General features: G+C 41.9%; 100 protein-coding genes, 1 tRNA gene, 3 pseudogenes and 1 riboswitch (1 of these 105 running past the window's edge). Of the genes and pseudogenes, 78 read left to right on the forward strand and 26 right to left on the reverse strand.

From position 1 onward, the window contains the following. A pseudogene (locus tag DWW81_RS13360) lies at nt 1-238 on the reverse strand (helix-turn-helix domain-containing protein); the annotation flags it as partial. Nucleotides 239-489: 251 nt separating this feature from the next. On the opposite strand from DWW81_RS13360, the gene DWW81_RS00580 reads away from it, so the two are divergent. Genes DWW81_RS00580 through DWW81_RS00590 form a run of 3 tightly spaced genes read left to right on the forward strand, consistent with a single transcriptional unit; the run spans nt 490 to nt 2775 of the window. Then, nucleotides 490-1347, forward strand: coding sequence for a pyridoxamine kinase (locus tag DWW81_RS00580; protein ID WP_117858381.1), 858 nt, complete (start codon nt 490-492; stop codon nt 1345-1347). Between the two features lie 21 nt (nt 1348-1368). Beyond that, on the forward strand, nt 1369-1875 hold the full coding sequence (locus DWW81_RS00585) for a tRNA (cytidine(34)-2'-O)-methyltransferase (protein ID WP_117896255.1): 507 nt from the start codon (nt 1369-1371) through the stop codon (nt 1873-1875). 27 nt (nt 1876-1902) lie between these two features. After that, a complete protein-coding gene (locus DWW81_RS00590; RefSeq protein ID WP_117896257.1) occupies nt 1903-2775 on the forward strand; it encodes a DegV family protein in 873 nt (290 codons plus the stop codon). Between the two features lie 70 nt (nt 2776-2845). Here the strand turns inward: DWW81_RS00590 and DWW81_RS00595 are convergent, their stop codons facing one another. After that, nucleotides 2846-5371 carry an InlB B-repeat-containing protein gene (locus DWW81_RS00595; RefSeq protein WP_181982624.1) on the reverse strand — a complete coding sequence of 842 codons (2526 nt, stop codon included), beginning with the start codon at nt 5369-5371 and terminating at the stop codon, nt 2846-2848. 254 nt (nt 5372-5625) lie between these two features. On the opposite strand from DWW81_RS00595, the gene DWW81_RS00600 reads away from it, so the two are divergent. Then, nucleotides 5626-7377 carry a helix-turn-helix transcriptional regulator gene (locus DWW81_RS00600; RefSeq protein WP_117896260.1) on the forward strand — a complete coding sequence of 584 codons (1752 nt, stop codon included), beginning with the start codon at nt 5626-5628 and terminating at the stop codon, nt 7375-7377. 99 nt (nt 7378-7476) lie between these two features. Here the strand turns inward: DWW81_RS00600 and DWW81_RS13155 are convergent, their stop codons facing one another. Continuing rightward, the gene (locus DWW81_RS13155) at nt 7477-9030 is read right to left on the reverse strand and encodes a cohesin domain-containing protein (protein ID WP_181982625.1); all 1554 of its coding nucleotides are present in this window, start codon (nt 9028-9030) and stop codon (nt 7477-7479) included. 495 nt (nt 9031-9525) lie between these two features. Here DWW81_RS13155 and DWW81_RS00615 point away from each other — a divergent pair, with 495 nt between their 5' ends. Next, nucleotides 9526-11271 (forward strand): SH3 domain-containing protein, encoded by a 1746-nt coding sequence (locus DWW81_RS00615; RefSeq protein ID WP_242989534.1) that lies wholly within the window; start codon nt 9526-9528, stop codon nt 11269-11271. A gap of 51 nt (nt 11272-11322) precedes the next feature. On the opposite strand, the gene DWW81_RS13160 is transcribed toward DWW81_RS00615, so the two are convergent. Further along, on the reverse strand, nt 11323-11496 hold the full coding sequence (locus DWW81_RS13160) for a hypothetical protein (RefSeq protein ID WP_022288469.1): 174 nt from the start codon (nt 11494-11496) through the stop codon (nt 11323-11325). Between the two features lie 362 nt (nt 11497-11858). Here DWW81_RS13160 and leuC point away from each other — a divergent pair, with 362 nt between their 5' ends. The 9 genes from leuC to DWW81_RS00660 all read left to right on the forward strand — a co-directional run bounded on the left by leuC (nt 11859) and on the right by DWW81_RS00660 (nt 20515). Next, nucleotides 11859-13121 (forward strand): 3-isopropylmalate dehydratase large subunit, encoded by a 1263-nt coding sequence (gene leuC / locus DWW81_RS00620; RefSeq protein ID WP_038670838.1) that lies wholly within the window; start codon nt 11859-11861, stop codon nt 13119-13121. A 91-nt stretch (nt 13122-13212) separates the two neighbouring features. After that, a complete protein-coding gene (locus DWW81_RS00625) occupies nt 13213-13602 on the forward strand; it encodes a hypothetical protein (RefSeq protein WP_022288467.1) in 390 nt (129 codons plus the stop codon). Between the two features lie 27 nt (nt 13603-13629). Next, the gene (leuD, locus tag DWW81_RS00630) at nt 13630-14109 is read left to right on the forward strand and encodes a 3-isopropylmalate dehydratase small subunit (RefSeq protein WP_022288466.1); all 480 of its coding nucleotides are present in this window, start codon (nt 13630-13632) and stop codon (nt 14107-14109) included. Nucleotides 14110-14182: 73 nt separating this feature from the next. Continuing rightward, a complete protein-coding gene (locus DWW81_RS00635) occupies nt 14183-14857 on the forward strand; it encodes a hypothetical protein (protein ID WP_117896263.1) in 675 nt (224 codons plus the stop codon). 1 nt (nt 14858) lies between these two features. Continuing rightward, nucleotides 14859-15941, forward strand: a complete 1083-nt coding sequence (gene leuB, locus DWW81_RS00640; RefSeq protein WP_117896265.1) for a 3-isopropylmalate dehydrogenase — start codon at nt 14859-14861, stop codon at nt 15939-15941. Between the two features lie 34 nt (nt 15942-15975). Then, nucleotides 15976-16941, forward strand: a complete 966-nt coding sequence (locus tag DWW81_RS00645; RefSeq protein ID WP_046440093.1) for a PP2C family serine/threonine-protein phosphatase — start codon at nt 15976-15978, stop codon at nt 16939-16941. 65 nt (nt 16942-17006) lie between these two features. Then, nucleotides 17007-18698, forward strand: coding sequence for a biosynthetic-type acetolactate synthase large subunit (gene ilvB, locus DWW81_RS00650; RefSeq protein WP_117891309.1), 1692 nt, complete (start codon nt 17007-17009; stop codon nt 18696-18698). 26 nt (nt 18699-18724) lie between these two features. Next, nucleotides 18725-19303 carry a hypothetical protein gene (locus tag DWW81_RS00655; protein WP_117896267.1) on the forward strand — a complete coding sequence of 193 codons (579 nt, stop codon included), beginning with the start codon at nt 18725-18727 and terminating at the stop codon, nt 19301-19303. Nucleotides 19304-19360: 57 nt separating this feature from the next. Further along, nucleotides 19361-20515, forward strand: coding sequence for an AI-2E family transporter (locus DWW81_RS00660; protein ID WP_046440086.1), 1155 nt, complete (start codon nt 19361-19363; stop codon nt 20513-20515). Nucleotides 20516-20737: 222 nt separating this feature from the next. Here DWW81_RS00660 and DWW81_RS00665 read toward each other — a convergent pair whose 3' ends face one another. The 4 genes from DWW81_RS00665 to DWW81_RS00680 all read right to left on the reverse strand — a co-directional run bounded on the left by DWW81_RS00665 (nt 20738) and on the right by DWW81_RS00680 (nt 26087). After that, a complete protein-coding gene (locus tag DWW81_RS00665) occupies nt 20738-22417 on the reverse strand; it encodes a [FeFe] hydrogenase, group A (protein WP_117896269.1) in 1680 nt (559 codons plus the stop codon). A gap of 8 nt (nt 22418-22425) precedes the next feature. Continuing rightward, entirely contained in the window at nt 22426-24318 is a 1893-nt protein-coding gene (nuoF, locus tag DWW81_RS00670) for an NADH-quinone oxidoreductase subunit NuoF (protein ID WP_181982626.1), read from the reverse strand. 1 nt (nt 24319) lies between these two features. After that, nucleotides 24320-24796 carry an NAD(P)H-dependent oxidoreductase subunit E gene (locus DWW81_RS00675; protein WP_022288457.1) on the reverse strand — a complete coding sequence of 159 codons (477 nt, stop codon included), beginning with the start codon at nt 24794-24796 and terminating at the stop codon, nt 24320-24322. 316 nt (nt 24797-25112) lie between these two features. Next, a complete protein-coding gene (locus tag DWW81_RS00680; protein ID WP_022288456.1) occupies nt 25113-26087 on the reverse strand; it encodes a biotin--[acetyl-CoA-carboxylase] ligase in 975 nt (324 codons plus the stop codon). 206 nt (nt 26088-26293) lie between these two features. Here DWW81_RS00680 and DWW81_RS00685 point away from each other — a divergent pair, with 206 nt between their 5' ends. The 6 genes from DWW81_RS00685 (at nt 26294) to DWW81_RS00710 (ending at nt 33594) form a co-directional block, all read left to right on the forward strand. Beyond that, a complete protein-coding gene (locus tag DWW81_RS00685; protein WP_022288455.1) occupies nt 26294-27256 on the forward strand; it encodes a phospho-N-acetylmuramoyl-pentapeptide-transferase in 963 nt (320 codons plus the stop codon). Nucleotides 27257-27315: 59 nt separating this feature from the next. Beyond that, nucleotides 27316-28407 carry a lysylphosphatidylglycerol synthase transmembrane domain-containing protein gene (locus DWW81_RS00690; protein WP_022288454.1) on the forward strand — a complete coding sequence of 364 codons (1092 nt, stop codon included), beginning with the start codon at nt 27316-27318 and terminating at the stop codon, nt 28405-28407. Between the two features lie 14 nt (nt 28408-28421). Then, nucleotides 28422-29051: a CDP-alcohol phosphatidyltransferase family protein gene (locus DWW81_RS00695; protein WP_022288453.1), complete on the forward strand. Its 630-nt coding sequence runs from the start codon at nt 28422-28424 to the stop codon at nt 29049-29051. Between the two features lie 107 nt (nt 29052-29158). Further along, nucleotides 29159-30031, forward strand: a complete 873-nt coding sequence (locus DWW81_RS00700) for a phosphatidylserine decarboxylase (RefSeq protein WP_117896271.1) — start codon at nt 29159-29161, stop codon at nt 30029-30031. A 42-nt stretch (nt 30032-30073) separates the two neighbouring features. Continuing rightward, entirely contained in the window at nt 30074-32032 is a 1959-nt protein-coding gene (pulA, locus tag DWW81_RS00705) for a type I pullulanase (RefSeq protein WP_117896273.1), read from the forward strand. A 146-nt stretch (nt 32033-32178) separates the two neighbouring features. After that, nucleotides 32179-33594, forward strand: a complete 1416-nt coding sequence (locus tag DWW81_RS00710) for an SGNH/GDSL hydrolase family protein (RefSeq protein ID WP_117896275.1) — start codon at nt 32179-32181, stop codon at nt 33592-33594. Between the two features lie 486 nt (nt 33595-34080). On the opposite strand, the gene DWW81_RS00715 is transcribed toward DWW81_RS00710, so the two are convergent. The 4 genes from DWW81_RS00715 to DWW81_RS00730 form a co-directional block, all read right to left on the reverse strand. Beyond that, entirely contained in the window at nt 34081-34269 is a 189-nt protein-coding gene (locus tag DWW81_RS00715) for an alpha/beta-type small acid-soluble spore protein (RefSeq protein WP_046440070.1), read from the reverse strand. 141 nt (nt 34270-34410) lie between these two features. Continuing rightward, nucleotides 34411-34716, reverse strand: a complete 306-nt coding sequence (locus DWW81_RS00720) for a pectate lyase-like adhesive domain-containing protein (protein WP_147338944.1) — start codon at nt 34714-34716, stop codon at nt 34411-34413. Nucleotides 34717-34832: 116 nt separating this feature from the next. Then, on the reverse strand, nt 34833-36173 hold the full coding sequence (locus DWW81_RS00725) for a collagen-like protein (RefSeq protein ID WP_117896279.1): 1341 nt from the start codon (nt 36171-36173) through the stop codon (nt 34833-34835). Nucleotides 36174-36256: 83 nt separating this feature from the next. After that, complete coding sequence (locus DWW81_RS00730; protein ID WP_046440066.1) at nt 36257-36841, reverse strand: TetR/AcrR family transcriptional regulator; 585 nt, start codon at nt 36839-36841, stop codon at nt 36257-36259. 296 nt (nt 36842-37137) lie between these two features. Here DWW81_RS00730 and DWW81_RS00735 point away from each other — a divergent pair, with 296 nt between their 5' ends. Together DWW81_RS00735 and DWW81_RS00740 are read left to right on the forward strand one after the other, a co-directional pair. Further along, nucleotides 37138-37602 (forward strand): DUF3592 domain-containing protein, encoded by a 465-nt coding sequence (locus DWW81_RS00735; RefSeq protein WP_117878308.1) that lies wholly within the window; start codon nt 37138-37140, stop codon nt 37600-37602. A 75-nt stretch (nt 37603-37677) separates the two neighbouring features. Next, the gene (locus DWW81_RS00740) at nt 37678-41835 is read left to right on the forward strand and encodes a C1 family peptidase (protein WP_117896281.1); all 4158 of its coding nucleotides are present in this window, start codon (nt 37678-37680) and stop codon (nt 41833-41835) included. Between the two features lie 58 nt (nt 41836-41893). Here the strand turns inward: DWW81_RS00740 and DWW81_RS00745 are convergent, their stop codons facing one another. Both DWW81_RS00745 and DWW81_RS00750 read right to left on the reverse strand, forming a co-directional pair. Then, on the reverse strand, nt 41894-42508 hold the full coding sequence (locus DWW81_RS00745; protein ID WP_117896283.1) for a sugar O-acetyltransferase: 615 nt from the start codon (nt 42506-42508) through the stop codon (nt 41894-41896). Between the two features lie 196 nt (nt 42509-42704). Further along, nucleotides 42705-42887, reverse strand: coding sequence for a hypothetical protein (locus DWW81_RS00750; RefSeq protein WP_117896285.1), 183 nt, complete (start codon nt 42885-42887; stop codon nt 42705-42707). Between the two features lie 410 nt (nt 42888-43297). Between DWW81_RS00750 and DWW81_RS00755 the strand changes: the two genes are divergently transcribed. The 28 genes and pseudogenes from DWW81_RS00755 to DWW81_RS00895 all read left to right on the forward strand — a co-directional run. After that, nucleotides 43298-44566 carry a DegT/DnrJ/EryC1/StrS family aminotransferase gene (locus DWW81_RS00755; protein WP_181982627.1) on the forward strand — a complete coding sequence of 423 codons (1269 nt, stop codon included), beginning with the start codon at nt 43298-43300 and terminating at the stop codon, nt 44564-44566. An 11-nt stretch (nt 44567-44577) separates the two neighbouring features. After that, nucleotides 44578-46590: a sugar transferase gene (locus DWW81_RS13670; RefSeq protein WP_117896287.1), complete on the forward strand. Its 2013-nt coding sequence runs from the start codon at nt 44578-44580 to the stop codon at nt 46588-46590. Between the two features lie 212 nt (nt 46591-46802). After that, complete coding sequence (locus DWW81_RS00770) at nt 46803-47153, forward strand: serine acetyltransferase (RefSeq protein WP_181984640.1); 351 nt, start codon at nt 46803-46805, stop codon at nt 47151-47153. After that, nucleotides 47137-47934, forward strand: coding sequence for a CDP-alcohol phosphatidyltransferase family protein (locus DWW81_RS00775; RefSeq protein ID WP_117896293.1), 798 nt, complete (start codon nt 47137-47139; stop codon nt 47932-47934). Before DWW81_RS00770 ends, DWW81_RS00775 begins: the two co-directional genes overlap by 17 nt. Further along, on the forward strand, nt 47935-48348 hold the full coding sequence (locus DWW81_RS00780; protein WP_117896295.1) for an adenylyltransferase/cytidyltransferase family protein: 414 nt from the start codon (nt 47935-47937) through the stop codon (nt 48346-48348). Between the two features lies 1 nt (nt 48349). Next, a complete protein-coding gene (locus DWW81_RS00785) occupies nt 48350-49324 on the forward strand; it encodes a glycosyltransferase (RefSeq protein WP_181982628.1) in 975 nt (324 codons plus the stop codon). Nucleotides 49325-49357: 33 nt separating this feature from the next. Continuing rightward, entirely contained in the window at nt 49358-50557 is a 1200-nt protein-coding gene (locus DWW81_RS00790; protein ID WP_117858304.1) for a glycosyltransferase, read from the forward strand. A gap of 59 nt (nt 50558-50616) precedes the next feature. Continuing rightward, entirely contained in the window at nt 50617-51639 is a 1023-nt protein-coding gene (locus DWW81_RS00795) for an EpsG family protein (RefSeq protein WP_181982933.1), read from the forward strand. A gap of 15 nt (nt 51640-51654) precedes the next feature. Next, nucleotides 51655-52797, forward strand: coding sequence for a polysaccharide pyruvyl transferase family protein (locus DWW81_RS00800; RefSeq protein WP_117896301.1), 1143 nt, complete (start codon nt 51655-51657; stop codon nt 52795-52797). After that, nucleotides 52797-54560: a 2-succinyl-5-enolpyruvyl-6-hydroxy-3-cyclohexene-1-carboxylic-acid synthase gene (menD, locus tag DWW81_RS00805; protein ID WP_117858297.1), complete on the forward strand. Its 1764-nt coding sequence runs from the start codon at nt 52797-52799 to the stop codon at nt 54558-54560. The genes DWW81_RS00800 and menD overlap by 1 nt, the downstream gene beginning before the upstream one ends. Nucleotides 54561-54564: 4 nt before the next feature. After that, nucleotides 54565-55389, forward strand: coding sequence for an SDR family oxidoreductase (locus tag DWW81_RS00810; protein ID WP_117858295.1), 825 nt, complete (start codon nt 54565-54567; stop codon nt 55387-55389). A 22-nt stretch (nt 55390-55411) separates the two neighbouring features. After that, nucleotides 55412-56359, forward strand: coding sequence for a glycosyltransferase family 2 protein (locus DWW81_RS00815; RefSeq protein ID WP_117896303.1), 948 nt, complete (start codon nt 55412-55414; stop codon nt 56357-56359). A 5-nt stretch (nt 56360-56364) separates the two neighbouring features. Then, nucleotides 56365-57867: an oligosaccharide flippase family protein gene (locus tag DWW81_RS00820; protein ID WP_117896305.1), complete on the forward strand. Its 1503-nt coding sequence runs from the start codon at nt 56365-56367 to the stop codon at nt 57865-57867. A 34-nt stretch (nt 57868-57901) separates the two neighbouring features. Continuing rightward, a complete protein-coding gene (locus DWW81_RS00825; protein ID WP_347502999.1) occupies nt 57902-58909 on the forward strand; it encodes a polysaccharide biosynthesis protein in 1008 nt (335 codons plus the stop codon). A gap of 1 nt (nt 58910) precedes the next feature. Next, a complete protein-coding gene (locus DWW81_RS00830) occupies nt 58911-59420 on the forward strand; it encodes a hypothetical protein (protein WP_117896307.1) in 510 nt (169 codons plus the stop codon). A gap of 39 nt (nt 59421-59459) precedes the next feature. Next, complete coding sequence (locus DWW81_RS00835) at nt 59460-60650, forward strand: UDP-N-acetyl glucosamine 2-epimerase (RefSeq protein ID WP_022286574.1); 1191 nt, start codon at nt 59460-59462, stop codon at nt 60648-60650. 13 nt (nt 60651-60663) lie between these two features. Then, nucleotides 60664-61857 carry an NAD-dependent epimerase/dehydratase family protein gene (locus DWW81_RS00840; RefSeq protein WP_117896309.1) on the forward strand — a complete coding sequence of 398 codons (1194 nt, stop codon included), beginning with the start codon at nt 60664-60666 and terminating at the stop codon, nt 61855-61857. Then, entirely contained in the window at nt 61857-62315 is a 459-nt protein-coding gene (locus DWW81_RS00845; RefSeq protein ID WP_117896311.1) for an NUDIX hydrolase, read from the forward strand. The genes DWW81_RS00840 and DWW81_RS00845 overlap by 1 nt, the downstream gene beginning before the upstream one ends. A 13-nt stretch (nt 62316-62328) precedes the next feature. Then, a complete protein-coding gene (gene glmS, locus DWW81_RS00850; protein WP_117896313.1) occupies nt 62329-64167 on the forward strand; it encodes a glutamine--fructose-6-phosphate transaminase (isomerizing) in 1839 nt (612 codons plus the stop codon). Then, the gene (locus DWW81_RS00855) at nt 64118-64603 is read left to right on the forward strand and encodes a VanZ family protein (RefSeq protein WP_117896315.1); all 486 of its coding nucleotides are present in this window, start codon (nt 64118-64120) and stop codon (nt 64601-64603) included. Before glmS ends, DWW81_RS00855 begins: the two co-directional genes overlap by 50 nt. A gap of 42 nt (nt 64604-64645) precedes the next feature. Beyond that, nucleotides 64646-64720 (forward strand) — tRNA-Gly (locus tag DWW81_RS00860). A gap of 123 nt (nt 64721-64843) precedes the next feature. Further along, nucleotides 64844-65419, forward strand: a pseudogene (locus tag DWW81_RS00865) (polymorphic toxin-type HINT domain-containing protein); the annotation flags it as partial. Between the two features lie 13 nt (nt 65420-65432). Beyond that, a complete protein-coding gene (locus tag DWW81_RS00870; protein WP_117896319.1) occupies nt 65433-65882 on the forward strand; it encodes an Imm30 family immunity protein in 450 nt (149 codons plus the stop codon). Between the two features lie 31 nt (nt 65883-65913). Further along, complete coding sequence (locus tag DWW81_RS00875) at nt 65914-67626, forward strand: polymorphic toxin-type HINT domain-containing protein (protein ID WP_117945368.1); 1713 nt, start codon at nt 65914-65916, stop codon at nt 67624-67626. Between the two features lie 11 nt (nt 67627-67637). Next, nucleotides 67638-68102 carry a hypothetical protein gene (locus DWW81_RS00880; protein ID WP_117896323.1) on the forward strand — a complete coding sequence of 155 codons (465 nt, stop codon included), beginning with the start codon at nt 67638-67640 and terminating at the stop codon, nt 68100-68102. A 139-nt stretch (nt 68103-68241) separates the two neighbouring features. Beyond that, complete coding sequence (locus DWW81_RS00885; protein ID WP_117896326.1) at nt 68242-68805, forward strand: polymorphic toxin-type HINT domain-containing protein; 564 nt, start codon at nt 68242-68244, stop codon at nt 68803-68805. A 5-nt stretch (nt 68806-68810) separates the two neighbouring features. Further along, entirely contained in the window at nt 68811-69182 is a 372-nt protein-coding gene (locus DWW81_RS00890) for a hypothetical protein (RefSeq protein ID WP_117896328.1), read from the forward strand. A gap of 49 nt (nt 69183-69231) precedes the next feature. Beyond that, nucleotides 69232-69579 (forward strand): annotated as a pseudogene (locus DWW81_RS00895) (RHS repeat-associated core domain-containing protein); the annotation flags it as partial. Here DWW81_RS00895 and DWW81_RS00900 read toward each other — a convergent pair. After that, nucleotides 69564-70655, reverse strand: coding sequence for a site-specific integrase (locus tag DWW81_RS00900; protein ID WP_117896332.1), 1092 nt, complete (start codon nt 70653-70655; stop codon nt 69564-69566). The pseudogene DWW81_RS00895 and the gene DWW81_RS00900 sit on opposite strands and share 16 nt — an antisense overlap. Nucleotides 70656-73216: 2561 nt before the next feature. Here DWW81_RS00900 and DWW81_RS00910 point away from each other — a divergent pair. The 8 genes from DWW81_RS00910 to DWW81_RS00940 all read left to right on the forward strand — a co-directional run bounded on the left by DWW81_RS00910 (nt 73217) and on the right by DWW81_RS00940 (nt 79665). Beyond that, nucleotides 73217-74164, forward strand: coding sequence for a phage minor capsid protein (locus tag DWW81_RS00910; protein ID WP_278307500.1), 948 nt, complete (start codon nt 73217-73219; stop codon nt 74162-74164). Beyond that, nucleotides 74148-74291, forward strand: coding sequence for a hypothetical protein (locus DWW81_RS13170; protein ID WP_181979711.1), 144 nt, complete (start codon nt 74148-74150; stop codon nt 74289-74291). Before DWW81_RS00910 ends, DWW81_RS13170 begins: the two co-directional genes overlap by 17 nt. A gap of 365 nt (nt 74292-74656) precedes the next feature. After that, entirely contained in the window at nt 74657-74989 is a 333-nt protein-coding gene (locus DWW81_RS00915; protein WP_117896338.1) for a hypothetical protein, read from the forward strand. A gap of 27 nt (nt 74990-75016) precedes the next feature. Continuing rightward, nucleotides 75017-75490: a hypothetical protein gene (locus DWW81_RS00920; protein ID WP_147338945.1), complete on the forward strand. Its 474-nt coding sequence runs from the start codon at nt 75017-75019 to the stop codon at nt 75488-75490. 381 nt (nt 75491-75871) lie between these two features. Next, nucleotides 75872-76648 carry a hypothetical protein gene (locus DWW81_RS00925; protein ID WP_117896342.1) on the forward strand — a complete coding sequence of 259 codons (777 nt, stop codon included), beginning with the start codon at nt 75872-75874 and terminating at the stop codon, nt 76646-76648. A 217-nt stretch (nt 76649-76865) separates the two neighbouring features. Continuing rightward, nucleotides 76866-77552 (forward strand): metallophosphoesterase, encoded by a 687-nt coding sequence (locus DWW81_RS00930; RefSeq protein WP_117865389.1) that lies wholly within the window; start codon nt 76866-76868, stop codon nt 77550-77552. A gap of 190 nt (nt 77553-77742) precedes the next feature. Next, nucleotides 77743-79224 carry a DNA methylase gene (locus tag DWW81_RS00935; protein WP_117896344.1) on the forward strand — a complete coding sequence of 494 codons (1482 nt, stop codon included), beginning with the start codon at nt 77743-77745 and terminating at the stop codon, nt 79222-79224. A 15-nt stretch (nt 79225-79239) separates the two neighbouring features. Beyond that, entirely contained in the window at nt 79240-79665 is a 426-nt protein-coding gene (locus DWW81_RS00940; protein ID WP_117896346.1) for a hypothetical protein, read from the forward strand. A gap of 264 nt (nt 79666-79929) precedes the next feature. On the opposite strand, the gene DWW81_RS00945 is transcribed toward DWW81_RS00940, so the two are convergent. Continuing rightward, nucleotides 79930-80184: a DUF3795 domain-containing protein gene (locus tag DWW81_RS00945; RefSeq protein ID WP_117896348.1), complete on the reverse strand. Its 255-nt coding sequence runs from the start codon at nt 80182-80184 to the stop codon at nt 79930-79932. A gap of 186 nt (nt 80185-80370) precedes the next feature. Between DWW81_RS00945 and DWW81_RS13675 the strand changes: the two genes are divergently transcribed. Both DWW81_RS13675 and DWW81_RS00950 read left to right on the forward strand, forming a co-directional pair. After that, nucleotides 80371-80499: a hypothetical protein gene (locus DWW81_RS13675; protein ID WP_278307439.1), complete on the forward strand. Its 129-nt coding sequence runs from the start codon at nt 80371-80373 to the stop codon at nt 80497-80499. 31 nt (nt 80500-80530) lie between these two features. Further along, entirely contained in the window at nt 80531-81859 is a 1329-nt protein-coding gene (locus DWW81_RS00950) for an NYN domain-containing protein (protein WP_117896350.1), read from the forward strand. On the opposite strand, the gene DWW81_RS13365 is transcribed toward DWW81_RS00950, so the two are convergent. Then, entirely contained in the window at nt 81856-82134 is a 279-nt protein-coding gene (locus tag DWW81_RS13365; protein ID WP_147339759.1) for a hypothetical protein, read from the reverse strand. The genes DWW81_RS00950 and DWW81_RS13365 overlap by 4 nt on opposite strands. A 39-nt stretch (nt 82135-82173) precedes the next feature. After that, nucleotides 82174-84093 carry a cellulase family glycosylhydrolase gene (locus DWW81_RS00955; RefSeq protein ID WP_117896352.1) on the reverse strand — a complete coding sequence of 640 codons (1920 nt, stop codon included), beginning with the start codon at nt 84091-84093 and terminating at the stop codon, nt 82174-82176. A 589-nt stretch (nt 84094-84682) separates the two neighbouring features. Here DWW81_RS00955 and DWW81_RS00960 point away from each other — a divergent pair. The 16 genes from DWW81_RS00960 to DWW81_RS01035 all read left to right on the forward strand — a co-directional run bounded on the left by DWW81_RS00960 (nt 84683) and on the right by DWW81_RS01035 (nt 102283). Further along, nucleotides 84683-86860, forward strand: coding sequence for a transglutaminase domain-containing protein (locus tag DWW81_RS00960; RefSeq protein WP_117896354.1), 2178 nt, complete (start codon nt 84683-84685; stop codon nt 86858-86860). A 194-nt stretch (nt 86861-87054) separates the two neighbouring features. Beyond that, the gene (locus tag DWW81_RS00965; RefSeq protein WP_117896356.1) at nt 87055-88398 is read left to right on the forward strand and encodes a hypothetical protein; all 1344 of its coding nucleotides are present in this window, start codon (nt 87055-87057) and stop codon (nt 88396-88398) included. Between the two features lie 328 nt (nt 88399-88726). Continuing rightward, complete coding sequence (locus DWW81_RS00970) at nt 88727-89422, forward strand: hypothetical protein (RefSeq protein ID WP_117876754.1); 696 nt, start codon at nt 88727-88729, stop codon at nt 89420-89422. A gap of 124 nt (nt 89423-89546) precedes the next feature. Continuing rightward, nucleotides 89547-90080 carry a hypothetical protein gene (locus tag DWW81_RS00975; protein WP_147338946.1) on the forward strand — a complete coding sequence of 178 codons (534 nt, stop codon included), beginning with the start codon at nt 89547-89549 and terminating at the stop codon, nt 90078-90080. Beyond that, nucleotides 90076-90270, forward strand: a complete 195-nt coding sequence (locus tag DWW81_RS13500) for a DUF4143 domain-containing protein (protein WP_278307502.1) — start codon at nt 90076-90078, stop codon at nt 90268-90270. Before DWW81_RS00975 ends, DWW81_RS13500 begins: the two co-directional genes overlap by 5 nt. Nucleotides 90271-90397: 127 nt before the next feature. Next, complete coding sequence (locus DWW81_RS00985; RefSeq protein ID WP_117896360.1) at nt 90398-93109, forward strand: response regulator; 2712 nt, start codon at nt 90398-90400, stop codon at nt 93107-93109. A gap of 5 nt (nt 93110-93114) precedes the next feature. Then, a complete protein-coding gene (locus DWW81_RS00990) occupies nt 93115-93873 on the forward strand; it encodes a response regulator (RefSeq protein WP_181982630.1) in 759 nt (252 codons plus the stop codon). 90 nt (nt 93874-93963) lie between these two features. Further along, nucleotides 93964-94656 carry a cytidylate kinase-like family protein gene (locus DWW81_RS00995; protein ID WP_117896364.1) on the forward strand — a complete coding sequence of 231 codons (693 nt, stop codon included), beginning with the start codon at nt 93964-93966 and terminating at the stop codon, nt 94654-94656. A 127-nt stretch (nt 94657-94783) separates the two neighbouring features. Next, nucleotides 94784-96025, forward strand: a complete 1242-nt coding sequence (gene urtA / locus DWW81_RS01000; protein WP_117896366.1) for an urea ABC transporter substrate-binding protein — start codon at nt 94784-94786, stop codon at nt 96023-96025. Nucleotides 96026-96123: 98 nt separating this feature from the next. Then, complete coding sequence (gene urtB, locus DWW81_RS01005; protein ID WP_117896368.1) at nt 96124-97029, forward strand: urea ABC transporter permease subunit UrtB; 906 nt, start codon at nt 96124-96126, stop codon at nt 97027-97029. A 17-nt stretch (nt 97030-97046) separates the two neighbouring features. Beyond that, the gene (gene urtC, locus DWW81_RS01010) at nt 97047-98156 is read left to right on the forward strand and encodes an urea ABC transporter permease subunit UrtC (protein WP_117896370.1); all 1110 of its coding nucleotides are present in this window, start codon (nt 97047-97049) and stop codon (nt 98154-98156) included. Between the two features lies 1 nt (nt 98157). Next, a complete protein-coding gene (gene urtD, locus DWW81_RS01015; RefSeq protein WP_117876783.1) occupies nt 98158-98937 on the forward strand; it encodes an urea ABC transporter ATP-binding protein UrtD in 780 nt (259 codons plus the stop codon). Between the two features lies 1 nt (nt 98938). Continuing rightward, on the forward strand, nt 98939-99631 hold the full coding sequence (gene urtE / locus DWW81_RS01020; RefSeq protein ID WP_117896372.1) for an urea ABC transporter ATP-binding subunit UrtE: 693 nt from the start codon (nt 98939-98941) through the stop codon (nt 99629-99631). Between the two features lie 25 nt (nt 99632-99656). Continuing rightward, nucleotides 99657-100727 (forward strand): response regulator, encoded by a 1071-nt coding sequence (locus DWW81_RS01025; RefSeq protein WP_117896374.1) that lies wholly within the window; start codon nt 99657-99659, stop codon nt 100725-100727. A gap of 54 nt (nt 100728-100781) precedes the next feature. After that, nucleotides 100782-101009: a hypothetical protein gene (locus tag DWW81_RS01030; RefSeq protein WP_117896376.1), complete on the forward strand. Its 228-nt coding sequence runs from the start codon at nt 100782-100784 to the stop codon at nt 101007-101009. A gap of 110 nt (nt 101010-101119) precedes the next feature. Further along, nucleotides 101120-102283, forward strand: a complete 1164-nt coding sequence (locus tag DWW81_RS01035; protein WP_243004726.1) for an iron-containing alcohol dehydrogenase family protein — start codon at nt 101120-101122, stop codon at nt 102281-102283. Nucleotides 102284-102358: 75 nt separating this feature from the next. On the opposite strand, the gene DWW81_RS01040 is transcribed toward DWW81_RS01035, so the two are convergent. The 3 genes from DWW81_RS01040 to DWW81_RS01050 form a co-directional block, all read right to left on the reverse strand. Further along, a complete protein-coding gene (locus DWW81_RS01040) occupies nt 102359-103612 on the reverse strand; it encodes an HD domain-containing protein (protein WP_117896499.1) in 1254 nt (417 codons plus the stop codon). Nucleotides 103613-103714: 102 nt separating this feature from the next. Then, nucleotides 103715-104674, reverse strand: coding sequence for a WYL domain-containing protein (locus DWW81_RS01045; protein WP_117896380.1), 960 nt, complete (start codon nt 104672-104674; stop codon nt 103715-103717). Beyond that, nucleotides 104671-105915, reverse strand: a complete 1245-nt coding sequence (locus tag DWW81_RS01050; protein ID WP_117896382.1) for a WYL domain-containing protein — start codon at nt 105913-105915, stop codon at nt 104671-104673. Before DWW81_RS01050 ends, DWW81_RS01045 begins: the two co-directional genes overlap by 4 nt. 142 nt (nt 105916-106057) lie before the next feature. Between DWW81_RS01050 and DWW81_RS01055 the strand changes: the two genes are divergently transcribed. Continuing rightward, nucleotides 106058-107293, forward strand: a complete 1236-nt coding sequence (locus DWW81_RS01055; RefSeq protein ID WP_117896384.1) for an RtcB family protein — start codon at nt 106058-106060, stop codon at nt 107291-107293. A 12-nt stretch (nt 107294-107305) separates the two neighbouring features. Beyond that, a complete protein-coding gene (locus tag DWW81_RS01060; protein ID WP_117896386.1) occupies nt 107306-107758 on the forward strand; it encodes a DIP1984 family protein in 453 nt (150 codons plus the stop codon). A 364-nt stretch (nt 107759-108122) separates the two neighbouring features. Here the strand turns inward: DWW81_RS01060 and DWW81_RS01065 are convergent, their stop codons facing one another. The 5 genes from DWW81_RS01065 to DWW81_RS01085 form a co-directional block, all read right to left on the reverse strand. Then, entirely contained in the window at nt 108123-109322 is a 1200-nt protein-coding gene (locus DWW81_RS01065) for a cation:proton antiporter (protein ID WP_117896388.1), read from the reverse strand. A 43-nt stretch (nt 109323-109365) separates the two neighbouring features. Continuing rightward, nucleotides 109366-109437, reverse strand: a riboswitch (Fluoride riboswitch). A gap of 46 nt (nt 109438-109483) precedes the next feature. Beyond that, a complete protein-coding gene (locus DWW81_RS01070) occupies nt 109484-111664 on the reverse strand; it encodes an ABC transporter ATP-binding protein (RefSeq protein ID WP_117896390.1) in 2181 nt (726 codons plus the stop codon). A 35-nt stretch (nt 111665-111699) separates the two neighbouring features. Further along, nucleotides 111700-112242 carry a DUF1854 domain-containing protein gene (locus DWW81_RS01075; RefSeq protein ID WP_181982631.1) on the reverse strand — a complete coding sequence of 181 codons (543 nt, stop codon included), beginning with the start codon at nt 112240-112242 and terminating at the stop codon, nt 111700-111702. A 16-nt stretch (nt 112243-112258) separates the two neighbouring features. Further along, nucleotides 112259-114529, reverse strand: coding sequence for an ABC transporter ATP-binding protein (locus DWW81_RS01080; protein ID WP_117896394.1), 2271 nt, complete (start codon nt 114527-114529; stop codon nt 112259-112261). A gap of 376 nt (nt 114530-114905) precedes the next feature. Next, nucleotides 114906-115343, reverse strand: the 3' portion of a protein-coding gene (locus DWW81_RS01085) for a sodium-dependent transporter (protein ID WP_117896396.1). Its footprint extends 1059 nt past the window's final position; only the last 438 of its 1497 coding nucleotides appear in the window; its start codon lies beyond the right edge, outside the window — the gene reads right to left on this strand; the stop codon is at nt 114906-114908.

Genomic DNA, 115343 nt, shown 5'->3' on the forward strand with positions numbered 1-115343 from the left:
TCCTGAGACGATGCCATAGTTCGGGAAGCTCAAGTGTCGGGTTCCGTTTGTGATACCTTTTGATAAGATCTATTTCTTCCTTGGTATGCTCATTGGGATGATGATGCGGTCGGCGTGATTTAACTGCAAGGGACTCCACACTTCCGTCCCAGCGTTTCAGCCAGAAATATATATATGAACGTGATTTATTGTATTTTCTGCTCGCTCGGCTCACTCCATATTTCTTTGCGTAATTCATTAAGGATTGACGAAACTTCATATCTTGTGTTATACTATTCATGAGAGATAGGCTTCCTTTCTGATTTGAATTTGGTGTGGTAACTTTATTTTATCAGATTTTTGTCTATCTCTCTTTTCTTTTTTCTTAATTTTGTCCAATATCTATTGTAGCACTACAAAAAAATATTGCCGACAAGCCATGGACTATTGAAAAATCCTGATGGATATGTTATAATAATGTTTATGAGTATTTTTTAAGAGGGTTTTATTATGCAGGGTTGTAAAAAGGTTGTTTCCATTCAGGATATATCAGGTCTTGGCCGGTGTTCGCTAACAGTGGTGATACCTGTGCTTTCCGCTATGGGCATTCAGGTGTGTCCTGTGCCTACGGCTGTGCTTTCGGCACACACCGGCTACAGCGAGTTTGTTATGAGAGATCTTACAGACTTTATGAAGCCTGCATTGGAACACTATAAAAAAATGGATATGAAATTTGACTGTGTGTACAGCGGGTTCCTGGCTTCAAGCGAGCAGATAGACCACTGCCTTGAGTTTTTCGAGGCTTTTCCTAACGCCCTGAAGGTCGTAGACCCTGTTATGGGTGACGGCGGAAAGGCATATAAGACCTACACAAAGGAGCTTTGCAGCCGTATGGTCGAGCTTGTAAAGGTGGCGGATATAATCACGCCTAACCTCACAGAGGCGGCTATACTTCTTGGTGAGGAATATCCTACGGCTTCAATGCGCAGCTCTGAGATAAAATCATGGCTTGTAAGGCTTTCAAAGCAGGGCGCAAAGATCGTTGTTATCACAAGCGTAAATCTTGCAGACGGCGGAATGTCAACTGTGGGCTATGATAAAGAAAATAACAGCTTTTGGAAAATAAAGAATGATTATGTTCCTGCACACTATTCAGGAACGGGAGATATGTTCACAAGTGTTCTTATTGGAGGACTTCTCAAGGGTGACAGCCTGCCTATCGCAATGAACAGAGCCACAGCGTTCACAGAGCTTACTGTCAAGACTACATACAGCTACCAGACCCCATGGACAGACGGTCTTATGCTGGAGGGTCAGCTTCCTTGGCTCACAAGCTATCAGGAGCTTAGGGACTATACGAATTTGTGATATCTGGAAGTGTTACCGAAGATGAACAGACTTAATATCGTGCTTGTAGAGCCGCAGATACCGCAGAACACAGGCAATATTTCAAGGACTTGTGCAGTGACAGGTGCGGCACTGCATCTTGTGAAGCCTTACGGCTTTGAGATAAGCGACAAAAAGCTAAAGCGTGCAGGGCTTGATTACTGGGATAAGCTTGAAATATACGAGTATGATAATATTGATGACTTTTTTTCTAAGAACAGCGGCGAGTTCTATTTCTTTACCACAAAGGGCAGAATGGTACACTCAGATGTGGATTATCCGCATGATAGGGAAGTGTATATAATTTTCGGCAGAGAGGACAAGGGGCTGCCTGAGAAACTGCTTTATGAAAATCCCCAAAGCTGTGTGAGGATACCAATGAGGAAAACGCTCAGAAGCCTTAATCTGTCAAACTCAGTGGCAATAGCCTGCTATGAGGTGTTAAGACAGTGGGACTATCCCGACCTTGGCAGAGAGGGCAAGCTGACGCAATATACGTGGGACGAATAAAATAAATAAAAAACGGAGGGTGAATTTATGGCCAAAATAAAATTTCTTACCGACTCAGCGAGCGATATCACTGAGGAGCTTGAAAAAAAGCTGGATATCCAGATAATGAATTTCAAGGTGGCAATGGGTGATGACAGCTACACATCAAGGATAGATTTCGACAACGAGAAATTCTACAAAATGCTTGACGATTTTGACGGCATACCTGTTACATCGCAGATAACAGCCTTTGAATATCAGGAAACTTTTGAGAAGCTCTACAGCGAGGGCTATACTGATGTTATAAACACTACCATAAACTCAAAAGGCTCGGCAACATACAACAACGCAGTTATGGCGGCAGAGGAGTTTTATTCCGCTCACCCTGAGGCAAAGGGCAAGTTCACTATATACAATATAGACGGAGAGAGCTACACAGGAGCGTATGGTTATGCAGTAGTTCAGGGCGCAATGAAAGCCACAAAGGACGTTCCTGCGGCTGATATCGTGGCATTTATGGAGGATTGGATAAAGAACTGCGTTATTTTCTTTGCACCATATACACTCAAATATGCAAAGAAGTCAGGAAGGATTCCGTCTGCGGCAGCTTTTGTGGGCGAGGTAATGGGTCTTAGACCTATCATGAGGATACATGACCATGCTATCGTTACAGAAACAAAGGTAAGAGGCGACAAGGCTATTGTGCCAAAGATACTTGACCTGACTGTAAAGGAAATGATACCGCAGACACCTTACTGCATCGTTTACGGCAATGACGAAAGCGTGAGAGATGAAATGGTGCAGGCTATGACGAAGAAGGTGGGCTATCCACCTGTGGAGTGTTTCCAAATAGGTGCGGCAATTGCAATAAACGCAGGTCCAAAGGTGACGGGCGTTATCTTTAAGGCACAGAACGAGTAAATTTGATATGGATATAAAAAGACGGACGTTTCGCTTTGAAACGCCCGTCTTTTGTCAGCTCATGCTGTTGTTATTTGTTTTTGCGTGATCTTCTGCCTGCCACTACAAGTCCGCTTCCAGCTATAACGAATGTAAGCAGTATACCGCTAACATTATTGCCTGTGTTAGGGTTTGTGCTTCCTGCGTTGTTCTTGGCAGGGTTCTTGCTGTCAGTATTTGAGTTGCTGTTTGCGCTTGTGCCACTGTTATTTGAACTTGTGTCTTTGCTGTCTGAGTTTGTATCGCTGCTGTCAGAGCTTGTATCATTTGCCTTTGGTGTCATAGTCAGGTCAGTGATGACCCACATGGTGCCGTCAGAACCGTCGCTCGTATCATTTTCATAGCGTTTGTAATTCACAAATTCGCCGTTGATTTTCAGCTTAGTATCTGGTCCGAATATGTAAGAGGTATTTTCACTTTCAACAAAACCAACAGCTTTCACATACACGCCGTAATGATATGTCTTTCCACTTTCAAAAGTGGTTATCTTATTTTCATAAGCGCCGCTGAAGAAATCCGCAGAGATCGCACCTGTCTTGCTGTCCAATTCCCACCACTCGCAATTGTATGCATACTTCACGCCTTCAGGACTCTTGCCGGTAAAAACGGGCTTGTCGCCGTCCTTGAAGCTGACGGTGACATCATTTATCTCCACCACATCAATAACTTTCACGGTGGACGGCGTCATGGTCAGAACATTGCTGAACCAAATGGTCTCACCGCTATCATCCACATCGATCTGATCGGGTGTCAGGGTGATTTCTTCGCCGTTGATATAGAGCTTCGTGTTCTGATCGAAGCGGTAGCCCTCTTTCATGCCCAAATCGGAAATCTTGAAATATACGCCATAGGTATAGCTTTTGTCGGCTTCAAACTCCGTAATGAGCTTGCCGTTATAGCGAGTGTTCCAGAAATCGCTTGATGTGATGCCATAACCATTATCTGCGTCCCACCGCTGATGATCGGTGTCAACGATAGGGTCAATGACACCGGTGCTGAAAAGCGGTTTATCTCCGGCATTAAAGTTGATAATGGCATCAAGTCGGATCTCTTCAACAGCCTGACTGGGGCGTGTCTCTGTTCCGTAGGTAATAAGACAGGTTTTGCCGTCATTCATTACATCGACCCACGAGCCGAAAGGCAGGCTTGCTCCATTCAGCGTAACATTTTCATCTTTCAAATTGCTGTCAAAGGTGTAGCCGTCCTTTGCTTTAAGTTTTACGGAATATCTATATCTTCCGCCCTTCTCAAAAGTATTGAATCGAACATCGCCGTCCGAATAGCAGCTTTCATCAGAATACCAGTAGCCAACCGTGTGCATGGTGTCGTTGGCGTCCTTTTCCTGCTTTTCCCAGCACTCAAAGAGAATATCATATTTATCCTGATTAGTGCCTGTTCGCTTGGCCGATGCCTGCGGGGCATTGCCCGGCTGATAATCGAGCTTCACGTTTTCGATATCGATCATGTTAATACTGCTTAAAGTTGCCGCAGGCGTCCAATGTGCTTTTAGAGTAATATTCCCAGCGATCTTGGTATCAAAGGTATACTTTGCATCATTTAGATACCACCCAGCAAAATCATAGCCGTTCCTCTTCGGTTCATTTGGCTCGATCGCAGAAGTATTCAATACCTTTTGCTCTGACACTGCACTTCCGCCGTCTGAATCAAATGTCACTGTGAACTCATCAAAAGACCATGGAAATACACCACAGTTCTCGATCGTACCTCCAGAAATGACAACGATCGCCGTATTGTTTTTGCCATATACTGCATTGCCGAGACCTCCCAAGTCTACCTTGCAGTCCTTAATTGTGCCGCCGGTCATGGTGAAGCTGCCATTTTCGTATATGTTCACTGCACCGCCATTATTGCATGCAGAACAGTTTTCAATCGTTCCGCTGTTCATCACGAAGAAGCCGCCCTGCTTGACAAATACAGCACCGCCGTCGTCCTCCGCTCTGCAGTTGCTGATCGTACCATCGTTCATTGTAAATGTGCAGCCCATGCCTATATCCACAGCAGCGCCGTCATCACCTGCTTTGCAATCCTTAATAGTACCGCCGTTCATAACGAACTTGCCGTACTTGACCGGAGCTTCCGTTACACCAGTGTTGGATACATCCACTGCGCCGCCGTCTCCGTCGGCATCCGTGCAATTCACGATACTGCCGCTCTCTAGAGTAAGCGTTCCGCCCTTGACTTCAAATCCGCAGTTCTTGTTCTGCCCATCGATCTTGCCATTTGTGCCGCTGTCCTTTACTGTTAGGTTTCCGCTGCCGCGCACCCGAATTATATCCTCATCTGTCGAGCTGCAGCTCAGGGTATATCCGTTGAGATCAAGAGTAACAGTGCGCTCCACATCTAGTTCCCAGGTGGTCTCAATGTTTCCGCCCAACTTGATCTCTGCAAATTCCGTATTTTCCAATGCCGACTTCAGTTCCGTTTCATTACTGACTGTAGAATTTTCAGCAAATGTCAACATAGACATTTGTGGTGCTGCCAAACATAGGGTAAGGATAAAAGCGGTTATTCTCCCTTGCAGTGATCGTTTTTTCATAATATACATCTCCTTTTGATATTATATTTTTTCTCATGTTCGTTATTATCCTATAAGCACACCTCCATTACTTTGTATTTTCCCTAATGTGATATCCTTTATCACATTATAACAAATCTATGAATAAATTTGTGATTTATTTCATAATAGTCATATGCCAATTCTGAAATTATATATCGTGGGGGACTTCCTTTTTTGATAAATATGATATATAATTAACGTAATACCATATGACAGCGGGAGGGATCGTTAAAATGAAGTTTTGCGAACAGCTTGGTAAGTATATAGAACAGCTTTCCTGCACGGCAAAGGAGCTTTGCGAGTTGTCAGGGATATCTCCCTCAACATTTAGCAGATACAGAAGCGGAGAGAGAATACCTGAGATAGACACTGTGGCGTTTGACGGGCTTTGCAACGCTCTTGAGGCTGTGGCAAGGGAAAAAGGCTATGGCGATATGACAAGGGAGAACATAAAAAGAGCCTTTCTTGACTGTGAAGATATTATACCTGCCGACAGAGAGTCTATGCGGCAAAATTTCAATACCCTTATCTCAGCCCTTGATATAAACATCAAGCGTATGTGCAAGGAGATAAATTATGATGTTTCCACCGTTTTCCGTATACGGAACGGTACTAGAAAGCCTGCCGACCCTGAACGCTTTGTCACCGCAATAGCAGGCTTTACTGCAAGGGAGCTTAAAACTCCCACAGAGATATCAGCGGTCGCACAGCTTGTGGGCTGTAATGAAAGTGATATAGAGGATGTGTCACAGCGTTATGAAGTGATATGCAAATGGCTGTTCAGCGATCATGCCGGACAGAGCAGAGAGATAAAAAGCGGTGGAATTGAAAAGTTTCTTGATAAGCTTGATGAGTTTGACCTGAACGAATACATAAAGGTGATACGTTTTGATGAAATGAAAGTACCTGCATTGCCTTTTCAGCTTCCTGTGTCAAAAAGTTATTTTGGCATCAAGGAAATGATGGAAAGTGAGCTTGATTTTCTGAAAGCCACAGTCTTATCACGTTCTAATGAGCCTGTGATAATGTACAGTGATATGCCTATGAAGGAAATGGCTGATGATCCCGAATTTCCGAAGAAGTGGATGTTCGGTATGGCTCTGATGCTTAAAAAGGGTCTGCACCTTTGTCAGATACATAATCTTGACCGCTCCTTAGATGATATGATGCTTGGTCTTGAAAGCTGGATACCGATGTATATGACGGGGCAGATAGCGCCTTACTATTTGAAAAACGTACAGAATAATGCTTTTTTGCATTTGCTGAAGGTATCAGGTGCGGCGGCTCTTTCAGGGGAAGCCGTGGCAGGCTTTCACAGCGAGGGCAGATATTATCTGACTAAGTCCAAAAAGGAGCTTGGATATTATCGTAAACGTGCCAATGATCTGCTTTCAAATGCCTGCCCGCTTATGGAGATATATCGAAGTGACAGGAAAAAAGATTTCAGCGATTTTCTCACTGCCGACTCTTACAGACGTGGCGGGCGCAGGAGTATTTTATCTGCTCTGCCTGTTTATACTATGGATAATGACCTGCTCAATAGTATACTTGACAGAAATGGCATTGACGACCGCTGGGGCAGAGATATAAAAGCTTATGTCAGCGAGCGTAAAAAGCGAGTTGAGAGCATACTGGAAACCATGACCATAGAGGACGAGATATGCTGTCTTTCCCGAGAGGAATTTGAAACACGTCCCCATGCCCTTGACCTGTCGGGTGTATTCTGTGCCAGTGATGTTCTTTACAGCTATGATGATTATTCTGCACATTTAAAAAGCACAGAACGCTATGCACAGACACACGAAAACTATAGCCTTAAATATGCTAAGCGGCAGACCTTCTGCAATTTGCAAATACTGATCCATGAAGGTCAGTGGGCGATGATATCAAAGGGAAACGCGCCTGCTATACATTTTGTTATACGACACCCGAAGCTGCTCAGCGCCTTAGAGAATTTCATTCCGACTGTTATAGAAGATCAATAAAATGCAGGATCACACTATCCCCTTGGTGTCCCTGACGAAAAAACGGACGCTTCCGATGGAAACGTCCGTTTTTATAGCCAAAAGAAATATATTCGGTTATTATTCTTCGTCCTTTGCGGCAAATCTGTTGAAGATAAATGCAAATATCGCAAAAATAACATATCCTGCGGCAATGACAGTAAGAATGTTCTTTGTCATTTCAACACCTGTTGACGGATTTACTTTTGAGCTGTCAGCCTGCGATGAGGCCTCGTCAACTATCTGCTGTATCTTTTCTGTTGCCTGTGATCCTGTAAGCTCCTGCGAACTGTCGCCCTCGCTTACTGTAGTAACGGCCGCACCGACATTTGCAGGCTGTCTGGCTGCTGTTGTGGTAGTGCTTTCAGGCTGTGTGTTTTCGTCAGCCTTTGGCTCTGTGCTTGCTGTTGTAGTAGTTGTGGTCGTTGTATCGTCAGCAGGCTTTGGTTCTGCCGCTGTGACCTTTGTAACGGCTGATGTGTCAACTGCTTCCTTGACAGGCGTTACTTCCACGGAAGCTATCTGAAAATCTGCATTTGCCTTTAAGTAATAAAGCTGTACGAAAACCTCGTCACTTGTTCTTGAAGGGTCAAGATCTGAGTATATCCACTGTGCTTCCTCGCCGCCTGTGAGCTTCGTGCTCTGTGCAGACCAGCTTCCGTCTACCAATGCACCGACTGCACCGCTTGCGTTGCCTGATGACTTTACGTTGACCTTTACATTGTAATGCTGTGAATAGTCTGTTATGTAGTCAGAAAGCTTGAAACCGAACTGAAGGGAAGTTTCGCTGTTGAAGTCAGCGTCACCCTGCTTGTGTGTGAAAAGCGGTTCGGACTCAGGCTGTGCAGATGTTGCAGTTGTAGTGGTCTGAGTTTCGCTCTTTGCTGTTGTAGTCGTTGTGGTGGTTTCAGCAGGCTTTGTTGTAGTTGTTGTAACTTTCTCAGACTTAACCTTAGTTGTGGTAGTCGCTTCGGACTTGGTCGTAGTCTTTGCTGTAGTCGTTGTAGTCGTGGTCGACTTTGATGTAGTTGTAGTAGCTTCAGCCTTAGATGAAGCAGTCGTAGTGGTCGTTGCAGGAGTTGTTGTGATCTCCTCCCCTGCACTGACAGTGAGCGGTGAACCCTCTGTAGGTGCTGAGTATGAAACTGACTTGTATCCACCGTCAGCTTCCGCCACCATTGTTTCAACCTCTACCCAATAGTTTATCTTGCCTGTTACGCCGTCCTTTACCTTGAAAGTCGCAAGGGCAAGGTCTGTTTTGTCCTTTATGTTAGAGCCTGTGAGGTTTGCACCGACTATTTTTATAGTGCCTGATGAAGCAACATAGTTGGTTATAACAGAGAATTTGCTTCCCACATTGTATGTACTCTCGCTCTCCTCATCGGTCGGCACGTATACTGTTACCTTTGACGGGTCATAATGCAGGTCTATAGTGAAGCCTGCAACGCCTGTTTTATCAGGTTCAAGGCTCGCTTTTACGTTTATGCTGTCGCCTGCCTGTGCAAAGTTCTTGTCGCTTGTGAGCTTTATCTCGTTTCCGCCTGATGCACTAGCCACTGTGGAAACAATGCTCGTGAGCATAAGAAACGCTGTTGCCACCGACAGCGCCACCTTGTTTATTTTCAGTTTTTTCATTTGATACCTCCGTTGCAAAATCGTGTTTTTCTGTCAGTATTTTGCTCTTGATTAATTTTGTTTACTATTGTTTTGTCTTTAATTTGTAATATTTCATTATAAAATATTACAAGTTCTGTTACCTTTGTCGTAATAGGATTATATCACAATATAAAGTAACACGTCAATAGTCAAAACAGCGAAAATAAGCATATTTTTTTGGATATATTTATAATGAGAGCTTTTGCGTCACAATATGTATGTACCGATCAACAGCAAAGCCACTAAATAGGCTGTAATAAATCTGTAACTTTTAAGTGAAAGCTGCATTTTACTAAATGTAAATTTTTTATGAATCAAAAAGACTGTTGACAAAGCCCTTAGAAATGTACTATAATGAGGGTGAAGTTTTGTACTTGATACAGAAAAATGTACAAACCAATGTGTGTAAAAATAAGGACTTATACATAGGCGTGCCTTGTTGCGGTATTGCCTATATCTTCTGAGGTGAACGAGTTGATAAAAAAGATGATTTCATATATCCTGTCATTTGCTATTGCAGCGTCAATGGCGGCTTCATGTTTGACGGCTTCGGCGGCAAATATGACGGGAAGCTGTACGGCAGACGTTCTGAACGTTCGCAGCGGTGCAGGCACAGGCTATTCTAAAACAGGCACAGTAAGCTATGGCGACAGCCTGACTATACTTTCCGAAACCACCGACTCAAGCGGTGCGAAATGGTATAAGATATCATGCGGCAATGTGACGGGCTATGTTTCTGCTGCATATGTTCAGCTAACATCAAGCGGCTCGCAGGGAAGTTCTGACGCTGATTTTGAGAGCTATATGACAAAGCAGGGCTTTCCTGAAAGCTATAAACCATATCTGCGAAAGCTCCATGAACAGCACCCAAAGTGGATATTTACCGCTCAAAAGCTTGGCGTGGATTGGAACACTGCGTTAAAGGAAGAATGTGTTGTGGGCAGAAACCTTGTCCACTCGTCGGCACTGGCTTCATGGAAGTCAATGGAAAAGGGTGCATATGATTTTAACGGCGGTTATTGGTATGGGCTTGACGGCTCGTGGGTGGCGGCTTCAAAAGAGATAATAATGTATTATATGGATCCGAGAAATTTTCTCAACGATACATACATTTTCATGTTTGAAAATCAGTCATATGATCCTTCTTATCAGACGGAAAGCGGTGTAAAAACTATTCTTGCAGACACTTTTATGAGCGGAAGCTACACTTGTCCTGACACAAAGAAAAAGTATACATATTCGCAGACCTTTATGGACGCTGCAAAGAAATCGGGCGTTTCACCTTATCACCTTGCTTCAAGGTGCAGGAACGAGCAGGGCGTAAATGGTGCGCCGCAATCCCTTGGTACTGTGAAAGGCTATGAGAATTATTTCAACTTCTTTGACATTCAGGCTTATGCGACCTCTACCATGACAGCCGCAGAAATGGGCTGTAAGTATGCAAAAACTACTAATCCGACCTATCTTCTTCCTTGGACAAATCAATACAAGTCCATAGTGGGCGGCTCGATATTCTTAGGCACAGGCTACATAACAAAGGGTCAGGATACCCTTTATCTGCAAAAATTCGATATGGTAGACGGTGGAAACGGCCTTTATTATCATCAGTATATGACCTGCGTTTTTGGTCAGGCGAATGAAGCCATAAGCCTAAAAAACGCCTATTCTCAGGATATTTTGAACAGTGCAATGGAGTTCAAGATACCTGTTTACAACAATATGCCTGATAAACTTTGTCCAAAGCCTACAAGCAGTGGAGATAACAACAATTATCTTAAATCTCTGAGCGTTTCAGGCACGAGCATTTCACCAAAATTCGATAAGTTCACCGCAAGTTATACTGCCAAAGTCAATGCGGAGGTTTCTTCCGTTACTATAAACGCAAACCCTCTTGGCAAAAGTGCAAAGGTGTCTGGAAAGGGCAAGGTGAGCCTTAAAACGGGCGAAAACACTGTCAAGGTCACCTGCACGGCGGCAAGCGGTGTAAAACGGACGTACACCATAAAAATAACAAGAAAAGCCGCTTCACAGACTCTGCAGCAGGGAGATGTGAATGGTGACAAGTATCTGACAGTTGTGGACGCTTTGCTCATGCTGCGTTACAATGCAGGCAAGACGAAGCTTGATTCCGCTCAGCTAAAGCGTGCGGATATGAACGGTGATGGAAAGGTCGATGTTATCGACGCTCTTACGCTGCTGAAAAAGATAAGTCAGAGTTAAAAATGCAAAAAAACAGGAGCGTTACCACCATGGTACGCTCCTGCATGAGGGCTATTTCATCATCATTGAAATGCCGTCCATTACGTCACCGATAGCTCTGATAGCACGTCCTGTGCGGCTTTTGAGCATTTTCTTTTCGCTTGATGTCGCCTCTGTGACTGCATAAGCCACTGTTCCTGCGGCTATCGCCATTGAAACGCCTGTTATCATTGACTTCATCTTCATTGCTGTTTCCTCCTTTTTTCTTTGTAATATTATTTTTCGCAGAAAGAGAACAGCTATGCCATGCAAATGAAGTCAAGAGGGCTGACGGTATTTTCCCGTGAATGTTCGTATTTTGTGATGTTGTGAAGGATATTTCAGTTGATACGCAGTGCTATTGTTAAAAATGTGATTAAAATTTTCGCATTTTATATGTAAATGTAAAAGAGATATGTTCATATCTCAAACGTTTAGTATAAATATTATTCATAGATATATAATAAATATGTATTTGCATTAACATCAAAATAGTGGTATAATAAATGGGTATAAAAAATAAAGGATCTTGGTATGCTCTGAGATCTGATAGTAAGGAGTAATATTAAATGGGTATGACAATGACTCAGAAAATTCTGGCAGCCCACGCAGGTCTTGACGAAGTCAAGGCAGGTCAGCTTATAATGGCAAACCTTGACCTGGTTCTCGGCAACGACGTTACGTCACCTGTGGCTATAAACGAGTTCAATAAAGCGGGCTTCACAGATGTTTTCGATAAGAATAAGGTCACAATGGTCATGGATCACTTTGCACCTAACAAGGATATCAAATCCGCTACACAGTGCAAGACCTGCCGTGATTTTGCTTCAAAGTATGACATAAAGAATTATTTCGACGTTGGCGATATGGGCATTGAACACGCTCTGCTTCCTGAAAAAGGACTTGTCGCTCCAGGCGACTGCGTTATCGGTGCTGACTCACATACTTGTACATATGGTGCACTTGGCGCATTCTCAACAGGTATCGGCTCAACAGATATGTGCGCTGGCATGGCAAAGGGAAAGACTTGGTTCAAAGTTCCTGCCGCTATCAAGTTCAATATCGTAGGCAAGCTTCCAAAGTATAGTGCCGCTAAGGACGTTATACTTCATATAATCGGCATGATAGGCGTTGACGGCGCACTTTACAAGTCTATGGAATTTTCAGGCGAGGGTCTGAAAAACCTTTCCATGGAGGACAGGCTTTGCATGGCTAACATGGCTATCGAAGCAGGTGCAAAGAACGGCATATTTGCAGTTGACGATGTTACACTTGATTACATCAAGGATAAGGTAGACAGAGAGTATAAGATATACAAGGCTGACGACGACGCTGAGTATGAGGCTGAATACACTATCGACCTCAGCCAGATAAAGCCTACAGTTGCTTTCCCGCATCTGCCTGAGAACGCAAGAACATTTGACGATATCCCGGAGGTCAAGATAGATCAGGTGGTCATCGGTTCATGTACGAACGGAAGAATAGAGGATCTGAGATGTGCCGCTGAGATACTTGACGGCAAAAAGGTGGCAAAGAACGTTAGATGTATCGTTATCCCTGCCACACAGAAGGTATATATGCAGGCTATGAAAGAGGGTCTGCTGGAGATATTCATAAATGCAGGCTGTGCGGTTTCTACACCTACCTGCGGTCCATGTCTTGGCGGACATATGGGTATTCTTGCAAAGGGCGAAAGAGCCGTTGCAACAACAAACAGAAATTTCGTGGGACGTATGGGTCACCCAGAATCAGAGGTTTATCTGGCTTCACCTTACGTTGCCGCCGCTTCAGCTGTGACAGGCAAGATCTCACAGCCGTCGGAAGTTATGTGATATTCGGGGAGAAAATCAGCTGACAGATCTTGCGTTGGGGGAATAATTGATATGCGGTATGACCGCATATACGACTTGGGAGCGAGAACAGATGAAAAATTATCTTAGGGAAATATTCTCCGATATACTTCTTAGTATTGTTACAAAGAAGTACGGAACTTCACTAAATGACTATCAGCGTGAGGAGAAGGCTGACGAGATCATTCAGGAACTCCATGACAAAAATACATTTACCGTGGAAATGACGCAGGCTCTTATTGACAAGAAGGGCTTCAATACCTTTTATACCTCCAATATCGGGGGTACACCTGTGTATGCTCTCGTTAAAGAGGGAATGTTCCACAAGGTAAAGATCTGCTATTTTATTACAAGAAACAAGGATACTATAGACGGCCCGTATCTTGAAAAGATATATGAGGAACTTAGAAAACAGGCGATAGGAGAAAATATATTCCATTCGTCAGAGTTCAAGCAGGGCTGATAAAGTTTGACGAAAGGGGTTTTCATAATGAAAGCTTGCGGAAAAGTACATAAATACGGGGATAACGTAGACACAGACGTTATTATCCCTGCAAGATACCTCAACACACCTGATATGCAGGAGCTTGCACAGCATTGCATGGAGGATATTGACGTTGACTTTGCAAAGAACGTTCAGAAAGGCGATATAATGGTAGCAAAGAGCAATTTCGGCTGCGGTTCATCAAGAGAGCATGCGCCTGCTGCTATCAAGGCGAGCGGAATATCCTGCGTTATAGCAAAGACATTCGCAAGAATATTCTACAGAAACGCTATAAATATCGGACTTCCTATCATCGAGTGCGAGGAAGCTGCTGAGAAGATAGATAACGGTGATGAGGTGGAGATAGATTTCGACAGCGGTGTTATCACAAACAAGACCAAGAATGAGACTTATCAGGGTCAGTCATTCCCTGAGTTTCTTATCAATATCATCAACAGCAATGGTCTTCTTAACTCACTTAAATAAGATATTTTGAAGCTTTAAGGGGGATCTCTCAAAAGGGGTCGCCCTTGAACTGTTTCTATGAAGGGGTGAAGCTTTGAAAGCTAAAAAGCTATTTGCAGCACTTGCAGCAGGGGTAATGCTGGTGTGCAGCGCAGGCTGTTCTAAAAAAGAGGAGAGCAGCGGTAAATTTGAATACAGCAGCAAGGATTTTCTGCCTTTTATGGTAATGGTGGACGGCAGCAAGATAGACCTGACCCTAAGCTCTGCAGAGATAAACAGAAAGCTTGGCGGAAGTTTTGCAAGGGGAACTGCTTCAAACAGCAGTATAGTGCTTGTGGAAAAGGACGAAAAGACCGATAAAAAAGGCGTTACAACAAAGACCTTTGCCTGCAATAAGCCTGAGATAAATGGTGCTGGATTTTCCACTTTCAACGGACTTTGGGCGAATATAGACGAAGCAAGCATAGACAGCACTGTTTCACCCAACAGCATAAAGATCAAAGGCTCTGACGGTTTGTCTTACTACTGGTCATATTATATGGACGGCGAGGAGATAGACTATAGTCAGGTGAACTTTGACGGCACTGATACGGCGGACACTTATATGCAGTATCAGCTCAAAGGCATGGCTGCTGACGATTATTGCAAAAAGAAGCTTATTGACGGCGAGTGTTCGGTCTATACAGGCATTTTGTTCATGACAGCCGAAAAGCAGAGCTATTCCTGCGAGATAAGCGTTTCGACTTTAAATTCTGAGGAGGAAAAATAACATGGAAAAGAAAATAACAGTTATAAAGGGCGACGGGATAGGCCCTGAAATAGTAACAGAAGCACAGAAGGTCCTCGACAAGGTTGCTGAAAAGTTCGGTCATAAGTTTGTTTATACTGATATCCTTATGGGCGGCTGTTCTATAGATAAATATGGCGTTCCGCTTACAGACGAGGCTGTCGAGGTAGCAAAGAACTCAGACGCAGTTCTGCTTGGCTCTATCGGCGGAAATACTTCCACTTCACCATGGTATAAGCTTGCTCCGAACCTCAGACCTGAAGCCGGACTCCTGAAAATAAGAAAAGAGCTTGGTCTGTTCGCTAACCTGCGTCCTGCAAATCTTTATCCTGAGCTTAGAGAAGCTTGCCCCCTTAAGGACGATATAATCGGCGACGGCTTTGACATGATGATAATGAGAGAGCTTACAGGCGGTCTGTATTTTGGTGCGAGAAAGACAGAGAACGTTGACGGCGTTGAAACTGCCGTTGATACTCTTACATATAACGAAAACGAGATAAGAAGAATTGCTATCCGTGGCTTTGACATCGCCATGAAGAGAAGAAAGAAGGTTACAAGCGTTGATAAGGCTAACGTTCTTGATTCTTCAAGACTTTGGAGAAAGGTAGTAAACGAGGTAGCTAAGGATTATCCAGAAGTCGAGCTTGAGCATATGCTCGTTGACAACTGCGCAATGCAGCTTGTAAGAGATCCTAAGCAGTTTGACGTTATCCTTACAGAGAATATGTTCGGTGATATCCTTTCGGACGAAGCCGCAATGATATCAGGCTCACTCGGTATGCTGGCTTCCGCTTCACTGAATGACACAAAGTTCGGTATGTATGAGCCTAGCCACGGCTCTGCACCTGATATCGCAGGACAGGATAAGGCTAACCCTATCGCTACTATCCTTTCAGCTTCAATGCTTCTGAGATTTTCTTTCGATATGGATAAGGAAGCAGACGCTATCGACAATGCTGTCAAGAAGGTGCTTGAGACAGGCTACAGAACAGGGGATATCATGTCAGAGGACATGAAGCTCGTTGGCTGTAAGGAAATGGGCAGTCTTGTTGCAGATATGATATAACAGCACGATACCAGTTTTCAGACGGTGATAATAAATGTATTATTATATTTTCGGAATAACAGACAAGGGAAATTACCGTGAACAGAATGAGGACTGCATTTTAATAGACCACGAGGTCATCAACAGCGGCAGCTATGAATCAACTGTCGCTGCTCCTTTTATTGCAGCCGTTTGCGACGGCGTTGGCGGAGAAAATGCAGGAGAGGTCGCCTCGGAGCTTTGTTTAAGGCATCTTTCCATTCTTGAATATAATTCAGGGGTGGATATGAAAAGAACGCTTATTGATGTTCACAACAAAATAAAAAAGCAGGGCGTAAGGGCTGAAAACGCTGCAAATATGCAGACCACCCTGTGTTGCCTTGCAGTGGACGAGGAAAGCAGAGCAATGTGCATAAACGTTGGCGACAGCAGAATGTACCGCTATGTGAACGGCACTATCAGACAGATATCTGTTGACCAATCCTATGCACGATATATGTATGAGCATGGCAGGATAGAAGATGTGTCAGAGCTTGAGCCACAGTATCAGAATGCCATAATATCTTCTATCGGCAGCACTCTTAATGAACCTGATGTGGCACAAACACCGTTGGTGGCTGATTTTGGCAAAGAGCCTGACGATATGATAATCATAGTGTCAGACGGCGTGTCGGATTACGTTTCTGAGGAAGAAATGGTGGTGGGGCTTGGTCTTGACCTTTCTGTTTCTGAAAAGCTTGGAGCTATAATGGAGCTTGCTCTCACAAACGGCGGAACTGACAATGTTTCCGTTGTGGGCATAAAGCCTTATCTTGACGATCATGAGCTTAAAACGCTCACAGCAAAAAAGGCTGTGGAAAAGACAGTGAGTGTGCAGGATATGCTTGAAAGTAAGAAGCCTGAAAAGGCGGAAGCTGTAGAGGAAAAGAAGCCTGACGAGCAGACAAAGCTTTTCTCTGATACGGTGGACGAGCTTATGAGCCAAATGAATGAAAGTATTGACTTTTTAAAGCAGATATAGTATAATCATATATTGATATATTTTTATGATTTTAGATGTATTTTGTAATTTGGAGGAAATAAAAAATGTTGAAAGAGTTACGTGGCTCAGACGTTATAATTGAATGTTTGCTGGAGCAGGGCGTCGATACAGTGTTCGGTTATCCGGGCGGAGCAGTTCTAAACATATATGACTCGCTGTATAAATATTCTGATAAGATACACCATGTTATCACCGCCCATGAGCAGGCTGCCTGCCATGCGGCTGACGGATATTCAAGAACAACAGGCAGAACGGGCGTTGTTATCGCAACTTCAGGTCCAGGTGCTACGAACCTTGTAACAGGTATCGCCACAGCTTATATGGATTCTATCCCTATGGTGGCTATCACAGGAAACGTAACAAGAGATCTGCTTGGTCTTGACTCTTTTCAGGAGGTAGATATCTGCGGGATAACAATGCCTATCACAAAGCATAACTACATTGTGAAAGACCCTGCGGAGCTTGCTGATATTATCAGAGAAGCTTTCTATATTGCAAACGAGGGCAGAAAGGGTCCTGTTCTTATAGATATACCAAAGGATATCACAGGCGCACTTATGGTCTATGAGAAGAAAGAGCCTAAGAAGGTAGTAAATCACAATCCTGAGGGCATAAACGAGGAGATAGCTGCTGCGGCAGAGCTTATAAAGAATGCTGAGAAGCCTTTTATCTACGCAGGCGGCGGAGTTGTTTCTGCTGATGCAACAGAAGAAATGGCTGAGTTCGTAAGAAAAGTGGACGCACCTGTTTCATTGTCACTTATGGGTCAGTGCGCACTTGACAATACTAAGGACTGCTATATTGGTATGCTTGGTATGCACGGCACAAAGACAGCCGCTATGACGCTCAGCGAATGTGACCTTATGATAGTTCTTGGCTCGAGATTTTCCGACAGAGTTCTTTGCAACGCTAAGACATTTGCAAAGGATAAGAAGATCATACATATTGATATAGACCCTGCCGAGATAGGCAAGAATATCGATGTTTACAGCCATGTTACTGGAGACGTTAAGTATATCCTTGCAAAGCTTTGCGAGCTGCTTCCTGATATGAAGCACGAGGCTTGGATGAATACTGTTATGGATTGGAAAAAGCAGTATGCACTGAGAATGGTGCCTATCGAGAGCGAGGACGAGGTGCTTCCGCAGGACGTTATCGAGGAGCTTGACAGACTTACAGATGGCAAGGCTATCATCTCCACAGAAGTCGGTCAGCATCAGATGTGGGCTGCACAGTATTATAACTTCAAGTGTCCAAGAAGCTTTGCTTCAAGCGGCGGACTTGGTACAATGGGCTACGGCTTTGGCGCAGGAATGGGCGCAAAGGTGGGCAACCCTGACAGAACTGTAGTAAACATCGCAGGCGACGGAAGCTTCTTCATGAACTGCAACGAGCTTTCTTCACTTGCAAAGCATAAGATACCGCTTGTTGAGCTCGTTTTCGAGAATGACGTTCTCGGAATGGTAAGACAGTGGCAAAGACTTTTCTACGGCAAGAGATTTTCTCAGACTAACATTGAAAGAGGAACAGACCTTATGAAGCTTGCCGATGCATTTGGCGTTGAGGGCATAAGGATAACAAAGAAATCCGAGATAAAGCCAATGCTTGAAAAGGCACTCAAATGCGGTAAGCCTTGCCTTGTGGACGTTATCATCAACAAGGATATAAACGTTCTTCCAATGGTACCTGCCGGCGCAGACGTTTCACAGCCGATAATGAATATCGAACTTGATTAAGAAATCGAAATATAGGGGGTAATAAAATGGTAAAATATCCAAATGCCGCAAGCGGTATCAAAAAGGTGTTTCTGGCAAAGATCATAGGTGTTATAGGAGTTCCGCTTGCTTTTATACCGGGGATAGGCGCACTTCTTTTGATGACTTGTACCGTAGCCGCAACTATTTTCAACGTATGGGGAATACTTGAAGCTTCAAAAGACCATAATGGTTATCAGACAGCTCTTGTTTTCACAGTGGCTGATCTTATCTTTTCAATAGTTGACACATTTATTGACAATAATGCGATATCAAGTGTTCTGAGTTTTGCTGGCAATGTAATGAACATAGCGGTGCTTTATTATATCTGCAAATCAACAGGCGACCTGCTCAGGGACGTGAAGAACTACGGCCTTGCAAACAAGGGCGACCATGTGTGGAATGTAAACAAGACCTGCCTTATTGTCATGGCAGTGTGCCTTGTTGTGGCATTTATCCCGATACTGAACATTCTCGCTGCAATTACATCACTGATAGTCGCTGTTGTGACTATCTATGCGTCTGTGGTATATCTGATCTATCTCTATCAGAGCGGACAGTATCTCAGCCTTAACACTAATTTCTAAGCGATTTGAGAGCTGTACGGCAAAGGCTGTACAGCTCGTTTTTGTAAGGAGAAACTAATGAAATTCACAAAAAAATTCAAAGAAAATGCAGCCCTTGTGGTTCTTGGCGTAGTGCTTTTTTGGGGATTGACCAACTATGATAAGTTTTTTAGACTTCTGGGCGTAATGATTGGGGTCTTGAAGCCTGTTATATTTGGCTGTATAATCGCATTTATCCTGAATGTGCCAATGTCAGGCATTGAAAAGAGGCTCTTTAAGAAGCCTAAAAAAGAGAAATATGCCAAAACTGTGGAAACGCTGAAAAGGCCATGTTCGATAGTGCTGACCTTTCTGCTTTGCCTAGGCGTTGTGGCACTTGTGTGCTGGCTTATTATCCCTGCACTCATAAAGACTTTCTCTCAGCTTTCAGACGATATCCCTGTACTTATTTCAAATATTTCCAACAAGCTCAACAATTCCCCTGAGATAGCAGGTTGGCTTGACAGAATGAATATAAGCACTGCTGATATTATCGATAAGGTTACAAGCTGGCTGAAAGACGGCGTTGTGATCTTGAACACACTCAGTTCAACAGTAAGCTTTGTGACAGATCTTTTCTCAGGTCTTGTGAACTTCTTCTTGGGAATCTGCTTTGCAGTCTATATGCTTGCCGCAAAAGAGCGGCTCAAAGACCTGTGCAAGCGCATAAGCTGTGCTTTTCTCAGCAATCGTATCACCGACCGCATAAGCCGTATATGCCGTCGCTCTATCGACACTTTTGCGAACTTTCTTGTGGGTCAGACCACTGAAGCAATTATCCTCGGCTCTCTTTGCGGTATTGGTATGGCTATCTTCCGCTTCCCGAATGCAGTGCTTATAGCCATACTCGTTGCCTGCACTGCACTTATCCCTATTGTGGGAGCTTTTCTTGGCTATGTGGTGGGCTTCCTGCTTATATGCGTGACGGATTTCAAGCAGGCTGTGCTGTTTTTGTTGTTCATGTTCATTATTCAGGCTATTGAGGGCAATCTTATCTATCCAAAGGTGGTAGGAAACTCGGTTGGTCTGCCGTCACTATGGACACTTTTCGCTATCACCATAGGCGGAAACCTCTTTGGCATATTCGGAATGTTCATTGCTGTTCCTGTGTTCTCTGTTATATACTGCACTTTTGGAGAGGTAGTCAACTACAGAAATGAAAAGAGAGCTGTCAAGGTGGAGGACATATCATAATAAAATAATCCGTACAAAAAAGGCTGCACAATTTCGTGCAAACTTGAGCTTATTGACAACGTCCTAAATAAGTGGGACGTCGAGGGCGCCGTCCCCTACAATTTATGTAAATACGCTGTTCATATGTAGGGGCGACCTCAGGTCGCCCCTTTATTATAGTTTTTCGACACACAAAAAAGGCTGCACAATTTCGTGCAGCCTTTCGCTATTTATGCTATTTTGTTATTTTACATAGCTTACATGAAGCAGTTCATGCTCTCTGCCCTTGAGGATACCCTCGTAAAGCTTATCCATAAGCGGATTTTCTTCTGAACGCTTCAAAGTGCAAAGCTTGTCAGCATTGTAAAGATTAACACTGCGCTCTTTCTTCTCGTCGATAGTAGCCTTTGGCTGACCAGCGCCGCCTATACAGCCGTTTGGACAAGCCATAACTTCGATAAGGTCGAAATGCTCGCCAGCTTTCATTCTGTTCATTATGACTTCAACATTGCGAAGTCCGTTTACAACGCAGACCTTGATAGCCTTGTCGCCAAGAGGTACTTCAAGCTCCTTTATGCCCTCGAAGCCTCTTACGCCCTCGAATGCAAGATTTCTCAGGGAAGCGAGTGACTTGTCTGTGGAAACACGTCTGATAACTGCTTCTGTTACACCGCCTGTTACACCAAAGATAACACCTGCGCCTGTCATAGTGCCGAACGGCATATCAACAGCTTCCGGCTCTATTTCGTTGAACACGATACCGGCTTCTTTTATCATCATGATAAGCTCCTGAGTTGTGATGACAAAATCAACCAACGGTTTGCCGTTCTCGTCCTTGAACTCATCTCTTGCGGCTTCGCCCTTTTTGGCAGTGCAAGGCATAACAGCAACAGAAAGTATCTTCTTGCCCTCGCCCTTGAACTTCTCGTTTATTACGGAAGCGAACATCTGCATTGGTGAGCGGCAAGTGGAAATGTTAGGCAGTATCTCAGGATACTCGTTCTCAGCATACTTTATCCATGCAGGACAGCATGATGTGAACAGTGGGAGCTTTCCGCCGTTTGCAAGCCTGTCTGCAAACTCCTTTGACTCCTCCATAACAGTGAGGTCTGCGGCTGTAGATGTGTCAAAAATGTAGTTGAAGCCTATTCTTCTAAGTGCTGCAACTATCTTGCCCATAACGTTCTCACCGTTGTAGCCGAACTCTTTTGCCACTGCAACTCTTACAGCCGGAGCTACCTGAGCCACTGCAATGGTGTCCTCCTGATTAAGCTCTTTCCAAAGCCTGTGGCTGTCGTTCTTTATGATTATAGCGCCTGTTGGACAGACTGCCGCACACTGACCGCAGCCAACGCAGTTTGAATCGCCTATAGGCTTGTCAAATGAGCAGGCGACCTTCATTTTTGAACCTCTGAATGCAAAATCTATTGCACCAACATTCTGTACCTCGTTGCATACTCTTACGCAGTCACCGCAGAGGATACACTTGTTGGCGTCCCTGGTGATAGATACAGAAGAATCATCGATACAAGGCTTGGACTTTGGATTGTCAAAACGTATCCTGTGGATATCAAATCTTGCGGCAAGCTCCTGCAATTTGCACTTGCCGTTTTTATCGCAGGTCGTACATTCGCCGCAGTGATTTGAAAGAAGAAGCTCCAATATCATCTTGCGGTATTTTCTCAGCCTTGGTGTGTTTGTGTATATCTCCATACCGTTTCTCGGAGGAGTTGAGCAAGCGGCTTCCATGCCACCCCACTTGTTTTCTACCATGCACATTCTGCAGGCACCATATACTGAAAGCTCAGAATAGTAACAGAATGTAGGAAGCTCGATGCCTGCCTTTCTGATAAGCTCAAGCAGATTTTTTTCACCGTTTATAGCAACGGGGATATTGTCGATTATCATAAACTCTTTATTCATAGCTAAAATTAAACCTCCTTGACAGCTTTGAAATGGCAGTTGGAAATACAAGCTCCGCACTTTATGCACTTAGAGGTGTCGATCTTGAACGGCTTTTTGATCTCGCCGCTGATCGCACCCACAGGACAGACTCTTGAACACTTTGAACAGCCCTTGCATATCTCAGGGTCGATCTGATATGTCACAAGCTTCTTGCAGTTGCCCGCAGGACACTTCTTATCTCTTATGTGAGCTTCATATTCCTCACGGAAGTTCTTTATTGTAGATACAACAGGGAATGCAGCCGTCTTTCCAAGACCGCAGAGAGCAGTTGAGGAGATAGTGTCGGCAAGCTCAAGAAGCAGTTCGATATCCCCCTCCTGACCGTTACCATTTACGATACGCTCAAGTATCTCAAGCATTCTCTTTGTACCCTCACGGCACGGAACGCACTTTCCGCAGGACTCGTTCTGGGTGAAATTCATGAAAAATCTTGCAACTTCTACCATACAGGACTTATCGTCCATAACAACAAGTCCGCCTGAGCCGATCATAGCACCGACTTTTTTCAGCGAGTCAAAGTCAAGCTGGATATCGAGGTTAGGCGTAACAAGACAGCCGCCCGACGGACCGCCTATCTGAACAGCCTTGAACTTTCCGTCACCTCTCATGCCGCCGCCGATATCGAATATTACCTTTCTGAGAGAAGTTCCCATTGGCACTTCTATAAGACCGGTGTTCGAGATGTTGCCAGTAAGAGCGAAAGCCTTTGTTCCAGGGGAGTTCTCAGGGCCTATGCTCCTGAACCATTTTGCACCGTTGTTGATGATAACAGGCACGTTAGCAAGAGTTTCAACGTTGTTGAGAACTGTAGGCTCGTTGAAAAGACCATGTTCAACAGTTCTTGGCGGCTTAACTCTAGGCATACCACGCTTGCCCTCGATAGAAGCCGTCAGGGCAGAGCCTTCACCGCAAACAAATGCGCCTGCACCACGGTTTATATGTATCCTGAATGAGTAATCTGTGCCGAGTATATTGTCACCAAGCAGACCAAACTGCTCAGCCTGTGCGATAGCACCTTTAAGACGTGATACTGCCAGCGGATATTCTGCACGAACGTAGATATATCCCTCTTTTGCGCCTGTTGCGATACCGGCTATCATCATGCCTTCAAGAAGTCTGTGCGGGTCGCCCTCCATGATAGAACGATCCATAAATGCGCCAGGGTCGCCCTCGTCACCATTGCAGACTATGTATTTTGTAGGGCTTTTCTGCTTTGCAACGCTTGTCCACTTTCTGCCAAGAGGGAATCCTCCGCCTCCACGTCCACGAAGATTAGATTCTGTCATTTCGTTGAGGATATCCTCAGGTGACATATTGAGAAGTGCCTTTTCAAAGGCTCTGTAGCCGCCTATAGCAAGATATTCCTTTATGGAAGTAGCGTCAATGTGACCACAGTGTTCAAGGACGATACGCTGCTGCATCTTATAGAATGGTATTTCTGACTGCTGGCGATATATTTCGCCGTTTTTCTTGTAGCATAGTCTTTCAACGCACTCGCCATTGCAGATAGTCTTGTCAACTATCTCGTCAACATCGTCAAGCTTCACCTTGGTGTAAAGCCAACCCTCCGGCTCTATTCTAACAAGTGGACCCATTTCGCAGAAGCCGTGACAGCCGCTTCTTTTTACGCCGATAGCGCCATCGTGGATATCATCATCATGTGGCTCGTCAGTAAGTGCCACCACGCATTCCAATCCCTTTGCGGAGATAGTTTCTATAAGCTTCTGGTATATGTTCAGCGAACCGCCTGCAACACAGCCTGTACCTGCGCAAACAAGCACTTTTCTAGCCTGCTTGTCAACAAGCTTACCATACTGTTCACGAGCGTTGTCAAGATCGTATTTCGTTTTCAGCAGCATATTATTCAGCCTCCTTTTCTCTCAGTTCCTTAAGCAGAGCCGCAGCCTTGTCAGGATTCATCTCAGGGTGAACAACATCATTCACAGTGAGAACAGGGGCAAGTCCACAAGCACCAAGACATGAAACAGTTTCCACTGTGAACATCAGATCGTCAGTGGTGGTTTTCTTCTCGCTAAGACCAAGCTCTCCTCTGAGATATTCGAGAATAGGTATAGATTTTCTTACATGACAGGCAGTGCCGTCACAACATTTGATAACGTATTTGCCCTTTGGCTCGAGAGAAAAATTCTCATAAAAGGTCGCAACGCTGTATATTCTTGCTTCGCCTGTGCCAAGCTTTTTTGCAAGATATGGGAATATTTCCTTTGGAAGATAGTGATATATCTCCTGAATATCCTGCAATATGGCTATGACCGCTGTTTTTTCATGATTTTCAAGAATTTTGTCGATCGGTGAATAATCAAATTCTTTTGTCATAAAATTTCCTCCATATAATTAAAGTTAAATTTGATTACAAAGTCAATAATCAAGACATACTGTCAACTATAATTATATACTATATGACACAAAATGAATAATGTTTTTATTTACATGGGCTATATATAATTAGAATAAGCATTGACTAACTTGTAGAAATACACATAAACGAAAACGTTTATATAGTTATAATGCATAAAAAATCGAGCCATTTCTCAATGACTCGACCTGCTGATACTATTTGATAAACTGAATTAATTATAAAAAATCATAGACGTTTGTTTCATTAGATATACCTAACATTTCGTATATTATGTTAAGCCTTGCGAATACTTATCTCTCCTGAGGAAATATATTCTTCTCTGCCGTCTTCATATCTGACGTGCAGGCGGCAGTCCTCATCAGCCCCAAGCATTGTGGCAGGAGTTTTTTCGCTTCCTCTTATGACGTTTATCTTCTCGCCTACCCACAGCAAGCGTTTTCTGTATTCCGGGTAAAAGCTGTTTTCTTCAAAGCTGTCATAAAGACGCATGAAATTGTTTATTATCTCTGCGGCTATCCTGTTTCGCATATCGCTTTTTCTTTCGTGGAATATCGGTCCTGCGATATCTCTTATTGCCTCAGGAAAACCGCCTTCCGGCTCGTAGGTGTTCACACCGATACCAAGCACAGCGTAGTCAAGTCCGCCGCTTTCCATGCTGAAAGAAGCCTCCGTGAGTATTCCGCATATCTTCCTGCCGTTTATGTATATGTCGTTCACCCACTTTATGTCTGGCTTCTGATCGCTGACCTTTTCCACTGCAAGGGCAACAGACACCGCAGCGGCGGTGGTTATCTTAACAGCGTCAGCCGCAGCCATGTCAGGGCGGAGAAGAATGCTCATGTAAAGTCCCGAATCAGATGGCGAGAAGAAAGAACGTCCAAGCCTTCCACGCCCCTGCGTCTGCATACCTGCAATGACTATCCTGCCCTCGGGCACACCCTGATTTGCATAGTCTTTGAGTACCAGATTAGTGGAGCTTACTTCCTTGTATACCTCTATTTCAAGCCCCTGACGGTCAGGGTCAAGATATTTTTTTATGCCTGCAAGGGAAAGTATATCGGTGTTTTCATCAAGGGAATAGCCCTTGTTCGTCACCGCAGAGATAGGGTAGCCGTTTTCCTGCAAAGCTTTCACAGCTTTCCAAACAGCCCCACGGGTGCAGCCCAGCGTGTCAGCAAGCTGTTCGCCTGAAAGATATTTGCCCTTGTTATCGTCGAGAAGTTCCAGCACTTTGTCTTTTATTGCCATAAAAATGCCTCCTTAATAAGATAATTATAGCACAAAAGGTCAAAGTGTTCAACCCTCACCCTAAAAAATCCCTAGCCTACTCCACATTAAGAAACCATTAAGAAAAAATTGTGCAAAATGACGGATAATAATATTTGCATTTTGCACAGCTATGTTGTATAATATAATAGTATATGTATGAATTGAAACAGAAAAGGACGATGACAATGTTTTATAACCTTTTGGCTAAGACGAATAATACTACATTGGTGCTGCTTGTGCCAATGCTGTGCAGTTTTCTTATTGCTTTTTTCAGCCTGAAATTCTTCAAACGCATTTTGCCTAAAGATCAGGGCAGAGCGTTTGCTGTGAACGGCGCACTTTCTGAGGGCAAGCCCCGTGGCGCAGGAATTATCTTCGTGACTTCCTTTACCCTTTGCACAGCACTTTTTTATCCTCTCGATATTGAGAATATAATCTATCTCGTGCTTGTGTATGCCGCCATGCTCAGCGGATATTTTGACGATGCTGCTGAAACTCCTTGGGGCAACCTGAAAAAGGGTCTTATCGACCTTGTTATATCTCTTGGCATTGCGTTTACATACTATTTTTATAACGGCTCGCAGGTGAAGCTTTATATCACAGATTCCACTTTCACTATCCCTGCACCGCTGTTCATCATCCTTGCAGGCGTCCTCGTTTGGACGGCTATAAACGTTACAAACTGTACAGACGGCGTTGACGGGCTGTGCGGTTCATTGGTCATGACAGTCCTTCTGCCACTTGCATTTATGGTGACAAAGAGTGGTGCGGCTGATATGCTCCTTCCTATGATAATGTTCGTGACGCTTGCGGCTTATCTGTGGTTCAACTGCTCACCTAGCCAGATGCTCATGGGTGACGCAGGCTCGAGAGCGCTGGGCGTTTTCCTTGCGGTGATGTTCTTAAAAACTGCCGCACCGTTCGCATTTATCCCTATGGCTATAGTTATCATACTTGACGGCGGACTCGGACTTCTGAAGCTTTCTTTCAGACGTTTCCTGAAAATAAAGAATTTTATGGAGGGCATAAGAACTCCTCTTCACGACCATGCAAGAAAGAACAAGGGCTGGTCTGATACTCAGGTAGTAATAAGATTTACAATTTTGCAGATAATAGTAAATCTGTGCTTTATGGCATTCGTGCTGTAAAAAATATGTGTGGGACAAAAACGGTCTGACCTTTTAATGGACAGGCTGAAAATTCGGAGATGATGAAAATAAAAAAGAACCTGAAATATGTTCTTAATATATTCTTTATTGTGGTCATAGGCTGGCTGACAGTAAGACTGCTTTTCAGAGGAGAAGAATTTTCCGACATAGTGGCGGATCTTCACCTTGCAAAGAAAAGCTGGCTTGCAGTGGGTGCTGTGTGCGTGTTCTGCTATGTGGCAGGGGAGTCGGTCATAATAAAGTATATGCTGAGGCTTTTTGAAGTAAAAACTCCTTTCAGGCGTTGTTTGAAATACTCGTTTATAGGCTTTTTCTTTAGCTGTATAACGCCGTCTGCTTCTGGCGGACAGCCTGCGCAGATGTATTACATGAAGAAAGACGGCATAAAGATAGGCTTTTCCACCTTGATAATGCTTATCATCACCATAGCTTTCAAGGCTGTGCAGGTGCTTCTTGCAGTGGCGTTCCTGCTTTTCAACTTTGGCTTTATAAAGCTTCATGTGGGACGGCTTTGGTGGCTTCTGCTTATCGGCTTTATATTGAATATCGCCTATATCGCAGGGCTTGTGTTTATTTTCTATAAGCCTTTGTGGGCGAGAAAAATGGGCATAAAGCTTATAAATCTTCTGACACGCATAAGGATACTCAAAGAAAAGAACAACGAAAAATACATAAACAAAATAAAGCGTATCTGCGACAATTACATGATCGGTTCGGAATATATAAAGAGCAATGTGCATACTGTGATAAATATTTTTCTTATCACACTGGTGCAGCGACTGTTCCTGCTGGCTGTCACATGGATAGTGTATAAGTCCTACGGCCTTAGCGGAACAGGTTTTTGGAATATTATCGCACTTCAGACTATGATAGGCGTTGCAGTTGAAATGCTGCCATTGCCTGGTGCGGCAGGCGTAACAGAGGGCTGCTTCACATATATGTTCATGAGCATTTTCACCGCAGAGCTTGTAAAGCCTGCAATGCTACTGAGCCGTGGACTCAGCTTCTATTTACTGCTGATAATGAGCGCATTGGTAACGTTTGTGGCTCATTTTATCGTTATGAGGAATGATAAGAAGAATGGTCTTGAGGGGTCGCAGGAAGTTAAAAAAGAAGTCGAAAAAGAATGAGAGGAAAAGAAAAAATGATCGGTTTTTATAATTATTCGGTAATACTCACATACATAGGACTTGTTTCGTCAGTGTTCGGCATTACACAGGTCTTTGAAAATCATATGTCCATAGCCTTTCTCTGCCTGCTTCTTTCGGGTATCTGTGACCTTTTTGACGGCAAGATAGCAAGAAGCATGAAAAACAGAACAGAGCATGAAAAGGTGTTCGGCATACAGATCGACTCACTGTGCGACCTTGTTTGCTTCGGTGTTTTCCCTGCTGTCATAGGCTATCACTACAACTCGGTCTATCCGCTTCGTCTTATCGCAAGCATTATGATAGTTCTTGGCGCTGTTATCAGACTTGGCTACTTCAACGTTATGGAGGAAGAGCGTCAGAGAAACACAACAGAGAACAGAAAAGAATATAAGGGTCTGCCTGTTACAACAGTTGCTATGATACTTCCTCTGCTGTTCATGGGTCAGCACAATATACCGAGAAATATTTTTCCGTTTGTTTTCCATAGCTTTATGATACTTATTTCAATACTCTTCGTATTGAAAATAAATGTCAAGAAGCTTTCCATGAAAGGCGTGCTGATACTCTTTACTATAGGTGCGATAATCCTTCTCGGCTATCTTAAAATGCAGCATATAATCTAAGATAAAAGTTACCTGAATGGGAAATGTTTTTGCCGGACAGGTGTGTGAAAAACAGGACGTCGGGGGTGTCGTCCCCTACGATAATGTAAATAAAAGGAGAGAAACAAATGAAATATCGTGACAGACAGGGCAGAGAATACGAACAGACCACATCTCAGGATAGCTTTCTTGCGGCTGCCTACAGCTCGGCAATGGGCAGGGCGCTTATGAAATTTCTCGGCTGTCCGATATTTTCAAAGTGTGCAAGAGTGATACTTGACAGCAAGTTCTCAGTGCCTTTTATTTTCGGCTTTGCAGAAAAAAACGGCATAGATATGTTTGACTATGAGGAAAGAATGTATCGCTCTTTCAATGATTTTTTCACAAGAAAAATAAAGCCTGGCAGACGTTTTATCACTAAGGACAGAGATCTGCTTGTTTCACCTTGTGACGGTAAGGTGACTGCTTATAAGATAACACAGTCTGATACCTTTATTATAAAGAATGCAGTGTATAATACCGCCTCGCTTCTCAGGGACAGCAAGCTTGCAAAGCGTTATGAGGGTGGCTATGCAGTTATCATCAGACTTTCGGTGGACGATTATCACCGCTATTGCTATTGTGCAGACGGCGTAAAAAGCCATAACAGAAAGATAAACGGCATACTGCATACGGTGAACCCTGTGGTGAACAATTATCTGCCTGTTTTCAAGGAAAATTCCAGAGAATATTGCATGATAAGAACGGAGAAGTTCGGAGATATCATTCAAATGGAAGTTGGTGCTCTTATGGTGGGCAAGATATCAAATCTGCACACTGAGGGGGGCGTAAAGGTCACAAAGGGCGAAGAAAAAGGCTTTTTCGAGTTTGGCGGCTCAACTATCCTGCTTCTTCTTGAAAAGGACAAGGTAAAGCTTTGCGATGACCTGCTTAAAAATACGAGGGAGGGCTTTGAAACTAAGCTTCTTCAAGGCTCGGTGCTTGGCGAAAGTCTGAAGTAAAAATATCTAAGAAGTAAAAAACATAGGCAAGGGGCATGGTTGATGTACAGATTGAATTATGAACAGTTCGACAGAGATAATCAATATATAGGAAACGATCTGGGTGCGGTCATGAAAGAGGGCAAAACTGTGTTCAAAACATGGTCACCGCTTGCAACGGGAGTTTATCTTAATCTGTATCTTGACGGCGAGGGCAAAAGCCGTCTTGAAAGCCTGCCTATGGAAAGGCTTGACCACGGTGTTTGGTATGTGGAGATACTCCGTGACCTTGACGGTGTTTTTTATACCTATACATTTGAGTTTGACCACAAAACAAGGCATGAAACTATAGATATCTATGCAAAAGCCTGCGGAGTCAACGGAAACGTTGGTGCGGTGGTGAATTTCAAGACCACCGACCCTGAGGGCTGGGACAAGGTCAAGAAGCCTAAGTGCAGAAATGCCTGCGACGCAGTGGTGTATGAGTGCCACGTCAGGGATTTTTCTGCGGACAGTTCATCAGGCGTTGCTCCTGAGCATAGAGGTAAGTATGTGGCTTTTGCCGATAAGGGTACGAAATATCAGGGTGTGAATACTTGTATCGAGCATCTCAAAGAGCTTGGCATAACCCATGTTCACCTGCTTCCTGTGGAAGATTATGCCACTGTGGACGAGAGCAAGCCCTGGCTCAATCAATATAACTGGGGTTATGACCCTAAGAACTTCAACTGCCTTGAGGGGTCATATTCTACAGACCCTTATGACCCTAAGTGCAGGATAAGAGAGTTCAAACAGCTTGTTATGGCACTTCATGAGAACGGCATTGGCGTTGTAATGGACGTGGTATACAATCACACTTACTATACTGAGGAGTCAGCTTTTGAGCGTTCTTTCCCATATTATTATCATAGAATAAGAAATGACGGCTCATTTTCAAACGGTTCGGGCTGTGGAAACGAAACGGCTTCAAACCATATGATGATGAGAAAATTCATGATAGATTCTCTCAGATTTTGGGCAACGGAATATAAGATAGACGGCTTCCGCTTTGACCTTATGGCACTTCACGATATTGAAACTGTGAACATCATAAGGGACGAGCTTAACAAGATAGATCCTCAGATACTAATGTATGGCGAGGGCTGGACGGGAGGAGAGTCACCGCTCCCTGCTGACAGGCTTGCATATAAATGGAATTCATATCAGTTTGGAAGAGTTGGACTTTTCAACGATAACATCAGAGATTCCATTAAGGGCGGTACTTTCAATCCATATGACAAGGGCTTTGTCAGCGGAAACAGAAATGCGGCTTCTACCCTAAGGCGTGGTATAGCCGGCTCTGTGCCACACTATCAGATAAATGACGCAAAAGAAGCTTGCTGGGCTTTTGAACCTACTCAGGCGGTGAATTACTGTGAGGCTCATGACAACAATACTTTGTGGGACAAGCTTTGTATATCGGCAAAGAATGACAGCGAGGACGTAAGGATAAAAATGGATAAGCTTGCGGCGGCGATAGTGATACTTTCACAGGGCATGCCGTTCATACAGCTTGGTCAGGATTTTCTTAGGTCAAAGCCGAGGATACTCAAAGAGGGCGAAGAGCCAAATGATGTGAATATCTATTCCCATGACAGCTACAATGCGCCTGACTACACTAACTCCATAAAGTGGAACAGGAAGCTTGAATATAAAGAGGTCTTTGAGTATTACAAGGCTCTTATAAGGCTGAGAAAGGGAAGTCCGCTTTTCCGAATGAACACTAAAGAGGACGTGAACGCACATCTTCATTTTATGCACAATGACGATTGGAACTGCGTAAGCTGGAAGCTTGAAAAAGACGGACAATGCTATGTTGTCGCACTTAATCCTTATTACGAGAACAGGGGCTTCGGTCTGCCAGAGGGAAGCTTTTATCTCAGGCTTGACGAAAACGGTAAGATGAACAAACAGCCCGTTTCAGGCAGTTTCGTCTGTTCACCGTTGTCGGCTGTGGTTTATAAGAGGATAAAGAATATCTAACAGCCCTGTTAATAAAATGACGGATAAATATTAATAATAAATTAATTAATGTATATATCTTGCAGATAGAGTATAATTAAATTATTGGATCGAGAAATATTAAGGCAAAAGACACAAAAAAATTAAAAAACGGAGGAAATCATAGTATGAAGAAGTTTTTTGCAGGCTTCTGTGCTGCGGCAATTGCAGCAGGCTGCATGGGAATGACAGTCATGGCAGACACGGAAGCAACGGACAAGCTCACCTCTTATGAGGCAACAAGCGACAATGTTAAGCTTATCGGTCGTACTTACAGAAAGGGTGACACAACGATACTTGGCTATTCTGCAAGCGGTATCGAGTTCAAATGCACAGGCACAAAGGCTGTTTTCAATGTAAACGGCAGCGTAGGTGAGGCAAGAATTGGTGTATTTGTAAACGGCAAGCTTGTTAAGCAGGGCTACATAAAAAATAAGAAGACAAACGCAGTTGAGGTAGAGCTTCCTGAGGGCGAAAGCACAGTTAAGCTCATAAAGCTTTCAGAAGCTGCACAGAGCGTTATCGCAATTGACAGCTTTGAGGTAGACGGCAAGCCACAGCCAACAGAGGCAGCAAAGCATTCTATCGAGTTTATTGGTGACTCTATCACTTGTGGATACGGCGTTGACGATCCACTTGGAAAGTCATTTTCTATCTACAACGAGAACGCCGCAAAGACATATGCTTACAAGGCAGCACAGAATTTTGGCGCTGACTACAGCTTTGTATCAGTAAGCGGAGCAGGTGTGATCTCTGGTTATTCAGGCAACGGCAAGATAAATGACGCACTGCTTGTGCCAAATTTCTATGATAAGTTCTGCTTTACATGGAGCTGGTTCGACGGTGAACAGACAGCTAATTATGATTGGGATTTCTCACAGTATCAACCTGAGCTTATCGTTGTAAATCTTGGTACAAACGATAACTCATACACAAAGGGTGACCCTGATAAGTGTGCTGAGTTTGAAAAGGGCTATGTAAATTTCCTCAAGGAGATAAGAGCTAAGAATCCAAATTCTGAGATACTTTGTACACTCGGTATTATGGGACAGGAGCTTTATCCTTCTATTACAGATGCAGTTGACACTTATAAGACTGAAACAGGCGACAGCAAGGTATCAGTTTTCCAGTTCAGCGTTCAGGACAGCGAAAACAATGGTTATGCAGTTGACTATCACCCATCAGCTTTTTCACAGAAGACAGCAGCTTATGAGCTTACATATGCTATTGAAGGCATTTACGGCTGGGAGAGAGTTGAGTTGGTTAACGACGGCGTTGACGAAATGACAAAGGACGACGATGTTGAGTTCAATAACGTTGTTGAGGAGTCGTCAAGTGAGGAGAGCAGCGAGAGCAAAGCAGAGGAATCATCTTCCGAGGCTTCTTCTGAAGCAACAAATGACAGCAGCGCAGCGGCTTCATCATCAAAGACAACGACAAATCCTAACAGCACCACAAACCCTAATACAGATGCGGCAATGGGCATAAGTATAGGTCTGGCAGCACTTGCAGGTGCAGCTATGGTGGTTTCTAAGAGGAAGTAATTAGATCGAATATAAAAAACAGATCAAGCACTGTTGCTTGATCTGTTTTTTTGATTAAATAAGCATATTGCAATACGGAAAATGCTCTCATTGCTGGAAGTGAACTGCCGAAAATGCAAGTCCAAAGTTTAAGAAGCAATGTATAAAGGGGAGGACTATAGTCCTCAGGTAAAAGCTTCATTATATCGCTCAGGCTATGTCTTGTTAAAAAATACTGATAGGAACTGTCATAGTTTATTATATCTGCATTGAACGGAGGCAGTATGTGTATAACTGTATCACATTTATTCGTGAAAAGCAAGCCTTTTTGTCATATTTGCCTCTATTTTACGGTAAATATTTGGCTAATGAGAGAATATTGTACTTTTGGAGATCTATGCTATTCAGAAGCGTTTTTTAAAAAAATCCGATAATATTGACGATTTCAAGTAAAAAGCTCCGCCACAGCGAATGCCGCGGCGGAGTTTTTAGGACTTTTGGGAGAAATTACTTGTTGCCTGTTGTCTTGTAAGCGTCGATCATCTTCTTGACCATCTGACCGCCTACAGAGCCGACCTCACGAGCTGTAAGATCGCCGTTGTAGCCCTGCTTGAGGTTTACGCCAACTTCGTTAGCTGCTTCCATCTTGAACTTGTTGAGTGTTTCTCTGCCTTCCTGAGTTGTGATACCTTTCATTTTCGTATCTCCTTTTCATTTGTTTTTCGGGTTTGCAATAATATTATATGTTTGCATGATTTGATTATAAGAGGTAATTTATAGAACGAAATGGGGCGGTTTTTGGAATGAAAAAAATTAAAAGCTAAAATTAGTATGATTTTAAACGGAGCAAAATTCAAAAAAATCATTTACACATAAATTATACATCTTTTGGAAATTGTGCGATTTTGTATAGTCGCTGTTTTCAATTGTCAAAATACCATTGGACACAGTGATTACATGCCCTGCACTGCTGCCGTATTTCAGCACATAACCGTTGAGATCAAGGGTGACGGTGCGGTTGACCACTAATGTGGTGTAAATGGTAATGTCTGACGTCAGTTTGACTGTTCCGTATGAAGCTTCTCTGATTGCTGAAACCAGTTCCGCCGCTGTGGAAACTTCCGCCGTCCCACTCGCTGCCATATTATCCTCGGCAAATACACTTGTCGACACAAGGCAAAGAACCATACAAAGGGTGAGCATGATACTGAGTATTCGTTTTTTTATTTTCCGTTACCTCTGTTTTCGTGTATATCGGCTCAGTCAAGAGCGGTTATTGTAATGGTACCTCTGAAGCCACCGAGATAAGTATTGTATGCCGAATTTTCAAACCACAACTGCAATGTAATGTCTTTATTTGACGCATCATACATTCTGTTGAAATTAAAGGAATGTTGATCATTGGTATACGGTATTTTTGCCCCGTCTCTTTTTATTCGTGTAAGTTCCCTGCACAGATCGTCATCATAACCGTCTGTCATCTGAATAGAGTAATTGCCGCTGTTGTTGAATTCGTTTGAACCAACTTCGAGAGAACCGCTTAAGCAGACATTGTAAATATGTCCTTTTTTAAGTGTAATATTATTCATGTAGGATGAAATCAAGCCGCCCTTGTTTATTTTTTCGTAGACAGAAATATTGACACGACTGTTATTCAGTACTGTCCTCGGAGAGTTTGCCTCTCCGTAAAAATATCCCGAACAGCTGCCGTTCTGACCTGCATCTCCCTTGTCACCTTTTTCACCCTTGTCTCCCTTTTCGCCGTCAACACCTGCGGCTTTCACACCAGTATCGGTTTCTCCGATCCACCAGTTGCCGTTTTCACCAATGAAGGGGGTGTTGCCGTCCGCGCCATCGGAGCCGTTTTGTCCGTTTGTTCCATCCTTGCCGTCGGCTCCGTCCTTGCCGTCCTTGCCGTCCTTGCCGTCAAGACCTTTCAAAACCGAAAGATCGTACAGGTTCAGCCATATTTTATCGCCGACATAGCGCCACTGCAGGGTGTTTTCACTTACACGGAACTCCGGTGTCTTTCCGTTTGCTCCGTCTGCGCCTTTCTGCCCGGTGGGGCCTGTGATGTCGGCTATCGCCACAAGGTCCTGCCACTCATCGCCCTCGTAACGCCACTGTATGTGGGTTTCAGCTCGCTGCACCTCTATGTTTTTGGCATTAATGCCGTCAGTGCCGTTGATACCGTCTTTGCCGTCGGCTCCGTCTTTACCGTCAACGCCGTTAATGCCGTCTTTACCGTCAACTCCTTTGATGCCGTCTTTGCCGTCGGAACCGTTAATGCCGTCTTTTCCGTTTGTACCGTTTATTCCGTTCTTACCGTCGGCACCATTAGAGCCGTCTTTACCGTCTGTGCCGTTCTTTCCGTTTTCTCCGGCAGCGCCCCGCAGCTCGGTAAGCGCCACAAGGTCGTGCCAGTCGGCTTCGTCGCTGTATTTCCACTGAATCGCCGTGCCGTTGTTTCGTACCTCTGGCAGTGCGTCGCCTGTTTTTGCCGCCTTGCTCCATCCTATTGCAAGCACGCTGCAAAGCACCAAAAGAGCGGTGCAAAGCGCCAAAAGTGTACCTGTGAGTAGTTTTTTTTCTGTTTTCATCTTTTTTCCTCCGTTCGGAATTGTTTATCACGGCGGAGTTTTGCACCGCTGCCCACGCCGTAAATGAGCGGCGGTCGATAGGCTTATGCTTGGTTTGCTTTGTACTTATCCACAAACAGGGCGACCCCCTGTTTTAAGACCTCCATCTGGGTTTTCAGATAATATTCATCCTCAAACATCGCATAATGAACGCAGGCACGGACGAATATAAAGATCAGCGGCGTGATGACCGTATAGGGAATGCCGATCTTCGGCTCCAGCCGCTTGGCATACTCGGTATAGCGTTCGTTCACGCCCTCAAAGAATTTCTTGCCGTGCTCGATATACTTCGGGTGCGTATATATCTGATACATCAGGCGATATTTTTTTCCGTGCTTTTTTGCTGTCCAATACGGGACCTCCTTCACAAAACGGACAACATCCTCGGGGTCGGTGGGTGCCATCTCCATAAAGTCGTCCTCAACCTTTTCCATACAGTATGCCGTTGACTCAATGATCAGTTCATCAAGGTTTTTAAAATACGAATACAAATTTGCTTTCGTGCATCCGCACGCATCGGCCAGTGCTTTAATTCCTGTGCCTGTGAGCCCGTTTTCCGCATAGCACTCGAAGCACTTTTCCATTAGTTCACGTTTCCGCTCATTGTGCTGTTGCTCAGTTGTTTTCATGTTGCTTCGCTCCTTTTATGCGTACCGACCGTTCGTTTATGATTAGTATAACACAGATTTGTAACAAAGTCAAGGATTGTTCAAAAAATGAAGAAAATAAAGTTTCAACATGATCTCATAAAAAAAGTCCTTGCAGCAGAAAGAAAATAGCGGCTTACCTCAACGATCAAAACCGTACTAATAAATATGTCCATAAGACTTATGGAAAGATGGGATAGGCTTATTGACTTTCCATGTTCTCATATGATATAATAAATTCATATTAACACAACATTTCTGCTCAGGGGGTATATCAAATGAAAAAGCAAAATGCAGGGCTTATCGCTCTGAGTATCGTTTTTATTCTTATGGGTGGTTTCTCTACTATCTATAATCTCAGCAAGTATGTTTCAAACAGGGTTTTCATGTCAAGTGCTGAGAAAACCACAGGCTATGTGAAGTGGATAGACCATGAGTTGAAAACTTGGGGACATAACAAAAAGGCAAGCAACAAAGCTGAAACATATTACATAACTGTCGCTTTTGATGTTGGCGGCAAGGAGTACACAAGAGAGATCTTCACAGGCACATATTATGTGAGTCAGAACGAAAAAGTGAACGTGTATTACAACACTGGTAAAAACGGTGAGCCTGATAAGGTCGTGACCGATATTGATAATGATAAAAGGCCGTATCTTACTTGGCCGCTGATACTTTTGCTTGGCATTGTGCTACTTGTGCTTACTAAGAAAAATATTATCTCAGTGGGGAGAAAAAGATAAAAAAGTAATCATTAAAATAGTAACCAAAAGAAACTTTGTGCAACTAAATAACAGAAAAGCAGAAAGGAGATCTTTATGAAGGTGATCTATAAATGTGCCGCCATTTTGACGGCGGCGTTATTGTCAGTGCAGTTTCCTTGCGCAGCTTTTGCGGATATGGAGCATGGCGGAGATAATGACAGCCCGAAATTTAAGATGGGCAGGATAATTTTTACTGATAATGGTTATGGCTACGAAAAGGAAGGTCTGGAAAAATCGGAGATCGCTGATGAAGATTTGGTCGATACGGACGACTGGGTTTCAGCTTACGCACAAAAGGCAACGGCTTCGCTGCCTGCGAAATATGACCCCAGATCTAAGAATACGCTGACGACTATCAAAAACCAGTTCCAGACAGGCACTTGCTGGGCGTTTGCGGCACTTTCCTGCACAGAGAGCAATCTTATTCAAAAGGGGCTTGAAAATCAAAACGTGCAGTTTTCTGTGCCGAGCCTTGTCCTTTCTACATATGCTAACGGCGGATTTGACGAGTCAATATGGGATTGCGGCGGAACGTGGATGGATTCGTCCCTTGCAATGGCGGCCCATAGGGGACTTTGCTATGATGAATATGAGCCTTTCGTGTCTGACGCAACGGAAGCCACTATCGTATCTGAGGAGAAAAAGGGAGTTTGCGAATATCAGCTTAATTACGCTTCCACTATCACAGGCGGACGAAACGCCATTAAAAACAAGATAAAAGAGCTTGGCAGCGTAATGGTGAGCTATTATGCAGACGACCTGTATATGACCTTTGATAACAAAAGCTATTACGATCCGGAAACTACAAAATATAGTGGAATAAATCATGCCGTAAGCGTAGTGGGCTGGGACGATAATTACAGCAAGTCAAATTTCCTTGCAGGCTATCAGCCAAAGAAAAACGGGGCATGGCTTGTGAAAGGCTCTTGGGGAGTATCCAGTGGCACAGACGGCTATTACTGGATATCCTATGAAGAGGCAGAAATGACCGATTGGGTGGCATTCGACCTCACTGAAAGCTGTGATAATAATTACCATTATCCTGCTAATAAGGATAATTCTATATTTTATGTTAGCAATGAAAATAAAATGAGCGGTGCTGATGTTTTTACAGCAAAAAAAGACGAGCTTCTTGACAAAGTGGGCTTTATGTATCTTGGCTGCACTGGAAAGTCTGACTACACCGTGCAGGTCTACACTTCTGTTTCAGACAGCACTCCTGTGGGGATACTTGAATGTGAGGTCAGCGGAAAGGTGCAGAGCGACGGCTTTTATACTGTGGATATCCCTGATGTTGAGCTTGACGAGGGCGAAAGATATTCTGTCGTGATGACATTCAGCGGAGATGACGGCTCAGGCTATGTGACCGTTTATGGCTATTCAGACGGGGTCATGAAGCCTGGTCAGGCGTATATTTCCAATGACGGTGACAGTTGGACGGACGTTACCGACAAGGACGCTTATACTGGTCAGCCTATAATATTTGCCTATACCGATGATATAGATAAGTCTGATAAAAGCGAGCTTGAAACACTTGTGGCAAAGTATGAAAAGCAGAGCGGTTATGAACGTGAGGTCAACAACGGCAAGAAAGTTATTGCAGACGAAAACGCATCAAAGAACGATATCACCAATGCCAAGCTTCTTATAAAGGCAAAGGCGAAAGAGATAAAGGAACAAAGCCTTGTTATAAAGACAGCGACGGATTGGAAAAACTTCGCAAAGCGTGTATCAGGCGGTGAAAGCTTTGCAGGGAAGCGTGTGGTGCTTGAAAAAGACATCGACTTCGGTGGTGCAAAGATATCGGCAGTAGGAACGGCTTCAAAGCCTTTTTGCGGATATTTTGACGGCAACGGACACGTTCTGAAAAACGCTGTTATCCAAAACAATTCTTATGCAGGTCTGTTCGGCTATGCTGAGGACAGAGCGCAGATAAGAGATCTTAGTGCTGAGAAAATAACTGTCAGCGGTAAGTACGCAGGCGGGATCGTTGGTGAATTTGATGCGGTATCTATACAACGCTGTACGTTCAGCGGAACTGTCAAGGGTACAAGTTCCACAGGCGGAATCGTGGGCAAAGCAGGTGGTCTGACCCTGACAGAGTGTGCTTCAGACCTTGCAAAGTCAAGCAGTTCAAATGCTAAAGCTATGGTGGGCAGCATTGATAATGACGCTTTTTATTATGGACAGCAATCTGCCGATTGCTGGTATAACGGCAACTTTTCTGACAGCAAGGTAAAGAAAACGGCTTTGTCTAACGTTACAAGTTCTGCAGCTTATTCGCTGAATACCATTGGCGGAAAGCAGACAGACAGCGGCAGGTGGACAATGGCAGGCGGCAAAGCAAGGCTAACTCGTCCTGGGGAGCAGTCTTCCCTCAAGATAACATTTGAAGCCCCTGACGGCAAGCATTATGCCTGCACTGATAAGGACGGCAAGGTAAAATATCCTGCTGTCAAAGTGCAAAGCGGTTATGCTCTTAAATGGTACAAGAACGGCATTGCTGTCGATGCGAACACAGTTTATACTGCTGACAGCACAGTAAAGGCAAAGCTTGTTGAAGCAAAATTTGTCACTGTCGACTATGTTTTAAATGGCGGCACGAACAGCACAGGCAATCCGGAATATCTCAGCGAGGGCGAAAGCGTGACGCTTTCCGAGCCGACAAAAGAGGGTGCAGACTTTGCAGGCTGGTATGATAACGCTGCACTTTCAGGTGAAAGAATAGAAAGCATCTCATATTCAGGCGGTGCAAAGACCCTTTATGCCGCATGGAAGCTTTATACATATAACGTTACGTTTGTGGATAAGGACGGCAAGGTGATAAGTCAGCAGACAGTGGAATATGGTAAGTCTGCAAAAGCTCCGAAAGCCCCTGCTATAAAGGGTCTGCGTTTTACAGGTTGGGACAAGGACTATAAAAACGTCACAGAGGATATGACTGTCACAGCGGAGTATTCTGACAGCAAGCTCATTGCAGACTGTGAGATATCAGGCTTCAAGAACAGCTTCACATACACAGGAAAGAATATTGAACAGCCTGACGTAAAGCTCACCTATGAGGGCAAAGAGCTTAAAGAGGGCGTGGATTACACTGTTTATTATAAGACCAATCTTAACGCAGGACCTGCAAAAATGACCTTTGTTGGAAAAGGCGAATACAGAGGCTCTGTTGCAAAAAGCTTTACTATCCAGCCAAAGGACGCTTCCAAGTTCAAGCTTTATTATGCTACACCACTGTCGTTCACCGGCAAGGAGATAACACCTGATGTGCTTATAAAGGACGGCAATAAGACCCTAGAGCGTTATATTGATTATATGGTGATGTATTCCTCTAACGTGAATGTTGGCACGGGCAAGATAACAGTTGAATTTTACGGCAATTATAATGGCAAGCAGACCGTTTCCTTTGTTATAAATCCTGCAAAACAGCAGATACAGGTGCTTGAAACAAGATACAAGGGCTTTTTTGTGGATTTTGTGCAGAAAGGATCTGCAACAGGCTATGAGGTCCAGTATGGCACAAGATCTGATTTTTCAGATGCTTCCACATACAGATCCACCAACAACAAGACGGATAAGATGACGGTACTTGGATTAGGGGCTTCAAAGACATATTATGTAAGAGTTCGTTCTTATACTGTCAAGGGCGGAAAGACCTATTACGGCAATTGGTCAGACGCTAAAAGCATTGTAACGGCAAAGACTAATTTTGCAAACGCAAAGGTCAGCGGTATTTCTTCAAAAAGCTTTACCGGCAAGGCGATAACGCAGAAGATCACAGTAAAATACGGCTCAAAGACCCTTAAAAACGGCACAGACTACACTGTGAAATATTCTGCAAACACAAAGGTCGGCACCGCAAAGGTGACTATCACAGGCAAGGGCATTTACGGCGGAGTTATCACCAAAAGCTTTGCTATCTATCCTGCAAAGCAGGTGATACAGAAGCTCTATGGTACATATGCAGGCTTCTTTATAGATTATGCACAGAAAGGTTCTGCCACGGGATATGAAATATCATATTCACAGCGTTCCGACTTTAAGGGAGAAAAAAGCGTAAAGGTAACAAACAACCGCACCGATAAAAGGACAGTTTCGGGGCTTGCAAGATATCAAAAATATTACGTCCGTGTAAGAAGCTACACTGTCAAAGGCGGAAAGACTTATAACGGAGCGTGGTCCGATAAAAAATGGGTCTATACTCAATGATCCGACAGACGATAAAAATACCCCTGATCATTTTCTGGTCAGGGGTATTTTTGTGTGCCTAGAAAAGTTCTGCTTTGTACTTGATAGAATCCTCTTCCGTTATCTCACGGATAACTCTGCATGGATTTCCTGCCGCAAGAGAATTTGGCGGTATGTCACGGGTGACAACGCTTCCTGCACCGATAACACAGCCCTCGCCTATGGTAACTCCGCCTGTGATGACAACATTGCTCGCTATCCAGCAGTTGGAGTGTATTGTGATAGGCTTGCCGTATTCATCATCATAAACAGTGCCGTCAGACTTTTTCTTCATGTTACGCTCCTGCCATCTGAATGGGTGAACAGGTGTGGCAATGGTGCAGTTGGGACCGAAAAACACGTTGTCGCCAATCGTCACAGGGCAGGTGTCAAGCACTGTCAGATTGAAGTTAGCATAGCAGCCTGAGCCGAACTTTGTGAAAACGCCATAGTCAAAATACACAGGACCTTGTAGAAAAAATCCCTCGCCATGGTCGGGCAGAAGCTCATCAAGGATAGCGTTTCTTCTCTCATCATCTTCATACAAACTGCTGTACTGCTGTGAAAGCTTGTGAGCCTTTGTCCTCAATTCTGCAAGCTCCTTGTCGGAGGGGTCATATATCTTGCCCGCAAGCATTTTTTCTTTTTCAGTCATTATAAAACGCCCTTTCTGTGTGTAGTGTCATTTGATTTTGTTGAGAGTATAGCACAAGTTTCGGGCTGTGTCAATAGTTTTTGGGGGTCGAGTGATAGAATAAAAAATGGTATACAAAAAGTGGAGAATGCTTATGAGCAAAGCACTCTCCACTTGATGAGTATACTATTTAAAAAGCTTGGCAGGGTAGAAAAAGTTATAGGTAAAATCCCTGCATACAATTTGTGTACATAAAAGGATCTTCGTCATCAGCGGTATTGTCACCAGCAGGCTTTTTTCTGCCACTAACACAAGAAGCCAACACTATCAGACCGCCTAGAACAATTGCAACGCTCACTCCAAGGGTTACCAAAACCGCACAGAAAATTTTTACTATCATAAACACCGCTCCAATCATATTTCTCATGCTTCGCCATAATTACTATTATGATTATATGCTGGTTTTGCCTGATAATCAATAAAAGCCGTGTAAAATGCAGATAAAAATCAAGTCAGCTTTTGTCTGCATCAAAAATCTTGTGGTAAAAATATTTTTCAAAACGTTTCATGATTTAACAATTTTAAATGAAGAAAATTATAGCTGTCAGCTTAGTATAAAATTGCACAAACTGAGCTTTTTGTAAATGGTTAGCATTGTATATTACACTGAAAATGTACGATTCTTGAAAAAATATACATAAGCATGGGGTAAATACTTGACTAGATTAAAATTTTGTGATAAAATTATTAACGTGAATAAGTGTAATTATGGTTACTTATATGAAGTAAATATGGAAGAGGGAAAAAATAATGGGAAAAATAGAACCCTTTAAACAAAAAGTATGGCTTGCGTCACCTACAATGCATGGTGAGGAGCTTGAATATGTTACTGAGGCTTATAATACCAACTGGATGTCTACAGTCGGTAAGAATATAAATGAGGTCGAGAAGATAGCGGCGGAGAAGTCTGAAGTCAAGTATGCTGTTGGTCTTTCATGCTGCACGGCTGCGCTTCACTTGTGCTGTAAGCTTGCTGGCGAGAGGCTTTATGGCAAGCCTGCGATATCTCATGGCGCTCTTGAGGGCAGGAGAGTTTTTTGCAGCGACATGACCTTTGACGCTACTCTCAACCCAGTTGTTTACGAGGGCGGTATCCCTGTTTTTATCGACACTGACAGAGATACTTGGAACATGGATCCTGTGGCGCTTGAAAAGGCTTTTGAGATGTATCCTGAAGTCAAGCTGGTAGTAAGCGCTGAGTTATACGGTTTTCCTGGAAGAATGGACGAGATCAAGAGAATATGCGAGAAGCATGGTGCGCTTTTGATCGAGGACGCTGCCGAGGCTATGGGTGCTACAATTGACGGCAGACAGTGCGGAAGCTTTGGCGATTACAGTGCTGTAAGCTACAATGGCAATAAGATAATAACAGGTTCTAGCGGCGGATGTTTGCTGACGAACAGCCTTGAAGATGCAAACAGGGCTCGTAAGTGGTCAACGCAGGCTCGTGAGAATGCTCCATGGTATCAGCATGAAGAGGTCGGGTACAACTATCGTATGTCAAATGTTATTGCAGGAGTCGTTCGTGGTCAGTATCCGCATCTTGAGGAGCATATTGCGCAGAAAAAAGCAATATACGAGAGATACAAAGAGGGCCTTAAAGGACTTCCCGTTAAAATGAATCCTATCGTTGAGGGAACAGAGCCGAATTATTGGCTGTCTGCACTTATCATAGATAAAGACGCAATGTGCAAGCAGGTTAGAAATGACAGCGAGGCTTTGTACATCAAAGAAGCTGGCAAGACCTGTCCTACTGAAATTTTGGAAGCGATTGCGAGCATAAATGCAGAGGGAAGACCAATATGGAAGCCAATGCACATGCAGCCTATGTACAGAATGCACGAGTGCGTTGGACGCAACGGCAGTATCAGATGCCGCACAAATGCTTATATTGCAGGCGGTGCAGAAGATGTAGGCGCTGATATCTTTGACAGAGGCGCTTGCCTGCCTAGCGATAATAAGATGACTGAGGAACAGCAGGAGAGAATTATTCGGGTTATCAGGAGTTGTTTTGAGTAAGGAGAGGCAGTTTGAAAAAGAGTAAGAAATTTGCTTTGCTTACGGGTGCTGTTGTAGGTGTTACTGCAATTGCGGCTCATGTTATGAAGAAAAAAGCTGAGAAAACTACATATGAAGCAGATTTGATAGAGCCTATTGAAAAAAGAAAAATGGGCTTCTATGAGAAGTATGGCAAGAGAATACTCGATATAGCCTGCGCTACGGCTGCTATAGTTGTTTTTTCTCCGCTATATTTGGGCGTTGCAGCGCTTGTTAAACTGAAATTGGGAAGTCCGGTTCTATTTACTCAGGATCGTCCTGGTCTGATCGGTAAAGATGGTAAGGAAACTGTATTTAAAATGTACAAGTTCCGTACCATGACTGATGAACGTGACGAAAATGGCGAGCTTCTTCCTGATGATGTAAGGCTCACTAAGTTTGGCAAGTGGCTGAGAAATACAAGTCTTGACGAACTTCCGGAGGCATTTAATATTCTAAATGGTACAATGTCTGTAATTGGTCCACGTCCACAATTAGTCAGAGATATGACCTTTATGACGAAAGAGCAACGAGCAAGACATACTGCTAAGCCAGGGTTGTCTGGATTGGCTCAGGTAAATGGACGCAACGGCATTTCATGGGAAGAAAAGCTTGAATGGGATAGAAAATACATTCAGAATGTAAGCTTTGCAGGTGATGTCAAGATCATAGTCGATACTGTGAAGAAAGCTTTTATAAAGCAAGAGGGTATCACTCAGGACGATATGGCGACCGCTGAGGATTTTGGGGATTGGTTGCTGAGGACTGAGAAGGTAGCTGAGGTGGAGTATGAAGCGAAGCAGAAGCAGGCGAAAAGTATTTTGAATGGAAGTGAAACGTTGGAAAGTGAAAATAAAAAAAAAGTTCTCGTTGTTGCTAGCGTCGTATCATTTATTGAGTGGTTCAATAAAGAAAATTTGGAATATTTAAAGAATAACTTGAATTGTGAAGTGCATGTTGCATGTAATTTTGATTATATGGACGATACAGATGAAACAAGGACTAGAGAGTATATTGCAAAGTTAAAAAAAGAAGGGTTTATTCTTCATAATATTCATTTTGCCAGAAATCCATGGGGAAAAGATAATATCTCTGCTTATAAACAACTGAAAACTATTATCAATAAGAACCGTTTTATGTTAATTCATTGTCATACGCCAACTGTATCAATTATGACAAGATTGGCTGCACGTGATGCTCGAAAGAATGGGTCAGTTGTCATGTATACATGCCATGGTTTTCATTTTCATAATGCTTCTTCTAAAAAAAATTGGATGATTTATTATCCTGTAGAAAAGTTTTGCTCTAGATTTTGTGACTATATTATAACAATTAATAAAGAGGATTATAACCGTGCAAAAACATTCCATGCACCGAATGTTCGTTATATACCAGGTGTGGGAGTAGATATAAATAAAATTAAGAATACCTCAGTAGAAAAAGATATTTATAAGGAATCTATAGGGGTGCCTAGCAAAGCAGTGATGATTTTGTCTGTAGGGGAAATGATCGAGAGAAAAAATCATGAAGTTATTATTCGAGCATTGGGCAAGATTAAGAATCCTAATATATACTATGTTATTTGTGGGAAAGGACCTTTGAAAGATCATTTGAAAAAGATTGCATGTGAAGTTGGTGTAGAGGATAAAGTTATCTTTCTTGGATTTCGACAAGATATTCCAGAACTATGCAATACTGCGGACATAAGTGCATTTCCATCTAAAATTGAAGGATTAGGCTTAGCTGGCATTGAGGCAATGGCAGCGGGTGTGCCACTTGTGTCATCGAATGTTCATGGAATACTCGACTACGTTATTGATGGAGAAACAGGTTATGCTTGTGATCCAGATGATGTTGAGGGATTTGCAAAAGCGATAGACAGACTGGCAAGCGATTCCAAACTGCGTGAGAGCATGAAGACGAAGTGTATAGAGGCTGTGAAGCCATTTGAACTGAATAATGCTTTAAGGGTTATGTGGGATATATACGATGAGATTTTACGGTAAATACGGAGAATGTACTAAGGGACTGGATTACAAAAATAAATATGTAAAGATTTTGATGGGAATTGTACAGCAATATAATCCATCAAAGTATTGGAGAATGAGAGAATTTGTGATTTCCGAGAATTCGGGGGGAGTATTGAATAAGGTAATAAAATATTGGTATCTATTATCTATATAGAATTAAAAAAATGGACGCATTCAATAATGCGAGTATGGGAACCAATATTGGATTTGGTGCAGTGTTTGATGGAATCTCACATTTTCCACATGGACTATATGGTATTATCGTGACGCCATATGCAAAGATTGGAAAAGAAGTTCGCATTTTTCATCAGGTCACTATAGGTGACGATGGTAGAGGAAAAGAGAATGCTCCAATAATACATGACAATGTATTTATTTATCCAGGTGCAAAAGTTGTAGGAAAATGTGAAATTGGAGAGGGAGCAATTATTGGTGCAAATGCTGTAGTGTCTTTTGACGTTCCGCCATATGCCATTGTTACAGCTCCCAAGCCAACGGTACATATAAAGGAGAAGGCAGATAATGAAGTACACATTTAAGGATATAACATCTTCGCTGACAAAAAAGAAAAACAGCAGAAGCTCGTTGTGGGTTCAATTATGGGTTAGAAAAGCCTCTTTTCCTGTAACATATTTGTTTATCAATGCAGGGTGGACAGCAAACATGGTTTCCGTGTTGTCATGGGTTGTTATTTTCTTTGCTGCCGTGCTACTTTGCTTCAATAATTTTGGGTGCATGTTTGCTGGCGTTATTTTGACAAATTTTTGGTTGGTACTGGACTGTGTGGATGGAAATATTGCCCGTGTGAAAAAGGTGAAAACGTTTATGGGCGATTTTTATGATGCAGTTGCAGGATACGGGCCGTTTTCATTTACTACGATTGCTCTTGGTGTTGCGGCATATCATACATCTTTTTTGGTGTCTGAAGAATATCGTGTTTGGCTGATTTTGATCGGAGCAGTAGGGGCGGTAGCCAATGTATATATGCGATTGGTTCACCAGAAATACCTTAACTGCTATTTTGCGGCTAAAAAAATACTCGGTGAGCTTGATGAAATTACCCTGAAAGATACGGAAGATAAAAAGAGTTTTGCTTACATAAGAGAGCAGATTGATAAGAACTTTGGAGTAGCTGGATTATTTATGCCTTGGTTGTTTGTAGCATTGTTTACTAATACTTTTGATATTATGCTTCTATGTTATACGGCATATTATGTTTTATCTTTTGTTGCAATTTGTGTGTTGTATTGTAAAAATGCTTCAAATTTCGAGATTGAAGCTCAAGCAAAAATGAAAGCTACTGGCAAGGAGAATAAATAAATGGTAATCGGATATACAACAGGAGTTTATGATATGTTTCACATGGGACATTTGAATATTTTAAAGCGGGCCAAAGAACAATGTGATTACTTGATCGTTGGAGTGAGTACAGATGAATTGGTTCAGCATGATAAAAATAAAACACCAATTATCCCATTTGAAGAACGTTGTGCAATCGTAGAGGCTATTCGATATGTAGATAAAGTTGTACCTCAAACTGATAAAAATAAATTTGCAGCATGGGAAAAATATCATTTTAATAAGATGTTTGTCGGTTCTGATTGGAAGGGGACGCCGCAGTGGGCAAAATTTGAAGAGGAATTCTCTCCTGTTGGAGTCGAAATCGTGTATTTGGATCATACAGATGGAATTTCGTCGACTATTTTAAGGAATCGACTTAATGAGGAGCGCTGATATGAAATACGAACCAAAAGTTTCGATTATTATACCCGTTTACAACGGAAGTAATTTCCTTGCCGAGGCAGTTGATGCTGCACTTGCGCAAACCTATAAAAATTGTGAAATTCTTGTAGTAAACGATGGCTCAACAGATGATGGTGCAAGCGAAAAAATTGCATTGTCATATGGTGATAAAGTTCGCTATTATTTAAAAGAGAACGGAGGGGTATCCTCCGTATTGAATTTTGCTTTTGAAAAAATGACCGGGGAATGGTTTTCGTGGCTTTCTCATGATGATTTATATTATCCCGAAAAAATTGAAAAGCAGATTGCGTTTATTAATGAATTGATCGATGAAAATCCGAATTTGGACATCAGAAAAATTACAGTTCGCACGGCAACCGAGTCGATTGACAAAGACGGCAAGGTAATCAAGATACCGAGTTATAAGGGTGTCCCGAAGCATGAAAAGCCGATTGATACTATTTTGGATAATATGTCCAATTATCGCTTGTCTGGTTGTTCGTTTCTCTTGCCTACCACTTGCATAGCAGATGTTGGAGGATTTAACGAAAGCATTCGAACCGTTTCCGATGTGGAATATTGGTATCGTCTTTTGTTTGCGGGATACGAGTTTTACTGCTTGACTGACGATATTTTGGTGAAAAACCGATCACATGGTAAACAAGTAGGAAAAACGAAAGTCGATTTGTTTAATAGAGAAATGAATGAACTGTTCATTTGGATAGCTGATACCATGAACAAAAATAGTGAATACAGTACGGTCGAAAACAATGAAAAAATGTACTATTCACTTGTTAGAAGAAAATGTAAGCCTGCGGCGAACTATGTGAAAACCACTTATCTCAAGAACAAAGTTGGTGGATTTACATACGCAGTAAAATACCCAATAAATGCGGCTTGTTATTCTGTTTTGGGAACAATTAGAAATGTTGCGAGATATGTGTATAGAAAAATATATGTAAAGTGATTTTTTAATACGGTTAGAGGCGGTGTGAAGTATATGAAAGTTGTAGAAATAAATAGTGGATTTCGTGGCAGCACGGGAACAATTATGCTTAGCATCGCTGATTTGGTTCGTTCTTGCGGTGGAGAAGCATATACGTTTTCAGAAAAAAAGCCGGGTGCTGCTCCAAACGGACATCAATTTTTTGGAACAAAATTTGAAAATTTATTTCACCGTGGCGTTAGTGTTTTTAGTGGTATAAGTGGTAAGGGCTCTAAATCGGGTACAAAAGAACTTTTAAAACAAATTGATGCAATTCATCCGGATATTTTACATTTACATAACTTGCATGGTTGGTATATCAATTTGCCGATGTTGTTTGATTACATCAAGAAAAATAACATCAGAACTGTTTGGACACTCCACGATTGTTGGGGATTTACGGCGCAGTGCTCGCATTTTACAATGGAAAAATGTGAAAAGTGGAAAACGGGGTGCTATGATTGCCCGAGATATAGGCTTTATCCTTACACTTTTGTAGATAGAACCGATAAAATGTGGCAATTAAAAAAAGAATGGTTTACCGGTGTCAAGCACATGACGATTGTAACTCCATCGAAATGGCTATGCGATTTGGTAAAGCAATCATTTTTGAGCGAGTACGATGTAAAGGTTATAAACAACGGAATTAATCTCGATATTTTCAAACCGACAGAGAGCGATTTCCGTGAGAAATATAGTTTGCAAGATAAAAAAATTGTGTTAGGTGTTGCATCCGGTTGGAATGATCGAAAGGGATTAGATGTATTTATTGAGCTTGCAAAAACATTGGACAATAACTACAAAGTGATTTTGGTCGGCACCGACGAAGATGTTGAAAAAATACTTCCGGAATCTATTCTCTCCATTCACAGAACACATAACCGGACAGAACTTGCAGAGATATATACTGCGGCAGACGTGTTCGTGAATTCAACGCGGGAAGAAAACTTCCCTACTGTAAATATTGAAGCATTGGCTTGTGGAACCCCTGTTGTAACATTCAAGACCGGTGGAAGTCCTGAGATAATCGACGAAAACACCGGCTTTGTCGTTGAATACGGGGATTTTTCCAAAATTAAAAACGCAATCCTATGTATTCTTGAAGATAGTAGAATCAAGCCTGACGATTGTTTGTATCGTTCAAAAAAGTTTGATGCCACACATAAGTATCGCGAATATGTTGATTTATACGATGATTTGCTTCAAAGGAGATAAAGAGAATAGTGGCTATATATTTATTGTATGTAATGTCCCCTGTTATTGTGTGGATACTCATGAATATAATCAACACAAAATCAATCAATTACGATGACAGGAGAAAGAAAAACTATATTATCATTTGTGGAATAATTATGGCTCTCATGATCGGACTTCGATATAAGGGAGTCGGCTCCGGTGACACTGCTTTTTATTACAGCAACTGGAGAATGATGTCAAGAGTATCTTGGAGCGATTTGCCTGGAATATTACAAAGAGTCGATTTGGAGTATGGATATCAAATAATTGTATGGTTTTTATCACATCTTTTTTCGGGTGGACAATGGTTGTTGATTTTCTCGGGCGTGTTTTTTTCACTCTCGGTATGTTTGTTTACTTATCGCAACAGTAAAAATCCGGTTATATCTTTGATGGTTTTTAACTGCCTGGGGCTATTCAACTTTATGGTGCAGGGATTGCGCCAAGCAATAGCGATGTCTATCTGCCTTTTTGCCTATGAACAATGCAAAAAAAAGCATTTTATCAAATTTATTTTGCTGGTGGCAATTGCATGTCTGTTTCATGCCAGTGCACTTGTTTTTATATTGGTGTACTTTTTGAGTAAATTTAAGCTAAATACTATTCAAATGGGAATATTTGCCGTACTAACGTTTGTTGGTATGCAATTATTGCCTTATGCATTCAACATATTAAATGTTGCAATGAACGAAAATTATGATCTGAATTCTGCGTCCGAAAGTGGTGGAATTGTTGCTATTTTAATATATGCTGTTATCATATTATTCGGATTGTTATTTAAGGATATGTCCGATGAGCATTATGCATTGTTTGTTTATTCTGCTATTGTTGCAGCAGTTGCGATGTTACTTAGAAATTCAGTGAATGGCATTGCGGAAAGGATTAGCCATTATTTTGCATTCGGACAAATGATGGTGTTGTCTAACAGTATTGCATCTGTAAAAGAGCCGAAAATAAAATTATTAATAAATACAGCTGCGGTACTATTGTGCTTTGGCATTGCTTTCTATAAAGCATCTTATTCTATTTTAATTCCATATACATTTTTTTGGCAGTGGTAAGTTCTGGAGAAAATTATGAAACAAGAAATAAAGAATACAATCAAAAACAATAGAATCTTTGGAAATGCGGTTGTTGGTGTGTACAGAATTGCAAAATCTATATACAATATTCCTGCTCAGGTCAAGCTTTATTGTCAAACCAAGAGTAATATTTTGAGCGGCGTGGGAGAAAAGAGAGTTTACTATATAGGTATTCCGGCGCATAACAATCTCGGAGACTTAGCTCAGGGTGTTTGTATAAGACGCTGGTTGAAAAAAAACTATGCTGACAGAAGAGTTGTTGAAATAGAAACCAATGCACTTGTTAATACGAGATTCAGCGCATTAAAGTATCTTAAAAAAGTGTTTTCAGATGATGTCATTGTTTTTCAAAGCGGATATACAACGACTGATCTCGGTGGACATGCTGATGAAATGCACTGTGCTATCATTAAGAACTTTCCGCAAGCAAAAATTCTAATGATGCCTCAAACAATCTTTTTTCAAAATGAAGAACGAAAGAAAAACACCTCTTTTGTATACAACAGTGCTGAAAATATGTTGTTTTTAGCAAGAGACCGTGTTTCTTTTGGTATGGCAGAAGAAATGTTTCCTGATTTGCCCATTTGCTTGTATCCAGATATTGTAACTACACTCATTGGTCAATACAAATACGAAAATGAACGAAACGGAATATTGTTCTGTTGCAGAGATGATAGTGAAAAGTACTATGATGATGAAAAAATAGCCGAATTAATTAAAAGATGTGAGAAGTTTGCAAAGGTTGACAAAACTGATACTACAAAAAAGATTTCACATTCTGAAATTGTTAAAAATGCAGAAGCATATATAATGTCCGAAATTGAACGATATTCCACATATAAGTTGCTGATAACTGATAGGTATCATGGTACGATTTTTTCACTTGTGGCTGGAACGCCTGTCATTATAATTAAGTCAACAGATCATAAGGTAGTGACTGGCGCAGAATGGTTCCGAGGCGTATATGACGATTATGTATATTTAGCAGATTCTTTGGAGGATGCGTTTGAAATTGCCGAGCGTTTATATAACGAAGAACGAGATCACATAATGCAACCGTACTTTGAAGAAGAATATTATAACAAACTGAAATATGTCTTCGAAAATGAAAATCATCATATGGAGGATGTAAAATAATGAATTCAAGTTTTAGAAATGTACAGATACTGGTTGATCTTCTTAAGCAATACAAGATTAAAGATGTAGTACTTTCTCCCGGAGGTAGCGATATTCCATTAATTCATTCTATTGAAACGGATGAATACTTTACGTGTTTTTCCGTAGTAGATGAGAGAAGTGCGGCATATTTTGCAATGGGTGTTGCACTGCAAAAAAATGTACCCGTTGCATGTGTGTGTACATCGGGAACTGCAGTTTGTAACTATCTTCCCGGTATTACCGAAGCGTTTTATCAAAGCGTTCCGGTACTTGCAATAACCGCAGATAAAAATCCTTATTATCAAGGACAACTCGAGATACAAAAAATTGAGCAGACACACATTTTTGATGGCGTTGTAAAAAAGAGCGTTGACCTTCCGGTTGTTCAGAATTCTGAAGACGAATGGCTGTGCAACCGTCTTGTAAATGAAGCTCTGCTTGCACTTACACATCACGGTCGTGGACCGGTACAGATTAATGTTCCGATTGTAGGAAGAACAGATTTGTACGATGATAAAACTCTTCCTCCTGAGAGAAAAATAAATGTTGTCGAATGGCTTGATGACGATGAAATATGGAATAAATATGCCCAAAAGCTTGTTTCGGCAAAAAGAGTTTTGTTTGTTATGGGGCAAGGTGTTACTTTCACTCCCGGGATAGTTTCGTTACTCGAAGAGCTGCATAAAAAATGTAATTGCGTGTATTCTGTTGAGCATTTGTCGAATTTGGATTGCGAAGGTTGTATACATACATATCCCGTTTCGGAAATCAACGGCGGAAGCTCTCTTGAAAAGCTTGTTCCTGAAATTGTTGTGTCTATCGGAGATAATCTCTCCGCATACAATCTAAGACCTTATTTAAGACGACATTGCAAACAGATCTGCAATTGGCAAATATCCGAAAGTACCGAAATTCGAGACGCTTATAAGTGCTTAACAGCTGTATTTGACATGAAACTTGAAGATTTTCTTCGTAAAATATTGAGCTTCTTCCCTGCAAACAGCACTAACAACGCAACATATAGAGCAGCATGGGAAGAGGAGCTCTCGAAAATTACTATTCCTGAATTTGAGTTTTCCAATTTACACGTTGCGAAAAAGATTTCTGAGATAATCCCTGAGAATTCAATTCTCCATCTTGCAATTCTGAACAGTACACGCATAATGCAGTATTACAAACTTGCAAAGGGTATTCGCACATACAGCAATGTTGGTGCGCTTGGAATTGATGGTTGTGTATCTACATTTGCAGGTCAGGCGGCATCCACAGACGAACTGGCATTTTTGATTGTAGGCGACTTGAGCTTCTTTTATGATATGAACGCCGCAGGACTCAGGAGTATTGGTCCGAATGTTAGGATTATTCTTTTGAATAATGGTGGGGGCTCAGAATTCCATTTCATAATGGGAAAAGACAAAATTCCCTCACTTAACGATTATATCTCCGCCGAACATGTAAATGTTGCGGCAGGCTGGGCAACTTCTTTGGGTTATGAATATTATTGCGTTTCAAATGCCGAGGAATTGGATGCCGTTATCGGGAAGTTTGGTGAGAAATCGGATGCTCCGATGTTCCTTGAGGTCTTAACTGATATGGAACAAGATGCAAAGATTACTCAAAAGTTTTACGCAGATAATGCGGTGAAGATTAAATCAACATTAGCAAAGAAGATTGCACGAAGTGTACTTGGCGGCAAAAACGTTCAAAAAGTCAAAAACATTTTAAAGGTCATAAAGGGGTAATATTATGAAAAGCCTTTTGAAAAAGATCAAAAACAACCTGTTCCCACATCCTAAAATATCATCTGTTGAAATTCCGGTTTTCAAAGGCGACTTGCTAAACGGCAAAACGGCTTTGATTATCGGGGGGAGTGGCGGAATCGGTTCCGAAATTGCAAAAACATTTGTTGAGAATGGTTGCAGGGTTGTGGTAACCGGAATGAATGAAGCAAAATTGCAAAATGTTTGCCATGACATCGGAACAGAAATGGCGCACTATGTTGTTGCCGATATTTCTCACAACGAAGAAATAAAGCTTCTTGTTGATGAAGCTGTCGAACTGTTAGGAAAAATTGATATTTTTGTCCACGGTGCAGGTGTTCATTGTCACGATATGTTCGGAAGTGTTACCGAACAGGTTTGGGATACTGTCATGAATATAAATCTCAAATCAGTTTATTTTTTATGCCAAGAGATTTCAAATTATATGATAGAAAACCATATAAAAGGTCATATGCTGATTGTCGGTTCAGCATCTTCTGCAAAGCCCGGATGGACACCATATGAGATTTCCAAAAACGGCGTTAGGGCATTAACTTTGGGATTTGCAGATAAACTGATTAAGCACGGAATTGTTGTAAACAGCATTGCTCCCGGTCCTGTATCTACACCAATGCTCGGAAAGAACGATACAAGCGATATTGCCTGGACAGGAAATCCAACAGGACGTATGAGCACTCCTGCGGAAATTGCAAATTGGGCACTGTTTATGGTAAGTGATATGGGAAATATGGTAGTTGGCGATACGTTCTACGTGTCCGGTGGTTCGGGAACTATCTGTTTGGATAAATAAAGTTTAGGAGATTAGACTAACTATGAGTTATTCATGTAGCGTACCTATATTGATGATATTCTTCAATCGACCTGACAGTTTTAAACAGGTTTTTGAGAAAGTAAGAGAAGCAAAACCGAAAACTTTGATATTGGCACAAGACGGTCCGAGAAATAAGAGTGATATTCCGGGTATTGAAGCTTGCCGAAAGGTAGTAGAGAATATCGATTGGGAATGTAATGTAATCCGAGAGTATTCCGAGGTGAATCTCGGTTGCGGTGTACGCCCGAAAAGTGCAATTGATTTTGCACTTGAAAGATTTGAAAGTGTAATTATTTTGGAAGACGACTGTGTTCCGTCACCTACCTTTTTCCCGTATTGTGAGGAATTGCTGGAGAGATACAAAGACGATGACCGTATTGCTTACATAAGCGGTCTTAATCATTTTGAGACATGGGACTGCGGCAATTATGATTATTTCTTCTCCAAATCGGCAGCGATTTGGGGCTGGGCAACTTGGAAAAGAGCTTGGAGCCGTTTCTATGACTATAGTGTAAAAGGAATAAACGATGAATATCGTTTAAAGTTATATAAACAACAGGTCGGAAACGATTATGTAGCCGACATTAGAATAACATCATTAATTAAGGCAAATAATGCTGCTAAAAACGGAGAAAAGCTTTCGTACTGGGATACACAGTGGGGATTTGCAGAGTATACTCAAAATATGCTGGCAATCGTTCCGAGGGTAAATCAAATATGTAACATTGGTGCAGGTGTTGATTCTACGCATGCCCAAAATGTTAAAACAACAAAATATATAAAATACAAGAATATGCTGTTTATGCCGACGCATGAATTTGATTTTCCTCTTAAACACCCGGATTTCTGCGCTTGCGATATGGATTATCACAATTTGGTATACAGATGTGTAAGCGGTAATGCGATTAAGTGTACTTTGAGAAAAATCAAGCATTGGCTTGGTAGGTGAAATCAATGCGGATAAATAGTCGCGATCAAATCAAAATAGGTGCAATTCTATCCTATCTATCTATTGGTATCAATATAATTGCGGGTTTGCTTTACACCCCTTGGATGGTAGATACAATCGGAAAAAGCGATTACGGTTTATATACACTCGCCAATTCACTTATCACTCTGTTTTTAGTAGATTTTGGATTGAGTTCAGCAGTTAGCCGCTATGTTGCAAAATATCGAGCTGAAGGACGGCAAGATAAGGTTAATAATTTTCTCGGTGCCGTTTATAAGCTGTATTTGATTATAGATGCCGTCATTTTTGTTGCACTTCTAATTATTTATTTTTGCATTGATAGCGTATATGTAAAACTGACACTGGCGGAACTTGAGAAATTCAAGGTCGTTTATTTAATATCTGCATCGTTTGCCGTAATTAACTTTCCTTTTGTGACATTTAACGGGATTTTGAATTCCTATGAACAGTTTATTCCTCTCAAGTTAGCTGATGTGATATATCGAATACTGCTGGTCGCTCTTACTGTAATTACTCTTCTTTTCGGTTGCGGTTTATATGGACTGGTAGCAGTACATGCCATAGTCGGTCTCATTGTTATTGCTTATAAATGGATAGTTATCAAAAAACAAATAACTCTGAAGATTAATTGGAAATACTCTGACTTTTCACTCTACAAAGACATTTTCGGTTTTTCCATATGGGTTACAATCTCGTCTTTGGCACAGAGACTTGTATTTAATATTACGCCTTCTATACTGGGTACTGTGGCAAGCAGTGCTGCAATTGCATTGTTTGGAATTGTAACAACTATTGAAGGATATACTTATACAATTACAACAGCCATAAACGGTATGTTTATGCCGAAAATCTCAAGAATATATGAACGCGGCGGAGAAAAAGACGAATTAATGTCGCTGATGTTAAGCGTCGGTAAATTTCAATACGCCATCAACGGTCTTATTGTAGCAGGATTTGCAGTTGTCGGGAAAGAATTCATAAACCTGTGGATGGGACCGACATACTTGGATGCTTATTATGGTATTTTGCTTGTTATCATACCGGGACTTTTCTTTAATTCCATGCAAATTGCCAACACGGCTATGATTGTAAGAAAAAAAGTGAACTTACAAGCATGGGTAAACTTAGGAATGGGAATGGTCAATGTTTTATTGTCTATCATTCTATCATCCTATTTCGAAGTAATTGGTGCTTGCATATCTATTTCAATCGCTTATATGTTACGGGCGGTGGTTTTGCTCTTTATTTATAAGAGAGTGTTAAAAATTGATATGGCAAGTTTTGTTATAAATTGCTATTTCCGAATGGGTATCCCAATTATCACTACAATTGTGCTTGGATTCTTAATGAATTCTTTATTGCCAAATGGAGGATGGCTTGTTTTGGCGGCAAAGGGCGTAGTGATTGTAGGAATATATGCTGTGGTAACATTGCTTTTAGGGCTAAACTCAGAAGAAAGGAACAAATTGTTAAGAAGAAAGGTTTAAGATGAGTATGTCACTTTTTACAAACAAAACCCTAATGATAACCGGAGGCACGGGATCATTTGGAAACGCAGTATTAAACAGATTTCTGGAAACAGATATCGGAGAGATCAGAATATTTTCGAGAGACGAGAAAAAGCAGGACGATATGCGTCATGAGTATCAGGCGAAAATGCCTGAGGTAGCGGACAAGATCAAGTTCTACATCGGCGACGTAAGGAATTTGCAGTCCTGTAAGGACGCTATGCACGGCGTAGATTACATATTCCATGCGGCTGCACTCAAACAGGTCCCATCTTGTGAGTTTTTCCCAATGGAGGCCGTAAAAACTAATATTATCGGTACGGATAACGTCCTGACAGCCGCTATCGAGGAGGGCGTTGAAGCAGTAATATGCCTTTCAACTGATAAAGCAGCCTACCCTATCAATGCCATGGGTAAGTCAAAATCTCTTGAAGAAAGCGTCGCTATCGCTAAAAGCAGATATAGCGGAAAAACTAAAATCTGCTGTACTCGTTATGGTAACGTAATGTGCTCCCGTGGATCTGTTATCCCTCTGTGGATCGACCAGATCAAAGCAGGCAACCCTATTACTGTAACAGAGCCTAATATGACTCGTTTCATTATGTCACTTGAAGAAGCTGTCGACCTTGTACTCTATGCTTTTGAGAACGGTGAAAACGGCGACCTGTTTATCATGAAAGCCCCCGCTTGCTCTATCGGTCTTCAGGCTGAAGCCGTTACTGAAATGTTTGGCGGCAAAAAAGAGGATATCAAAGTCATTGGTATCCGCCATGGCGAGAAAATGTACGAAACACTTCTTACCAATGAGGAGTGCGCAAAGGCTATCGACCTTGGCGGCTTCTATCGTGTCCCTGCCGATAATAGAGGCCTGAACTATGATAAGTTCTTTAGAGACGGCGATGCAGATAGAAATACTCTTACTGAGTTCAATAGTAATAATACAAAGCTCCTTAATAAGGAAGAAATAAAGGAAAAAATGCTTAAGCTTGCATATATCCAGGAGAGATTGGCTGAGGATTGATATGTCAAAGAAGTTGGTTATCCTCGGTGCGGGTGGATATGCAAATACTGTAAAGGACGTTTCAGAACAGCTGGGTTATGATGTGATAGCTATGCTGGACGATAGATTTGCCGACCGCACGCTTGATTCTTTTACTAAATATATTGCTGACGATACGGAATTTATTCCTGCCTTTGGAAATAACGAGTTTCGCTTGTCTTGGTGCGATAAAATAACTAGAGCAGACGGCATACTTGCCACTGTTGTGCATCCTACCGCTTATGTAAGTCCTACCGCATCTATCGAAAAGGGCGTTGTGGTGCTTCCGAAAGCTGTTATCAATACAGATGTGACAGTGAAACGTGGCTGTATCATCAATCTGGGCGCCATCGTAGACCATGGCTGTGTGATCGAACAGGGCTGTCATATCTGCCTTGGAGCAATAGTAAAAGGCGAAAATAGGATCGCAGCGTTGAGTAAGATAGAAGCCGGAGAAGTTGTGCAGCTTAGACAGTATCCTGTGAATAAATGATTTTACCAAAGGTCGTGTCTGACCTCGGGAGGAAAGTATATGGAACATAATTTTAAATGGAAAAATGACGGCAGAACAAAGGTAATGATCGGCTGCGGCACCCGCCCTGAGATCATTCGCCTGGCGGCTGTAATAAGAAGATGCCGTGAGTATTTTGATACCTGCGTTGTGTATTACAATCAGAACTGGGACCGTAACCTCAGTACAGTTTTCTGGGAGGATTTCGAGCTGAAAAACACTTTCGGCGAGTTCGGTCCTGATATTCTTGTTCCTGTAGTAGGGGATAATCTGGGCGTTACCTGCGGAAATATTCTCGGCAGAAGCTATGAACTGCTTTCAGAATTGCAGCCTGACGCATATCTTGTCCTTGGAGATACAAACAGCTGTCTGTCAGCTATCTCCGCTAAAAGACTTCATATCCCGCTTTTCCATATGGAAGCAGGAAACAGATGTAAGGATGAGTGCCTCCCGGAGGAAACAAACAGAAGAATAGTCGACGTTATCTCTGACGTAAATCTTTGCTATTCCGAGTTTGCAAGAAAGTATCTCGCTGATACCGGACTTCCAAAGGAAAGAACATATATGACAGGCTCGCCTATGGCGGAAGTCCTTCGTGGTAATCTGGATAAAATTCAGGCTTCTGACGTTCTTGAACGTATGGGTCTTGAAAAGGATAAGTATATTCTTCTTTCTGCACACAGAGAGGAGAATATCGACACAGAAAAGAACTTTACAAGTCTGTTTACTGCAATAAACGCACTGGCTGAAAAGTACGATATGCCAATATTGTATTCCTGCCACCCGCGTTCAAAGCATAGACTTGAAAAGAGCGGCTTTAAGCTCGACCCTAGAGTAAGAGTAAACGAGCCGCTGGGATTCAATGACTATAACTGTTTGCAAATGAATGCCCTTGCTATCGTTTCAGACTCAGGCACGCTTCCTGAGGAGAGCAGCTTCTACCTTTCAATAGGTCACCCTATCGCAGCAGTTTGTATCCGCACTTCTACTGAGCGCCCTGAAGCACTTGAAGCAGGGGACTTTATCCTTGCAGGAATTACAACAAAAGAGCTGCTCAATGCTACAGATATGGCTATCGAAATGAAGCAGAAAGGCGTTCTCGGCAAGCCGTGTCCTGACTATGTGGACGAAACAGTATCAATGAAAGTCGTAAGGATCATTCAGGGATATGTTAATGTAGTCAACAAAATGGTCTGGAGAAAAGATCAGTAAGGAATGTGAAAATATGAAGATATTGGTTACAGGCGCAAAGGGCATGGTGGGAACAGCCCTTGTGAATAATCTGAAAAATATCAGAGATAACAAAAATCGAACAAGACCGAATATTTCTGTTGAAGAAATATATGAGTATGATATAGATTCCACAAAGGAACAGCTTGACGAGTATTGCAAGGAAGCGGATTTTGTTTTCAACCTTGCAGGGGTAAACCGTCCTGAGAATACCGAGGACTTCATGAAAGGGAACTTTGGTTTTGCGTCACAGCTTCTTGATACTCTGAAAAAGTATGATAACAAGGCAACTATCATGCTTTCGTCTTCCATACAGGCAACGCTCATAGGGCGTTATGACGGAGAATACGGCAGAAGCAAGCTCGCAGGTGAAGAGCTTTTCCGGAAATATGCCGCAGAAACAGGTGCAAAGGTAGCAATATATAGGTTTCCTAACCTTATGGGTCATTCAAGACCAAAGTACAATTCTTTTGTATCAACACTTTGCTACTGCGTGGCTAATGACGAGCCGTATTCCATAAACGACAGAACAAGTGAACTGGAGCTTCTTTACATTGATGACCTTGTTGAGGGTATGTTTGATCTTCTTGAGGGCAAGGAAAAGCATTGCGAGTTTGACGGCGTAACGCCTGTCGCAAATGATAGGGGCAGATATTGTTATGTGCCTGTTACTCATAAGGTAACTTTGGGCGAGGTGGTAGATCTTCTTGAAGAATTTAAGCAGCAGCCTAAGACCCTGCTTATGCCTAAAATGCCAAAGGGCTCTTTTGCCAAGAAACTGTATAGTTTGTATCTGACTTATCTTCCTGCAGATAAATTCAAGTATGCGCTGAAAATGAATGTAGATAACAGAGGCAGTTTTACTGAGCTTGTTCATACAGAGGATTGCGGACAGGTAAGTATAAATATAAGCAAGGCGGGCATCACAAAGGGTCAGCATTGGCACAACTCAAAATGGGAGCTTTTCATAGTTGTCCATGGTCATGGTCTGATACAGGAGCGTAACATAAACACAGGAGAGAAAGTTGAGTTTGAGGTCAGTGGTGATAAGATCGAGGCTATCCACATGATACCTGGCTGGACCCATAACATAATCAATCTCAGTGATACTGAGGATCTTGTTACTGTTATGACCTGCAATGAGATATTTGATCCAAGTCACCCTGATACTTTTGGGGAGCCTGTGTAATGTCAGAATACATAAAATTCCTCCGCCAGCACCTAGGCCACAGCCCTCTGCTGCAGGTGGGAGCAAGCGTAATAGTAATAAACGAAGCAGGTCAAATGCTCATGCAGCAGAGAACAGACTGCGGAAGCTGGGGATATGCAGGCGGCTCGGTGGAGCTTGGTGAATCTGTTGAGCAAACAGCCGAAAGAGAGCTTTTTGAGGAAACAGGGCTTAAAGCAAAAAAACTCGAACTGCTTGGCGTCTATTCAGGTGAAAAAATGCAGTATACTTACCCCAACGGCGATAAGGTGTCAAACGTTGATATTGTCTACACCTGCCACGAGTATACAGGCGAGCTTAAAATGCAGGCTTCTGAGGTGTCGCAGCTTAGATTTATTGATATCTGCGACCTGCCGGAGGATATCTTCCCTCCAAATAGACCTGCTATAGAAGATTACATCAACAAAAATAAAACTTAAAGGAGACACTGTTATGTGTGGAATTGTTGGATTTACTGGAAATAAAGAGGCAGCCCCGATACTCTTGGACGGCCTGTCAAAGCTGGAGTATAGAGGCTATGACTCTGCCGGTATCGCTGTAAGAAACGGTGACGCAGAGCCTGAGATCGTAAAGGCTAAAGGCAAGCTGAAAGTCCTAAAGGAAATGACTAACGACGGAAAAGCTGTAAAAGGCGCCTGCGGTATAGGTCATACCCGTTGGGCTACCCATGGCGAGCCGTCAACTGTAAACGCCCACCCTCATTGCAGCGACGATGAAAATGTTATCGCCGTACATAACGGTATTATCGAAAACTATCAGGAACTTCGTGAAAAGCTTATCAAAAAAGGATATACCTTTAAGTCTGAAACTGATACAGAGGTTGCCGTAAAGCTTATCGACTATTATTACAAAAAGTACCTGGGTACTCCTGTTGACGCTCTTAATCACGCCCTCGTCCGTATCCGTGGCTCTTATGCCCTCGCTGTTATGTTCAAGGACTATCCCGGAGAAATATATGCCGCAAGAAAAGACAGCCCTATGATAATAGGCGTTACAGGCGGCGAAAGCTACCTCGCCTCTGACGTTCCTGCAATACTTAAGTATACAAGAAATGTCTACTATATAGGAAATATGGAGCTTGCAAAACTTACAAAGGGCGCAGTTGCTTTCTACAATCTCGATGGCGAAGAAATACAAAAAGAAATGAAAACTATCGAGTGGGACGCAGAAGCCGCAGAAAAAAGCGGCTATGAGCATTTTATGCTCAAAGAAATACACGAACAGCCAAAGGTGATAAAGGATACTATCAATTCTGTACTTACAGATGGAAATATTAGCTTTGAAAGCGTCGGACTCTCTGACGAGGATATGAAAAATATCCAGCAGGTGTATATAGTTGCCTGCGGTTCTGCCTACCATGTGGGTATGGTGGCTCAGTATGTTATCGAAGAGCTGACTTCACTATCTGTCCGTGTGGAGCTTGCTTCTGAGTTCAGATACAGACAAATGAAGCTTGCAAAAAATAGCCTCGCTATCATCATAAGCCAGTCAGGCGAAACTGCCGACAGCCTTGCAGCATTAAGACTTTGTAAGGATAAAGGAGTAAAAACTCTCGGTATCGTAAATGTGGTTGGCTCATCGATCGCAAGAGAAGCCGATAATGTCTTCTATACCCTCGCAGGCCCTGAAATATCCGTCGCAACAACTAAAGCCTATAGCTGTCAGCTCGTTGCCGCATATCTCCTTGCAATGCAGTTTGCAAAAGCAAGAGGGGAGATATCCGACGAAAGATTTGCTCAGCTCGTTGAGGAGATCAATACTATCCCTGAAAAGATAGAGAAAATTCTCGAGGATAAGGAACGCTTGCAGTGGTTTGCTTCAAAGGTAGTGAATATAAAGGACGCATTCTTTATCGGCAGAGGTATCGACTATGCAGTAGGCATGGAGGGAAGCCTTAAACTCAAAGAAATAAGCTATATCCATTCCGAAGCCTATGCGGCAGGCGAGCTTAAGCATGGCCCTATCAGCCTTATCGAGGACGGAACTGTCGTGTTCAGCGTGGTAACACAGTCTGCACTTTATGAAAAGACCATAAGCAATATGGTCGAGGTAAAAAGCCGTGGAGCAAAGCTTTTCGGACTTACTACCTATGGGAATTATGCTATGGAGGACGTTGCTGACTTCACAGTTTACACTCCAAGGATAGATAACCTTTTTGCGGCAAGCCTTTCAGTAGTACCGCTTCAGCTTTTGTCATATTATGTATCAGTAGGAAAGGGCTATGACGTTGATAAGCCGAGAAATCTTGCAAAGAGCGTTACGGTGGAGTAAAAAGAGAAAAATACTTACAGCGCTGTTTGCAGTGTATATCTTCGCCGTCCTCTGGCTCACACTTTTAGACCGACAGTGGGGAGAACGTCAGGCTGAGCTTATGCCCTTCTGGGAGGTGCGAAACCTTTTGGAGAACATAAGCATCAAGTATCTGCGGAATTTTTGGCTGGTACAGATATTCGGAAACGTTGCAATGTTTATCCCCTTGGGCGTTCTGCTTCCATATCTTTGCGGTATCACAAAGTTCAAAAAAGTTTTCCTTATGTCCCTTGCCTTTTCAGCAGGTATCGAGATAACACAGTATATCACAGGCAGAGGGCTTTGTGAATTTGATGATGTTTTCAACAACACTCTTGGGGCTTGCGTGGGGTTCACATCTTGGCGTTTAAAGATGAGATACAATAAAAAATACAAGAATGAGCAAAGTCCGTGGTAACAGGCTTTGCTCTAGGGCAATATATTTTAGTATTGCCTTTTTGCAAGCATAGTACAATGGTCAGTATACAAGCTTCCCAAGCTTGGGATGCGGGTTCGATTCCCGTTGCTTGCTCCAAATAGCTGAGCAGACGTTTTGCCACGTCTGCTTTTTCTGTATTCGGTTATTGATTTTTTACAGATTTTATAGTATAATTAGGATTGTAAAAATAATTGCTATCAATAACTTGGTTGGACTTTAGCCGGTTCACTTCGTGCAGGCGATGTACTTGTTCTCAGCAATGGCGAACTTGTAACAGTTGAATGGGTTCAGCACGAAATTCTCGAATCACCTATCAAGGTTTATAACTTTGAGGTTGAGGAGTTCCATACTTACTTTGTGGGCGAAAATGGCATTTTTGTTCATAATGGGTGTGGTCAAGAATTTGAAGGATTACTTCCAACGGAAGGCGATTTTGGTACTTATGACGAACTGATAAAATCAGGAACTGTTGGCGATAATATCACGCCTAATCATATGCCATCTGCAGAATACATGAAGAAACATGGAGCAGATCCTAAAAAATCTCCTGCTTTTAATATGGAACAACCTAAAAAAGGTGGTAGACACAGACAAACCAGCACATATGGTCGAAAAATGACTGGCACCGAAAAAGCGGCTTACTATGCCTCATCTCCAAGAGATGCTTTGGCACATGATTTGTGGGATGCTAGAAAAATTTATAAAGAACAAGGACTTTACAAAGAAATCCGTCCGAAATTAAGAGAGTATAGTAAATATGTACAGAATGAATTTTCTGACCTTTTTAGTAAGTGACATGGAGGAATAAATGAAAGAATCATTATTAAAAAGATTATTTGAAAGTAGACTGATGACTACTGATGAGGAATTCGAAACTTTTGACTCAACGCTTGATGAATTATGTGACATAGTCAAAGAAGATGACATCAGAGCACTGGTAAATATTTTAGATGATAACACTACTGAATTTGAAGTGATGTTCAGAGTAATTCATGTATATGAATCTTTGCTAAAATCTAAATTTTCTTATGAGCAACTTATTCTTGGAATAAATGATATAATTGCTATATCGCCTGAATGGTCAAGGATAATTTTATATAGAATTTTGAATCACGAATATTCGAGAATTATGTTTAAAAATATTTTTATGGAGTTCGATAAAAATGCTGTAAATAATATTTCACAATTAATGATTGAAATTAGTTTACAAGATCCTATTCATTTTCAAAAAAAGGTTGCAGAAGTGTTAGTCAAATGAGAATGGCACTATCACACGTGAGCATGACAATATGAAGTACGACTGCCGCAACAGACTTGTTTCGGCGGGTGGAATTTCCTACGAATACGACGTTGAAAACAACCGTATTTCTCAGACGGAAAATGGAGCAAAGACCGAGTATGTTGTTGACAGCAACAGCAGTTCGCTTACACGTATTCTTACGGCGGAAAAGGAGGGCGATACAACTTATTATATTTACGGAATTGGTCTGATCGCACAGGAAAACGGCAATGAATATTTGATTTACCACTTCAACAATATCGGAAGCACCGAGGCAGTGACAAATATCGACGGAGAAATCGTTGAAACTTTTGATTACGGACCTTATGGTGAGTTGCTTTCTGAGAACAAATGTGGTATAATGTTCCTGTATAACGGCGAACTCGGCGTAGCTACGGACAGCAACGGTCTCTACTACATGAGGGCGAGGTATTACAACCCCGAGATCAAGCGTTTTATCAATCAGGACGTTATGACGGGTTCGATCACCGACACCCCGACTTTGAACAGGTACGCATATGTCAACGGCAATCCGATAAGCCTGAACGACCCGTTCGGACTAAGTCCGTTTCTTAACTGGCTTGACGGAATTACGGGACATGATATTCTTGATCTGCTTGGAATGCTTCCGGGTATTGGATTTGTATTTGATGGAATCAACGCTGCTTGGTATGCCCAAGAGGGAGATTATTACAACGCAGCTTGCAGCCTTGTGTCAGCATTGCCAGGAGCGGGCGACGCATTAGGCGTGTTTGCGAAAACAGGAAAGTCATGTAAACTTGTAACTGCATTCCATAAAACAGGATCAGCAGGAAATCTTATGATCGGCTCATATGAATTGGGAAAAACGGCTGATAAATACATAAGTGGAGATGCAAGTTTCACCTGGGAAGAGATAAAGGGCGACTTATTTAAAGTTGCAATGACAGGAACGTCAATGTGGGGTTCTGCAAAGGACTTTGGCACTTCGTATTGTTTTGTTGCTGGTACACTTGTGACTACTGAGGACGGGCAAGAACCGATTGAAGAAATCGAAGTTGGCGATAAGGTTCTTTCGGAGAACGAGTTGACGGGTGAAGTAGCTGTTAAAACAGTAACCGAAACCTATATCAATGAAACTGACGAACTTATCCATATTGGTGTAAACGGCGAAACAATTTCAGCAACACCAAGCCACCCGTTTTATGTTGATAAGCTTGGCTGGACACTTGCAAGAAGTCTTAAAGCCGGAGATGTTCTTGTACTTTCAAATGGTGAACTTGTAACAGTTGAATGGGTTCAGCACGAAATTCTTGAATCACCTATCAAGGTTTATAACTTTGAGGTTGAAGATTTCCATACTTACTTTGTGGGTGAAAACCGTGTTCTGGTTCATAATATGTGCAAGACTTCTGATTCAGGAGAAATATTCTTGGATCAAGAGAAAACACATGAATCAGCACGAAACACGCTGGTAAATGAACTGGATAAAACAGGAACATTCACGAATGGTGCAAAACCATATATTGGACGATTAGAGAAAAGCTATGGATATGGAAAGCAAATTGGAACGCAATCTCTTGATGGGAAAGTCAGATGGAGGTTGGATTATGATGAAAAAATAGGAGTTCACTATAATATAGAGGATTTTTCTAATGGTAAAGGCATGAAAGCAATCAAGAAAGTAATTCCAATTGATATATCTTACGATGAGTACAAATCTATTATAGCTTTATGGAACTAAAGGTTGGTTAAATGAATGATGAATTAAAAAGAAAATATGAATTATTAAAACAACGAAATAAAAAAAAGTTGATGTCTTTGGAATTTGAAAGTGATGTTCTATTCCAAGAATGTAAAAATGTATTAAATAAATGTACAATTCTTTCACTTAATGAATCAAAAGAGATATTTTCTAAGTTTGAAAATTTCTATCCAATTTTATCTTCAGGAAGTATAGATTGGAAGAATTTCAAAGGAAGGTCAATAAAAATATCTAATGTTTCAGAGTTAAATGCTTATATTAACAAATTTTCAAAGTATTATATATTATGGGATAAAAATAATATCCCATGTATATCATGCAATTTTTGTGAAATATTAAAAAATGTTGATGATGTATTAGCTGTTTCATTTAATACATGGTTACTATCTATGGATTATAAAGAAGTAATTGAATTTTACCATTTAGGAAATATCACCATAGGAAAAATTAATTAAATCGGACTTAAGTATTAGAGTTTATAATTACTACATAATGAGCTGAAAAGTACAGTCTTTCATTCAACATAGCAAAAAGACAAATGATATGAAAAATAAACCGAAAAAACTAATTCATGTCCATATAATTTAAGAAAAGATTTCAGCTACACCAAATCCTCCATTCTATGTTGATAAACTTGGTTGGACTTTAGCACGTTCACTTCGTGCAGGCGATATACTTGTACTTTCAAATGGTGAACTTGTAACAGTTGAATGGGTTCAGCACGAAATTCTCGAATCACCTATCAAGGTTTATAACTTTGAGGTTGAAGATTTTCATACTTACTTTGTGGGCGAAAATGGGATTTTTGTTCACAATGGGTGTGGAGATGAAATTCCATGGTCTTCAAAAGAAGTAAAATCTGGTGCTGAAGATTTAGAAAAAGGTGCTTTATCAGTAACAGTTACAAATCGCTCTCAGGCAGAAGAGTTATTCTTGGGAATGTATCAAGGTGATGGATATGTCAATACATCTGGTTGGTCATCTAAAGAGGTATCTAATTTTTACGGCAGTAGAGGAGGTACATATCATTGGGATGATACTTTTGACAGCAATGGAGTATTGCAGTTCCATAGTGATAAGAATCCAGATAGTAAAACTCCTCATTTGCAAATACACCCTGAACGTGGAAAAGTTATAAGAATCTTCTTTGGAGCGTGACAGGTATGGATGCAAAAATGTATTTATTTTCTGGTGTTACAATGTCAGCAGAACTTGAAGCAAATGCTAAAACTGAAAGACGATTTATTACGGTTGGTGGGTATATTGATATAGGTGGTAGAACCTTTTCAATATCAAATTACAGAAAGAAATATCCAATTAATAAAGAAGATATAAAATTCTATTTTCATATATATTCTATTCCAAATTATTTTATAGATGATGATTTGGACGTTCATGAAAATGATTGCATTGAATATATTTATGTGGGAGATATTAATGGTTATGAGAATTTAGAGTGTGAAATCAAAAAGCACATTCCACAATTTGATGTTGATAGTTTAATTCCTATGTGGAAAACAGATGCTCCTATATAAGTAGTTTTAATAGTATAACGGTGAACTCGGCGTAGCTACGGACAGCAACGGTCTCTACTACATGAGGGCGAGGTATTACAACCCCGAGATCAAGCGCTTTATCAATCAGGACGTTATGACGGGTTCAATCGTCAATACTCCGACTTTGAACAGGTACGCATATGTCAACGGCAATCCGATAAGCCTGAACGACCCGTTCGAACTAAGTCCGTTCTTAAATTGGATTGGGAATATTACAGGGCATGATATTCTTGATCTGCTTGGAATGCTTCCGGGTATTGGATTTGTATTTGACGAGCTTGTTCATATTTGTGTAAATGGCGAAACAATTTCTGCTACGCTGACACACCCATTCTATGTTGATAAACTTGGCTGGATTCGCTATTTCACTAAATAATGTAAAATGGTGGTGTTCGTGCGAAAGTGCTGTAGAATGAAAAGACTAACATACATCGCTGCCACTCGATCGTAGACAATTGGCTTGCCGATTGATAATGCTGCTTCTCTGTTATATCCTCGAAGTCGATAAGGTTTGTCGAGATTCTCTTTGAGTTTTCTACCGCAGCGTTTAAACTCATCCTTGATTTCTTGAATATATTTGGCACGCTTTGCAGGATCATTTTCCATTTCCTGCAAAACGGCATTATATGTAATCTGTGCGCACATAGCCCTGCAATAGTGGAGTCCATCTGGGACGCGTGCTTCTGCCTTTGTCAACAAGAAATCATTATTCATTTTCTCTGCACGACTAATATATTCTTTTAGCTTTTCTACTGCGACTATTCCTTTCAATACAGTACGATTATGCTTACCGCCCTTACCCACACTGAATATGTGAACAGTTTCAAAGTCAATGAATTTTATATCATCGACTTTTAAGTGCCCAAGCTCACGGCGCCTTAAACCTGTGGTCAATGCAACATCACGAGTTGTTTCACCCGTTTCAGTATTGTATTTTGTCGGATTATTCTTTAAATGAGCTCCGTGGCGTGGAGGGTGTCTAAATTCAATTGTCCTTCTTCCGAAAACTTTACAAAGTGCAGAAAGATCAGTGTTGAGAGTATCAGCTGATAACCCCCTTGCTTCTCGTACATCAATGTACTCCTGTATATATTTTTCAGCCTCGAACATTGTTAGGTGACTTGTCTGAAATTTTGCAGCAAGATATTTACAAAATCGTTTTATTACTTTAAGATATCTATTAAAGCTGCTTTCTGTAAATATTCTCCATTTATAGATAACTATTTCATCTAAAAACTTTTCAATTTCTTCATCTGAGAAACCTTTGTGTTTTAAATTCTTAATATTGGCTCTCCTGATACTATTTTTGATTTTTAGTTTATGTTTCTTTGTACCAAAAAAACGCATTCCAGTTAGCCTATTTGTTAAGACATACTGCAACGTGTTGTTACCAATTTCTACTTCCACATTTTTACCGTCAATAATTCTATTTACAATTTTAAACTTGCTCATCGAAATACTCCTTTTTTATGATTCTTAATTTGTGTGTGGGTAGGGGCAAGTGCGGTTGATACTAACAGTATAAAGGTGTTATTTAGCAGCACCAAAGGCCAGTGAATCGGATTATAGACCGACCACCAAATGAAGACGTATGTCTTTCGAAAGACATACTCAGTGGACACCTTTATAGTGTTAGTGGCTCTCTTACGCCGAACCTCGCGCTACTGGTCAGGTAGACTAATTGATCTAAAAAACAATTAGTGGAACCATTTTGGGAGTATTATATTTTTTTATTAATAAATTTGTAAAATGCCAAAAGCTTCTACAAACCGTATGATTTATAATGCAAACTATAACAAAGTGGGTCAGTGCATTTATAATAAAGATCTATGGAATAGACCTTTATTAGATTTTGAATGGAATAGGTTTCATATATGCCAATATTTTAAAAAACGATCATATATGCTATACAAAACGTTATTAGTCTTAACTGTTTATTCAACTACATATTTTTTACAAAACTGTTTTTTGCGTTTCCGAAAATCAGGAATGCAATGTTGGACTTTTTTAAACAAGTATTACCTGTTGGAATTGCTGAGGTAATTTTTTTGCCACATTTAGCAAAAACCACAAAAAAGCAAAAAGAGAGCCCACATTCTTTTTTTAACGAATGTGAGCTCTCTATTTTTTGATACAAAAAAAGAGCATCTAAATGACTTAGATACACTAAACTTATACTTCTTTAACAACCCAATTTTATCATATTTTTATTCAAAAGTCAATGCATTTTATCAATAAAATAAAAATTTATCTGAAGTTTATGCGTTTTCAACAAGGAATAACAAGCGTATTCGGATATAATGTACAAACTGATTGGCGGAAAATATCAACTATCTAAGTTGAACACTCATTATATAATAAGAAAGACAGTGAATTTCACTATTGATAGTATCTTTGTTATAAGCTTGAATAAGTAAAGATACCGAGTAACTTATTATTCTATTTTATTATGAGCAGTATAAGAAAAGAGATAGATATAACATATAAGTCAATTACATCTTTTTTATATTGCAGCTAATTATAGGTGCTTTGTCAATAAAAACTGAGCCACTTATCCTTATTTCTTATTTATTTGCTTACTTATTATAGCTTTATGTTTATATAAATGAAAACGTGATGTTTCCTAATGCGTTATCTTCAAGCTTTGCAGCAATATTACCAATGAAATGTTTGCGCATTTGTACAATACGATGATTTTATCTTTGAAACAACTTGAGCTATTGCTTTTTTAAGGCAAACGTGATATAGAAAATAAACAACTATTATTTGCGATAAAACGATATATCTTCTTCCTTTGTAATATAAGAAGCGGTGCTTTCTTCTTATATATTATAATGAGTAGCTTATTCTTCTTATTTTATCTTATAACAATAATAAGTAAACATACTGAGTATATATGATCTAATAAAACTGAACCACTTATCCTTATTTCTTATTTATTTGCTTACTTATTACAGTTTTACGTTTATATAAATGAAAACTTGTTATTTTATAATGCATTATCTTTAAGAATTACAGCAATACCGCCAATGAAACATTAACATATTTGTGCGATCCGCTGATTTTATCTTTAAAACTACTTGAGCTATTGCTTTTTTAGGGCGAACGTGATAAAGAAAAGAAACAACTATTATTTGCGTTAAAACGATATATCTTCTGCCTTTGTAATACAAGAAGCGGTGCTTTCTTCTATATTATAATGAGTAGCTTATTCTTTTTATTTTATCTTATAACAATAATAAGTAAACATACTGAGTATATATGCTAAAATAAAATTGAACCACTTATTTCTTATTTATTTGCTTACTTATTACAGTTTTATATTTATATAAATGAAAATTTGTTGCTTTCTAATGCATTATCTTTAAAACTTCTTGGGCTATTGCTTTTTTATGGCAAACGTGATAAAGAAAATAAACAACTATTATTTGAGTTAAAACGATATATCTTCTTTATTTTGAATATATAATATGTCATTTATTTTCTTATCTTATAAGTTGAACAAATATATCAAGTAATACAATTTTATTTATAATTATAAACAGTGTTATGGTGATCTGTCGTGGTGCTGCTTGTATCTTTTTCTGGAAAATATATATGCTTTCTTTTTTTGCTATGTCAAAAAGCATTTGCAAGAATTCTTGGCTATCTTCAAATATCACTTTTTGCGCCTTTTTAATTAATTCTCTTTTTGCTATATTCCGGAAATCTGTATACTTTAAGGAATGTGTATTATACAAAAGTGCAACTGTCCAAATTTGTTCGCTTTTAAATTTGACAGATCGTTTTGATGTGTGATACAATATATTTGGCAAATAAATGTCAAAATGTAATGAAGTAAACATTATATAAAGAAAGGGGTTTTTGAATGAACAATTATTGTTTAACAATGTGGGCAGAAGAACCGATAAGATGCAGTGAATGTGGAAAAGATATTGGGTGGGAAAGAGTAAGTATTGAACAAACACCTGTAAAGATCGTTCCTGAGTTACTGCGGTGAGTGGTTTTGGCTGCTGTCATACGCCGTAAAGAACGGGCTTTTCCACCCAAACTGCCGTCACACAATGACGCAGTATATACACGGCAGAACGCAGATACCTGAGCCGATACCTGCGAAGAAGATAAAAGAGCAGCGAGAGCTTGAGCAGAAACAGCGTGCAATGGAGCGGAAAGTCCGCAAGCTAAAACGCTTTGCGGCAGGCACCTGCGACCCCGATACAGCAAAGGAGTACCGCCGAAAACTCAGGCAGGCTCAGCAGGAATTAAAGGTGTTCGTTGAGGAGCATAATGAGGTGCTGCATAGGGATTATGACAGGGAGAAGTATTATGGCGGTGGCGTTGACAAAAACGAAAAATATGGTATAATAAAAACAAAGGAAGTGAAACCGTTGGAGCAGGCAAAAAAACGTGATCATAAAATTTATATTACAGATGTTGCCATAGAGGGTGTAGATAAAGTTAAACCGTCTGATTTTACCGATGAACAAGCAATAAATATGCAGATAAAGCATAAAGAACTTTTAAAGCTTGCCAAAGATAAGAATGAAAGTAACGAAGTTTTATTTATTGATGATTTGAATTTTAAAAGCGAAGTTCAAATTCTTGGAGAAGAGTTCGTTGTGTCGCCTGCCAAAAATCCTTTTGCGGTTTCTGTTGTAAAAAATGCAGAAAGGCAATCGCTTATTTATCTTCATAACCACCCAAGTACAAATAATTTTTCTGTAGCTGATATTGATACGTTTATATGCGAGGGTTCAATAAAGGCGATGTCTGTTGTTACAAATCAAGGCGAGGTTTATGTTTTGAATAAAAAGGCTGGCTATGAATACAATAAAGCAAGGCAGCTTATGTCTGAAACATTTTATTCTTTTGAAGAAGATGAGATTGATAATAATGAATTTGTAAAAAGATTCATAAAGAAATGTAATGAAGGAGGAATAGAGTATGTTAAATCCAAATAGACCAATTAAACCTCTTGATGACAGACCAAAAACACGCAGTGAAATTGCCGATATTATCGAATCTATGATGCACACAGATGAGAACGGCAATCCGGAAAATGAAACTGATGAACAACATACCGCATAATATTAATACCGCTCCGCTACGGCGAGGCGGTATTTTTATACCCAAATATCGGAACTAAGCACCTTAACGGGTGCTTTTTTCATACACAAACTAGCCATAAGGGACTCTATCGACAATGGCATAGATCTTCATTGTCACAAAAAATGTTCCGCTAGATCAGATGCTATGAATATAACAGAAATTCACGAAAGGTGAGAATGAAATCCACCGCCCCACAAATTTCAACTATTTAGCAAAATATCAAACCATAGCAAAAATAAGAACGAATTCGTAAAGTATATCTAATAGTATTGTATTTTATACCGTCTTGTAGTATAATGTACATATGACAAAAGCCGTAAACCAACTAAAAACAGGACGAATATATGAAGAAATTACTTATTACTATTTGTGTGGCAGTGGGCGTATATTTTGCATTTAGCAATACAATTGATGAATTTCTGTATCCAGAGAAAAGACCGGGATTGAATACATACGATACATACACCACAACAACACAGCAGACCACTACCGCAGTTACTCAGCAAACACCCATAGTCACTGATGAGGACGGATATGAGCCTCGTGATGACCGAAAGCCTGACTATGTTCAGCCTGCAGACCCCACATGGTCGAAAAGGACTTTTAACTGGACGAGCTATGACAAACGATATACCTTTGAAATATCAATGAATATTCAGGACGATATGTATGAATAATATCATAGCCTTTTGAGATACTCATATGTGAAAGATTATCATAACTATGTAAGTGACGACAATAATCATAAGCTCGTAAAACAGCTTGCAGATGAAATAAAAAGCCTTTGCGACCAATGCGGCTATGGCGAATCTGAGACTATAAGAGAAACTGCAAATTTCGTGCAGAGCATAGAGTATGTTGATGACATGACCTCAACGGGATATACTGATTTTCCAAAATATCCTCTGGAAACGCTTTATGACCAGTGCGGTGATTGTGAGGACTCGTCCATACTTTTGGGAGCTTTGCTCAAAGAGCTTGGCTATGGCTGCATTTTTATCGAGCTTCCTGAACACGTTGCAATAGGAGTAAAGGCGACAGAAGATGCCCCCGGTACATACTATGATTATAATGGAAGCCATTATCTTTACATAGAAACTACCAACTCCGGCTGGGATATCGGAACGCTTCCTGATGATTTCAACGAGGAAAAGGCTAAGATATATGATGTGTGGTAAAATTTCAAAAGCCCACAGATGCGATCAATGTGATCAGGTCTGTGGGCTTTTTATTATCATTTCAGACCTTTCCGGCTTAGTTTTATTTTAGCATACATAGCATTTTTCTGTAGCAAAAACAAGGTGCAGAAAAGTTTATTGTATGAGAAATACACTATCAAATATCTCGCAAAAAAATATAAGAAAAAAAGAATATATCATAATTGTGCCGAATTGGTTCGGCAAACTGTACTAAGTGGGTGCTATAATATATATAGAAGCTTGAAAAGGGAATAAAATCAAAAAAACACATCACAGACCATTTTGGAACAGTAAACAGAACCTTAAAGGTGCTATAATAAGCACATAAGGTCAAGACAGAGTTGATACGGAGGTAAGGCTATGAAAAAGAGCACAAAGATTTTTAACACAGAGGTCATTGAGAGATTGGCATTGTCAGATAACATTCCGCCATTTGACGAGCAAAGAAAGGGTACACAGGTCATCATGATCGAGGAGGGCAAAAAGACGGTCATATATGATGATTATTCTATGTACTGTGACGCTGACGCAAGAAAGTGGAGAGTAGAGGCATACAACAGGACGGACGGCAGAAAGTATGATAGATTGTGTATGTGCGGAGGCGTTTATCCTACAAGAAAAAGGGCTATAGCTGAGATAGACAGATTTGCATACAGAGGTAAAAATCTGGTGTTCTTTGTCCTGCCAATAGATTTTACATATGACAAAAAGGCTATGATATGGCAGGGCGAGGAGCAGTATTCATGCGATGATAAGCTAGTCCTTGCAACTAAAAAAGAGCTTGTGGAAGAAAGCAAAAAGCGCATGAAATTTATGACAGACAGAATGGGGAGTGGAAGAATAAACAGAAAGAAGCTCACAAAAGCGGAAGCAGAGGCTCTGGCAGCGTTTGATGAGTTTCAGAAGTATCGTGAGGATAAGTGTTATCCATATGCTATCATAGGTGGCAATGCAGTGCTTTATGTTAGTCCGTACAAAAACGATTGGAAAGCCGAGCGTGAGTGCCTGGATATGAAAGGCGACGGCATAGACGGCTGTGTTTCAGCCTTTGTGTATAACAGCATCACCCCTGAAACAAGCGAGAAAGGAGATATTTTTTTCAAGATAATTTCAAATACTATAATTCGTGTGGCATAGTTGATTGACAGGGATATATTCCCTGTGATACAATATAATTATAGAGATAATTGTTATAGGAGGGCAAACTATGGCAGAAAAGGAAAATATAAAAGATAAGCTTGAAAACCTGAAAAAATGCTCGACCTAGTTGTGGATAAGGTCAAAACAAGATCTGAGGACATGGAAAAACTGATAGCTAAATACAACCAAACTAATGATATAAAAGGAGAAAAGCATGAAAATATACTGCATGAGTGATATCCACGGCTGTTATTCAGCACTTTGCGACGCTTTGGAGCTTGTCATTGACCACCTTGACGAGCCTGACACAAAGCTTATCTTTCTGGGAGATTATATCCACGGCGGTGAGGACAATATAGCTGTGCTTAAAAAGATAATGGGCTTGCAGAACATATATGGTCATAGGAAGGTGGTGGCGCTTCTTGGCAATCACGAGGAAATGGTGATGAGCGGTTTTTCTTCGGTCAATGAAATGCTAGGCAGCGGCGAATATGATGACTCTGATGACTCGTATAGATATTGGTTTGAACGTCTGCCGAGATACCATGTTGAGGGCAACACTATCTTTGTCCACGCAGGCATTGACGAGGATTCTGGCAATGCTTGGGAATACTGCACCGAGGATTATATTTTTACAGAGCAGTACCCTCACCGGCTTGGCAAGATACACGGACTTGACAAAAAGGTGGTGGCAGGGCATGTCCATACCAACACGATTTCAGGCGACCGCAGATTTAACGATATCTACTATGACGGAGCGAGTCACTACTACATTGACGGAGATGTGCTTAGCACAGGAGATATAAATGTTCTTATGGTAGACACTGATACTGATAAGTATTATAAGGTAACAGAGAATTACAATATTCCTATTGAGCCTTATGACAGTGAAGCGTGGTAGACTATTGTATGCCGTCTTAAAACCCAATATAACACTAACGTCCCCAAGTTTTCCTCGGGGACGTTTTTTACTTTGTCAAATGCCATGAAAAGAGTTAATTAAAAATTTAGAACTTTTGTTCGATTTTCTATTGTAAAACAGAAAGTTTCGTGGTATACTATTATACATAAAGGAAAAAGGCGGTGATGCTATGGAAAAGACCTATGTTGCAATAGACCTGAAATCTTTTTATGCTTCGGTGGAGTGCGTGGAAAGGCAGCTTGACCCATTGAATACAAACCTTGTGGTGGCTGATGAGAGCCGAACGGAGAAAACTATATGTCTTGCAGTGTCACCGTCACTGAAAAGCTTTGGTATTTCAGGCAGGGCAAGGCTTTTTGAGGTCATTCAGCGTGTGGAGCAGGTCAATAAGGAGCGTTTGCAGAAAGCTCCTAAAAGACAGTTTGCAAAGAAAAGCTATATCTATTCGGAGCTATCCGACCCTGCCTGCGAGCTTGATTATATCGTGGCAACTCCGCAAATGGCGAAATATTTGGCTGTGAGTGCAAAAATATACGGGATTTATCTGAAATATGTGTCACCGGAGGATATTTTCGCCTATTCTATCGACGAGGTATTTATCGACGCAACGGGCTATCTCGGGCTTTATAACGTTGACGGACGTGGCTTTGCACAAATGCTCATTTTGGACGTGCTGAAAAATACAGGTATAACCGCCACAGCAGGCGTTGGAACGAATATGTATCTGTGCAAGGTGGCAATGGATATTGTGGCAAAGCATATCCCTGCGGATAAAAACGGAGTCCGTATTGCAGAGCTGAACGAACAGCTTTACAAAGAAACGCTGTGGGGGCATACCCCTATCACGGACTTTTGGCGTGTGGGCGCAGGCACAGCAAGCCGTCTTGAAAAGCTTGGTATTTACACCATGGGGGATATCTCACGCTGGTCGCTGGACCATTATCTTATAGGGAAGCTTTACAAGGTTTTCGGCAAAAATACCGAGCTTCTTATCGACCACGCATGGGGTATCGAGCCTACCGCCATACCTGATGTGAAGTCATACCGCCCCTCAAACAACAGCATTTCCTCTGGGCAGGTCTTGCAAGAGCCGTGTAATTATGAGCGCACAAGGCTTATCCTGTGGGAAATGGCTGATATGCTGTCCCTTGATCTTGTGGATAAGGGCGTTGTGACAAATCAGATCGTTCTCACTGTGGGGTATGATAAAGAAAGCTTGGCAGACGGTCACTATACGGGCGAGGTGGTTTGCGACCACTATGGCAGGAAGATACCAAAGCACGCCCATGGCACTCAAAATCTAGGCAGGCACACTTCCTCGACCAGAAAAATAATAGACGCAACCATGGCGCTTTTTGACAGAATTATCGACAAGACTTTGCTTGCAAGACGGCTTAATCTGACTGCCTGTAATGTCATAAGAGAAGAGGATATCCCCGAAATTGAGAGTTATGAGCAGATAAGCTTGTTTGATATGGCGGAAGCGGCAAATGCTGATAACAACGCAGAAGAAAAAGAAAGGGCATTGCAGGAAGCAATGCTCTTGATAAAGCACAAATATGGGAAAAATGCCATTTTGAAAGGCACGAACTATACCGAGGGAGCTACGGCAAGAGAGCGCAACCGCAGTATAGGCGGTCACAAGGCATGAAAGGTGGGGCTTACAATGTATGATAATTATTATGATATAAAGCAGTTTTCACGTCCGCACTATGATGATCATCCGCAAATGTCTATATCGGACAGGGCGGCTCAGTTCAGCCCTTTTGCAGCCTTGACAGGCTATGACGCCGCTGTTGATGAAACCGCAAGATACACCGAAATCAGGGAGGAGCTGACCGAGGACGAGGTAAACAAGCTCAATGACGATCTCAACCGCCTGCTTGATAAGCTTGATGAACGCCCTGAGATAAGGGTGACATATTTTGTTCCCGATAAGAGAAAAAGTGGTGGCAGTTACCAGACCAAGACAGGCATAGTGAGAATTTATGACAGCTATACTAATGAGCTTGTTTTTATGGACAAGACCAGGATAGCTGTGGAGGATATGTGTTTGGTGGAGTTTGTGGAGGAGAGAGGGGAAATACAGTAGAATAAACCTTATTTGCTGATTTTTTTCTGGACGTTGTTACGCCATATATGCTATGACCCAAAATTCAGAAGTTCCGCCACGCAAAAAGCCCATCAAATAGCGTATCTACGTTTGATAGGCTTTTATTTTTTTCTTGACTTCAGATATTTGCCGTAATGTTTTTGCACTCTTTTTGTGGAAATGCGGAATAATAAACGGATAGCCGTCTGATGAGGACGGTCTATCCGTGTTTGGGTATATTCAGTTACTAAGCTAAATCAGAATTTAAAGCTTTCTTAGATTATCAATTTCAATGCCATTTCCATCTGGATTTTCTCCCTTGTGTGCCTCTATCAGTTTTTCACAAGGGAAATCACAACACTTTCCACAATGAGGTAGAACTTGGCTTGCAGCACATGCATAAATCTCACAAGTGCCCCAAAATGGCTGTCCCTTATGCACGTAGCATCCCGTACAATTTTGCTCTGTTTTAAATCTACAAGAATCACAATCGATACCGCAACTGCTATAATTTGACATATCAATCTCACCTCCCACAAATTCCGATTTAAGCGAGAAAACCGTATTACATCTCACTTATACTCATTATACCAAACAGCCCCGAAAAAGTCAATCTCTGCACACTTTTTCACGCCTTTTTTTCATTGCAATATACCGCCAGTTGTGCTATAATCAGGATATAGGGCCGAGCGGAGGTGAATCGCAATGGATAACAAAAACGAAGAATTAGTAAACTGTGTATTATATAAGAAAATCAAGCGGGTGGAGAGCGCAGAAATCTCTATCAGCAGGGCCATGATAAAATCGGCTCAACAGGATAATGACGGCAATTGATGATCATATTAAATGAATAGGAGGGATTTCCTTGACCGTTGATACAAAAGAGGTAGTTACTACTATAGCCTATATGATAGGCGTCCGAATGTCAGCTCTGACCGTGAGTTACGGTGAATGTTCCGAGCTTATAGAGAAGCTTCAAGCCGATAAGGACGCTACTACGATAAGATATTTATGTAAGCTGCGAACCGTACTGATGCAGAAATTCAAAAAGACCGATGATCTGATGCGGTATCAGCTCAAAAATTTGCATAACATAGAATGGTACGATACGGATAATATCAAACAGCTTGAAAAATGGGGATTTACCATTATCCAAGCGAATTGCCGTTCAGAGAAGTATATGCAGGATTTCACAAGGCTCATTAATGAAAATATTGACAAATGCTCTCATCTGTTTTACGATTGGCTGAATTGGGAGTATATCCGAGATCTGTTCTTTGTCCCGAAATATAATAAGAACGGTGTAATGAAAGCCGAGTTCAATAAATATATGGCGAATATCGAACATTACCCATTTCAGATGTATATTCACTGGCAACCTGCCGAAGTCGGGAGCATCATCTATTCCGACCGTAAGTTTTTGAAGATCATCTACGGTCAGCATAATGACAGCTTCACCGATTATACGAAATATCGGGACGCAGATGATGAAACACGAAACAATATCTATAATTTTATCGACAGCACCGAGAAAACAGCTATAGCTGTCGATTGTGAGAACTCTGATCCATACAAGCTTTATAGTGTTCTGAAAGGCTTGAATCAGGAGGAGCTTGCTAAGATCGAGAAGATCACGCTATATGACGATCCGAACACTACCGCAGGCTGGGATTGGCTCTCTAAATTCACGCAGATACCCGTTGAACATATAGAGATCGACCGAGTGACAGACAGAAAGTCACTGGTCGATGTGCGAATGACCGCAAGCGTAGTCACGGACTTCTACCGTGACGGGATAACATCTTTTATTATTGTGTCAAGTGATTCGGATTTTTGGGGACTTATTGAGAGCCTGCCGAAAGCAAAGTTTCTCGTTATGTACGAATACGAGAAGTGTGGAACGGCGATCAAGAACGCCCTCGCACAGCACGGCATCTATTATTGTGCCATTGATGATTTCTGCACCGCAGGAACGGAGGAGTTGAAACGTGCTGTACTCTTTGCAGAGCTTGAAAAGCATTTGCCCTCACTCATTGGAGAGAACCCTCTGGAGCTTACTCACAAGATATATGAAGCCACAAAAGTGACCGCTACCATGAAAGAAATGGAGAACTTTTGCAATAGATATGTCAAGACATTGCGGCTGAAGGTGAACTCCGAAGGAAAATTCGTGATAGAGATCCAAACAATCTAAGAAAAATTCGCATGGCTTTCTATCAATATCATTAAGCTAATAAAATCAAGAAATAAAATTGCGTGAAAATATCTAAGCCCCACGGTGTATTTAAGGTCATCAGAAGAAAAAAGATCTTCAGATAAATTTGTAGCAATTACTTCATAGCTGTCATCTGATATTTTAAAGCGAACAATCCGTACAGGCAACTCATAAATAACAGTAGGCTCTGATTTTTTTTGAAGGAAGAAAATCAAAGGTACAGTTAAAACTTTTTTGCATAAAAAAGACTTCATACCGCTGTGAAACAGTATGAAGTCTGAAAAAATCTTAGATCACCAGCAGTAGCATACAGAGTAGATCGTTACTGTGCCGTTTGCTGCACCTGCATGGATCTGATCCAGCTTTCCTCCGAAATCGGAAGTGCCGAATGCTGACTTGCAGTTGTTGTAAGAATACTTTGCGTAGTAGTGTCCGTTTGCTGTGCCTGTTTCGCTTGGTGAAACCTTTGCCCACTCTGCTCCGCCTGACCAGCTCTGAAGAACAAATTCTACCTGATCCTGTGTTCCTGAGTATTCAACGTAGAAGTAGCCGTTTGACTGAATGTCATATGCGTTGAAGCTTCCGCCATTCTTTGAAGTCATTGCTGAAACAGCCTGACCCCATGCTGAAGCAGTTGAAGAACCCCAGAAGATCGATTTGTAATTGCTGCCTGAGCTGCTTGAAGAAGATGAAGAAGAGGAAGAACCTGATGTTGATTCAAGATACCAAAGCTGGCACTTTCCGCCCCAGTAGCTCCACTGGTTAATGTTTGCTCCGTCAGCTGTGCTCTGTTCGTAAACGTCAAGGCATGAGTAGCAGTCTGAGATCTTTGTCTTGATAGCATAAGCGTCGCCGATCTTTACAAGCTGGAATTTCTGACAGTCACCGCCGTGATACTGCCACTGGTTGATGTTAGCACCATTGTCCCTGCTCCAGTTGTATACGTCAAGACAGCTTTTGTAATTTGATGCACCTGTGTAAATAGTGTAATAGCCGTTTCCGTCGCTTACAAGCTTGAATTTCTGATTGTTTCCGCCTGTACCTCTGTACTGCTGAACGTTTGTGCCGTTGTCAGCCTTTGCCTTGTATACGTCAAGATACTTGCCGCTGAGTGCGCTCTTGATGTAATATGTTCCGTCAAGTCCGAGAACTCCGCCGTTGGAATCTGTTGAAGTTTCTGAAGAAGAACCGCCGGAAGAGCTTCCTGAACCGCTGTAAACTGAGCAGGTCTTAGAAGTTGCCTTAATTCCGTTTGAGCCGTTGATAAGTGTATTTCCCCATGAAGAAAGGCTTGAGCCGTCCCATGAGTTTGCAATGTCGAGGTAGCTCATGTCAGAGTTGTTGCCCTTCCATGACCAGCCAAGATAGCCTACGCCCTTGCTTGTGCAGTAGCTCATGATAGTAGCCTCATCAACGTCGCCGTTTGTGTGCTGACCGCCGAACTCGCCGATAACAACAGGCACACCGATGTTGAGTGCGTTATCAATGTTGTTTTTTACAGTTGATGCGTTTCCGCCTGCGTATTCATACATATGAATGGAGAATACGGTGTTCTTCTGTGAGTCTGCGTTGAAAACAGACTTACCATAATCCTTGATGCTGTCAGGATACTGTCCCCAGCCTGCGCAGTCTACCATAAGCATATTTGTAATGCCTGCGTTTCTTACAGATTGGATAGCAGACTTGTAGCCGTCAGCCCATGCGCTTCCGTTCCATGTGCCGCACCACTCGTTTGCGATGTTTACGATAACATATTTCTCAGTACCGCTGAGAACGCTCTTCATTTCCTTCCAGTAGTCAACGCACTTGTTAAGATCATAAGTGCTGTCGCTGCCTGTTGCGTCATGTACTTCGAGAATGCATATCAGCTTGTTTGACTTGCACCAGCTGATGATGTTCTTTACTTCCTGTGCGCTTGTTTTTGTGTACTTTGAGCCGTTTGCAAGTACGACTCTTACGGTATTTGCGCCGTTGTTTGCAGCACCCTTGATAGAAGTTTCAGTCTTCTCTGTGTACCATGCATGGGCAATGTTCACGCCACGCATAACGAACTTGTTTCCATTAGCGTCATAGATACTGGTACCGCTTACATAAAATCCTGATGCCGCCTCTGCGGTCGGTGTTGTCATAAAACCGAAGCAGGTTATTACGGCAAACATTACAGCAACAAAAGTCTGTAATGCCTTTGCAGAAAAAGTTTTGTTTTGTACCATAAAAAACTCCTCTTATCCAATTAATTTTTTAATACCGGTATTCTAAGGCAGCACTGTATTATCCTCGTGCGTTTCTGCCTTAACTTTGTCAACATAAAACATTATATTATTAGGAGTAAAAAAAGTCAACTAAAATATTTAAGTAGAACGTTTACACAAATAATTTTCGTATTTTAGCATAATTTTTCGTAGATTAATTGAACAATATGACTAATTTTTATCACATATGAAGTATAATATGTTGTATGTACACAAAACTCCGCTTTTAAATTTCAGAAAATTAAGAAACTTTTCGAAACAAAAATCGGTATATACGCTGCGTTGTGAGCATATATACCGATATAAAATTTCCTTTATATTGATTCTATCAAGCCGTCAGAATATATCTTTTTTGTTCTCGTACAAATTCAGAGATCATAATCAAACCTCCTTATTCTTGTGTGGTATCACCGTATTTTACATCCTCCACTTCACGATCTAACTGAATGTCATGAGGCTTCCTATTTGTTGTATTTTATCTTGACATTGCCACATCTTTGTGATAAAATTAGTAATATATGAGAAATTATAGTGGAAAGGAAAAAATAATATGAAGTTATTTAAGCGGACGCTTACGACGGCAGTGGCAGTGTGCCTTGCACTGCAAAGTGCAGTGGTATGCTTCGGAGCTGAGGCAGAGGAGCAAATTCCTACTGGCGGAGAGGAAGTCGGTCTTTATACGTCTGAGAACGATGAAGCCATTCAGTTGACTGAGGATATGTATAGCAGTTGGTATGAAGGCAATCAGACGTATGACGGCACGGAAAAGACGCTTTATGGCTATTCTCTTATGGACAGCAGCAACTATTACCGGCTCACTGAGGACGAGGACTATGTTGTTACTTATGAGAACAACATAAACGTAGGTACTGCGACGGCTACTTTCACTGGTATAGGTAATTACACAGGAAGCTTTACAAAGAATTTCAATATCGTGCCAGCTGATATTTATAGTGCGGATATTGACTGCGAGTATGAGCAGAGCTACTGTGCCGGTAACCCTGTTCAGCCAAAACCTATTGTTACATACAATGATATTGTGCTTGCTGAGGGCGTTGACTATGAGATCGAATATGAGGACGACTGTGGCGAGCTTGGCTGGCATTATGCTTATATTAAAGGTATCTGCAACTTTAATGGAACCGATTCCTTTGAGTATAACGTTGTAGAGGCTGAAATATCCAGTGATAACATTTCTGTGGATGCCAGCTGCACCTACACGGGCTACGCTCAGACTCCTGCACCTGTTGTTACAGTTAGTGGTGCGGTGCTAAGATGTGGCGTTGATTATAATGTATCATACACAAACAATGTGAATGCCGGAACAGGCTATATGACCATAGCAGGAATGAACGGCTATACAGGATATGTGACAGTGCCTTTTACTATCAGCCCGAAAGCTGTTTCTAAGGTCGAGATACTAAAGATAGCTGATGTGGATTATACCGGTAATGCTGTCAGACCGAGCCTTTTTGTCAAGGCGGACGGAAATATGGTCAAGAGTTCCGACTATACTGTAACATATTACAATAACACAAATATAGGCACTGCGACGGCTGTTGTTACTCTTGGCGGAAACTACGAAAGCAGGTACCCTGTTTCGACAACATTCAAGATCATCCTTGGAAAGCCAAAGGGATTTAAGGCTACCGCTGAATCTACCACTTCTGTAAAGCTTAGCTGGAACAAGATCGGCAATTGCAAATACAGGGTTTATCGCTATGATCCAAAGAAAAAGACCTACAAGCGTCTGACGGTCACGAGTTCCACAAGCTATACTGACAAGAAGCTTTCAGAGGCAACGAGTTATACTTATGCCGTAAAGCTTGAATACAACTCTAAGACCGGTCCTTATATAACAGTAAAAGGCAACACGAAGTTATCCACACCGAAAATGACGGTAAAGGCTTATAATAAGAAAGTCACGATAAGCTGGAAGAAGAACACAAAGGCTGATGGATATCAGATATACTGGTGCAAGGGCGATGAGTGGACTATCCCACATAACGATTACTATAGTATGCCAAAGGATTGCTATAACGATTATGTTCAGCTCAAGAAGATAACAAAGAACAGCACAACCTCTTATACAAAATCAGACCTTTCAGGTTCAAAGAATTATCACTTCAAAATGAGGGCTTATAAGACCATAAACGGAAAGGTGGTTTACAGTAGCTGGACGGGTATCCAATGCAAGATAAACACTGTTTCAAGACTTAATGCGGCAACAAAAAAGAGCCACAGCACTTATAAGATCTACAACGTTCAGGGCAAGAAAACAAAGACCTCGACGCACACTCTTACAGCAGAGGAGAAGAAGATACTTAAAAACTTTGCCTCAAAGCATTTCAAGAAAGATTGGTCGGCGGCAAAGAAGATCGAATATACTGCGGATTGGATAAGAAAGAATTTGAAATATGGCAGGATACCAACAGGCTCGCATAGCAAGAATATCTTTGTTTACAAAGAAGGTCAATGTTCTGATTACAATGGCGCACTGGTGGAAATGATGGTTTATCTCGGCTATGACGCAAACCTTGTTATGGGCAACCGCAATGGCGGAGGACAGCACTTCTGGGGCGAGATAAAGATAGACGGAGTGACTTATCTGCTGGAAGTCGGAGAAAAGGTCTATGACAGCCCACAATGGAATTACAAGTGGCAGTTTATGTGCCTTAAATATTCTGAGGCTGACGGTGGTTACAAGAAAAACGGAAAGCTATACTAAAACGAAATGCTCTGCGGAGAGTGTGATCCCGCAGAGCATTTTTTTTGCTTTAATAAATTTGTGATACCTAACTTTTCAGTCGCTCTTTTTTTTGTTTTATAATGGCAAAAAAATCTTATGATACTTCTTGCCAAATCCCTTCCAATATATTATAATGTATTTAGAAGATCATATTTGAAAGGAACATATGGAAAATGAAAAACATTGTTACAGCCCTGATGCAGTTTGTGATACTTGTGGTCGCACTTGTCATTGTGACCTTTGCTATACCTAAGATCGCAGGAAACGATGACAGATATGATAAGTACATAGCTGAAAACTCAAAGCAGACCGTCACTGTGGGAAGTGCCTTTGGCGTTGTCAAAGACGGTGAAAAGGCTTCGTATACTGATATTGACAACAGCCTGAAAAATATCTTTAGTAAAGTGACTCCGTTGCAAAAGCCTGTGAATAAAATTCTGAACAGGCAGATAAGCTTCAAGCAGGCAAAGTATTTTGAATACTATTGGCTCACTGCACTTATCTCAGGCGTACTTTGCTGGATATTTGCGGCAGGCTTTCCGTTTAGGATAGGGCGAAAGGGCTTCAATGTGTTTGGTTCTGTGTATAATAACTTTTCAAAAGTTGTTCTTCTTGAAGATGAGATGACCCGTGAGGAATATGAGGTCGATCTAGGTATGACCATATGGGGACCTTTGTGGATAATCCTTATCGCTCTGCGTGCGACCTTTGCTATTACATGGGGCTTTATCCTGCCTTTTGTGATAGCCGCCAATCTTGCCATAGGCGTTATAAGAATAGTTGGAAATGTTATTATCGTCAGCGTCCGTGGTGCTGCCGCCGATGCAAAAAGGCACAGCCTCTCGCAAAAGCTTGACAAAACGACCTTTTCTATTTATCCTGAGGGCGGATATTTCAGAGTAGAGCAGGATCAGGACAATGGTCAGGGCGTATTTGTGAAAAATTATTGGAACGCTGTTGCGGCAAAGGCATTGTTTGAAATCGAAGCCGGAAATAAGTCTTTCAGCAAGGAGGATTCTGAGAAAAACATTCTTCGTGGGGATATAAAAGAGAAGAAGTTTTATGAAACATATCGTTTGCTCAGCCGTATAAAGGGTCTTTTCAATAATGATATCAAGAGTAAAAAAGCAATTATCACCGCTTCATTAAAGAATAAAGAGGGTGGCTATGAATACAGATTTATTGCTGAACCGGAATTGTACCATGTTTATATGGTGGGTGATGAAACAGCAGAAAACCTTAGCCATAAGGATCTGAAAATAGATTTTAATGCCGCAATGCTTCTTGACCTGCTTGACTTTGACCGAAAGGGTCAAAGATATGATCATAATGATTTTCTTAACTTGTATTACGCTGATAGTGATGAATTTACGGCCAAACTTATGAATTATAATCATAAGTTGATAGCAAAGTTTGGCAGAAACAGATATGACGAGTATTTTGAACAGCACAAACAGCAGATAATCGAACACCGCCGATATAAAAAGTTTTCGGCTGTGGGAGAGGACGAAGAGTGAGATAATAAGTATTTGATATAATAAACCAGCCTCCCACGGAATTGTTTCTGTGGGAGGCTTTGCTTTCCGTACACCAAATCACCTACCGCTTGTGCAACTTTTTTGCCGTTTGTGCAAATATTATTGACTTTTTGTTAAGAATCATAGATAATTATTATAAATATTCATGCTGTTAATTAGAGTTGCTTGTTAAACAATGAAAATGAGAATAATAGAAAACTCAGCGAAAGTGCTTGTGCAGACGATGAGCTATGATACTGAAACAGTTGGGTGAGCAATGGTGGACACTATGGCGACTGTCATAATGTCAGATGAAGAGAGGTGAAATATGGATAAAAAGATAAAAGCTTTTTTTGCAGCTATGGGAATTGCCACGGCGTTGTTAGTGCCTGTTTCTGCATCTGCGGATAATTCTGACTCAAAAGTGCAGGTGAGCATCGACATCACTTGGGACTCTTTAGAGTTTACCTATACAGACGGGCAGTGGGATCCTGAGACCCACTCATATAAAGGTGGCGGTTGGTCTGACAGCGGCGGAAATTTTACTTTGACAAACACAGGGAATGTGGGTGTTATGGCGGATTTTTCATACAAACAAGCAGAGGGCATGGACGAGATAAAAGGCTATTTTTCAAGCAGTGAGCTAATAGTGCCTATTTCAGAAAGCCGAAACAGCAAACTTACTTTGTCGGGTAAACCGACAGCGCATTTTGAAAGCATGACGGTCGGCACGGTTACAGTGAATGTTACCACTGATGATTCGGGAGATGCAGGCGACAGTACGATAACAGGCTGGTATAAGGATGAGGAAACCGGCGATTGGTACTATTATGATAAGAACGGCAAATTGGTCACAGGTTGGTTTAAGGACGGCGGAACTGAATGGTATTATGCCGATGAAGACGGCAAGCTTGTCAGAGGTTGGTTCAATGACGGTGGAAATGATGGGCGTTATTCTGGTGATGACGGAAAATTGCACTCAGATTGGGTCAAAGTGAATGATGATTGGTACTATTTTGACTGAGACGGTTCAATAGCAAAGAACACCACTATTGACGGACGATATATTGGACTTGACGGCAGGTGGGACGGGATAGGCGACGCACCAAATACATAAATAATGATGATTTGTAAAGGATTAATTACTTATGAAAAGGACGATCTCGACCATAATGGCATTAGCACTTGCGGCAACACTCAGTACGGTGGTGTTTGCAGCGGAGAATGATGACGGAAACATCAAAAAGAATATCAGTGTAAAGGCAAAGTATGTGGAGGATATCAAAGCCTCAAAAACTATCCAGGCTGACGTTGTATGGGGTAAAATGGAGTTTACATACAATATGAGCGGAACAAAGACTTGGAATGCAAAAACTCATGAATATGATATCGACACAAATGGCAAATGGTCTGCAAAAGGTAATGATATAAGCGTTACAAACCATTCAAATACGGATATCGACGTTGATTTTACATATGAGCCACTTGATAAATACAGCTTGGTAAAGGGCGAATTTACATATGATGAAGTCACAATACCAACAGCTGAAAACAAGGCTGTCGATGACGAAATTCTAACAATAAGCACAGATCTCACCCTCAGCGGTGGGCTTCCATCGGACGTCACGGATCTCACAAAAGTAGGAAATGTGGCAGTAACTATCGCAGAGGCAGTGCATTGATCGGCTTGACAATGCCGGAATCATAAATGTGTGTTACTGTTTAGGCTTTCCTGAATTACCCTTGAAAGGGAATTATGACAACAATAAATTTAAGCTATATTTTGCTGATAGCGGTTTATTGGTAGTGATGCTTGATAATGAAGCTCAAGATGATCTTTGGGCAAATAAAATTCCACAGAAGTTGAAATAGCCTGAATTCCACAACAGTTGACAAAACTGCAAAAATATGATATAATTTTCAGGTAATAATTTAAGGGCAATGACGCTCCGTGTACTTTTCACGGGGCGTTTTTTGTTTTTTTGTGGGGGTGTTTTCTGTGAAGGTCAGTAAAAAGAAGGGCAGAAGTGTGCTCAAAAGCCGCAATATCACCATCTGTGCAGTTGTGGTGTTTCTTCTTATTACTGCTCTTACTTTAATGAGCAGCAGATATATGTCCCGGTGTATCGACAGAGAGAATACCGCACAATCAAACAGGGGAGAGCTTTCTGACCTTGGGCAGGAGCTTGCGGACGCTTCCGATTATCTTACCGATGAAGCTAGAAAATTCTCCGTAACAGGAGATATCGAACATCTTTATAACTATTGGTATGAGGTCTATGAGGAAAAGACCCGTGACCGTGTTATAAATAGCCTTTCCGCTCTTGATCCTCCTGAGAACGAAACTGCGCTTCTTGCGGAAGCCAAAAAGTATTCTGATACTCTCATAAAGACCGAAACGGTGTCAATGAAGCTTATGCTCACTGCAAAAGGCATAACAGCTAAACAGTATGGCGACAGCAAGGGAGGCAGGTTGGCCGAGTATGTTTCCATTGTGGAGGATACGCCACTGCCTGAGGAATACAGCGGACTTAGCCCTGATGAAATGAAAGAGCGTTCCCGCGAGATACTTTATGACAGCTTTTATAACGATTCTAAAACCATGATAATGTCGCCTATAGAACGCTTTCGTCAGGCTCTTAATAAACGTCTTGATGCAGAGGTGGAAAGCGCTGCCGCAGGACGTGAAACTGCACTGGTGATACAGCTTGTGTGTTCAGCGAGCGTGCTAGTTATTGTGGGCATAGTACTGATAGTTTTTGAAAGCCTTTATGTCAGACCTATAAACGACTACTCTGAGAGCCTTTCAAAGCGTAATGAAAATTCTGCCGAATTTGACCTTTCAAACGTCCGTGTGTCACCAAAGGGAGCGTATGAGCTTTTTCGATTTGGCGAGCTTTTCAACCGCCTTTCGCAGATACTTCAAAATGAGCTTAAAAAGCGTGAAACAGCCGAGGCACAAATGCGGCAGGCTAAAGAAGAAGCAGACAGGGCGAACAGTGCAAAAAGTGATTTTCTTGCACAAATGAGCCATGAGCTTCGCACGCCGCTTAATGCTATCACAGGCTATCTTTATATGCTTTCAAATACCAGTCTTAATGATGCTCAGAAGAGATATTGCACTAATATAAACACAGCCTCAGAAAATCTTCTTGGTCTTATAAATAACGTTCTTGACTTTTACAAAATAGAGTCGGGAAGCTTGCAGCTCGAATATACAGATTTTGACCTTGTGAAGCTTATAAGCGACACTTATTCCATAATGGAAAGCACAGCCATAGCAAAGGATATCCCATTGCGTCTTGATATATCGGGGAATTTGCCTAATTTCGTCTGCGGCGACCCTTTGCGATTAAGGCAGGTGCTTGTAAATCTAATTGGAAATGCGGTGAAGTTCACGGATAGGGGCGAGGTGGTCTTTAGCTGTAAATATCAGGAAACAAAGGGCAGAAGCGTTGTTATCATGTTCAGCGTTTCTGACTCAGGGGAGGGCATACCTCAAGACAGGCTTGAGAGCATTTTTGAGCCTTTTATCCAAAGCGACGCAGGAGTGACAAGACGTCACGGCGGAACAGGTCTGGGGCTTCCTATCTCACAATCTATCGTCAAGGCGGCAAGCGGCGGTAAATACAGCATAGAGGTTACATCTCAGCTTGGAAAAGGCTCGTGCTTTAGCTTCCTTATGCCATTTGATATTGCAGAGTCGTCACAGGTGCAGAGCGAAAATGGTACTTCTCAGGGCGTGCCTGTTGAAAAGGCTGTCATTTTGTTGGTGGACGACAACAGTGTGAACCTAGATATCGAAAGTGAGATATTAGGCACATACGGCTTGCAGGTGGATACCGCCGACAGTGGCTTAAAGGCTATAGAATATTGCAATAGCCACAGCCCTGATATGATAATTCTTGACCTGCATATGCCTGATATGGACGGCTATGAAACTGCAAGACACATAAGAGAGCTTCCTGATTTCGGACTTACGCCAATAATCGCTCTTACCGCCGACGTTGTTTCGGGCATAGAACAGAAAGCCTATGAAGCAGGCATGGACGGCTATATCTCAAAGCCTTTCCGACCTGATGATCTTAGAAAAATGATATACAAGCATTTGCACATAAGGCGTGAAATGCCCGAAAAAGCTACAGAGCAGGGTGATGAGGTGTTTGATTGCGTTGCCTGCCTTGACGCTTTGGGTGGAAGCAAAAGCATACTATTTGATATAATAAAGCGTTTTATTTCCGAACACGGAAGCGACCAGAAATATATCTGCCAGCATATCGAAGCGGGAAACTATATGAACGCGCGGATTATACTCCATGACGTTATAGGGATTTCGGGCAATCTTTGTTGCAGAAAGCTTCATGAAAGTGCAAAGGCATTAAGTGATATTCTCAAATCTGATGCACCGCAAAATGCTGATACAAAAGACTTTGAGGAGCAGTGGGAAAAGGCAGTGAGCAGGCTTGAAGAATTTTTGCAGCTTGATGATGACAGCATGGTGCAAAATGCAGAGAGCCAGAAAAACTCACAGCTTGTAAAAGAGCTTTTAGACCTTTGTAAAGCCTTTGATATCTCTGCGGCGGAATATTTTCAACAGCATAGGGCAGAGTTTAAAGAGTGCATGGAAAAGACGAAATTCAGGCAGCTTGAAGAATACATAAACAGATACGACCTTCTCAGCATCACACAGTCTGAGGATTTATGGAGGTGACAAGTGTGTATAAGATACTTTTGGCAGAGGACGACGCAGATATGCGCTTTATCTACTCACGAATGTCGGTGTGGAAAGAATGTGGCTTTGTTATAGCAAAAGAGGTGTCAAACGGCAAGGACGCTCTTGCGGCGCTTAAAGCCGAAGCTTTTGACCTTGTGCTGACGGATATAAGAATGCCGTTTATTGACGGCATAGAGCTTCTTGGAAAGATAAACGAGCTTGGCATAGATGTGGCAGTGGCTTTCATAAGCTCATATGACGAGTTTGAATATGCACGAAAAGGGCTTGTGCTTGGGGCGTTTGACTATCTTTTAAAGCCAGTCAATGAGCAAAAGCTTGGAGATATGCTAAGACGTGTAACCGAAAAGCTTGAAGAGAAGAAGGTTGAAAACACCTGCTCAGACTATGTGCTTTCGGCACTTGAATCCGTGGGCAAAAGTAGCGGAGACAGCTTTACTCAGGATATCTGCACATATTTTTCAAATACAAGCTGTCGGGATATCTCAGTTGAGCAGGCGGCGGAGCATTTTGGCTTCAGCCGTGACTATTTCGGCAAGCTTTTCAGGCGGCAGATAGGGGAAAGCTTCAGCAAATTCAGCACCCTTGTGAAAATAGAATACGCCAAAAAGCTTTTGCGGCAAAGCGGAATGAAGGCCTATGAGATAAGCGAGGAGCTTGGCTATTCAAGTGCAGACTATTTCACAAAGGTGTTTAAAGAGATAACGGGCGTTTCCCCTGCACAGTATAAACAATCATTGTGACTTGTCTGAAAAATATAGGATTTTCTCTGATTTTTAGTGTTTTTATCTTTTGACCCTTGTGCTATACTATAAGCACAGGAGGTGATAGAAATGGACAATTTCGTTATTACCATAGCAAGAGGTTTCGGAAGCGGAGGAAAGCAGATCGGACTTGCTCTTTCAAAACAGCTTGGGATACCTTGCTATGAAAGCCAGATACTCAGCATGGCTTCAAACTACAGCGGAATAAACAAGGATCTGTTTTTTCAGGTGGACGAAAAGCTGAGGGGCTACCACCTTATCAAAAGACTTATGAAGTCTGCGAACAAGGACGATATCGTTGAGCCGACGGACAAGAGCTTCATTTCCGACGTTAATCTTTACAATATTCAGGCGAAGATAATCAAGGAGCTTGCCAAACAGCAATCCTGCATTATCATTGGAAAATGTGCAAATCACCTGCTGCGTGACTATGAAAACACCGTAAGCGTGTATATAGAAGCTCCAAGAGCTTTCTGCGTGAAAAATGTTATAGAACGTCTTGGCGTTACCGAAGAAGAAGCTCACAGAATGATCTATCAGACCGACCGCTATCGTGCCGATTACTATAAGTATTACACGGGCGGTGAAACGTGGACAAATCCGGTGCTTTACGATATGGCCCTTAATTCTGACCGTATGGGAATGGATAAATGCACGGAGCTTATCATTCAGTATCTGAAGATAAAGCTTGGTGAGGATATCCTCGGTAAAAAAGGTACAGCGGAAAATGATAAGGCGCTTAAGCAGCTTGGTCTGTTTTAGGTAAAAAACTTAATATTACAACAATGAAGTTGGTTTATCTGTCAAGGGAAAATACCCTTTAGAGCAGAGAGCCAATTTTTTTATTGCATTTAGTATGGAAAAGTAAAATGAATTGGAGGAAAACACTATGAAAAAGACAAGAATGAAGAGATTTTTAGCGGTGCTTTCAGCAGCGGCTCTGGCGGCAACAATGCTCACAGCCTGCGGTTCAGGAGGAGGCTCAAGCAGTGGCGACGGCGACACAGTTAAGGTGGGACTTCTTCACTCCCTCACAGGCTCAATGGCTATCAGTGAAAAGTCAGTTCGTGACGCTGAGGTGCTTGCTATCAAGGAGATAAATGCCGCAGGCGGTGTAAATGGCAAGCAGATAGAATACGTTGAAGAGGACGGAGCTTCCGAGCCGTCAACATTCGCAACAAAGGCTGAAAAGCTTATTGACAGCGAGGGCGTTTCAACTATCTTCGGCTGCTGGACTTCATCATCAAGAAAGGCTGTTAAGTCTATCGTTGAGGAATACGGCTCACTTCTTTGGTATCCTGTTCAGTATGAGGGTATGGAAAGCTCATCGAATATCGTATACACAGGCGCAGCGCCAAACCAGCAGATCGTTCCTGCTATCGATTATCTGCTTGATCAGGGCTATAAGAAGTTCTTCCTCCTTGGTTCTGACTACGTTTTCCCAAGAACAGCGAACATGATAATCAACGCACAGCTTGAAGCAAAGGGTGCAAAAGCCGTTGGTGAAGAGTATGCAGATATGGATCAGACGGATTTTGCAGCTATCATCTCAAAGATCGAAGCTGCAAAGCCTGACGTTATCATCAACACTCTTAACGGAACAGGCAACGTTTCATTCTTCAAGCAGATGTCTGAAAAGAACTATACAAGCAAGGATTACATGACAATGTCATTCTCTATCGCAGAAGAAGAGGTCGCTACAATTGGCGCTGATATCCTTAAGGGTCACATGGTATCATGGAACTATTATCAGACAACAGACACAGAAAAGAACAAGGAATTTGTTAAGGCATATAAGGATGCGTACGGTGAGAACAGAGTAACATCTGACCCTGCGGAAGCCGCATATGACGCAGTTTACCTTTGGAAAGCAGCCTGCGAAAAAGCAGACAGCTTTGAGCCTGAGGACGTTATCAAGGCGGTTGAATCAGGTGAGATATCCTTTGACGCACCGGAAGGCACTGTAACTATCCAGGGCGACAATCACCACCTTGTAAAGCCTGTAAGGATCGGTCAGGTGGGCGACGACGGACTTATCAACGAGATCTACGCAACTGATCCTGTTGCTCCAGACCCATATCTCTCAACTTATGATTGGGCAGTTAAGGCAGGAATCCAGCCTCTTGAATAAGCATATTTCATAATAAATCCTCTGTAAGTATCCTTTAATGCACAGTCAGTAATTTGGCTGTGCATTATTAAGGGCACGAAAGGACGTGGCAAAAATCTATGGATCGTTTTATAAACACTATGTTCAACGGCGTAAGCCTTAGTTCTATCATACTACTTTCTTCTCTCGGTCTTGCAATAACTTTCGGGCTTATGAGAGTAATAAACATGGCTCATGGAGAGTTTGTGATGATAGGCGCATATACGACATATGTCGTTCAGCAAATATTCGTAAAATACTGTACCGAAAGCATTCGTGACGTTTATTATTTTGTTGCTATCCCTGCCGCATTCGGCGTTACGTTCATTCTTGGAAGCTTGCTTGAAAAGTTTATCATCTCCCGATTATACGGGCGGGAGATAGACAGCTTGCTTGCAACATGGGGCATAAGCCTTATTTTACAGCAGGCGGCAAGAAGCATTTTCGGCACACAGGGCGTAAACGTAACAGCACCGTCATTTCTGAACGGTGGAATAAAGATAGGCGGCTGTACATTCTCATACAACAGACTTTTCATCATTCTTCTTGTGGCGCTTTGTCTGCTTCTGGTGTGGTTTATTATGTATAAGTCAAACTTCGGCAAGCGGATGAGAGCGGTTATGCAAAACAGAACAATGGCAAAATGTATGGGCATAAACTCACGCAAGGTGGATAACATCACCTTTGCTATCGGCTCAGGTCTTGCCGGTATCGCAGGCTGCTCGGTGGCGCTTCTTGGTTCTATCGACTCGACAGTTGGTCAGAGCTACATAGTAAACAGCTTTATGGCAGTCGTTCTCGGCGGCGTTGGCAAGCTTCTTGGTACTGCTATCGGCTCTGTGATAATAGGCTCTGCAAGCATTTTCACAGAGAATTATACTTCATCAACTATCGCAAAAGCTATCGTTCTGCTTATCGTTATTATCTTTTTGCAGAAGCGTCCACAGGGACTTTTCGTTATCAAGAGCAGAAATCTCGACGAGTAAGGGAGGTGTTTCGGTCAATGAAAGTTAGCGGATTTTTCAAAAAGAGAGGGGCGGCTATAAGCTTTCTTATAATAGCAATAATACTTGGCATCATGCCGTTGCTTCTTAATGCCGGAATGCTCTCCGGTTCATCTACAGTTATATTTCTCGGCAAGTGTATGGCGTTCGCCATTGCCGCAATGGGTATCGATCTTATATGGGGATATACAGGTATCCTGAGCCTTGGTCACGGACTTTATTTCGCACTTGGCGGATACTGCATGGCAATGTACCTTAAGCTTCAGGAAACAGGCGGAAAGATAACGGACTTTATGCACATAGGCGGACTTGATGAACTTCCTCTTATCTGGAAGCCTTTCAATTCCTTTGCTCTGACCCTTATCCTTATTATAGCAGTACCCTCAGTGGTGGCGTTTATTATCGGATATTTTATCTTTAAAAACAGAGTAAAGGGCGTTTATTTCTCTATCATCTCACAGGCACTCACATGGGCGGCTTATTCTATCTTTATCGCACTTTCTTCCTATACGAACGGAAACGTGGGTATCACAGAGATAAAGACCATTTTCGGAAGCATAAAGGGCAATCTTCACCGAAACGAGATGTTCAAGCTTTATTATCTTGCGCTTATTCTTATGACCCTTATCTTTGCACTGTCAAGATTTCTTGTTAGCCGCAAGTTCGGCAAGCTTCTTATCGCTATCAGAGATGGCGAGAACAGAACATATTTCTCAGGCTATAAGGTAAGCGCATATAAGAACTTTATCTATGTTCTGTCTGCGGCACTGGCTGGTATCGCAGGTGCAGTTTTTGTAAATTTCAACGGAAGCATTACTCCGTCACAAATGACTATTTCCTATTCTATCACAATGGTCATATGGGTAGCTGTCGGCGGCAGAGGAACGATAATAGGCGCTGTTATTGGTGCGCTTCTTATAAATCTCTGCGAGTATAATCTCAGCTCAGGAAGCATGGTTGAGATATGGCAGTATATAATCGGCGCAGTGTTCTGCGTGACTATCATATTCTTCAAGAGCGGTATCGTTGGCATCGTCAGCGAACAGCTCCCAGCACTTTTCCGCAAGCTTAAAGCAAATGGCAAAGACAAGGCAAAGGAGGCGGCGTAAAATGGCTGCAGATACAAAGACAAATGACGTTGTTCTTGAAATAAACAATATTTCCGTTTCCTTTGACGGCTTTTACGCTCTCACAGAGGTGAGAACAAAGGTCATGCGCAACAGCATACATTTTTTCATCGGACCCAACGGCGCTGGAAAGACCACGCTTCTTGACATAATCTGTGCAAAGACAAAGCCCACCTCCGGCACAGTTATTTTCCACCCCAAAGGCAGAGAAGCCGTAAGGCTCACAGGCATGAAGGAATATAAAATCGTGCAGGAGGGCGTGGGAAGAAAGTTTCAGGTACCATCTGTATTCGTAAACCTCACTGTGGAGGAGAACATGATACTTTCTCTAAAGGGTCACAAGGGCATACTTGATTCTATTTTCAAAAAGCCTTCAAAGGAGGATATGGAAAATATCCGCTCGACGCTTGAACGTGTGGGACTTGAGGATAAAGCGTCAGAACGTGCAGGCAGTCTTGCTCATGGTCAGAAGCAGTGGCTTGAGATAGCGATGCAGCTTGTGCAGAAGCCTGAGATAATAATGCTTGACGAGCCTGCCGCAGGCATGGGTAAGCCCGAAACTTTCCGAACGGGCGAGATCCTAAAGGAGATAAAAAAGGATTGCACTATTATCGTTATCGAGCATGATATGGACTTTGTAAAGCAGGCAGCTGATATCGTAACTGTGCTTCATGAGGGCAAAATGCTCATGGAGGGCAACATCGGCGACATACTTGCAGACAAGACAGTTCAGGCTGTTTATCTGGGAAGAGGAGGCGAGTAAAATGCTAAGCTTGAAAAACGTTGACTCATATTACGGTGAGAGCCGTGTTATAGAAAACCTGAGCTTTGAGGTAGAAAAAGGCGGGATAGTGGGGCTTATAGGCAGAAATGGCGTTGGCAAAAGCACCACTCTCAAAAGCATAATGGGAATTGTAAAGACCCCGAAAGGCGAGATAATATTTGACGGGGAGAACATCATCAAAAAGCCTGTCTATGAGCGTGTAAAGCTTGGCATAGGCTATGTTCCACAGGGACGTGATATTTTTTCACGGATGACAGTTGAGGAAAATATCGAGCTTGGATTGCAGCCAAAGGGCGGTAAGGGCAAGGTGCCTGATTATATATATGATCTATTCCCTATACTTCCGAAGTTTGCAAAGCGTAAGGGCGGCGACCTTTCAGGCGGTCAGCAACAGCAGTTAGCAATTGCAAGAGCCCTCGCAGCAGAGCCGAAGATACTTATTCTTGACGAGCCTACAGAGGGCATACAGCCGTCGATAATTCAGGATATAGGAGCGGCGATACAGAAAATAAACGAGTGGAAAGGCATAACAGTGCTTCTTGTGGAGCAGTATTTGGATTTTGTTCTTGAAAACACCAACAAGCTTTATGTAATGGAAAAGGGCGAGATAGTCTATGCTAACGAAACAAAGCTTGCAGACAAGGACGAGGTACAAAGACTCATGACGGAATAGTATTTTTAGGCAAGGCGGTGATGGAATGTTTGAAAAAGCGGAGATACTTATTGTTGACGATATGCCTGAGCATATAGCCTTTGCAGGCACTATACTGCGAAACGAGGGCTTCGGGGTGCTTGGGGCGACAAGTGCAAATGCGGCTCTTAAAATGACAGAAAAGAGCAAGCCTCACCTTATCCTTTTGGATATCAAAATGGAGGGCATGGACGGTCTGGAGCTTTGCAGGCATTTCAAATCTGATGAGGAAACAAAGGAGATACCTGTTATCTTCATGACTTCTGAATCCGACCCTGCCATGATAAAAAAGGGCTTTGAGCTTGGGTGCTGTGACTATGTTGTGAAGCCGTTCACAAAAGAGGAGCTTTTGGCACGAGTTAAAACTCACCTTGAAATATACAGCAAGCGCAGAAAGCTTGAGGAGGCAAATAATGAGCTTAGTCTGTTTTGTTCGGCAATATCTCACGATCTGCGTTCGCCGCTGAATGTTACGCAGATGTTGGCGGACACGCTGAAAGAAGACATACGAGCAGGCAACACAGAGGACGCATTGAAGATAGCTTCAATGATAGAGGGCAAGACTGCAAAGCTTATCACAATGATAGAACGTCTTCTTAGTTTCTCAAAAATGTGCAGCATCGAGCCGGAATATGAAACGCTTGATATGAATGAATTAGTAAGTGATATCTTCGATGAGTGCAAGTCCGCTGAGCCTGAGAGAAATATAACACTTATTGAGGGTAGTTTGCCGCAAATAAGCGGTGATGATGTGCTGGTGAGAATGCTTGTGAAAAATCTTATGACGAATGCTTTCAAATTCACCCGACACAGGCAGAATGCTGTTATAACAGTGTCTGCGATACCTGACGAAAGCTATGGTGTGATATCCTTCAGAGATAATGGCACAGGGTTTGACATGGCATATGCTGACAAGCTTTTCGGCGTTTTTCAGCGGCTTCATCTTGACGAAGAATACGAAGGCAGCGGCATCGGGCTTGCCACGGCAGACCGCATAATAAAGCGTCATGGTGGCAGGATAGAAGCATATGGCGAGGTTGACAAGGGTGCAGAATTTACTCTGTATTTTCCTAAATAGCTATAAAAGCTGTACTGTTTGTTTGATGCTCTCGGCTGATTTTTTTTCATACAAATGAGAAGGTTAGGCAGCTTTTTTCACGCTGCAATGAACGGCATGGCGGCAAGGGACAAGATGTTCGCTATACTTGACGAGCCGACAGGCAATCTTGACAGCATTAACGAAGCGGTGATACTCAAAGTGCTCCGTGACGAAGGCGCAGGCGGAACAGTGGCAGTGGTTTGGGTGTGCCATGTGGTATATTTTGTTTTTGGCGTTAAGACTATCCGCGAGGAAGAATAATATAGCGGTACTCTCAGTGGGAGTGCCGCTTTTTGATATATCTTTAATAATTATTAACAAAATATCACAAAATTACTCTATAAATAGTTGTATTATTAAATCATATAATTATGACGGTAGAAAATGCCGTTAAAAATAACGGAGGAAAGAATATGTCATACAACGAATTTTTACCAAGCTACTCTATTGGCGACGACTGCTACAAAGAAATACCTTATGTTACCCGACGTTATGGAAAAACCGCTGTTGTTATCGGCGGCAAGACCGCTATGGAAAAGGCTAAGCCTGAACTGCTTGCGGCTCTCGACGGCTCTGACCTTGAGATAACCGACTTCATATGGTATGGCGGCGACTCAAATTATGAGAACATTGAAATGCTTAAAGCTATGCCGGAAGTGCAAAATGCAGATATGGTCTTTGGCGTTGGCGGCGGACGTTCCGTTGATACTGTAAAGACCCTTTGCGACAGAATTGACAAGCCGTTTTTCACTTTCCCGACCCTTGCTTCAAACTGCGCTTCCTGCACGGCAATATCTGTTATCTACAACGCTGACGGCACTTTCAAGGAATACGCTTACCTCAAAGCACCTGCACTTCATACTTTCATCAACACAAAAATAATCGCAGAATCACCTGAAAAGCTTTTCTGGGCTGGTATCGGTGACGCTCTCAGCAAAGAGTACGAGGTGGTCTTTGCCTGCCGTGATAAGGATATGACCCATACGCCTTTGCTTGGCAGAGTTCTTGCAGAGGCATGCACAAAACCGCTTGTATCCTACGGAAAAAAAGCACTTGAGGATTGCAGAGATAACGTTTCTTCAAAGAATATCGAGCAGATAGCTCTTGATATCATCATTACAACAGGTCTCGTTTCAAATTTTACTGTTCACCAAAACAACCCCGACCCAAAGGACGATTACTATTATAATTCATCTCTTGCCCACTGTGTTTACTATGGCGCTTCGCTGTTTCCAAAGTGCGAGCATGATCACCTCCACGGAGAGATAGTTTCATTCGGTGTGCTTTGCCTGCTTACGTATGACAAGCAGTATGAAGAACGTCAGCGCATTTTTGAGTTCAACCGCAGTATAGGTCTGCCATGCACATTAGGAGAGATAGCTCTGACAGAAGAAGATGTCCCAGCCATTGCACATAAGGCGGCAAGCGTTGTTGAGTGGACTTATGTTCCTGGCGAGCCTTCGGAAGAAAAGTTTATTAAGGCGATACTTGATACTGATAAGGCAGGAAAGGAATTTCTAGCAAAGAGAATATAAGCGCCTTTCCTTTAATAACATCAATAAAAATGATGCTTTGGTCATTAGATCAAGGCATCATTTTTTTATGCAATGTTAATAAGAGATAAGCTCATTAAAAAGCTTTACAGCAAATCTGTCTGTCATTCCTGCAATGAAATCTATTATTGCCTGTGCATAGATCAAATTTGTTTCTAGGCTTCCATATATTTTTATGTTTTCACAATTCAAAGCTTCGGATCTTAATTCTCCGGCGGGTACAATATCAGTAACACAATATTTTGCAAGCCATTTTTCAAAAGAAGATATAAGTAAAGGGTAATATCTTTTTGCCATATCAAGTGATTCAAAAGAATGCTTTCCGTCATATAGTTTGTACAACGTTTCAAAGATCTGCGATAAAACCAGCTCAGAATACTTTTTGAACGCATCAAAACGCTCGTTGTTATATATCTTATCGTAGTTGAATTTCTTTATGGTATTCAACTGCGCAAGAAATTTATCGCTAAGGCATATACCTTTTTCGGGAGAGCTGTTCTGACATACGTCAATAATAAGATTATGCATTATTACTGTTGTGTTGATAGCGTTTATATCGTTTGCCTGTGCCATTTTTTTCAGAGTATGCTTCGCTTCGTCGTCAATAAAGCCTAACTGAATTGCATCCTCGATATCCCGTCCGACATAAGCTATCTTGTCAGATAATTTTACAACGCACCCCTCCCATGTTACAGGTGCATACTGACCTGCTTCCTTAAAATCTTCTTCTAATGATATAAATACTGTTCTTGGCTTTGTTCCGTTTTCATCGACCTCACCGCAATGCGAGATTATTCCGTCACGGACCGCATATGTCAGATCAAGATTTTTGTAATCGTTGTAATTGTCAGCCAGCAGTTCAACTTTATCTACAAAATATAATCCGTTTTTTTCATGCCAGAATTTCATATCTTTAGAAATATAATTCTGGCAAAGCTTTGTTAGAATAGTTTCACCATGATGCCCAAATGGAGCGTGACCCAGATCATGCCCCATTGCTATCGCCTTTGTAAGCTCCGTGTTTAAACCGAGATTACTTGCAATAGTGCTGCTGACAGATTCAACATGAGCAACGTGTTCCATTCTTGTGCAGATGTGGTCGTTATCTATATTATAAAACACTTGGGTTTTATGCTTCAACCGTCTATATGCTGTGGAATGAAGTATTCTTGTGTAATCTCGTGCAAAAGGACTTCTTACATCATCTGCTCTGTTGTATAACGCCGAGGAACGAGCAGTTAATTTCTCCCAATTTGCATTTTCAGGAGTTGCTGCAACCTCTGAAAATGGTCTGTCCGCTTTATTTGTCATAAGACACCTCCTATAATTTTTTTAATGCTTTTCTGATATATGTAAAAAAATTATTCGTTAGCTATTTTCAGTATAGCACATTCTGTTGTGCTAAGTCAAACGCTATTCACACTTTGTTTTTTTTATCAAAGCCAACTGCCTGTCCACCCTCTCCTTGATTTTCCTGCGAAAATCATATGGCGAAAGCACCTCAACCACAGGTCCGAATGACAATAAACGTATTATTATCTCATTTTCATTCTGCTCATCATATTTAATAGATACCATACATTCACCGCTGTCCTCATCAAAGACCGACTCTTTTTCAAGCTCTGCAAATTCAAGCATAAAACGATTTACCGCATTTCGCTCGTTAAGTATCTTTATTTTTGCCTGCTTTTTCTTGTCTGTGACAGCTAAAAAGCTCTCAGGCGTTATATCCGTCAGCTTAGTGAGTGTTACCTGCGACAGATTTATAATTCCGCTGTCCACCATTCTGCGCTTTTGGTATCGGTTCACATATACCCTGAACTTGTTGTTTTTGGCAGAGTATTCGATTTTTGTGGGCAGAAAATAGTGTGTGATGCGGTTGTCTTTTCTTGTCTGAAAGCTTATTCTGATAAGCTTTTTGCCATGGATAGCCGAGAGTATATCTCGAAAATGCTGTATGTATTGTGGGTCATGAAAATCATCACCGTCAGAATATTGGTCAAAGCAGGTCAAAAAGTTTCTCTGATATAGCTTTTTCGCACCAAGCAGTTCCGCCAACTGCGACTTTTGCTCAGTGTCAAGAAACAGACCGCTTCTCGGGTCGCTTAGCACCGCACAAAGCCACGCTTTTTCAAGTGCCGTCAGCGGGATATGAGGCTCTTTTTTCAGGATAGATCTGTATACGCTGTCCTCTTTTTTCAGCAAGCCATATCCGCCCTCGCCTGTGAGCTTAGGTTCGAGGAAAAGAACACTTTCAGAAAAGCCGTTCTGCCTGATGATATCTGTTATCTCAGCCTTTGTGACAGTGCGCTTTTTCAGTATTTTCTCCGTTATGCTGTAATAGGTGCTGTATATTTCCGAAAACAGTTTCATTCGTAAGCACCTCCGTATATTTCATAAAGCCTTGCAATATCTGAATCAAATTTATCCTGCAATTCCTCGTTTGTTGTTTCAAATGCCGCTATCCTGCCGATGAACGTTTTTATCCATGGGAAGGCTTCGTTAGCGTCAAAAAGGTCAATGTCAAAGGAGTAAAGCCCATTTGATATCTTTGCGACAGTACCGTTTCTTTTTTCACGCTCCAAACGTTTTACCACAAACATTTCTTTCGTTTCGTCTACCGCTATTTCCATGTGAATATGCTCTTTTTGTCCGTATCTGCGTGATTTTCCGAAGCTAGTTCCCCATAAAAACCTGCGGTTGTCCTCATAATATCTGTAATATGTATCATAGTCAGCTACCACATCAAGGGGAGTCACTTTCACTATGGAATCCACCCTTAAAGACATCAAACGTTTCTGCTTTGTGAAATACATGATAAGATAATTTCTTCCTGTCTGCACCGAGCAATGTATCTTCAGCACAACGGCTGTTATCTCGTGCTTTTTGTCGTTCTTTCGGCTTACGCAGGATAGCAGAACAGCCTTTTTCTGCTCCATTGCCCCCATGATATCAATGAGTATCTCATCATCAAGAGTATGCACCATGTAAGCGTGCTTACGCACAAAAATATTATTTTTCGCACCCAGCTTATTCATGATAAAGCTGCCCACCACGCCAAAAGGATTTTCCTCAGAGAAGAATTTTATCATATCCCCCAAGCCCTTATACTTGCTTACAATATCATCTGCATAACAATCGGTTTTGGTGTATAGGATATTTCTTCCGCTTTTGACCTCCGACACCAAGCCCTCTTTTACATATTCCTTTAGCTTGATACGGATTATCTGCACGTCTATTATCATGCCGTAGTTTGCAGAAATATAGTCTGCTATCTCTGATACCGACATGGCGTTATCTTCAAGAGCGTCCATTAAAATAAAGTGCAGACGGATATCATTGTCCGTAAAGGTCTTTGAACGATAGCACTGATACAGCGGGTTTTGAAAAATGTTCCCCGAATCCACCTGCACAGATACTTTCTTTTTGTGACCCTCCAAAGAGGTGTGAACGTGGTCTGAAAGCCAGCTTTCTATCCTGCGTTTTTCGTTGTCATAGGTGCGCTTGCTTTTTGCGTCAAAGCTTTCTCTTGTGTGAAATCCAAAGATATAGAAATCACGCACATATTCTCTTATCTTCTCAAAATTCTTTATAAGTTCAGAATATACCGCCATTCAGAACACCTCCTTTGATAACATTATACCAAATCTATACTCCCATTGCAATACATAACAAAACCTCGCACCTTTTTTTATATGATTATTTTGTATCTATCTGCTATAATACATACAACAGCAAAAGTAGGAGGCGCACAAAATGTTTGAATATTATGATAAAGATAAAATGCTAGTACCGATCAAGATATGGACAGAGTCTATAGACGATATCGAGGAAAGCTGTCTTGAGCAGGCGATAAACCTTGCAAATCTTCCATTTGCCCACGACCATATCGCATTGATGCCTGATACTCATACAGGAAAGGGAATGCCTATAGGCGGTGTGATAGCCTGCAAAAATACGGTAATCCCAAATGCAGTTGGCGTTGACATCGGCTGTGGAATGGCATTCGTGCAGACAGATATCCCTGTGAACATTCTTCGTGACACTGTAACAGGGAGCGGCGAGCTTATAAAGGTGATAGTAGGAAATATACTCCGTACTATCCCAGTGGGTTTTAGTCACTACGGCAAGCCGCAGGCTTCTGCCGTGCTTGATAAGGCGCAAAGCGAGATAGAAAGATACAATGCTGACAGCGAATTGCTGAAATTTATCGAGCAGGGATATTATTCCGTTGGCTCACTGGGTGGTGGAAACCATTTTATTGAGATACAGGAAGACGAAAACGGCATGGCTTGTATAATGCTCCATTCGGGAAGCCGAATGTTTGGCAACATGATAGGGCAGTATTTCAACAAGATAGCCCATGAGATGAATGACAAGTATTTTTCAACTGTTCCCTCAGAGTATAATTTGCCGTTTCTTCCTGTGGATACAGACGAGGGTCAGAGATATCTCAACTGGATGAACCTTGCAATGGACTTTGCTTTTGAAAACAGAGAGGTAATGCTTGAAAAGGTAAAGCATATTTTCACAGAGCAGGTTGAGAAGTATACTGGTATCACACCGAACTATAGTGACGAGATAAACTGTCACCATAACTATGCCGCACTGGAAAATCACTATGGAGAGAACGTGTGGGTACACCGCAAAGGCGCTATCCATGCGGCAGAGGGGGAAGTCGCTATAATCCCAGGATCTATGGGCTCAAACAGCTATATAGTCAGGGGCATGGGCAAGTCTGAAAGCTTTTTGACTTCTTCTCATGGTGCAGGCAGAAACTATTCACGCACAGGCGCAAAGGAGAAATTCTCCGTTGAGTCTGTTATGGTAGACCTGAGGCAAAGAAACGTGGTGCTTGGAAAGACCAGTAAGAAAGACGTGGCTGAGGAGTGCCGCTTTGCTTACAAGAATATAGATGTTGTTATGAAAAATCAAAGTGACCTGACCACGCCTATAAAGAAGCTTTTCACAGTGGGCGTTGTCAAAGGATAGGAGGTAATTTATATGAAACTTGCAACTGCATTGGCTGAACGTTCTGATATCCAGAACAGAATAAACACGATCTCAGTCAGACTTGACAATAACGCAAAGGTGCAGGAGGGCGATGTTCCTGCGGAAGACCCAAAGGCTCTTATGGAGGAGCTTGACAGACTGATAGTCCGTCTTGAAGATCTGGTGGCACGGATAAATCTTACAAACAGCGGAACAGTATACGAGGGCAAGACTATCACAGAGCTTCTTGCACATAGGGATTGCCTGAAAAAGAAGGTAAGGGTATTGCGGAATTTTCTGGATACCGCAAGCAGCCGTGTCACAAGAATGACAAGAACAGAGATAAAAATAGTCAGCACTGTGCCTGTGACAGAGATACAAAAAACGGTTGACGGTCTTTCAAAGGAACTGAGAAATGTGGACGAGAAAATTCAGGAGCTGAACTGGACAACAGAACTGGTGTGATGAAATGGGTGGGATATCTACAGGGTGGATGTATCTCTATCAGCAGAGAATGTGCTGATTATGGACAGAAACTTCGGGCAGGTTTCAGAGGTTCAAGTCCTCATTTGACAACGCATTGCCAGCAACGTAACATGCGTATCGTAACAAATTTTTATTACCACCTTGCATCAACTGTAGATAGGGTAGGGATATGAAAATCGGCATGACCTTGATTTGGTCGTGCCGATTTTTTTATGCAATGTGATCAGAATATTTCGTAAAATGTGCAAATGCTCAAAATATTCCCTCATAAAATGTGTGAAATCAAAAATAATTCACTCATAAAATGTGCAGAGACCACCGCAATCGCCTATTTTACGCCCTTTTACTCTTCATGTGCAAGAAGCCTTTTATAGCTGCGGTCAATGCCTATTGCCCCAAGGGGTGCTGTGATAAGGATCGCAAGCACAGCCACAGAAAGCACTATCTTTCCGCAGGGCAGACCAAGTGACATCGGCACTGAGCCGATAGCCGCCTGAACTGTCGCCTTTGGCATATATGCCGTTACGCAGAAAAGCTTTTCTTTAAGGGTCAGCTTCGTGCCGAGCAGGCATATCCATACACCAACAGCTCTGAAAATAAGCGCACCAAAAATAAGAAGCACAGCCGCCACACCTGCCGTAAGGGTGTAGCGTATATCCACTGCCGCACCAACAAGGACAAAAAGCACAGCCTCAGCGGCTATCCAAAGCTTGCCAAACTTTTCTGAAAGCCTTGCAGACACGCTTTTGTCAGCCTTTATTTTTATCACGCAAGCCATTGCCACAACTGCAAGAAGTCCCGATACAGCCACATAAGGCTTCAAAAATGTTTCCACTGACATGAGCAGGAACGCCAAGCCCAAGATAGCGATGACCTTTGTGCTGTTTCTTATTTTGTTACCTTTGCGGTAGGATATCTCAAAAATATAGAAAAGCACAAACCCTGACAGCGAGCCGAGAAGCACTCCGAGGATTATTGACACAGGGATATTGAGAAGATCCGTCGCCTTTGCAGAGCCGCCCTGCGCCATTGTTACGAATGTGGAGAACAGCACGATAACGAAAATATCATCGCATGAAGCTCCCGCAAGTATCATTTGCGGTATGCTTTTTTCAGTGCCGTATTTTTCTTCCATAAGCTTCACCATTCTCGGCACTACCACCGCAGGGGATACCGCACCAAGCACCGCACCCATAACAGCGGCTTCCGTGTGGTTTATCCCAAGAAGCAGCGGAGCAAGAAGAAAATATCCAAGTATCTCAAAGCTTGCAGGCAGAAATGACATCATGACCGCAGGTCTGCCCACTTTTTTAAGGTCAGACAAGTTCAGGGATAGTCCTGCTTTGATAAGGATAATGATAAGGGCTATCTGCCGAAGCTCTGAGGATATGCCAAGTATCTTAGGATCCAGCAGATCAAGAACGTAAGTGCCTGTGAGAATGCCCGTTGCGAGCATACCGATTATCCTCGGCAGACCGATAGCCTGAAAAATGGTGGCGGCTGACAGCCCCACAAGAAAGATCACAGCCAGTGAAAATAACATAATTATACCTCCCAAAAATCAAAAAAAGCTGACAACTCCTGCGTAAAAAACAGAAGTCATCAGCTTAATAAGCGGTTTAGGTTTCCCAGGGGAGAACATCATTCCCCTATATGAGATTTTACTATTGTATTTTACCACATTGCCGTGATAATGTCAAGTGCTTAACAGGTCTGCGGCTGAACTTTTTTCATTTTTGTGGTCTGGCGCTGAGCCATAACAAGCTTGTAGTATACGCCTTTTTTCTGCATAAGTTCAGCGTGAGTGCCGAACTCTGCAAGTCTGCCCTTGTCAAGGACGATAAGCCTGTCGGCGTTGCTGAGGGTGGAAAGTCTGTGAGCAATGGCAATTGTCGTCCTGCCCTTTGTGAGCTTGCCCAAAGCGTCTTGTATCTGCTTCTCCGTCTGAGTGTCAAGAGAAGCCGTCGCCTCGTCAAGTATTATTATCTTAGGGTCATGGAGTATCGCTCTTGCGATGGCAATTCTCTGACGTTCGCCGCCCGAAAGCTGATAGCCCTTGTTGCCCACTCGGGTGTTGTAGCCGTCAGGGAGCTTTGTGATAAAGTCATGTGCATTCGCAATTTTCGCTGCCCTTATTACCTCCTCAAAGGTAGCGTCAGGCTTTGCATATGCTATATTTTCAAGTACGTTTCCGTCAAAAAGGAAAGTTTCCTGCAACACCACGCCCACCTGTGAACGCAGGCTGTGCTGTGCAATATCCTTTATGTTCACGCCGTCAATGCGTATCTCTCCCTGCGTGCAGTCATAAAGTCTGAGAATAAGATTTATCATTGTGGATTTTCCCACGCCTGAGTGTCCCACAATGCCTATCATCTCGCCTTTATTTATCTTGCAGGTTATGTCTTTCAGCACAGGATTGTATACCTTGTAGCCGAAATAAACGCCGTCAAATTCGATATCGCCTTGAATGTCAAGGTCAATAGGGTCATCGCAATCACGAACGTCAGTGTCCTCGTCAAGTATCTCAAAGACCTTGCCTGCGGAAACTGAAGTGTCCGCAAGATTTCTCGGTATCTGTATGAGCCAGCGTATAGGCTCGTAAAGCATTGCAACGTAGGTGGTGAACTGTATAAGCTGACCTAATGTCATGGTGTGGTTGAGAATCATGTTTCCGCCGAAATACAGTACGAAGAAGTTACCAATGGTGAGGATAAATTCTGAGGCAGGAATGGTGAGATACCACATCATTTCTGCACGAACGCAGCTTTTCGCCCAGCGTTCGGAACATTCTGTGTAGCGCTGTATCTCTCTTATCTCGTTGCCGTAGGACTTTACAACTCTTATGCCGTTTAAAATATCATGCAAAGTTTCTCCATGAGAAACGCCGTTTTTCCATACCTTTGTGTAGCGTATCGCCATGGCGTCAAAAAGCTTTTGCACTATTATGAAAACTATCGGCACAGGCAAAACTGTCATAAGCGCAAGCCGCCAGTCCATGATAAAAAGCAGTATGCCTATTATCACAAGTGAGAGTATTTTTACTATGGCGTCCTTGCCGTTTGCAGTGATGAAGTCCTCAAGCTTTGCGGCGTCGCTTGAAACACGGTTGATAAGCTCGCCTGCTGTTCGCTTTGATATGGAGTTCATGGAAAGCTGCTGTGACTTTTCAAATATCTCCTGCCTAAGGTCACGTCCCAGATTGAGCGCCACCTTGAAGCTGTTTTTCATGTTGAAAAACTCAAACACTCCTGCCAAAAGCAGCAGGGTGACGATAGTGATGATAACTCCTGCAAGGCCTGCCCAATGGGTGTTTTTCGGGGTAACATACTTGTCAATTATAACTCTGTCAAGATATGGCGCAAGCACCCATATAAGCTCGGAAAGTATCGTGCATATAACTGCGATCGCAAAATATTTCTTGTATGGAGCAATGCGTTTTATGAGCTTGACCATTGTCTTGCCCTTGCCTGTGCAGTAGATACATTCCTTTGCGCCCTCCAGTGGCAGACCGCATTTGGAGCATACAGGCTCTTCCGTGTCAGTTATCTCCATAAGCTCGCCTGTGCGCAAACAGTGGTCAAGAAGCTTCATAAGCTCGGCGTATCTGAGAAACTGATCCTGTGAAAAGCCGCAGAAGCAGATAGTTTCACCGCTTTTCAGCGTTCCCTGAGCCATTGAAGTGCCTATCTGCTGTTTGCACTCAAACTCGGAGAAATCGTCTATGCTGTATTCAAGTGTTATCTCACTGCCGTTGTAAACGTATATTTTTTCTTTTGTCACGCAGAAATGTCCGTCCATTTTCTCGCCCTTACAGGTGAAGTTCGCAGGCAGGGAGTAAACAATGTCTGCCGGGGCATTCTGTGGCAGGGAAGTTTTTAGATCCATATTTTCACACTCCTTTCAGTGTGGTCTAACACCTTTTAGGTGTACATTTCAAGCACCTGACGGCTTTTTCTGTCAAGCTTGTGAATGTCAGGACAGAAATATTTGTTGCCGTCTGCGTCGTTGACGTAGAGATAATCATAGCCTATCATTCTGAAATTCTGATACCAGTCACGGATACAGATAGTTTTCTGTCCCGAAGTTGTGTCAGCCTTTACAAAGATCGCACCACGCATATTGTCCTTTATGCTGTAGACCTTTGTTATCTCCGGCATATAGTATTTGTATTCAAGATAGCTGTCAAGAAGCTTGTATTGCTCACCGTCAAGCTCTGCCATATCTTTTATAACGCCTATCTCACGAAATTCTTTTTCAGAATTTTCGTATGAAAGGCTTATGTAGGTGGTCTTTGAGTAAAATGGTATGAGCCTTGTGGGGTTTACCTTGTGATAAGTCCTGCCCTCATAATCGAGGGTAAGAAAACCGCTTTCTTTCTTTGCAAGGCGTATTTTTTTGCAGTCAAGCAAATTAAGCTTATCGACCTCATAAACCTCCTGCTCAGCGGTAATATTTTCAGCCATTGTGTTCATCTCCTTACTATTCGTTTATGAACTGCAATGCTTCAGATTGCAGCTTGTAAAGCTCAAAGTATTTGCCTTTTTCTTTTATGAGCTTGTCATGTGTACCCATTTCTTTAAGCTCACCATTTTCGATAACGCAGAGCATATCAGCGTCACGGAGAGTTGAAAGGCGGTGTGCGATAGAGATTATTGTCCTGCCCTGTTTCAGATTGTCGATAGCGGCTTGTATCTTTCGCTCTGTCCTTGTGTCCATGGAAGCGGTCGCCTCGTCAAGGATAAGTATGTTAGGCTTCTGAATGATAGCCCTTGCGATAGATATTCTCTGCTTTTCACCGCCTGACAAGGATATTCCGCCCTCGCCGACCTTAGTGTTATAGCCCTCAGGGAGCTTTGTTATAAACTCATGTGCGTTTGCGGACTTTGCCGCTTCGATAACTTCTTCCATGGTGGCGTCAGGGTTTGCATAGCGGATATTGTCAGCTATCGACCCTATGAAAAGAAAAGTTTCCTGAGAAACTATGCCTATGTTACGGCGAAGATCGTCAAAAGCTATCTTCCTGATAGGCACACCGTCAATGGTTATCTCACCGCCTGTTACGTCATAAAGCCTTGCCATAAGGTTTATGATAGTGGATTTTCCTGCGCCTGTTTTACCAACGATTCCAAACATATGCCCAGCCTGAACCTTGAAAGAAACGTTTTTTATGATAGGGTGTCCTGCTTCATATTCAAAGGATACATTTTTAAGCTCGATATCGCCCCTCATGTTTTCCGTGTGAACAGGGTGTTCGTCCTCTTTTACAGTAGGCAGAGCGTCCATTATCTCAAACATTCTTGATGCGGCGTCCATACATTTTGCCCAGCGGTCGCCTATCCATGTGAAAAAGTTGATAGGATCCATAGCCATTTCAGTATAGGAAATAAGTGCTGAAAGTGCGCCGAATAGTATGTGACCTTTTATAACAAGCACTGCGCCAAGACAGAAAACAAGCTTGTTCACTATCCTATAGAACGTCCATATAACAGGGATAGTGTTTGCTATTCGTGAGTTTATCCTTGAGTTTATCAAAAATGCGTCAGTGTTTTTTACCCTATAGCGTTCTATCTCTCTGTCCTCACGGGCGAAAGCCTTTACCACACGCTGACCGTTCATAACGTCAGACAGCACCGAGTTTGCAGAACGCATTGCAACGTCATATTTGCGGTAAAGTTTACGCTGGCTTTTGTAAAATTGGTGCTGAACTATCTCTATCACCGAGATAGTGAGGATTATACCAAGTGACAGAAGTGGCGAAATTGTGAGCATTATTACTGCAATGCCCACTATCTTTACCACGTTTGTAAGTCCGTATGGTACTATGTCAGTAAAGAACCAGTAGATGTTCTGACTATCTCTGTCGACCCTGGACATAAGCGAGCCTGTCTGCTTGCTTGTGAAAAAGTCAAGGGAAAGCCGCTGCATTGAGGAGAATATCTTCACCCTAAGCCGGTGCGTAACAACAGGCACGACCTTTGAGGTTATAATGCCTGAGATGATACGCATTATCATTCCTGCAATGTTTATGCCCACGATGAGCATTACTATCATGAGTATCTTGCCATAGTATTTTCCGTTTTCCGCAAGCACATCATCATAGAGCATCTGAGAGCCGAATATCGGTGAAAGTATGGCAAAAACGTTGCTTAAAACTATGGTGAGCAGTATGAGAAATACCGCACCCTTAAATTCACCGAACATAGAAAGCAGGCGTTTGAACACCGAGCGTCTGTCTACACATCTCGGACAGACAGGGCGGTTAGGGTCAGGATAAGGCTCACCGCAGGTAGGGCAGTGGGTCTTTACTCCTTCAAGCAGGCGGTCGTCGATAGGCTCGTTCTTGGCTGTGCAGTTCACACGCTGGCTGAATTTCTCAAATTTGTCAGCAAAGCCAAGTGAGAACCTCGCTATAGGGAATTCCTTGCCGGACTTGTCCTTTATCATAAGTCTTGCGGAATTTGCATAGCGGTCAACAAACATTTCTTCAATGCTGTCTAAGGGGTATTCATCATAGCCTGATACTGTGAAGTTTACGAGATTTTTTCTCTTCTGCCCACGCTTCATTTTTCCGTATTCTTCATAGCCACGGAGTATGCAAAGGGTGTCTTTGGTGAAAGTTATGTATACGTCCACATATCCGCCCTCACCGTCAAGGTCAGCTTTTACGCAGTAAAGCAGCTCGTCAGTCATAACTCCGCGCTTTAGCAGTTCGTTTTCTGCAAGCTGTGGCAAAACGTCAAAAAACTTCATGTATTCCCTCCTTTTCGGGATAAATTTCATATTCCTCCGATATAATTCTGTAAATTCGCATAATGTAACTGCCTATAACAGGTCAAAAAAAGACCTCTGATACCTGATATCAGAGGTCGCAATAGATCTGCAGTATAATATCCAGAAAGCTGATAAAAATCTCATTAGCTTTTGGGAATAAGGGCAGGCAAAATGACATCTGAAAGGCATATTGAGCTTACATTATTTGTAAGGCTTATATTCTCGTTAGTCTTTAGAAGATCAAAAAGAATATTTCTCATTTCACCCACCACCTTTCAGTTTATTTTTTATAGCGTTTATCATTATACGAATTTTTGTGAAACATCACGCAAGGTTTATTATATAACCAAACTTTCTATTTGTCAATAGGATTTTCCAAATTTTTTTTGCTTTTTGAGAAAGCTGCCCAGAATATCAGCATAAGAAGTATCACCGCAAAGCACATCCAGCCAATAAGAACAGGCAGACTTCTGTTTGAGAATGTGTCATAGTATCCTTTGAGGTAGATGAAACATATAAGTGCAGGCACAACGTAGGCCATGTAGCTGCGAAGTCCGTCAGGGATATGCTTTCCCTTGCCAGTGTTGGTTTCCTTGATGAAGTTCTCCCAGCCCCAGCCGTTTTTGCGAACGCAGAAAAGCACTCCCACAAGAGAGCCAAGTGGCAGAAGATTCGATGATACCAAGAAGTCTTCAAGGTCCATGATAGTCGAACCTGCACCCATTGGCTGGATATTTTTCAGCAGGTTAAATCCAAACACAGCAGGCATTGTAAGCACAAGTATCATCACAAG

It is taken from the genome of Ruminococcus sp. AF17-1AC, assembly GCF_003461385.1.
Lineage (GTDB): Bacteria > Bacillota > Clostridia > Oscillospirales > Ruminococcaceae > Hominimerdicola > Hominimerdicola aceti.

Bases quoted from the DNA above. Each gene is read 5' to 3' on its own strand.
- DWW81_RS00580 (WP_117858381.1), top strand. From the start codon at position 490: ATGCAGGGTTGTAAAAAGGTTGTTTCCATTCAGGATATATCAGGTCTT.
- DWW81_RS00585 (WP_117896255.1), top strand. From the start codon at position 1,369: ATGAACAGACTTAATATCGTGCTTGTAGAGCCGCAGATACCGCAGAAC.
- DWW81_RS00590 (WP_117896257.1), top strand. From the start codon at position 1,903: ATGGCCAAAATAAAATTTCTTACCGACTCAGCGAGCGATATCACTGAG.
- DWW81_RS00595 (WP_181982624.1), bottom strand. From the start codon at position 5,371: ATGAAAAAACGATCACTGCAAGGGAGAATAACCGCTTTTATCCTTACC.
- DWW81_RS00600 (WP_117896260.1), top strand. From the start codon at position 5,626: ATGAAGTTTTGCGAACAGCTTGGTAAGTATATAGAACAGCTTTCCTGC.
- DWW81_RS13155 (WP_181982625.1), bottom strand. From the start codon at position 9,030: ATGAAAAAACTGAAAATAAACAAGGTGGCGCTGTCGGTGGCAACAGCG.
- DWW81_RS13160 (WP_022288469.1), bottom strand. From the start codon at position 11,496: ATGAAGATGAAGTCAATGATAACAGGCGTTTCAATGGCGATAGCCGCA.
- leuC (WP_038670838.1), top strand. From the start codon at position 11,859: ATGGGTATGACAATGACTCAGAAAATTCTGGCAGCCCACGCAGGTCTT.
- DWW81_RS00625 (WP_022288467.1), top strand. From the start codon at position 13,213: ATGAAAAATTATCTTAGGGAAATATTCTCCGATATACTTCTTAGTATT.
- leuD (WP_022288466.1), top strand. From the start codon at position 13,630: ATGAAAGCTTGCGGAAAAGTACATAAATACGGGGATAACGTAGACACA.
- leuB (WP_117896265.1), top strand. From the start codon at position 14,859: ATGGAAAAGAAAATAACAGTTATAAAGGGCGACGGGATAGGCCCTGAA.
- DWW81_RS00645 (WP_046440093.1), top strand. From the start codon at position 15,976: ATGTATTATTATATTTTCGGAATAACAGACAAGGGAAATTACCGTGAA.
- ilvB (WP_117891309.1), top strand. From the start codon at position 17,007: ATGTTGAAAGAGTTACGTGGCTCAGACGTTATAATTGAATGTTTGCTG.
- DWW81_RS00655 (WP_117896267.1), top strand. From the start codon at position 18,725: ATGGTAAAATATCCAAATGCCGCAAGCGGTATCAAAAAGGTGTTTCTG.
- DWW81_RS00660 (WP_046440086.1), top strand. From the start codon at position 19,361: ATGAAATTCACAAAAAAATTCAAAGAAAATGCAGCCCTTGTGGTTCTT.
- DWW81_RS00665 (WP_117896269.1), bottom strand. From the start codon at position 22,417: ATGAATAAAGAGTTTATGATAATCGACAATATCCCCGTTGCTATAAAC.
- nuoF (WP_181982626.1), bottom strand. From the start codon at position 24,318: ATGCTGCTGAAAACGAAATACGATCTTGACAACGCTCGTGAACAGTAT.
- DWW81_RS00675 (WP_022288457.1), bottom strand. From the start codon at position 24,796: ATGACAAAAGAATTTGATTATTCACCGATCGACAAAATTCTTGAAAAT.
- DWW81_RS00680 (WP_022288456.1), bottom strand. From the start codon at position 26,087: ATGGCAATAAAAGACAAAGTGCTGGAACTTCTCGACGATAACAAGGGC.
- DWW81_RS00685 (WP_022288455.1), top strand. From the start codon at position 26,294: ATGTTTTATAACCTTTTGGCTAAGACGAATAATACTACATTGGTGCTG.
- DWW81_RS00690 (WP_022288454.1), top strand. From the start codon at position 27,316: ATGATGAAAATAAAAAAGAACCTGAAATATGTTCTTAATATATTCTTT.
- DWW81_RS00695 (WP_022288453.1), top strand. From the start codon at position 28,422: ATGATCGGTTTTTATAATTATTCGGTAATACTCACATACATAGGACTT.
- DWW81_RS00700 (WP_117896271.1), top strand. From the start codon at position 29,159: ATGAAATATCGTGACAGACAGGGCAGAGAATACGAACAGACCACATCT.
- pulA (WP_117896273.1), top strand. From the start codon at position 30,074: ATGTACAGATTGAATTATGAACAGTTCGACAGAGATAATCAATATATA.
- DWW81_RS00710 (WP_117896275.1), top strand. From the start codon at position 32,179: ATGAAGAAGTTTTTTGCAGGCTTCTGTGCTGCGGCAATTGCAGCAGGC.
- DWW81_RS00715 (WP_046440070.1), bottom strand. From the start codon at position 34,269: ATGAAAGGTATCACAACTCAGGAAGGCAGAGAAACACTCAACAAGTTC.
- DWW81_RS00720 (WP_147338944.1), bottom strand. From the start codon at position 34,716: ATGGCAGCGAGTGGGACGGCGGAAGTTTCCACAGCGGCGGAACTGGTT.
- DWW81_RS00725 (WP_117896279.1), bottom strand. From the start codon at position 36,173: ATGAAAACAGAAAAAAAACTACTCACAGGTACACTTTTGGCGCTTTGC.
- DWW81_RS00730 (WP_046440066.1), bottom strand. From the start codon at position 36,841: ATGAAAACAACTGAGCAACAGCACAATGAGCGGAAACGTGAACTAATG.
- DWW81_RS00735 (WP_117878308.1), top strand. From the start codon at position 37,138: ATGAAAAAGCAAAATGCAGGGCTTATCGCTCTGAGTATCGTTTTTATT.
- DWW81_RS00740 (WP_117896281.1), top strand. From the start codon at position 37,678: ATGAAGGTGATCTATAAATGTGCCGCCATTTTGACGGCGGCGTTATTG.
- DWW81_RS00745 (WP_117896283.1), bottom strand. From the start codon at position 42,508: ATGACTGAAAAAGAAAAAATGCTTGCGGGCAAGATATATGACCCCTCC.
- DWW81_RS00750 (WP_117896285.1), bottom strand. From the start codon at position 42,887: ATGATAGTAAAAATTTTCTGTGCGGTTTTGGTAACCCTTGGAGTGAGC.
- DWW81_RS00755 (WP_181982627.1), top strand. From the start codon at position 43,298: ATGGGAAAAATAGAACCCTTTAAACAAAAAGTATGGCTTGCGTCACCT.
- DWW81_RS00770 (WP_181984640.1), top strand. From the start codon at position 46,803: ATGGGAACCAATATTGGATTTGGTGCAGTGTTTGATGGAATCTCACAT.
- DWW81_RS00775 (WP_117896293.1), top strand. From the start codon at position 47,137: ATGAAGTACACATTTAAGGATATAACATCTTCGCTGACAAAAAAGAAA.
- DWW81_RS00780 (WP_117896295.1), top strand. From the start codon at position 47,935: ATGGTAATCGGATATACAACAGGAGTTTATGATATGTTTCACATGGGA.
- DWW81_RS00785 (WP_181982628.1), top strand. From the start codon at position 48,350: ATGAAATACGAACCAAAAGTTTCGATTATTATACCCGTTTACAACGGA.
- DWW81_RS00790 (WP_117858304.1), top strand. From the start codon at position 49,358: ATGAAAGTTGTAGAAATAAATAGTGGATTTCGTGGCAGCACGGGAACA.
- DWW81_RS00795 (WP_181982933.1), top strand. From the start codon at position 50,617: ATGAATATAATCAACACAAAATCAATCAATTACGATGACAGGAGAAAG.
- DWW81_RS00800 (WP_117896301.1), top strand. From the start codon at position 51,655: ATGAAACAAGAAATAAAGAATACAATCAAAAACAATAGAATCTTTGGA.
- menD (WP_117858297.1), top strand. From the start codon at position 52,797: ATGAATTCAAGTTTTAGAAATGTACAGATACTGGTTGATCTTCTTAAG.
- DWW81_RS00810 (WP_117858295.1), top strand. From the start codon at position 54,565: ATGAAAAGCCTTTTGAAAAAGATCAAAAACAACCTGTTCCCACATCCT.
- DWW81_RS00815 (WP_117896303.1), top strand. From the start codon at position 55,412: ATGAGTTATTCATGTAGCGTACCTATATTGATGATATTCTTCAATCGA.
- DWW81_RS00820 (WP_117896305.1), top strand. From the start codon at position 56,365: ATGCGGATAAATAGTCGCGATCAAATCAAAATAGGTGCAATTCTATCC.
- DWW81_RS00825 (WP_347502999.1), top strand. From the start codon at position 57,902: ATGATAACCGGAGGCACGGGATCATTTGGAAACGCAGTATTAAACAGA.
- DWW81_RS00830 (WP_117896307.1), top strand. From the start codon at position 58,911: ATGTCAAAGAAGTTGGTTATCCTCGGTGCGGGTGGATATGCAAATACT.
- DWW81_RS00835 (WP_022286574.1), top strand. From the start codon at position 59,460: ATGGAACATAATTTTAAATGGAAAAATGACGGCAGAACAAAGGTAATG.
- DWW81_RS00840 (WP_117896309.1), top strand. From the start codon at position 60,664: ATGAAGATATTGGTTACAGGCGCAAAGGGCATGGTGGGAACAGCCCTT.
- DWW81_RS00845 (WP_117896311.1), top strand. From the start codon at position 61,857: ATGTCAGAATACATAAAATTCCTCCGCCAGCACCTAGGCCACAGCCCT.
- glmS (WP_117896313.1), top strand. From the start codon at position 62,329: ATGTGTGGAATTGTTGGATTTACTGGAAATAAAGAGGCAGCCCCGATA.
- DWW81_RS00855 (WP_117896315.1), top strand. From the start codon at position 64,118: ATGACGTTGATAAGCCGAGAAATCTTGCAAAGAGCGTTACGGTGGAGT.
- DWW81_RS00870 (WP_117896319.1), top strand. From the start codon at position 65,433: ATGAAAGAATCATTATTAAAAAGATTATTTGAAAGTAGACTGATGACT.
- DWW81_RS00875 (WP_117945368.1), top strand. From the start codon at position 65,914: ATGAAGTACGACTGCCGCAACAGACTTGTTTCGGCGGGTGGAATTTCC.
- DWW81_RS00880 (WP_117896323.1), top strand. From the start codon at position 67,638: ATGAATGATGAATTAAAAAGAAAATATGAATTATTAAAACAACGAAAT.
- DWW81_RS00890 (WP_117896328.1), top strand. From the start codon at position 68,811: ATGGATGCAAAAATGTATTTATTTTCTGGTGTTACAATGTCAGCAGAA.
- DWW81_RS00900 (WP_117896332.1), bottom strand. From the start codon at position 70,655: ATGAGCAAGTTTAAAATTGTAAATAGAATTATTGACGGTAAAAATGTG.
- DWW81_RS13170 (WP_181979711.1), top strand. From the start codon at position 74,148: ATGTTAAATCCAAATAGACCAATTAAACCTCTTGATGACAGACCAAAA.
- DWW81_RS00915 (WP_117896338.1), top strand. From the start codon at position 74,657: ATGAAGAAATTACTTATTACTATTTGTGTGGCAGTGGGCGTATATTTT.
- DWW81_RS00925 (WP_117896342.1), top strand. From the start codon at position 75,872: ATGAAAAAGAGCACAAAGATTTTTAACACAGAGGTCATTGAGAGATTG.
- DWW81_RS00930 (WP_117865389.1), top strand. From the start codon at position 76,866: ATGAAAATATACTGCATGAGTGATATCCACGGCTGTTATTCAGCACTT.
- DWW81_RS00935 (WP_117896344.1), top strand. From the start codon at position 77,743: ATGGAAAAGACCTATGTTGCAATAGACCTGAAATCTTTTTATGCTTCG.
- DWW81_RS00940 (WP_117896346.1), top strand. From the start codon at position 79,240: ATGTATGATAATTATTATGATATAAAGCAGTTTTCACGTCCGCACTAT.
- DWW81_RS00945 (WP_117896348.1), bottom strand. From the start codon at position 80,184: ATGTCAAATTATAGCAGTTGCGGTATCGATTGTGATTCTTGTAGATTT.
- DWW81_RS13675 (WP_278307439.1), top strand. From the start codon at position 80,371: ATGGATAACAAAAACGAAGAATTAGTAAACTGTGTATTATATAAGAAA.
- DWW81_RS13365 (WP_147339759.1), bottom strand. From the start codon at position 82,134: ATGAAGTCTTTTTTATGCAAAAAAGTTTTAACTGTACCTTTGATTTTC.
- DWW81_RS00955 (WP_117896352.1), bottom strand. From the start codon at position 84,093: ATGGTACAAAACAAAACTTTTTCTGCAAAGGCATTACAGACTTTTGTT.
- DWW81_RS00960 (WP_117896354.1), top strand. From the start codon at position 84,683: ATGAAGTTATTTAAGCGGACGCTTACGACGGCAGTGGCAGTGTGCCTT.
- DWW81_RS00965 (WP_117896356.1), top strand. From the start codon at position 87,055: ATGAAAAACATTGTTACAGCCCTGATGCAGTTTGTGATACTTGTGGTC.
- DWW81_RS00970 (WP_117876754.1), top strand. From the start codon at position 88,727: ATGGATAAAAAGATAAAAGCTTTTTTTGCAGCTATGGGAATTGCCACG.
- DWW81_RS00975 (WP_147338946.1), top strand. From the start codon at position 89,547: ATGAAAAGGACGATCTCGACCATAATGGCATTAGCACTTGCGGCAACA.
- DWW81_RS00995 (WP_117896364.1), top strand. From the start codon at position 93,964: ATGGACAATTTCGTTATTACCATAGCAAGAGGTTTCGGAAGCGGAGGA.
- urtA (WP_117896366.1), top strand. From the start codon at position 94,784: ATGAAAAAGACAAGAATGAAGAGATTTTTAGCGGTGCTTTCAGCAGCG.
- urtB (WP_117896368.1), top strand. From the start codon at position 96,124: ATGGATCGTTTTATAAACACTATGTTCAACGGCGTAAGCCTTAGTTCT.
- urtC (WP_117896370.1), top strand. From the start codon at position 97,047: ATGAAAGTTAGCGGATTTTTCAAAAAGAGAGGGGCGGCTATAAGCTTT.
- urtD (WP_117876783.1), top strand. From the start codon at position 98,158: ATGGCTGCAGATACAAAGACAAATGACGTTGTTCTTGAAATAAACAAT.
- urtE (WP_117896372.1), top strand. From the start codon at position 98,939: ATGCTAAGCTTGAAAAACGTTGACTCATATTACGGTGAGAGCCGTGTT.
- DWW81_RS01025 (WP_117896374.1), top strand. From the start codon at position 99,657: ATGTTTGAAAAAGCGGAGATACTTATTGTTGACGATATGCCTGAGCAT.
- DWW81_RS01030 (WP_117896376.1), top strand. From the start codon at position 100,782: ATGAGAAGGTTAGGCAGCTTTTTTCACGCTGCAATGAACGGCATGGCG.
- DWW81_RS01035 (WP_243004726.1), top strand. From the start codon at position 101,120: ATGACGGTAGAAAATGCCGTTAAAAATAACGGAGGAAAGAATATGTCA.
- DWW81_RS01040 (WP_117896499.1), bottom strand. From the start codon at position 103,612: ATGACAAATAAAGCGGACAGACCATTTTCAGAGGTTGCAGCAACTCCT.
- DWW81_RS01045 (WP_117896380.1), bottom strand. From the start codon at position 104,674: ATGAAACTGTTTTCGGAAATATACAGCACCTATTACAGCATAACGGAG.
- DWW81_RS01050 (WP_117896382.1), bottom strand. From the start codon at position 105,915: ATGGCGGTATATTCTGAACTTATAAAGAATTTTGAGAAGATAAGAGAA.
- DWW81_RS01055 (WP_117896384.1), top strand. From the start codon at position 106,058: ATGTTTGAATATTATGATAAAGATAAAATGCTAGTACCGATCAAGATA.
- DWW81_RS01060 (WP_117896386.1), top strand. From the start codon at position 107,306: ATGAAACTTGCAACTGCATTGGCTGAACGTTCTGATATCCAGAACAGA.
- DWW81_RS01065 (WP_117896388.1), bottom strand. From the start codon at position 109,322: ATGTTATTTTCACTGGCTGTGATCTTTCTTGTGGGGCTGTCAGCCGCC.
- DWW81_RS01070 (WP_117896390.1), bottom strand. From the start codon at position 111,664: ATGGATCTAAAAACTTCCCTGCCACAGAATGCCCCGGCAGACATTGTT.
- DWW81_RS01075 (WP_181982631.1), bottom strand. From the start codon at position 112,242: ATGGCTGAAAATATTACCGCTGAGCAGGAGGTTTATGAGGTCGATAAG.
- DWW81_RS01080 (WP_117896394.1), bottom strand. From the start codon at position 114,529: ATGAAGTTTTTTGACGTTTTGCCACAGCTTGCAGAAAACGAACTGCTA.